Source organism: Marichromatium bheemlicum (assembly GCF_012276755.1).
GTDB classification, from domain to species: domain Bacteria; phylum Pseudomonadota; class Gammaproteobacteria; order Chromatiales; family Chromatiaceae; genus Marichromatium; species Marichromatium bheemlicum.
Genome location: NZ_JAAXKX010000010.1, coordinates 1 through 115,343, shown reverse-complemented (window position 1 = coordinate 115,343; position 115,343 = coordinate 1). Strand labels below are relative to the sequence as shown.

86 protein-coding genes, 3 tRNA genes and 1 CRISPR repeat array (1 of these 90 running past the window's edge) are annotated in these 115,343 nt (G+C 66.2%); of the genes, 61 read left to right on the top strand and 28 right to left on the bottom strand.

What is annotated here, in order from left to right; translation table 11 throughout:
- The 3 genes from HF203_RS08950 to HF203_RS08940 all read right to left on the bottom strand — a co-directional run.
- A protein-coding gene (locus HF203_RS08950) for a methyl-accepting chemotaxis protein (RefSeq protein WP_281349809.1) crosses the window boundary here: on the bottom strand, nt 1-149 show its start. Its footprint begins 1,441 nt before the window's first position; the window shows 149 of its 1,590 coding nt (coding positions 1-149); it begins with the start codon at nt 147-149; its stop codon lies off the left edge, out of view.
- A gap of 379 nt (nt 150-528) precedes the next feature.
- The gene (locus HF203_RS08945) at nt 529-1,377 is read right to left on the bottom strand and encodes a DUF3050 domain-containing protein (RefSeq protein WP_168668802.1); all 849 of its coding nucleotides are present in this window, start codon (nt 1,375-1,377) and stop codon (nt 529-531) included.
- Nucleotides 1,378-1,453: 76 nt separating this feature from the next.
- Nucleotides 1,454-2,200: a hypothetical protein gene (locus tag HF203_RS08940; RefSeq protein ID WP_168668800.1), complete on the bottom strand. Its 747-nt coding sequence runs from the start codon at nt 2,198-2,200 to the stop codon at nt 1,454-1,456.
- Between the two features lie 86 nt (nt 2,201-2,286).
- Here HF203_RS08940 and HF203_RS08935 point away from each other — a divergent pair, with 86 nt between their 5' ends.
- From HF203_RS08935 to rluB, 7 genes are read left to right on the top strand one after another with little or no spacing between them, the layout of a single operon-like run.
- Nucleotides 2,287-3,159 carry a PHP domain-containing protein gene (locus tag HF203_RS08935; RefSeq protein ID WP_168668798.1) on the top strand — a complete coding sequence of 291 codons (873 nt, stop codon included), beginning with the start codon at nt 2,287-2,289 and terminating at the stop codon, nt 3,157-3,159.
- Nucleotides 3,160-3,168: 9 nt separating this feature from the next.
- Nucleotides 3,169-3,789: an L-threonylcarbamoyladenylate synthase gene (locus HF203_RS08930; protein ID WP_168668796.1), complete on the top strand. Its 621-nt coding sequence runs from the start codon at nt 3,169-3,171 to the stop codon at nt 3,787-3,789.
- 8 nt (nt 3,790-3,797) lie between these two features.
- Nucleotides 3,798-4,469: a site-2 protease family protein gene (locus HF203_RS08925; RefSeq protein WP_168668794.1), complete on the top strand. Its 672-nt coding sequence runs from the start codon at nt 3,798-3,800 to the stop codon at nt 4,467-4,469.
- 17 nt (nt 4,470-4,486) lie between these two features.
- A complete protein-coding gene (locus HF203_RS08920) occupies nt 4,487-5,704 on the top strand; it encodes a tryptophan--tRNA ligase (protein ID WP_168668792.1) in 1,218 nt (405 codons plus the stop codon).
- Nucleotides 5,705-5,748: 44 nt separating this feature from the next.
- Complete coding sequence (locus tag HF203_RS08915; RefSeq protein WP_425483206.1) at nt 5,749-6,645, top strand: segregation and condensation protein A; 897 nt, start codon at nt 5,749-5,751, stop codon at nt 6,643-6,645.
- Nucleotides 6,626-7,258: an SMC-Scp complex subunit ScpB gene (gene scpB / locus HF203_RS08910; RefSeq protein WP_168668790.1), complete on the top strand. Its 633-nt coding sequence runs from the start codon at nt 6,626-6,628 to the stop codon at nt 7,256-7,258. Before HF203_RS08915 ends, scpB begins: the two co-directional genes overlap by 20 nt.
- Nucleotides 7,248-8,078, top strand: a complete 831-nt coding sequence (gene rluB / locus HF203_RS08905) for a 23S rRNA pseudouridine(2605) synthase RluB (protein WP_168668788.1) — start codon at nt 7,248-7,250, stop codon at nt 8,076-8,078. The genes scpB and rluB overlap by 11 nt, the downstream gene beginning before the upstream one ends.
- Nucleotides 8,079-8,088: 10 nt before the next feature.
- Here rluB and HF203_RS08900 read toward each other — a convergent pair whose 3' ends face one another.
- Together HF203_RS08900 and trhA are read right to left on the bottom strand one after the other, a co-directional pair.
- A complete protein-coding gene (locus HF203_RS08900) occupies nt 8,089-8,322 on the bottom strand; it encodes a SlyX family protein (protein WP_168668786.1) in 234 nt (77 codons plus the stop codon).
- Nucleotides 8,319-8,933 (bottom strand): PAQR family membrane homeostasis protein TrhA, encoded by a 615-nt coding sequence (gene trhA, locus HF203_RS08895; protein ID WP_168668784.1) that lies wholly within the window; start codon nt 8,931-8,933, stop codon nt 8,319-8,321. Before trhA ends, HF203_RS08900 begins: the two co-directional genes overlap by 4 nt.
- A 351-nt stretch (nt 8,934-9,284) precedes the next feature.
- Between trhA and HF203_RS08890 the strand changes: the two genes are divergently transcribed.
- Both HF203_RS08890 and HF203_RS08885 read left to right on the top strand, forming a co-directional pair.
- Nucleotides 9,285-10,517 carry a YcjF family protein gene (locus HF203_RS08890; RefSeq protein WP_168668782.1) on the top strand — a complete coding sequence of 411 codons (1,233 nt, stop codon included), beginning with the start codon at nt 9,285-9,287 and terminating at the stop codon, nt 10,515-10,517.
- Nucleotides 10,514-12,046 carry a GTPase family protein gene (locus HF203_RS08885; protein WP_168668780.1) on the top strand — a complete coding sequence of 511 codons (1,533 nt, stop codon included), beginning with the start codon at nt 10,514-10,516 and terminating at the stop codon, nt 12,044-12,046. Before HF203_RS08890 ends, HF203_RS08885 begins: the two co-directional genes overlap by 4 nt.
- A 4-nt stretch (nt 12,047-12,050) precedes the next feature.
- Here HF203_RS08885 and HF203_RS08880 read toward each other — a convergent pair whose 3' ends face one another.
- Both HF203_RS08880 and HF203_RS08875 read right to left on the bottom strand, forming a co-directional pair.
- Nucleotides 12,051-15,503 carry a sulfite exporter TauE/SafE family protein gene (locus HF203_RS08880; RefSeq protein WP_168668778.1) on the bottom strand — a complete coding sequence of 1,151 codons (3,453 nt, stop codon included), beginning with the start codon at nt 15,501-15,503 and terminating at the stop codon, nt 12,051-12,053.
- A gap of 70 nt (nt 15,504-15,573) precedes the next feature.
- The gene (locus HF203_RS08875) at nt 15,574-16,863 is read right to left on the bottom strand and encodes a dicarboxylate/amino acid:cation symporter (RefSeq protein WP_168668776.1); all 1,290 of its coding nucleotides are present in this window, start codon (nt 16,861-16,863) and stop codon (nt 15,574-15,576) included.
- Between the two features lie 601 nt (nt 16,864-17,464).
- Here HF203_RS08875 and HF203_RS08870 point away from each other — a divergent pair.
- Nucleotides 17,465-17,800: a hypothetical protein gene (locus HF203_RS08870; RefSeq protein WP_168668774.1), complete on the top strand. Its 336-nt coding sequence runs from the start codon at nt 17,465-17,467 to the stop codon at nt 17,798-17,800.
- Nucleotides 17,801-18,270: 470 nt separating this feature from the next.
- On the opposite strand, the gene HF203_RS08865 is transcribed toward HF203_RS08870, so the two are convergent.
- On the bottom strand, nt 18,271-18,840 hold the full coding sequence (locus tag HF203_RS08865; RefSeq protein ID WP_168668772.1) for an Lcl C-terminal domain-containing protein: 570 nt from the start codon (nt 18,838-18,840) through the stop codon (nt 18,271-18,273).
- 546 nt (nt 18,841-19,386) lie between these two features.
- Between HF203_RS08865 and HF203_RS08860 the strand changes: the two genes are divergently transcribed.
- The 11 genes from HF203_RS08860 to HF203_RS08810 all read left to right on the top strand — a co-directional run bounded on the left by HF203_RS08860 (nt 19,387) and on the right by HF203_RS08810 (nt 33,702).
- Nucleotides 19,387-19,752, top strand: coding sequence for a response regulator (locus HF203_RS08860; RefSeq protein ID WP_168668770.1), 366 nt, complete (start codon nt 19,387-19,389; stop codon nt 19,750-19,752).
- Nucleotides 19,753-19,783: 31 nt separating this feature from the next.
- Nucleotides 19,784-21,934 (top strand): chemotaxis protein CheW, encoded by a 2,151-nt coding sequence (locus tag HF203_RS08855; protein WP_168668768.1) that lies wholly within the window; start codon nt 19,784-19,786, stop codon nt 21,932-21,934.
- 49 nt (nt 21,935-21,983) lie between these two features.
- Nucleotides 21,984-22,487 (top strand): chemotaxis protein CheW, encoded by a 504-nt coding sequence (locus HF203_RS08850; protein ID WP_062274825.1) that lies wholly within the window; start codon nt 21,984-21,986, stop codon nt 22,485-22,487.
- A 66-nt stretch (nt 22,488-22,553) separates the two neighbouring features.
- On the top strand, nt 22,554-24,800 hold the full coding sequence (locus HF203_RS08845; RefSeq protein ID WP_425483205.1) for a methyl-accepting chemotaxis protein: 2,247 nt from the start codon (nt 22,554-22,556) through the stop codon (nt 24,798-24,800).
- A 122-nt stretch (nt 24,801-24,922) separates the two neighbouring features.
- Nucleotides 24,923-25,765 carry a CheR family methyltransferase gene (locus tag HF203_RS08840; protein ID WP_168668764.1) on the top strand — a complete coding sequence of 281 codons (843 nt, stop codon included), beginning with the start codon at nt 24,923-24,925 and terminating at the stop codon, nt 25,763-25,765.
- 2 nt (nt 25,766-25,767) lie between these two features.
- Entirely contained in the window at nt 25,768-26,376 is a 609-nt protein-coding gene (gene cheD, locus HF203_RS08835; protein WP_168668762.1) for a chemoreceptor glutamine deamidase CheD, read from the top strand.
- 89 nt (nt 26,377-26,465) lie between these two features.
- On the top strand, nt 26,466-27,662 hold the full coding sequence (locus HF203_RS08830) for a methyl-accepting chemotaxis protein (protein ID WP_168668760.1): 1,197 nt from the start codon (nt 26,466-26,468) through the stop codon (nt 27,660-27,662).
- A gap of 22 nt (nt 27,663-27,684) precedes the next feature.
- Nucleotides 27,685-28,770: a chemotaxis-specific protein-glutamate methyltransferase CheB gene (locus tag HF203_RS08825; protein WP_168668758.1), complete on the top strand. Its 1,086-nt coding sequence runs from the start codon at nt 27,685-27,687 to the stop codon at nt 28,768-28,770.
- 73 nt (nt 28,771-28,843) lie between these two features.
- Complete coding sequence (locus HF203_RS08820) at nt 28,844-29,149, top strand: STAS domain-containing protein (protein ID WP_168668756.1); 306 nt, start codon at nt 28,844-28,846, stop codon at nt 29,147-29,149.
- Between the two features lie 17 nt (nt 29,150-29,166).
- Complete coding sequence (locus HF203_RS08815) at nt 29,167-30,879, top strand: ATP-binding SpoIIE family protein phosphatase (protein WP_168668754.1); 1,713 nt, start codon at nt 29,167-29,169, stop codon at nt 30,877-30,879.
- A gap of 231 nt (nt 30,880-31,110) precedes the next feature.
- Nucleotides 31,111-33,702 (top strand): EAL domain-containing protein, encoded by a 2,592-nt coding sequence (locus tag HF203_RS08810; RefSeq protein WP_168668752.1) that lies wholly within the window; start codon nt 31,111-31,113, stop codon nt 33,700-33,702.
- Here the strand turns inward: HF203_RS08810 and HF203_RS08805 are convergent.
- From HF203_RS08805 to nadB, 3 genes are all read right to left on the bottom strand, one after another.
- Nucleotides 33,699-36,617, bottom strand: coding sequence for a response regulator (locus HF203_RS08805; RefSeq protein ID WP_168668750.1), 2,919 nt, complete (start codon nt 36,615-36,617; stop codon nt 33,699-33,701). The genes HF203_RS08810 and HF203_RS08805 overlap by 4 nt on opposite strands.
- Nucleotides 36,607-40,686 carry a response regulator gene (locus HF203_RS08800; protein ID WP_168668748.1) on the bottom strand — a complete coding sequence of 1,360 codons (4,080 nt, stop codon included), beginning with the start codon at nt 40,684-40,686 and terminating at the stop codon, nt 36,607-36,609. Before HF203_RS08800 ends, HF203_RS08805 begins: the two co-directional genes overlap by 11 nt.
- 346 nt (nt 40,687-41,032) lie before the next feature.
- A complete protein-coding gene (nadB, locus tag HF203_RS08795; protein WP_168668746.1) occupies nt 41,033-42,661 on the bottom strand; it encodes an L-aspartate oxidase in 1,629 nt (542 codons plus the stop codon).
- 358 nt (nt 42,662-43,019) lie between these two features.
- On the opposite strand from nadB, the gene rpoE reads away from it, so the two are divergent.
- From rpoE to serS, 18 genes are all read left to right on the top strand, one after another.
- Nucleotides 43,020-43,598 carry an RNA polymerase sigma factor RpoE gene (gene rpoE / locus HF203_RS08790; protein ID WP_168668743.1) on the top strand — a complete coding sequence of 193 codons (579 nt, stop codon included), beginning with the start codon at nt 43,020-43,022 and terminating at the stop codon, nt 43,596-43,598.
- 132 nt (nt 43,599-43,730) lie between these two features.
- A complete protein-coding gene (locus tag HF203_RS08785; RefSeq protein ID WP_168668741.1) occupies nt 43,731-44,300 on the top strand; it encodes a sigma-E factor negative regulatory protein in 570 nt (189 codons plus the stop codon).
- Complete coding sequence (locus tag HF203_RS08780) at nt 44,284-45,270, top strand: MucB/RseB C-terminal domain-containing protein (protein ID WP_168668739.1); 987 nt, start codon at nt 44,284-44,286, stop codon at nt 45,268-45,270. The genes HF203_RS08785 and HF203_RS08780 overlap by 17 nt, the downstream gene beginning before the upstream one ends.
- Nucleotides 45,271-45,274: 4 nt before the next feature.
- Nucleotides 45,275-45,745: a SoxR reducing system RseC family protein gene (locus tag HF203_RS08775; protein WP_168668737.1), complete on the top strand. Its 471-nt coding sequence runs from the start codon at nt 45,275-45,277 to the stop codon at nt 45,743-45,745.
- An 85-nt stretch (nt 45,746-45,830) separates the two neighbouring features.
- Nucleotides 45,831-47,252 (top strand): DegQ family serine endoprotease, encoded by a 1,422-nt coding sequence (locus tag HF203_RS08770; RefSeq protein WP_168668735.1) that lies wholly within the window; start codon nt 45,831-45,833, stop codon nt 47,250-47,252.
- A gap of 243 nt (nt 47,253-47,495) precedes the next feature.
- The gene (lepA, locus tag HF203_RS08765) at nt 47,496-49,298 is read left to right on the top strand and encodes a translation elongation factor 4 (RefSeq protein WP_168668733.1); all 1,803 of its coding nucleotides are present in this window, start codon (nt 47,496-47,498) and stop codon (nt 49,296-49,298) included.
- 142 nt (nt 49,299-49,440) lie between these two features.
- Entirely contained in the window at nt 49,441-50,259 is an 819-nt protein-coding gene (gene lepB, locus HF203_RS08760; RefSeq protein WP_168668731.1) for a signal peptidase I, read from the top strand.
- Between the two features lie 11 nt (nt 50,260-50,270).
- On the top strand, nt 50,271-50,666 hold the full coding sequence (locus HF203_RS08755) for a DUF4845 domain-containing protein (RefSeq protein WP_168668729.1): 396 nt from the start codon (nt 50,271-50,273) through the stop codon (nt 50,664-50,666).
- Complete coding sequence (gene rnc / locus HF203_RS08750; protein WP_168668727.1) at nt 50,663-51,340, top strand: ribonuclease III; 678 nt, start codon at nt 50,663-50,665, stop codon at nt 51,338-51,340. Before HF203_RS08755 ends, rnc begins: the two co-directional genes overlap by 4 nt.
- Nucleotides 51,333-52,235, top strand: a complete 903-nt coding sequence (gene era / locus HF203_RS08745) for a GTPase Era (protein WP_168668725.1) — start codon at nt 51,333-51,335, stop codon at nt 52,233-52,235. Before rnc ends, era begins: the two co-directional genes overlap by 8 nt.
- A gap of 9 nt (nt 52,236-52,244) precedes the next feature.
- Nucleotides 52,245-52,967, top strand: coding sequence for a DNA repair protein RecO (recO, locus tag HF203_RS08740; protein WP_168668723.1), 723 nt, complete (start codon nt 52,245-52,247; stop codon nt 52,965-52,967).
- 77 nt (nt 52,968-53,044) lie between these two features.
- Complete coding sequence (pdxJ, locus tag HF203_RS08735; protein WP_168668721.1) at nt 53,045-53,791, top strand: pyridoxine 5'-phosphate synthase; 747 nt, start codon at nt 53,045-53,047, stop codon at nt 53,789-53,791.
- Nucleotides 53,792-53,943: 152 nt separating this feature from the next.
- Nucleotides 53,944-55,182: a GlgC family sugar phosphate nucleotidyltransferase gene (locus HF203_RS08730; protein ID WP_168668719.1), complete on the top strand. Its 1,239-nt coding sequence runs from the start codon at nt 53,944-53,946 to the stop codon at nt 55,180-55,182.
- Complete coding sequence (locus HF203_RS08725; RefSeq protein ID WP_425483207.1) at nt 55,179-55,859, top strand: endonuclease III domain-containing protein; 681 nt, start codon at nt 55,179-55,181, stop codon at nt 55,857-55,859. Before HF203_RS08730 ends, HF203_RS08725 begins: the two co-directional genes overlap by 4 nt.
- 18 nt (nt 55,860-55,877) lie before the next feature.
- Nucleotides 55,878-56,459, top strand: a complete 582-nt coding sequence (locus HF203_RS08720) for a class I SAM-dependent methyltransferase (protein WP_168668717.1) — start codon at nt 55,878-55,880, stop codon at nt 56,457-56,459.
- A gap of 606 nt (nt 56,460-57,065) precedes the next feature.
- Nucleotides 57,066-58,779: a CRISPR direct-repeat array (repeat unit 37 nt; unit sequence GTTTCAATCCTTGTTGTAATGGATTGAGTGTTGCGGC).
- 383 nt (nt 58,780-59,162) lie between these two features.
- Complete coding sequence (gene crcB, locus HF203_RS08715) at nt 59,163-59,537, top strand: fluoride efflux transporter CrcB (protein WP_343043899.1); 375 nt, start codon at nt 59,163-59,165, stop codon at nt 59,535-59,537.
- Nucleotides 59,534-59,839 carry a DUF190 domain-containing protein gene (locus HF203_RS08710; protein WP_168668714.1) on the top strand — a complete coding sequence of 102 codons (306 nt, stop codon included), beginning with the start codon at nt 59,534-59,536 and terminating at the stop codon, nt 59,837-59,839. Before crcB ends, HF203_RS08710 begins: the two co-directional genes overlap by 4 nt.
- 16 nt (nt 59,840-59,855) lie before the next feature.
- Nucleotides 59,856-61,130 carry a serine--tRNA ligase gene (gene serS / locus HF203_RS08705; RefSeq protein ID WP_168668712.1) on the top strand — a complete coding sequence of 425 codons (1,275 nt, stop codon included), beginning with the start codon at nt 59,856-59,858 and terminating at the stop codon, nt 61,128-61,130.
- A 33-nt stretch (nt 61,131-61,163) separates the two neighbouring features.
- Here serS and HF203_RS08700 read toward each other — a convergent pair whose 3' ends face one another.
- Entirely contained in the window at nt 61,164-61,508 is a 345-nt protein-coding gene (locus tag HF203_RS08700; RefSeq protein WP_168668710.1) for a hypothetical protein, read from the bottom strand.
- 387 nt (nt 61,509-61,895) lie between these two features.
- Between HF203_RS08700 and HF203_RS08695 the strand changes: the two genes are divergently transcribed.
- The 3 genes from HF203_RS08695 (at nt 61,896) to HF203_RS08685 (ending at nt 68,110) form a co-directional block, all read left to right on the top strand.
- On the top strand, nt 61,896-65,096 hold the full coding sequence (locus tag HF203_RS08695; protein WP_168668708.1) for a bifunctional diguanylate cyclase/phosphodiesterase: 3,201 nt from the start codon (nt 61,896-61,898) through the stop codon (nt 65,094-65,096).
- 38 nt (nt 65,097-65,134) lie between these two features.
- Nucleotides 65,135-66,133, top strand: coding sequence for an acrylyl-CoA reductase (NADPH) (acuI, locus tag HF203_RS08690; RefSeq protein ID WP_168668706.1), 999 nt, complete (start codon nt 65,135-65,137; stop codon nt 66,131-66,133).
- 216 nt (nt 66,134-66,349) lie between these two features.
- Nucleotides 66,350-68,110, top strand: coding sequence for a SufS family cysteine desulfurase (locus tag HF203_RS08685; RefSeq protein ID WP_168668704.1), 1,761 nt, complete (start codon nt 66,350-66,352; stop codon nt 68,108-68,110).
- A 57-nt stretch (nt 68,111-68,167) separates the two neighbouring features.
- On the opposite strand, the gene HF203_RS08680 is transcribed toward HF203_RS08685, so the two are convergent.
- Both HF203_RS08680 and HF203_RS08675 read right to left on the bottom strand, forming a co-directional pair.
- A complete protein-coding gene (locus HF203_RS08680) occupies nt 68,168-68,353 on the bottom strand; it encodes a hypothetical protein (protein WP_168668702.1) in 186 nt (61 codons plus the stop codon).
- Nucleotides 68,354-68,425: 72 nt separating this feature from the next.
- Nucleotides 68,426-69,097, bottom strand: coding sequence for a Bax inhibitor-1/YccA family protein (locus tag HF203_RS08675; protein WP_168668701.1), 672 nt, complete (start codon nt 69,095-69,097; stop codon nt 68,426-68,428).
- A 297-nt stretch (nt 69,098-69,394) separates the two neighbouring features.
- Here HF203_RS08675 and HF203_RS08670 point away from each other — a divergent pair.
- Nucleotides 69,395-69,484, top strand: a tRNA-Ser gene (locus HF203_RS08670).
- Between the two features lie 884 nt (nt 69,485-70,368).
- Nucleotides 70,369-71,499, top strand: a complete 1,131-nt coding sequence (locus HF203_RS08665; RefSeq protein WP_168668700.1) for a Gfo/Idh/MocA family oxidoreductase — start codon at nt 70,369-70,371, stop codon at nt 71,497-71,499.
- Between the two features lie 297 nt (nt 71,500-71,796).
- Here HF203_RS08665 and HF203_RS08660 read toward each other — a convergent pair whose 3' ends face one another.
- The 3 genes from HF203_RS08660 to HF203_RS08650 all read right to left on the bottom strand — a co-directional run bounded on the left by HF203_RS08660 (nt 71,797) and on the right by HF203_RS08650 (nt 77,709).
- Entirely contained in the window at nt 71,797-73,860 is a 2,064-nt protein-coding gene (locus HF203_RS08660; protein WP_168668699.1) for a TonB-dependent receptor, read from the bottom strand.
- 416 nt (nt 73,861-74,276) lie between these two features.
- Complete coding sequence (locus tag HF203_RS08655) at nt 74,277-75,557, bottom strand: MFS transporter (RefSeq protein WP_168668698.1); 1,281 nt, start codon at nt 75,555-75,557, stop codon at nt 74,277-74,279.
- 13 nt (nt 75,558-75,570) lie between these two features.
- Nucleotides 75,571-77,709: a TonB-dependent receptor gene (locus tag HF203_RS08650; RefSeq protein ID WP_246221713.1), complete on the bottom strand. Its 2,139-nt coding sequence runs from the start codon at nt 77,707-77,709 to the stop codon at nt 75,571-75,573.
- Between the two features lie 406 nt (nt 77,710-78,115).
- Between HF203_RS08650 and HF203_RS08645 the strand changes: the two genes are divergently transcribed.
- The gene (locus HF203_RS08645; RefSeq protein ID WP_168668697.1) at nt 78,116-78,871 is read left to right on the top strand and encodes a 4'-phosphopantetheinyl transferase family protein; all 756 of its coding nucleotides are present in this window, start codon (nt 78,116-78,118) and stop codon (nt 78,869-78,871) included.
- Here the strand turns inward: HF203_RS08645 and HF203_RS08640 are convergent.
- Nucleotides 78,844-79,647: a helix-turn-helix transcriptional regulator gene (locus tag HF203_RS08640; protein WP_246221712.1), complete on the bottom strand. Its 804-nt coding sequence runs from the start codon at nt 79,645-79,647 to the stop codon at nt 78,844-78,846. The two genes, HF203_RS08645 and HF203_RS08640, sit on opposite strands and share 28 nt — an antisense overlap.
- A gap of 782 nt (nt 79,648-80,429) precedes the next feature.
- Between HF203_RS08640 and HF203_RS08635 the strand changes: the two genes are divergently transcribed.
- The 3 genes from HF203_RS08635 to HF203_RS08625 are packed head-to-tail and all read left to right on the top strand — an operon-like array spanning nt 80,430 to nt 84,832.
- Nucleotides 80,430-81,215 carry an outer membrane lipoprotein-sorting protein gene (locus HF203_RS08635; protein ID WP_168668695.1) on the top strand — a complete coding sequence of 262 codons (786 nt, stop codon included), beginning with the start codon at nt 80,430-80,432 and terminating at the stop codon, nt 81,213-81,215.
- 7 nt (nt 81,216-81,222) lie between these two features.
- Nucleotides 81,223-82,455 (top strand): DUF1302 family protein, encoded by a 1,233-nt coding sequence (locus HF203_RS08630; RefSeq protein WP_168668694.1) that lies wholly within the window; start codon nt 81,223-81,225, stop codon nt 82,453-82,455.
- Between the two features lie 25 nt (nt 82,456-82,480).
- Complete coding sequence (locus tag HF203_RS08625; RefSeq protein WP_168668693.1) at nt 82,481-84,832, top strand: efflux RND transporter permease subunit; 2,352 nt, start codon at nt 82,481-82,483, stop codon at nt 84,830-84,832.
- Between the two features lie 13 nt (nt 84,833-84,845).
- On the opposite strand, the gene HF203_RS08620 is transcribed toward HF203_RS08625, so the two are convergent.
- Nucleotides 84,846-86,174, bottom strand: coding sequence for an SPOR domain-containing protein (locus HF203_RS08620; RefSeq protein WP_168668691.1), 1,329 nt, complete (start codon nt 86,172-86,174; stop codon nt 84,846-84,848).
- 171 nt (nt 86,175-86,345) lie between these two features.
- Here HF203_RS08620 and uvrC point away from each other — a divergent pair, with 171 nt between their 5' ends.
- The 8 genes from uvrC (at nt 86,346) to HF203_RS08580 (ending at nt 95,890) form a co-directional block, all read left to right on the top strand.
- Nucleotides 86,346-88,193 carry an excinuclease ABC subunit UvrC gene (uvrC, locus tag HF203_RS08615; protein ID WP_168668689.1) on the top strand — a complete coding sequence of 616 codons (1,848 nt, stop codon included), beginning with the start codon at nt 86,346-86,348 and terminating at the stop codon, nt 88,191-88,193.
- Between the two features lie 4 nt (nt 88,194-88,197).
- Nucleotides 88,198-88,764, top strand: coding sequence for a CDP-diacylglycerol--glycerol-3-phosphate 3-phosphatidyltransferase (pgsA, locus tag HF203_RS08610; protein WP_168668687.1), 567 nt, complete (start codon nt 88,198-88,200; stop codon nt 88,762-88,764).
- 62 nt (nt 88,765-88,826) lie between these two features.
- Nucleotides 88,827-88,902, top strand: a tRNA-Gly gene (locus HF203_RS08605).
- Nucleotides 88,903-89,037: 135 nt separating this feature from the next.
- Nucleotides 89,038-89,113: transfer RNA gene (locus HF203_RS08600), tRNA-Gly, on the top strand.
- 114 nt (nt 89,114-89,227) lie between these two features.
- Entirely contained in the window at nt 89,228-91,315 is a 2,088-nt protein-coding gene (locus HF203_RS08595; protein ID WP_168668685.1) for a DUF4407 domain-containing protein, read from the top strand.
- Between the two features lie 125 nt (nt 91,316-91,440).
- Nucleotides 91,441-92,358, top strand: coding sequence for a sirohydrochlorin chelatase (locus HF203_RS08590; RefSeq protein ID WP_168668683.1), 918 nt, complete (start codon nt 91,441-91,443; stop codon nt 92,356-92,358).
- A complete protein-coding gene (locus HF203_RS08585) occupies nt 92,345-93,796 on the top strand; it encodes an FMN-binding protein (RefSeq protein WP_168668681.1) in 1,452 nt (483 codons plus the stop codon). The genes HF203_RS08590 and HF203_RS08585 overlap by 14 nt, the downstream gene beginning before the upstream one ends.
- Nucleotides 93,797-93,871: 75 nt before the next feature.
- Nucleotides 93,872-95,890: a TonB-dependent hemoglobin/transferrin/lactoferrin family receptor gene (locus tag HF203_RS08580; protein WP_168668679.1), complete on the top strand. Its 2,019-nt coding sequence runs from the start codon at nt 93,872-93,874 to the stop codon at nt 95,888-95,890.
- 46 nt (nt 95,891-95,936) lie between these two features.
- Here HF203_RS08580 and katG read toward each other — a convergent pair whose 3' ends face one another.
- The 7 genes from katG to HF203_RS08545 form a co-directional block, all read right to left on the bottom strand.
- A complete protein-coding gene (gene katG / locus HF203_RS08575) occupies nt 95,937-98,111 on the bottom strand; it encodes a catalase/peroxidase HPI (RefSeq protein WP_168668677.1) in 2,175 nt (724 codons plus the stop codon).
- A 267-nt stretch (nt 98,112-98,378) separates the two neighbouring features.
- The gene (locus HF203_RS08570) at nt 98,379-99,152 is read right to left on the bottom strand and encodes an enoyl-CoA hydratase-related protein (RefSeq protein WP_168668675.1); all 774 of its coding nucleotides are present in this window, start codon (nt 99,150-99,152) and stop codon (nt 98,379-98,381) included.
- A 14-nt stretch (nt 99,153-99,166) separates the two neighbouring features.
- Nucleotides 99,167-100,294, bottom strand: a complete 1,128-nt coding sequence (locus HF203_RS08565; RefSeq protein WP_168668673.1) for an acyl-CoA dehydrogenase — start codon at nt 100,292-100,294, stop codon at nt 99,167-99,169.
- A 13-nt stretch (nt 100,295-100,307) separates the two neighbouring features.
- Complete coding sequence (locus tag HF203_RS08560; RefSeq protein WP_343043898.1) at nt 100,308-101,495, bottom strand: acetyl-CoA C-acyltransferase; 1,188 nt, start codon at nt 101,493-101,495, stop codon at nt 100,308-100,310.
- 10 nt (nt 101,496-101,505) lie between these two features.
- The gene (locus tag HF203_RS08555; protein ID WP_168668671.1) at nt 101,506-102,267 is read right to left on the bottom strand and encodes an SDR family NAD(P)-dependent oxidoreductase; all 762 of its coding nucleotides are present in this window, start codon (nt 102,265-102,267) and stop codon (nt 101,506-101,508) included.
- A gap of 20 nt (nt 102,268-102,287) precedes the next feature.
- Nucleotides 102,288-103,994 (bottom strand): AMP-binding protein, encoded by a 1,707-nt coding sequence (locus HF203_RS08550; protein WP_168668669.1) that lies wholly within the window; start codon nt 103,992-103,994, stop codon nt 102,288-102,290.
- Nucleotides 103,995-104,235: 241 nt separating this feature from the next.
- Nucleotides 104,236-105,267, bottom strand: coding sequence for an AraC family transcriptional regulator (locus HF203_RS08545; RefSeq protein WP_168668667.1), 1,032 nt, complete (start codon nt 105,265-105,267; stop codon nt 104,236-104,238).
- A 328-nt stretch (nt 105,268-105,595) separates the two neighbouring features.
- On the opposite strand from HF203_RS08545, the gene HF203_RS08540 reads away from it, so the two are divergent.
- Both HF203_RS08540 and HF203_RS08535 read left to right on the top strand, forming a co-directional pair.
- Nucleotides 105,596-106,612, top strand: coding sequence for a DEAD/DEAH box helicase (locus HF203_RS08540; RefSeq protein ID WP_210424708.1), 1,017 nt, complete (start codon nt 105,596-105,598; stop codon nt 106,610-106,612).
- A 387-nt stretch (nt 106,613-106,999) separates the two neighbouring features.
- Nucleotides 107,000-108,373, top strand: a complete 1,374-nt coding sequence (locus HF203_RS08535) for a helicase C-terminal domain-containing protein (protein WP_210424707.1) — start codon at nt 107,000-107,002, stop codon at nt 108,371-108,373.
- 220 nt (nt 108,374-108,593) lie between these two features.
- On the opposite strand, the gene HF203_RS08530 is transcribed toward HF203_RS08535, so the two are convergent.
- Nucleotides 108,594-109,202: a hypothetical protein gene (locus HF203_RS08530; protein ID WP_168668665.1), complete on the bottom strand. Its 609-nt coding sequence runs from the start codon at nt 109,200-109,202 to the stop codon at nt 108,594-108,596.
- Nucleotides 109,203-109,953: 751 nt separating this feature from the next.
- Between HF203_RS08530 and nifE the strand changes: the two genes are divergently transcribed.
- The 3 genes from nifE to HF203_RS08515 all read left to right on the top strand — a co-directional run bounded on the left by nifE (nt 109,954) and on the right by HF203_RS08515 (nt 113,820).
- Nucleotides 109,954-111,324, top strand: coding sequence for a nitrogenase iron-molybdenum cofactor biosynthesis protein NifE (nifE, locus tag HF203_RS08525; protein WP_210424706.1), 1,371 nt, complete (start codon nt 109,954-109,956; stop codon nt 111,322-111,324).
- On the top strand, nt 111,312-112,643 hold the full coding sequence (nifN, locus tag HF203_RS08520) for a nitrogenase iron-molybdenum cofactor biosynthesis protein NifN (protein ID WP_168668663.1): 1,332 nt from the start codon (nt 111,312-111,314) through the stop codon (nt 112,641-112,643). Before nifE ends, nifN begins: the two co-directional genes overlap by 13 nt.
- Before the next feature lie 352 nt (nt 112,644-112,995).
- The gene (locus HF203_RS08515; protein WP_246221711.1) at nt 112,996-113,820 is read left to right on the top strand and encodes a formylglycine-generating enzyme family protein; all 825 of its coding nucleotides are present in this window, start codon (nt 112,996-112,998) and stop codon (nt 113,818-113,820) included.
- Nucleotides 113,821-113,941: 121 nt separating this feature from the next.
- Here HF203_RS08515 and HF203_RS08510 read toward each other — a convergent pair whose 3' ends face one another.
- Entirely contained in the window at nt 113,942-115,087 is a 1,146-nt protein-coding gene (locus HF203_RS08510; protein WP_168668659.1) for a transposase, read from the bottom strand.
- Between the last annotated feature and the right edge of the window lie 256 nt (nt 115,088-115,343).

Genomic DNA, 115,343 nt, shown 5'->3' with positions numbered 1-115,343 from the left:
GCTCGGCGGGCGAGATCGCCGTCGGCGCGGGTGCGTGCGAGGGTGTCGGCAAAGCCCCTGAGTTCGACCCCGAGGGTGCGTTCGAGCAGCAACCAGGCGCTGCCGCCGAGTACCAGCGCGAGCACCAGCTGACCGCCCAGCAGGGGCATCGACAAGCTGCCGCTGATCAGTGCAAGCGTGCATCCACCCAGCCCGGATAGGGCGCCCAGGGCCATGCCAATCATCCAGAATCGCATATCGAGGTCCTATGCTGCGGCGCTTGGTGCGCGCTCCGTCGTTGTCTCGGCGGTCGACGTCGATGTTGCATGTGACGCCTGTCTCGAGCGGCATTCTAACGGGACCCGTGTACGGTGTTTGGGATTCGTTGCGCCGTGCTTCGAAGAAAGTGCGGACACGGTCTCATTGCACCAAGTGGCGCCCGGGTGCTCGGGGGGGGGCTGGCTCAGGCTGGGTGTGGGGTGGCAAGGGAGGGCGGCCGTGTACGCGCCTCGAGGCCGACTGGTCGTGTCGTGGCGCCACGCCCTGCCTTCAGTGACGGTCAGCGGCGCCCTTGGGGGTGTGCGCAGGGGCGTCGTCGAGTCGCCGCGTGTCGGTTCGCCCCCGGCGTGCTTGGTTGAGGGCGGCGAGCACGTCGTCCCAGAGTCGAATGCGGGCACACAGTGCCTCTTCGGCGGCGACCTCGGCCTCTTCAAGGCGTTGTGGGTCTGCGGCGCAGAGCACCTCGAGCAGGCGTCTTGATAACGGTCCGTGAAAGTCGCTGTCGAGGGCGATATGACGGTGCAGATAGGCGTGGAAGGCAGGTGCTTGCTCGACGGTGATCGCCATGTCGTCGAGCAGTCGGCGAAACAGCATCGGGATCAGTGTCTCGCGGCCGTGGGCGAGGGCGGCGGCGACCATGTGTGGCTTGTCGGCGCGGATGAAGGCGAAGGTGGTCTCGGTGAAATAGCGCGCCGGTTGCGGGACCAGTTCGGGATCATAGAGCAAGGTGTCGAGCGGCTCGGTGGCGAGCCGCTCGGTGAAGCGCCGAGGAGGTCCGGCATCGGCGCCGACCTCGGTCATGGCGCGACAGTAGAGTTCGAAGTGGCTGGCATAGTGCGGTGTCGCCTCGATCGAGGTGAGGGTGTCGGCCTCCTCCTCGAGCACCAGCTGATTGATGAAGTAGCGCAGTGCCGGATCGCCCAGCGGGCGCCAGGGTAGGGTGGTCGGGGCGAGGCGCTGTTGCAGGTACTTGATCAGCGACATGAAGTCCCAGACCGAGAAGACATGGTGTCGCATGAAGATGCGGAGCGACTCGAGGTCGGTGATGGCGGCATAGAGCGGATGTTGTTCGAGCTGCTGACGCAGCGCGAGGAGGTGGTCGAGATCGGGTGATGCCATGCGCCTGTCCTCGGCTGATCGCTGCGCCGAGCCGTCATCCGAGCGCGGCGCATGGTGAGTGAGGCCCGCGGTCTTTTCAGTGCAGTCTGCCGGGATCACGCCCCCAGCGGCTGTAATAGGTCTGCATCAAGGCCCTTACCTGGGCGGGATAATCGCGGGTCTCCATCTGCTCCATGCCCTCGCGGAAGAAGCCGGGGGCGAGTTCGGGGACGAGTTCGACCAGGGCGTCGAAGGCCGCGCGCATCAGCGCCGGATGTTGGGTGCGGGTGGCGACGATGGCGCGGTTGTAGATCAGCACCTGCCAGGCCTGAGCCGCCTCGGGACCGGCCGGATCCTGCAGGCGCTCGGCGCCGACGCCGTCGAGGATCTCGGAGATCAGCCGGTGCAGTGAACGCAGCTCGTCGATGTCGACCGTGGTATTGGCCAATCCTGCGGTGGCATCGACCAGGGGCGCGGGGCGCAGCAGCTCTCCCCCCTGACGCAGCACCCAGCAACTCAGCGGCAGTGCCAGACAGGTGACGTGTCGGGCATGGGTGGGGAGTTGGAGCGTGCGGGCGAGTGCGGCGAGTTGCTCGAGCAGATCGAGACCGTGGGCGAGGTGCTGGGTGAGCGCACGCTCGCGCGCGCAAGTCCCGAGTCCGGCCTCGGGTTGAGGGTGTGACAGCGCCTCAAGGGCGTCGAGTAGCTGCCAGAATGCCTCGAGCAGGATGCGAGGATCGACATCCGGCGGTGCATCCAGCCCCGCATGGCGATCGCAGACATCCTCGCCGAGTTCGGCGAGGCGCTGGGCGATATGGTTGAGATCGACCGGAGCTAGCCTCATGCGTCATCGCGCCTCATGTATAGGACCTGGGGTGCCGGTGCGATGCCGGCATCACCTCCCTCTCCACCTTGCGGTAGACTAGAGAGATGAGTCCGATCCCCGATCTTCATACCCACTCGAACGCCTCCGATGGAACCCTGACCCCACAAGCGTTGGTGGAGCGCGCCGCGCGCGCTGGCCTGACGATGCTGGCGTTGACCGATCACGACACCACCGCTGGGGTGGACGAGGCGCGCGCAGCGGCCGCGCGCTGTGCGCTGACGCTGGTGCCCGGGGTGGAGATCTCGGTCACTTGGAACGCCCGCACCATTCATGTGGTAGGACTGAACGTCGATCCTGTCAACCCTGAGCTACAGCAGGGGCTGGCGCGACTGCGCGTCTTTCGCGATTGGCGCGCCGAGGAGATCGGCCGCCGCTTGGCCAAGCATGGCATCAGCGGCGCCTATGAAGGCGCGCGGGCGCTGTCCGGGGGGGCATTGATCGGGCGTACCCATTTCGCCCGCTTCCTCGTCGGCCAGCGCCTTGCCGCAGACACCGGGGATGTGTTCAAGCGTTTCCTCACCACTGGCAAACCGGGCTACGTCGCCGGTGACTGGGCGAGCCTGGAGGAGGCGGTGGGCTGGATCCGTGGCGCTGGCGGTCAGGCGGTGATAGCCCATCCGGCGCGCTACAAGCTCACCCGCACCAAGCTGTTACAGCTGATCGGCGAGTTCCGCGAGCACGGTGGTGGTGGCATCGAGGTGGTGACCAGCAGCCATAGCCGCGACGAGGTCTTCACCTTTGCCCGCCATGCCCGCGAGCAACGCCTGCTGGCTTCGGCGGGGTCGGATTATCACGGTCCCGAGCAGCCCTGGCTGGTGCTCGGTCGGTTGCCGCCGCTGCCCGACGGGTGTGTCCCGATCTGGCGCGATTGGTCGCTGCCGCGCGGGGCGCAGGTTGCCGCGCAGGCGGCGGGTTGAGGAATAGAAATGGCGCAGTTCTTTCAGATTCATCCGGTCAATCCGCAGCCGCGGTTGATCCGGCGTGCGGTGGAGATCTTGCTCGGGGGTGGGGTGATCGTCTATCCCACCGACTCCTCCTATGCGCTCGGCTGTCAGCTCGGTGAGAAGTCGGCGATGGAGCGTATCCGACGTATCCGTCAGCTCGACGACAAACACAATTTTACCCTGGTCTGTCGCGATCTCTCCGAGATCACCACTTATGCCAAGATTGACAACCAGGCCTTTCGACTGCTCAAGTCGTTGACCCCCGGCCCCTATACCTTCATCCACCAGGCCACCAAGCAGGTGCCGCGGCGGTTGCTCCATCCCAAGCGTAAGGCGATCGGTATCCGTGTGCCGGACAACGAGATCTGTCGTGCGCTACTCGGTGAACTCGACCAGCCGATCCTCAGCTCGACACTGATCATGCCCGAGGACGAACACCCGCTCACCGATCCCTACGAGATGCGTGAGCTGCTCGACAAGCATGTCGACTTGGTCATCGATGGTGATTTCTGTGGGCTCGAGCCGACCACGGTGATCGACATGACCGCTGAGCCCCCGGAGATCATGCGCCAGGGCAAGGGCGACGCTACCCCATTGAACTGATATCCCCGATGCAGACGCTCAATCACATCCAGTGGCTGGCAGTGCTGGCCCTCCCGGTGTTGTTCGCGATCACCGTCCATGAGGCCGCGCACGGCTGGATGGCCAGCCGACTCGGGGATCGCACCGCATTGATGCTGGGGCGGGTGACCTTCAATCCGCTCCGACACGTCGATCTCGTCGGCACCTTGCTGGTGCCTGCCGTCACCTTTGTCCTCGTCGGGTTCCTCTTCGGCTGGGCCAAGCCGGTCCCCGTGGTCTATCGCAACCTGCATCGACCCCGTCGTGACATGGCCCTGGTCGCGCTCGCCGGTCCCGGCGCCAACCTGTTGATGGCGCTGGGCTGGGGGGCGGTGATCGAGATCGGGTTGTGGCTGGGGCCAGAGACGGCCTGGGCAGCGTTGCCGCTCGTCTACATGGGCGCGGCCGGGGTGCTGATCAATGTCTTCCTCATGGTGCTCAACCTGTTTCCGCTGTTACCCTTGGACGGCGGGCGCGTGCTGAACGCGCTGCTGCCACTGCCACTGGCGCTGTGGTTTGCACGGCTCGAACCCTTTGGTCTGATCATCCTGTTGGCCCTCCTGGTCACCGGCGTGCTCGGCGCGATCCTGTTGCCGCTGGTCGCTGGCACCATCGCCCTGCTACCGGGCGCCGGGGTCGTCATGGAATTGTTTTTCGTCTGACGCGAGGCCGTTAATCCTTGAATTCCGTCTCCGCACAACACTCGCGCGTCCTCTCCGGGATGCGCCCGACCGGCCGACTCCACCTCGGCCATTATCATGGTGTGCTCAAGAACTGGGTCGAACTCCAGCATGAGTACGATTGCTTCTTCTTCATCGCCGACTGGCATGCGTTGACCACCACCTACGAGGATCCCTCCTCGATCCCGGCCAATATTTGGGAGATGGCGATCGACTGGCTGGCCGCCGGCGTCAACCCCGGCGCCGCGACCCTGTTCGTGCAGTCGCGGGTGCCCGAGCACGCCGAGCTGCACTTGCTGCTGTCGATGATCACCCCGCTAGGCTGGCTCGAGCGGGTGCCGACCTACAAGGATCAACAGGAGCGGCTCAAGGAACTCGACCTGGCCACCTATGGCTTTCTCGGCTATCCGCTGCTGCAGAGCGCCGACATCCTCATCTACAAGGCCGGTCAGATCCCGGTCGGTGAGGACCAGATCGCCCATGTCGAACTCACCCGTGAGATCGCGCGGCGCTTCAACCACGTCTATGGCCGTGAGCCCGACTTCGAGGAGAAGGCCGAGGCGGCGCGCCGCAAGATGGGCAAGAAGAACGGTAAGCTGTTCGACAAGCTCCGCCGCGCCTACCAGGAGCAGGGTGATCAGGAGTCGCTGGAGGTGGCGCGGGCGCTGCTCGAGAATCAGGCCAATATTACCGTCGCCGATCGTGAGCGGCTGTTCGGCTATCTCGAGGGTGGTGGTCGCGAGATCCTGCCCGAGCCCCAGCCGCTGCTGACCAAGGCCTCGCGGATGCCCGGGCTCGATGGTCAGAAGATGTCGAAGTCCTATGGCAACACCATCTCGCTGCGCGACCGTCCCGAGGAGGTCGAGCAGGCGATGCGCACCATGCCCACCGACCCGGCGCGGGTGCGACGCACCGACCCGGGCGATCCGGAGAAGTGTCCGGTGTGGCAGTTCCATCAGGTCTACTCCGATCCGGCCGTGTGCGACTGGGTACAGCAGGGTTGCCGCTCGGCCGGGATCGGTTGTCTCGAGTGCAAGCAGCCGGTGATCGATGCCGTCTGTGCCGAATTGAAGCCGATCCAAGCCCGCGCCGAGGAGTTTTCCGCCCAGCCCGAGCTGGTGCGTAGCATCCTCAACGAGGGCTGCGAGAAGGCCCGCGACGTCGCCCGCGAGACCCTCGAAGAGGTCCGTCACGCGATGTCGTTGGTGATGGTCTGAGCCGCGTCCGGTCGCGCGCCTGTCAGCACGTCGGTCGGATGCCCATGGATCAAACACGCCACGCGTGTCTGAGCGCGCCCGTGCCCCCTGTGCCCGAGAACGGGTCCGGGGGCGCGAGCGTGCCCCTTGCCCTGGTCCGGGGGACGCCGGTCTTGACGCTGCCGCAGGATCTCTACATCCCGCCCGACGCGTTGGAGGTCTTTCTCGAGGCCTTCGAAGGCCCGCTCGACCTGCTGCTTTACCTGATTAAGCGTCAGAACCTCGATATCCTCGACATCCCCATCGCCGAGATCACCGCGCAGTACATGGAGTACGTCGAGCTGATGAGCGAGCTGCGACTCGAACTCGCCGCCGAGTACCTGGTGATGGCCGCGATGCTCGCCGAGATCAAGTCGCGCATGTTGCTACCGCGTCCGGTCAGTGCCGAGGACGATGACGAGGACGCCGACCCGCGTGCCGAGTTGATCCGTCGGTTGCTTGAATACGAGCGGTTCAAGCGCGCCGCCCAGACGCTCGATGCCCTGCCGCGGCTCGAACGCGACCTGTTTACGGTCAGTGCCGAGGTCCCGCGCGCCGAGATCCGCCGTTTGCCCCCGCCAGTCGAACTCGACGAGCTGATCGGGGCGCTGCGCGAGGTGCTGGCGCGGGCCGATCTCTATGTCAGCCACCGCGTCGAGCGCGAGTCGCTGTCGCTGCGCGAACGCATGTCGATGGTGCTCGAGCGGCTCGGAGGGGGCGGTTTTCGCCGTTTCACCGAACTCTTCGACCTCACCGAGGGCCGCGCCGGCGCGGTGGTGACCTTCCTCGCGGTGCTCGAGCTGGTCAAGAGCGCGACCCTGGAGCTGGTCCAGTCCGAACCCTTCGCCCCGATCCACGTCCGGCTGCGTGACAGCGGCAGTGACGATGAGCCCCAGGAACACGATGACGCCACAGCGGCTTAAACAAATCGTCGAGGCGGCACTGTTCGCCGCCGACACCCCGCTGACCAGCGAGCGGCTGTTGCAGCTGTTCGAGGACCGTGAGCGCCCGCCGCGCGGCGCCCTCGATCGCGCCCTGCTCGAGCTTGCCGAGGACTATGCCGGGCGCGGCATCGCCTTGGTCGAGGTGGCCAGCGGTTGGCGCGTGCAGGTGCGTGCCGAACTCTCACCTTGGGTCGGGCGGTTGTGGGAGGAGCGCGCGCCGCGCTACTCGCGCGCGCTGCTCGAGACCCTGGCGCTGATCGTCTATCGTCAGCCGATCACCCGTGGCGAGATCGAGGAGATCCGCGGCGTCTCGGTCAGCACCAACATCATCCGCACCCTGCTCGAGCGCGAGTGGGTGCGGGTGGTCGGGCATCGCGACGTCCCCGGCCGTCCGGCGCTCTATGCCACCACCCGGCGCTTTCTCGACTACTTCGGGCTGCGCTCGCTCAACGAGCTGCCGCCCTTGGCCGAGATCCGTGAACCGGAGCTATTGTTCAACGAGGAGCTGGCGCTCGAGGCGCCGCCCCAACCCCATTCCACGTCCCAGGAGACCGCGCGCGCGGTCCCGGAGCAACACAACGATGAAGAATGACCGACGCCCGGGTCCTCGGGCGCCACAGCAAGAACCGGTGCGGCTGCAGAAGCTGCTCGCCGAGGCAGGCCTTGGCTCGCGGCGCGAGATCGAGGGCTGGATCAGCGCCGGGCGGGTGCGCGTCAACGGCGAGCTGGCCACGCTTGGTGATCGCGCCACCCGCGCCGACCGTATCCGTGTCGACGGGCGCGACGTGCGGCTGCATCGCCAGCGCGACACCGAGCGCCAGGTCATCGTTTACCACAAGCCCGAGGGCGAGGTGGTCACCCGACGCGACCCGGAGGAGCGCGCCACGGTGTTCCGGCGGTTGCCACGTCCCAAGCAGGGGCGCTGGATCGCCGTCGGCCGGCTCGACATCAACACCTCCGGGCTGATCCTGTTCACCACCGATGGCGAGCTGGCCAACCGGCTGATGCATCCCTCGCGCGAACTCGAGCGCGAGTACGCGGTGCGCATCCTCGGCGAGCCGAGTCAGGAGACGCTGACGCAGTTGGCCAAGGGCATCGAGTTGGAAGACGGTCCGGCGTGCTTCGATCGCATCGAGTCGCGCGGCGGCAGCGGCGCCAATCGCTGGTATCACGTGGTGCTGCACGATGGGCGCAACCGCGAGGTGCGGCGGTTGTGGGAGGCGGTGGGGATGACCGTCAGCCGGCTGATCCGGGTACGTTACGGCAACATCGAACTCGGCCGGCGATTGTTCCCGGGTAACTGGCGAGCGCTCGACGAGGAGGAACTCGCGGGCCTACTGACGCTTGCCGGGATGGCGCCACCGCGCCAGCCGCGTCGTGGCCCTGGTGGCGGGGCCCGGCGCGGCGGCTGACCGCAATCGCTCAGTAATGCGGCGGTGGCGGCTCGTCGGAGGGCGCGCCGCCCTCTTGGTCGTCACGCGCGGCGAGTGCTGAGGTGATCCAGATGCGCACCCGAGCGAGTTCCTCGCGCAGCGCGTCGATCTCGGCCTGCTGGCGGGTGACCACCGCGTTGAGCTGCTTGAGGTCGTCTTCCTGGTAGGTCAGACGCAGCTGCAGCTCGGTAATCGCCTCGTCCTGGGATGTGATCTCGGTCATAGGTAGAGCAGGATGGTGAAGTAGTGACTGATGCTACCGGCGAGCACGAACAGGTGCCAGATGCCATGACACCAAGGGTAGCGGTCGTCGAGGACGTAGAAGACCACACCCACGGTATAGAAGAGCCCCCCGGCCAGTAGCCACCAGAATCCGGCCGCCGGTAGCGCCGCGATCAAGGGATCGAGGGCGAACACCACCAGCCACCCCATCCCCAGATAGATCAGGATCGGCAGCACCCGCGCACCCTTGCGTGGCAAGGATTCGAGGATCATGCCGACCACCGCCAGCCCCCAGACCGCACCGAACAACCACCAGCCGACGCTGCCCTGCAGCGCGAGCAGGGTGAAGGGCGTGTAGGTGCCCGCGATCAACAGATAGATCGCATGATGATCGAGCATGCGGAAGATCTGCTTGGCGCGTCCGCGCAGGCTGTGATAGAGGGTCGAGAACAGATAAAGCAGGAACAGCGTGACCCCATAGATGGTCAGGCTGGAGATGCGCACCGCGCCGCCCTCGGTGCTGGCGAGGGTGACCATTACGGTGACCCCGATCAAGGCGAGCACGGCGCCCACCAGGTGTGTGATGCTGTTGAAGCGTTCTCCTGCGTACACGATTCACCCTTACTGTGGAGATGACGACACCGCGATGCACGGGACGTCGCGACGAGATATGGGTTCGAACCACCCCGGCAGCCGCGCCTGGACGTGGAAGATGACGGGCTGGGGAAGGGTGGCTGGATGCGAGTGCATTATTACACAGTCGAGCGTGTATGCCAGGCCGAGCCGTCAGCCGCCAGGATTGAACCGCAAAGGCGCGAAGCGCGCAAAGCGAATGATGTGTGATGTCGGCGTGAGGCCACAGACGGCGCGGGTCCTGGCAGCTGATCGCTGGCGGCTTATTCCCCTTTGCGTCCTTGGCGTCTTCGCGGTTCAATCCCTTTGATAGCTGGTAACGAGGTGGTCATGACCGAGTCATCGGATCGACAGGACGGCAAGGGCTGGCGCGCGCGCTGGCGGCGCGTGCGTGAGGTGTTGTTCGAGCCTCGGGTCGACGAGGTGGCGCTCGAACGTACCCTGGCCGCGGCGCGCGAACGTCATCCGCCGCCGGTGGTGTGGCTGGTGGGCAAGACCCAGTCGGGCAAGAGTTCGATCGTGCGAGCCCTCACCGCGAGCAGCGCCGCCGAGGTCGGCGACGGCTTCCGTCCCTGTACCAGGACCGCGCGGCTCTACGACTTCCCGGCCGAGCTGCCGCTGGTGCGCTTTCTCGACACCCGCGGACTCGGCGAGATCGATTACGATCCGGCCGAGGATATCCGTTTCTGCGAGTCGCAGTCGCACCTACTGCTGGCGGTGATGAAGGTCGCCGATCCCGATCAGCAGGCGGTGTTCGAGGTGTTGCGCGAGGTTCGGCGGCGCCACCCCGAGTGGCCGCTGGTGATCGCCCAGACCGGGTTGCACGAACTCTATGCGCGGGTCACCGATCCGCACCCGACACCCTATCCGTTCGACCAGGATCCTTGGCCGACGGATCTGCCGAACGATCTGGTCCGTGCGCTGCACGCCCAGCGCGATGCGCTCGGTGAGCTGCCGGGGCTGGCCGAGGTGCGTTGGGTGGCGATCGACCTGACCCTGCCGGAGGACGGTTTCGCGCCGCCGGACTACGGCATCGAGGCGCTGTGGACGGCACTCGACGGGGTCTCCAGTCTGCGCCTGGCCGAGCTGTTGCGCGCCGACCCCGAGGTGCGCGATCTGTTCGCGCGCAGCGCCCATCCGCATATCGTCGGCTATGCCCTGGCCGCGGCCGGGGTCGGTGCGCTGCCGGCGCTCGATCTGGTCGGGGTGCCGGCGATCCAGGCCAAGTTGCTGCAGAGTCTCGCCGCCCTCTATGGCCAGCCCTGGTCGCGTCGCGAGATCGCCGAGTTCCTCGGCCTGCTGGGGGTCGGTGTCGGGGCGGCCTACGCCACCCACGCCGCCGGCCGCACCCTGGTCAAGCTGGTGCCGGGGCTGGGACAGACGCTCGGCGCGTTGTGGGGCGCGAGCGCCAGCGGCGCCACCACCTATGCCCTGGGCAAGGCCGCCGGGGCCTATTTCAATGATCGTCGCCACGGCGTCGAGACCCAGGCGCGGGTGCTGCGCGCGCGCTTCGCTGCCGAACTCGAACGCGGTCGTGCCCTGATCGGTCGGGAACGAGAATGAGTCCCTTGCTACGCTGGGTTGGACGTTGGCGCGCACTGGCGCTGGTGCTGTGGGCGCTCCCGCTGCTGGCGCTGCTGGGCGCTGGCGGCTGGTGGCTGTACCAACAGGGCGTGGTGGTCGGTTGGTTGATTGCCGGGGCGCTCTGTGGGCTGCTCGGTCACGGGCTGATGTTGCTGGCGGCGCGGCGTGAGCGCGCCTGTCTGGCGGCGGTGCACACCGGTCCCGATCCGGACTGGCCGCCGCGCGCTAGTGATGCCTGGGCGGTGGTCGAGCAACAGCTCGCCGAGCTGCGCCCCGAGGACTGGCCGCTGGGTGAAGGCATGCGCCTGGGGCTGCTCGGCCAGCAGACCCTGGAGCGGGTCGCGCGTCACTTCCACCCCGAGGTCGAGCAGCCCTTGCTCGAGCTGACCCTGCCGCACGCCCTACTGGTGATCGAGCGGGCGAGCCGCGACCTGCGCCTCAGCGTGACCGAGCAGGTGCCCTTCAGTCACACCCTCACCCTCGGCATGTTGGCGCGGCTCTATCGTTGGAAGGGCTTCGCCGAACGTCTCTATGGGCTCTATCGTGCTGGGCGTTGGGTGGCCAGCCCGACCAGTGCGTTGCTCGCCGAGGCGTTGTCACGGCTGCGTAGTCGCGGTTATGCGCTGGCGCGCGACGAGCTCTATGCCTGGGTGTTGCGCGAGTACGTGCGCAAGGTCGGCTATTATGCCATCGCCCTCTACAGTGGCCGGCTGGCGCTCGACGAGTCCCCCGGCGCGACTCCACCACTGCAGGATGATTCCGCGCGTGATCTCGATCGGGCCGAGGAGGATGCCCGTGGAGAGGAGCCGCTGCGCATCCTCGTGATCGGGCGTACCAACGCCGGCAAGTCGAGCCTGATCAACGCGCTCTTCGGCAGCCTGCGCCAGGCCACCGACGCGTTGCCCGGGACCACCCGTGAACCGACCCCGCTGCGTCTCGAGCGCGACGGCCTGGCGCTGGCGCTGGTGTTCGATACCCCGGGGCTGGAGCAGTTCGATGCGGCGACGCTGCATGCCGCGGCCGACACCGCCGACATGCTGCTGTGGGTGAGCCCGGCACATCGTCCCGATCGCGGCGCCGAGCGCGCGCGGCTCGATGCCCTGCGCGCCCATCTCGCCGCGCGGAGCGAACGCCCCGCCCCGCCGCTGCTACTCGTGCTCTCACACGTCGATCGGTTACGTCCGGTACGAGAGTGGGCGCCCCCCTATGACCTCAAGGTGACCGATCGCCCCAAGGCGGTCAACATCCGCGCTGCGCTCGAACACGCCAGTGTTGAGCTGAGGGTGGCTCTGGCCGATGTCATCCCGGTGGCGCTACTGCCCGAGGCCGCCTATAACGTCGACGACGTACTGTGGTCGGCGTTGCTCGAGCGGCTCGATCGCGCCAATCGTGCCCGGCTACTCCGGGTGCGGGGGGCGCGCCAGGGCGGGGAGGAGTGGCGGATGCTGCGTCGCCAGCTCGCCAATGCCGGGCGTTTCCTGTTGCGCTGGCCGGGGGGACGTGACTGAGCGCTCAGAGGTGCGGGAGCGCGATCTCCACTCGCTCGGCGGCGGCACGGGCGGCGAAGACCTCGATGTCTGCGGCGATGGCGCGCCAGCAAGCGCGCTCGAGCTGTGCGACCGGACCGTCGCAGGCGATCTGGCAGCACAGCTGGTGGTGACGCAGTGCGATCTCGATGCGGATCAGGATCGGGGTCGTGGAGGCATCCTCGGGGGTCAAGGCGAGGTGCAGCGTGCAGGATTGGGTCGCCAGGCGCGGGAGCAGGGTCTCGACGCGGGCCAGCCGACAGTGTGGTGCGCGACCGCGTAGGCGGAGTGCATGAGCGAGTTCGCGCTCACCGAAACGCTGTATCGCTTGTTCGATCTCGTGGACCCGGCGTTGGGCCTCGTGCACCCGCCAAGGTGCCGGTTGTTCGTCGCGGAGCTGGTCGCGCAGCGCCCGGCGCAGGCGATCAAAGGCCTTGGGAAGGGTGCCGCTGTGGATGCCTCGGCGTAGCATCGCGCGCATGTTCTCGCCGTGGGCGCCGACCACCGCCGGCTCTGGCACCGGATGCAGATCGGTGCGCGGGGGGTGGTTGGCGGCATAGATCTTCCAGTTTTCCTTGAGTTCCCAGACCAGGAAGCCGGCCAGCCCCGGTAGCAGCAACACGGTGAGGGTCACGAAGGGATAGGCGACGAGCTTCGGTAGTACCGATTCGGTGAGGGTGACCAACACCCCGGTGATCGCCGGGAGGAAGGGCAGCAGCAGCTTGTGGGCGATGGTGACCAGCGGGAAGTGCTTGATCGGGTTGACCTGGGGCTCGACCAGCACGGTGACATAGAACTGAATCAGCGCCTGCAGCAGGTTCCACAAAGGGGCCAGTAACGACTTGACCAGCAGCTCGGGGACGGACTCGGTGAGGTGGTGGCTGAGTAGTTCTTCGATGCGGTGCAGCCCCTGCTGGAAGCGCCGAGTGAACTCCTTGAAGAAATCGAGCAGGGCCTTGACCAGCCCGATCACCAGGGTCTGGTTGAGTCGCCGTAGCAAGGCGCCGAGTGTGCTCACGGTTTGATCGACGAGGCGTCGCCCGAGCGGGGTGTTGTTGATCAGGATGCCGAGGGTGAAGGCGAGCCCGAACAGGGGGGCGCCGGGCTCGATGAGGTGCCCCTCGGCCAGGCTGGCGAGCGCGATAAAGGGCAATAGCGCCAAGGCGCCGGTGAGCAGCGGGCGCAGCAGGTTGTGGTCGAGCGCGCGGATCGCGCGGGTGGCTAGCAGGTTGGCGACCGGTCGCCAGCGTAGCAGTCGCCGCAGCCCGTCGAACAGCAGCAGCCGTAATCCGCTGCCCAGGGCATGCCACAGGGTGATGAAGACGTGACGGCCGATCTCGGTATAGACCCCGAGGTTGATGGTCACGGCGGCCACTGCGATCAACCACAGCGGTGCCAGCTCCGGGTGCGGACCGCCCGGTACCAGCAAGCCGACGAGCAGATCGAGGGTCTTGAGCCCGAGGAAGGCCAGGCCGAGCGGTAGCAGCAGGTGACGGATCAGCAAACGTCCGCCAGGGGTGCCGAACAGTGGTGCGCTGAGCTGTTGCAGGCCCTTAATGTAGATCTCGCCGGGCTTGTAGACACCAGGCAGGGCCCGGCTGGCGGCGCGGTCGAAGCGCGCCAGGCGGTCGCCGCCGAGCAGTTCGCGCAGGCCCGGATCGGGGAGGCGCAGGGTATTGCGGGCGACGATATCGCGCACCTCGGTGAAGCGCAGATGACGGCGGTGTTCGATGACGTCGAGCAGCTCGCAGAGCAACTTGTGTGCGGCGACGCGCTCGCGGTGATCGCGAGGGGTGAAGCCGGCCGTGGTCAACGCCTGCTCGAGATGAGGGCGCAACTGGGTCTGTAGCCGCGCGCTGTGGCGTGCCGAGAGCGCGCGTAGCGGTGCCGCGAAGCGCTCGACCTCAGGCACCGTCCAGCCGATCCCGTCGAGTCTCACCAGGCCGGCGTCGAGCGCGTGCAATGCCTTCAGTGTCGACTGGAAGGGGAGGATCTGGCGTAGTGGTCGTCGCCCCCAGCTCAGTGCCCAGCGCAGCGGCTGGAGTCGGTAGTAGGTGGTGCGGCCCTCGCGTAGGACCTGTTCGAGCATGCGCAACTGCGCGCGGGCAGGGCGGGCACCGAGATCGTGGCGTGTCTCCTCGACCAGCCGGGCGATGAGTGCGCGTAGCGCCTGGGCCTCGTGCGGAGGCAGCTTCCAGCGTACCGCGATCAGGTCGCCGAGCGCCTGTTGGGCGCGGTCGACGCGGCGTGTGATGGTTGCGGTGATGCGCCGGGCCTCGGTCGCGCGGGGCTGACCGAGGCGCCGCAACAGCCGTTCGGCATTGACCAGTTGCCACAGCGTCAGGGCATAGCGGTCATTGAGCTCGGCGCGTTGCGCCATGCGGATGGCATGACGAAACAGCATCAGGTAGGTGCCCGTGAGCACCGTTGGTCGACTCGGGCTGCGTCGTTCGAATCGCAGGCCAAGGGCGAGTAGTGCGGCGAGCAGTGGGGCCAGGGCGTTGAGCAGCCAGTCGCGCAGGCGCTGTGCCCAGCCGCCTCGGGGGAGCTGCGAGCCCTGCTCTAGCGCGGCCAGACAGCGTGCGTGCAGGCCGGCTGGCGGTGGCGCGTTGCTGGCGGTCGGGGGCGAGACGCTGCTCGGTGCGGTCGTCGGCATGTCGCGGGACGGTCTCGGGAGGCCCGGATCGGTGGCGCCATAGGGCAGGGTGGAGGGTAGAGCGAGCGCTTGTGCCGCCTCGCCGCAGGCCGGATCGGGCCGTGTGCGTGCCAGTAGGGCGGTGAGTCGTCGACCGTCGGGGGCCAGATCCTGGCTCGCCAGCCAGGCATCGAGCAGCGCCCAGTCGAGGATCGCCGGGAACAGAAAACCGCGGGCCCCGGGGGCAAAGTGATAGAGCCGGGCGAGCAGGGCGACGAAGGCGCGACAGACCAGGGTGTCAGCAATCCCGTTGGGGGTGAGGCCGTCGCGGCCGAGCACCTCGCGGATCTCGGCGAAGGCGTCGGGGCCAACTAGCTCGATCAGTGCCGTGGTGCGTGCCGTGGCCGCAGTGTCGGCCAGTTGCCAGGCGCGGGCGACCTCGGCCTCGAAGCGCCGCGCCCAGTAGTCACGCAGCAGGCGCACGAATCCTGCGCGATCGCGCCGTTGCTCGGGCGGGATCGGTAGCAGGATCACTGCATCGGGCAGGTCGAGTCCCTCGATCACCGCCAGCGCCTCCGGGTTCTCGGTCTCGAGACCGTGGAGGAAGTCGGCGCACGGCATCAGTGCGTAGCCGAGCTCTGGGATCGAGCCCTCGTAGCCATCGCTGCCGAGCTGCTTGGCCACCAGGCGTTCGATGGCGCGGGGATGGAACAGGAAGACACCCTCGGTGGGCTTGAGGATGCGGGCGCGGAAGGCACGGGCATGGCCTTCCTCGGAGTGGGTCTGGGAGCGCGCTGAGATCATCCGCTAGCGAGCGATGTGGTTGTTGGGGCGGCGCCGGGTTCGACCCGTCGCCGCCACGATGGTTCGCGGCTCAGCCGGGTAGGCGACGCGACGATCCCTGGAGGATGCCCTGTTCGCCCTCGCTCTTGGCGATCAGGACCGCGCCGCAGGAGTCGCCGAAGACGTTCACCGAGGTGCGCATCATGTCGAGGATGCGATCGACGGCGAGGATCAGCCCGATGCCCTCAAGCGGCAGGCCGACGGCGGCGAGGATGATCGAGATCGCCACCAGGCTCGCCGCCGGGATCCCTGCTACCCCGATCGAGGTGGTCAGCGCCAGTAGCACCACGGTGACCTGGGCGGCGAGCCCGAGTTCGATGCCGTAGGCCTGGGCGATGAAGATCACCGCCACGCATTCATAGAGCGCAGTGCCGTCCATGTTGACCGTGGCCCCGAGCGGCAGCACGAAGCTGGTGGTGCGGTTGGAGACACCAGCGTTCTTCTCCAGCGACTCCATGGTCAATGGCAGCGTGGCCGAGGACGATGCGGTGGAGAAGGCGGTGAGCAGCGCCGCACTCATTGCCTGATAGTGGCGCAGCGGGTTGAGTCCGGCCAGCAGCAGCAACAACGGCAGGGTGATCAGGAAGTGGATGCCGAGCGCGGCGACCACGGTGACAAAGAACAGCGCCAGCGGGCCGAAGACCTCGACCCCGGAGTCGGCGACGGTCTTGGCGACCAGGGCGAAGACCCCGAGCGGGGCGAAGCGCATGATGAGATCGGTGATCCGCATCATGATCGCGAACATGCCCTTCCAGAAATCGGACTGGGCCTTGGCGTGGTCCCCCTCGATACGGGTGAGATAGTAGCCGTAGAGCAGGCTGAAGAAGATCAGCCCGAGCATCTGTCCGGCACTGGCGGCGGCGACCACGTTGGTCGGGATCATGCGCAGGAAGACCTCGACGATGTCACCGGCATCCTTGTCGGCGAACTGCGCCTCGAAGCCGGCGCGATCGGCGCTCAGTCCGAAGACCTCCTGGGCCGAGCCCTCGATCACCCCGGGTTGCAGCAGGTTGACTACGAACAACCCAGCGAGCACCGCCAGCAGGGTGGTGAGTACGTAGTAGCCGATGGTCTTGGCGCCGAGCCGGCCGAGATTGCGCGAGCCGCCGATGCCCGAGATGCCGACGATGATCGACGAGATCACCAGCGGGACGATCAACATCTTCAGTGCATTCAGGAACAATTCGCCGACGAAATCGAAGATCGAATAGAAACTGACCCCGAGCACGGCCGCCTCGCGACCGGCCAGCAGGCCGGCGGCGACGGCCAGGATGAGGGCGATGAGGATCTGCCAGTGGAGCTTGAGTCTGAAAAAGGCCATCGGTGCCTCCGGGGTCGCTCGAGCTGCCGAGCGGCGTGCTGCGCGGGGTCGGGCAGTCCGGTCGCCGTTCGAGCGATCAAGTCATTGATAAAAAAGGTTATTTGCTGTGTTTGCGGGGCAGGCGCCACAGGCGCTCCCGAGGCGCGGGCGGGGAGTGTCGCAGTCCCGCGGCGGTGGCGGGTCGATCGCTGTCCCCACAATCAATCGCGCACGGGTGGTGCGAGTCGCGGTATGTTCGGGGGTTGGACGCCCGTGTCCGTGACCGTGGCCGTCGTGCGCTGGCCGATCCTGTCGGCGGTGGGCGGCCTGTCGCACGCGTGCGGCGAGGGCCCGGCCCGACGACGTGGACAACCGCTCGAACGCCCGGGACCCTGCATCCAGGGGCGCGCGGTAATGGACGTCCGATTGATTCCGCTCCGGGAATCGATCAGCATCCCGGGATGGCCGGGTTGATGGCCACAGCCAGGGAGCGATCGTCTGCGGGCGGGATCATAGCATGGCTTCGTCCATGGTCCCGGCCGGGACGGTGCCGTATGGAAACATCTGGCCGCGGGATGGATGCGTCTTCGCGGCGTTTACACTGGAGCGATGACTGTCGACCATGCACTATCGAGTCTTTTATCTGTTCGAACGGGCGGGTGAGTCCGTCTCCTCGGCCAGCGCGGTGGAGATGAGCGCGCGGGCGATTCGCGAGCAGCTGGTGCCGCGGCTGCAGAGCGAGGACGATTATCTGGGCATCATCGATGCCGATGAGAACGTGCTGCAGATCCTCTACGAGCCCGCCGAGTCGCGCTATTGGGTGGAGCTGCCGATCGATGCCGCCAAGGCCTCCTATGGACGCCACATGGTGCTCGACGAGCTCGAGGAGCTGATGCAGTGCCTGCCCAAGGTCTTCGACCGAGAGGCGATCCCGGGGCTCGAATATCGTCCCTGGTGAGCCTGATCCACGACGTCTGTTTGAAGTGACCGCGTCCGACCTCGCCGGTACGGACGCGGTCGCGGCTTCCGGCTCGCCTCCGGCCTCGCTCGCTGTGAGCCGGTATCGGTCTTCAGAGTCCGCACACCGCCCCCTGCACTTGTCCTGCTCGCCCGCCGCGCGCGCTCATCGAGTCGGCGCAGTCGGCGCTCATCGGTCCCCTCGCTCTCGCTCCCGGAGGCACGGTCGTCACCCGGGACAATTCTGTGTTTTTATTCACGATTCGTGTTGAACTGGCTTGCAGTTGCCTCGACTCTCAAGGCTCATGCCGTGGTGTCGGGGGAGGGCCGCCGAGGGGCGTGCGATCGGGGCCGCGAACAGGCGACGGGTGTGTCAGGCGAGTTGCCGGCTCGCACCGGCCGCTCTGGACGTGAGGCCTGCGTCTCGCTGCGACTATTGCCGGGTGCGGGCTCGGAGGGGCTCGGGGGGGCTCAGGGGGCGGCGGCCCCTGCCGGGGCCTCGCGTACCAGGCGGATCGCGCCCTCTTGCTCCTTGCTCATGCGGTAGCGGCTGCCGGCGAAGAAGCTTACCGCCCAGGCTCGATCGAGGCCGCCGGTATCGCCTGAGCTGGTCCAGAAGATGAGCCCCGGGGTATTGGGGAAGACTTGTGGGTTGACTGCGGGGCCGGGGTGGCAACGCTCGACGATGGTGGTGAGTTCGTCGGCGCGCGGCAGGCGCCAGCCGTCATCCCGTTGGGCGACCAGCGCCTCGGCGGCACGCCATGACCAGCTGCCGGGGCGTCCCACGCAGTCGCGCCCGTCCCAACGCTGGCCGAGGGCGCAGCGCTGCCAGTCGAGTCCGGTGGGTTGGTGGCGTACCGCTTGGCCCTCCTCGATCAGGGTGAAGTCGGCCGAGGGCGTCGTCTGGGCCCGATTGGGTAGACAGATCTCGGCGGCATCGGGGATCACCCCGGGCGCCGCTGGCGGCTGAGCCAGGAGAGGCGTTGTGGTGAGGACACCGAGGGTGAGCAGAGAGACGAGGCGTGACGATGGTCTGGACATGGATTTCGAGGGGGTGCGATTGGACGGTGGTCTTGTGCACATCATGACTATATTATGGAGACGCGAGTGTGGATGCGGTCACTTCGTCGCCAAGACTGGATGCCCCGCGAGGCAAGGGCGCATGCAATCGAGACCGACCCTGGTCCGATGAGCGGTCGATTGAGCCCAGGCGCTAGCGCTGAACAAGGAGCCTTGACGAACAGACCGTGACCACCATGTGCCATGCCACACCTTGGCCCGATTCCAGGGCCGCACGCGTATCATCCTCTCCATCGCCTGCCGGGGGCCTCGCCTCTGCCGGTATGGGCTCGAACCCAGGAAAATCAGCCCCTTCGATCCCCACCGCGATCATGTCGCACGCATGCTCGCTTGACGTGTCCCCAAAGGTCTGTGACGCTGTTTGGCACGCGTATCGCGTGCGGGTGGCTACGATCCGACAGGGCCGTGACGCGGGTGGTTCGCCGAGACGACAAGAGATGCTTTTGCGTCTGCCAGGCGTCCCCAGATGGGGCACACAGAGACACTTGAATTCGGAACATTCTCTCGATGGCTAAGACGATTCTCACCGTGGACGACTCCGCCTCCATTCGCCAGATGGTCTCCTTTACCCTCAAGGAGGCCGGCTACAGCGTGACCGAGGCGGTCGATGGCCAAGACGGACTCGACAAGGCGCGGGCCGGTCGCTTCGACCTAATCTTCACCGACCAGAACATGCCGCGGATGGACGGGGTGAGTCTGATCAAGCAGTTGCGCGCGCTGCCCAATTATCGCTCTACCCCCATCCTGATGTTGACCACGGAGTCGGGCGACGCCATGAAGAGCCAGGGGCGGGCCGCGGGCGCCACCGGCTGGTTGGTCAAGCCCTTCGATCCGCAGAAGCTGCTGGAGGTCGTTCGCAAAGTGATCGGCTGAGGCGCCCCCGCGCACACGGAAAGAGGCGGACATGACCATCGATATGACCCGTTTCTATCAGGTCTTCTTCGACGAGGCCAGCGAGCACCTGGCCGAGATGGAGACCTTGCTGCTGGAGCTGGATATCGAGGCCCCCGACCCGGAGGTGCTCAATGCCATCTTCCGGGCGGCGCACTCCATCAAGGGCGGCGCGGGGACCTTTGGCTTCAGCGATGTCGCCCGGGTGACCCATATCCTCGAGACCCTGCTCGACCGGGTGCGCAAGCATGAGCTGCACCCGAGCGTGGAGATCATCGACACCACCCTGCAGGCCGGTGATCTACTCAAGGCCCAGCTCGCCGCCCACCAACAGGGCACCGAGTTCGAGGATCCGCAGATCGCTGCCGTCTGCGAGCGGCTCGAGACCCTCGCCCAGGGTGACCTGCCCGCCGCCGAGTCCGTCTCCCCCCTCGTCGACCCCGACCCCCGAACCTGGTGGGGCATCACCTTCAACGCCGGTCTGCTCGAGGCCCCGGACCGCGAGGCGGGTCTGGTCGCCGCCCTCGCCGAACTCGGTGAACTCGAGCATACCCCGGCCGCCACCACGCCCGGTGAGCGGCTGAACTGGCGACTTCATACCGCAGCTGGGCGCGAGGCCATCGTCGAGATCTTCGACTTCCTCTGTGATCCGAGCGAGGTGGAGATCACCGCCATGGGGCAGGCCGAGGCGGCGGCGGATGCGGACGAGGCGGGTTTCGGTCTCTTCGAGGACGCCCCCGGCGCCGCGCCCAGCAGTGGCGATCAGGAACTCGATGGTTTTGGCCTGTTCGACGACAGCCCGGGGATGGAGCAGGTGGCCGAGACCGCCGCGCGGCAGCGCGAGGAGCTGCAACAGGGGTTCGGCTTCTTCGCGACGGCGCCGGGGGCGCCTGGGGCCGATCCGGCGAATGCCGAGTCGGCACCCGCATCGCCCCCGCCCCCCAGTGGGGCGGCCCCGCGGCGCCAGCCCGGTGGCGTCCGGCGTCAACCCCAGGGCGAGTCCTCGATCCGGGTCAGTGTCGAGAAGGTCGACCAGCTCATCAACCTCGTCGGCGAGTTGGTGATCACCCATGCGATGCTCGCCGAGTCGGCCTCGGGGCTCGATCCCGTCGCCCAGGAGCGGGTGCTCGACGGGTTGTCCAACCTCGAGCGCAACTCACGCGACCTGCAGCAGGCGGTGATGTCGATCCGGATGATGCCGATCAGCTTCGTCTTTAATCGCTTTCCTCGGGTGGTGCGTGATACCGCTGCAGCGCTCGACAAGAAGGTCTCGCTACGACTCATCGGTGAGGACACCGAACTCGACAAGGGGCTGATCGAACGCCTCGCCGATCCCCTCAACCACCTGGTGCGCAACAGCATCGATCACGGCATCGAGACCGCCCAGCAGCGCATCGAGCAGGGCAAGCCCGAGACCGGTGAGATCGTCCTCGCGGCCAGCCATCGCGGCGGTAACGTGGTCGTCGAGGTCAGCGACGACGGTGCCGGGCTCGATCGCGAACGGCTGCTCGCCAAGGCCGCCGAGCGGGGCGTGGCGCTCCCCGACAACCCCTCCGACAAGGAAGTCTGGCAGCTGATCTTCGCGCCGGGCTTCTCGACGGCGAAGGCGGTGACCGACATCTCCGGGCGCGGTGTCGGCATGGATGTGGTGCGCCGTAACATCGAGGCGATGAACGGGCGTGTCGAGATCGACTCCGAGCCGGGGCAGGGGACGCGCATCACCATCCGCCTGCCGCTGACCCTGGCGATCCTCGATGGCATGTCGGTACGCGTCTGCGACGAGACCTTCATCCTTCCGCTGACGGTGATCCGTGAGTCCATCCGGCCCCAGCCGGGACAGTGCAAGACCCTGGCCGGCAAGGGCAACGTGGTTCATGTCGGCGAGGAGTATCTGCCGCTCGTCGCCTTGCACCAGCTCTTCGGGTTGAGCGTGCAGCAGGTCGCGCCGGAGGCGTCGATCCTGGTGATCATCGAGTCGAACGAGGGGCGTGCCGCGTTGCAGGTCGACGACCTGCTTGCCCAGCACCAGGTCGTGATCAAGAGTCTCGAGACCAACTACCGCAAGGTCGAGGGGATCTCCGGGGCAACCATCATGGGCGATGGCCGGGTCGCTATGATCCTCGACGTCGACGCGCTGGTCAGGCTCAGTCGTAAGACGTCTTGACCGTCATCCACCACCGCCGAAGAGGAGTAGTAGTCCCGTGGAGGAACCGATGAACGAAGATTCTCAGGATTCGACCACCGTCAACAGCGAGGACTCGCGCGAGTATCTCACCTTCACCCTGGGCGACGAGGAATACGGCATCGACATCCTCAACGTGCAGGAGATCCGCGGCTACGACACCGTCACCAAGATCGCCAACTCGCCACACTTCATCAAGGGCGTGATCAACATGCGCGGAGTGATCGTGCCGATCATCGACATGCGCCTGAAGTTCGATCTCGGTGAGGTCGAGTACAACCAGTTCACCGTGGTGATCATCCTCAACATCACCGGACGCGTGGTCGGTATGGTCGTCGACGGGGTCTCCGATGTGATCGCGCTGCACCAGGACCAGATCCGTCCGGCACCGGAGTTCGGCGCCGTGCTCGATACCGCCTATATCGATGGCCTGGCCACGCTTGAGGAGCGGATGGTGATCATGGTGAACATCGAGCGGCTGATGAACAGCGAGGAGATGGGGCTGGTCGACCAGGCACGCGCGAGTGCCGAGTGAGCGCGTCGCCGCGGGTGCGGTGGCGTCGGTAATCGAGAGCATGACGGGAGAGCCGACATGGGGAATATGAAGGTCGCGACACGCTTGGGCCTGGGCTTCGGCATCGTGCTGGTGTTGTTGGGGGCCGTCGGGTTCATTGGCATCAACAAGATCTACGGGATCGATCGCAACATCGACTCCATCACCCAGGACCTGTTCCCGAAGACGGTCCATGCCAACAATGTCATCGACAGCGTCAACGCGGTGGCGCGCTCGGTGCGCAACATCCTGGTCTATGACGATCGTCTGACCACCCAGCGTGAGATGGATGCGATCGATCATCATGGCCGCGAGATCACCAAGGATCTCGATCGCCTCGAGTCGATGATCACCTCACCCGAGGGGCTGCGCCTGCTGGCCTCGACGCGTGATGCGCGTGAGTCCTATGTCGATGCCCAGGCGCGGTTGATGGGGCTGCTGCGCGGCGGTCAGCGCGAGGCGGCCAAGGCCTTGCTCGAGACCGAGGTCGAGGACGCCCAACGTGACTATCTGCGCGCGATCGCGGCGCTGATCAGCTTCCAGACCGAATTGATGCGTGAGGCCGGCGAAGAGGCCCAACAGAACGTTGATTCGGCCACCACCCAGGTGCTGGCGCTCTGCATCATTGCGCTGGTAGTCGGTGTCATCGTCGGCCTGTGGATCGTGCGCGGGTTGATGAAACAGCTCGGCGGTGAGCCCAGCTATGCCGCCTCGATGGTCAAGACCATCGCCGCCGGTGATCTCTCCCACGAGATCCGTACCAAGCCCGACGACGACACCAGCCTGCTCTATTCGCTCAAGCGCATGCAGGAGACGCTCAAGTCGCTGGTCGGTGAGATCGCGCTGGTCGTTGAAGGGGCCGCCGAGGGTGACTTCTCCAAGCGCATCGACCTGGCCGACAAACAGGGCTTCGGCAAGGATATCAGCGTCAACATCAATCAGCTCTCCGATACCACCGAGACCGGTCTCAAGGACATCTCGCGTGTGGCCGACGCGCTCGCCGCGGGGGATCTGTCGCAGTCGATCACCCGCGACTACCCGGGGCTGTTCGGACGCACCAAGACCGGGGTCAATGCCTCGGTGGTGTCGATGAACAATGTGGTCAACGAGATTCGCAGCATCGTCGATGCCGCCACCCAGGGTAATTTCAGCGTGCGCCTCGAGCTGGCCGGTAAACAGGGCTTTGCGCAGGAGATCGCGCAGTTGCTCAATCAGCTCTCCGACACCACCGAGGTCGGACTCAAGGACGTGATGCGGGTCTCCAAGTCGCTCGCCGAGGGCGATCTCACCCAGACCATCACCAAGGACTACCCGGGGCTGTTCGGCGAGACCAAGGACGGCGTCAACACCACGGTGACCAACCTGCAGCAGTTGGTGCTGCGTATCAAGGAGTCGGTCGACACCATCAATACCGCCTCCAACGAAATCGCCACCGGCAACCAGGACCTCAGTCAGCGCACCGAGGAGCAGGCCAGCTCGCTGGAGGAGACCGCCAGCTCGATGGAGGAGCTCACCAGCACGGTCAAGCAGAACGCCGATAACGCCCGTCAGGCCAATCAGCTCTCGGTGACCTCCTCCGAGGTCGCGGTCAAGGGCGGGAACGTGGTGCAGGCCTCGGTCGAGACCATGGCGGCGATCTCCGAGGCGAGCAAGAAGATCGCCGACATCATCGGGGTGATCGACGGCATCGCCTTCCAGACCAACATCCTCGCGCTCAACGCCGCGGTCGAGGCGGCCCGTGCCGGCGAGCAGGGGCGTGGCTTCGCGGTGGTCGCCGCCGAGGTGCGCAACCTCGCCCAGCGTTCGGCCAACGCCGCCAAGGAGATCAAGACACTCATCACCGATAGCGTCGAGAAGGTCGACTCGGGCACCGCGCAGGTCAACGAGGCCGGTGAGCGGATGGATGAGATCGTCACCTCGATCAAGCGCGTCACCGACATCATGGCCGAGATCTCGGCCGCCTCCGACGAGCAATCGGCCGGGATCGAGCAGATCAACCAGGCCGTCACCCAGATGGACGACGTCACCCAACAGAACGCCGCCTTGGTCGAGGAGGCCGCCGCTGCGGCCGAGTCGCTCGAGGAACAGGCCCGCGCCCTGGCCAAGGTGGTCTCGGTGTTCAAGGTCGAGCAGGGCCTCGGCGGACAGGGATTGGCGCCGAGGACGGTGACCACGCCTGCGGTGCGTCCGAGCGCGGCACGCCCGGTGGCGACCAAGCGGCCGCTCGCCCAGTCCAAGCCGAAGAAGATGGCGGCGCCACCGGCGGGCGATGACGGCGACTGGGAGGAGTTCTGACCGCGTTTGCGGGGCGGCGGTGGTCGAGACCGTCGATCGATCCGTGCGCCCCGCCGCTGCGGCGGGGTGAGTGGTCCAGGGAAGGGACCGCGTCGCGGCGCGGTCGTCAGTGAACCCAGACGATGCACGAGCGTGAGTTCCCCTTCACCAAGCACGACTTCGAGCGGATTCGTAAGCTCATCTACACCTATGCCGGTATCTCGCTGCATGCCGGTAAGGTGGACATGGTCTACAGCCGGATCACGCGTCGACTCCGCGCCACCGGGCTGCGTTCGTTCGAGGACTATCTCGAGCGCTTGATGAGCGACGGTGACGAGTGGCAGCACTTCGTCAACTCGCTGACGACCAATCTGACCTCGTTCTTTCGCGAGGCGCACCACTTCCCGATCCTCGCCGAGCATATCCGTGCCCTGCACCAGCAGACACGCCGGCCGCTGAAGCTGTGGTCTGCGGCCTGTTCGACCGGCGAGGAGCCCTATTCGATGGCGATGACGATGATCGACACCTTCGGCACCTGGACCCCTCCGGTGCGGATCCTCGCCACCGATCTCGACACCAACGTGCTCGATCAGGCGCGGGCCGGGATCTATTCGGCTGAGCGTGTCGAACGCCTCTCCCACGACCTCACGCGACGCTTCTTCCAGCGTGGGCGAGGGGGGCATGCCGGGATGGTGCGGGTGAATCCGGCGGTGCGTGCGTTGGTGCACTTTCGTCGCTTCAACCTGCTCGAGGACTCATGGCCGATGCGAGGCCCCTTTGCCGCAGTGTTCTGTCGGAATGTGCTGATTTATTTCGACAAGCCGACCCAATATCGACTGATGCAGCACTTCCACCCGCTGCTCTATCCACAGGGATTGCTGTTCGTCGGTCACTCGGAGAGCCTGCTGCACGCGGCCGATCTGTTTCGTCCTCGGGGCCAGACCGTCTGTATCCCCGTTGCACGACCATCAGCACGCACGAGGTGACCATGAGCGCCGGTTTCGAGGAGATCCTCGCCCCTAATTACTACTACGACCGGAACTTCGGCACCGATGCCGTCAAGATCCTGCCGGGCGAATACTATGTCTCCAACCGAGACCTATTGATGGTGACCGTGCTCGGCTCCTGCGTCGGCGCCTGCGTACGCGATCGGATCAGTGGCATCGGCGGCATCAACCACTTCATGCTGCCCGATGACAAGCGCGAGGAGGAAAACCGCTTCGGCCGCTCGATGCGCTATGGCGACTACGCCATGGAGATCCTCATCAACCAGCTGTTGAAGCTCGGTGCACGGCGCCACAATCTCGAGGCCAAGGTGTTCGGTGGCGGCAATGTGCTCCCGGGCTTCAAGAACAACATGGTCGGTGAGCGCAACGCGGACTTCGTGATCGACTATCTCGACACCGAAGGGATACCCTTGATCGCGCGAGATCTGCTCGGCAACTATCCGCGCAAGGTCTATTTCTTTCCCGCCACCGGCAAGGTGTTGGTCAAGCGGCTGCGCAGCCTGCACAACGACACCATCATCGAGCGTGAACTGACCTACCGGCAGCGGTTGCGTCAGTCCAAGGTGGAGGGCGATGTCGAGCTGTTTTGAATTCCATCGGGTCGGTACCCGCCGATCCGCTACCGATCCCGGCCGCCGTGAGCGCTCGACAGTGAGTACAGGCCTGGCATGGAGGAGATATGTCGAAGCTCAAGCCATATTGGCTCCCGCTCTCGCTCGGCCTGGCCGTGCTACTGCAACAGCTGCTACTGCCCGGGGTGGTGCCCTGGTTGGGTACGCTGGTGCTGGTGCTGGCCTGGGTCGGGATGCAGTGGCGGACGTTGCAGCGGCCTCAACGGCCACTACCCGTGCTGCACCATGAGCCTCAGCCGCAGGCGGGCGCCGATCGTGAACTCTGGGAGCTGGTGCGCGAGATCGATGCACTGATCGTCCCCGAGATGACCGAGCTGCGCGAGCTCATCGGGCAGGTCGACGGTCTCGTCGAGCAGGCCTCCAACGACCTGCAACAGAGCTTCCAGGGCCTCTCTGAGGCCTCGAAGGTCCAGCAGGGGCTGGTGGTTCGTCTAGTTCAGGGGATGTCCGGTAGTGAGGACGAGAGCGATGATGCGGACATGCCGCACATCGACATGAACGTCTTTCTCGAGGAGAACAGCAAGCTCTTGGAGGAAAATGTCGCCCGACTGATCGACATGGGCAAGCACAGCGTCCAGGTCGTCCATCAGATCGAGGACCTCTCGGCGCAGATCGATGGGATCTTCGACGGACTCGATGGCGCCACCAAGATTGCCCGCCAGACCAATCTGCTGGCGCTCAATGCGGCGATCGAAGCGGCGCGTGCCGGGGAGTCCGGGCGTGGCTTCTCGGTGGTGGCCCAGGAGGTCCGCAAGCTGTCGATGGACTCGGCGGCCTTCACCGAGCAGATCCGCAGCCAGGTCGAGCAGACCCAGGGCTTCTTCGCCGATACCCACGCCATTGTCGCCAGCATGGCCTCGCAGGACATGAATGCCTCGATCACTGCCAAGGGGGCGATGGACGACATGATCGAGCAAGTGCAGCTGCTCAATCGCAACGTCTCCTCGGGGCTCGACCAACTCACCGGGATCGTCGAGCGCATCCAGGCCAGTGTCGCCGACGCGATCCGGTTGCTGCAATTCCAGGATATCGCCCATCAGGTGATGTCACGCGCCCAGGTTCGGATCGACTTCATGGAGCGCTTCGCGGCCGAGTTGCGCCAGCTGCCGTTGATCGATCCGACCGGCGACGATGTCGCCGCAGCGCGTGAGCGGCTCGAACGCCTCCAGGCCGAACTCGAGCAGGCGGCTCATCGCTCGGTGACCCAGCAGTCGATGGACGAAGGGGATATCGAACTGTTCTGAACGTAGAGACGGGAGCATCGTCGTGGGTAGAGCGATTCGTGTCTTGGTGATCGATGACTCGGCGCTGGTGCGCAAGCTGCTCTCCGAGCTGCTCAACACCGCCGCCGACATCGAGGTGGTGGGTACCGCCCAGGATCCCTATGTCGCGCGCGAGCGGATCAAGGCGCTCGAACCCGACGTCCTGACACTCGATGTCGAGATGCCCCGCATGGACGGCCTGACCTTCCTGCGCAATCTCATGCGGCTGCGGCCGATGCCGGTGGTGATGGTCTCGTCGCTGACCGAGCGTGGCGCCGACGTCACCCTCCAGGCACTCGAACTCGGGGCCGTCGACTTCGTCTGCAAACCGGCGCTCGATGTCAGCGGTCATCTAAAGGACTATGCCGCCGAACTGATCGAGAAGATCCGCGTCGCCTCGCGCGTGCGGATCCGCGCCAACTCCGTGCTGCCAGTGGCTGGCGCCGCGCCGCCGCGTCCGCGCCCGCAGGCCCCGGCGCTGCGCCATTACCGCACCACCGATCGCATCATCGTCATCGGCGCCTCGACCGGGGGGACCGAGGCGATTCGCGAGATCCTCATGCGACTGCCGCCGGATGTCCCCGGGATCGCCATCGTGCAGCACATCCCCCCGGGGTTCAGCGCCGCCTTCGCCGAGCGGATGAACCGCCAGACCGGACTGGTGGTCAAGGAGGCCGCCGAGGGTGATCGGATGATGCCGGGACACGTCTATATCGCCCCGGGGGATCGGCACCTGCAACTGGCTCGCGATGGTGCCCGCTATGTCTGCAGGATCAACGACAAGGCGCCGGTCAACCGACACCGCCCGAGTGTCGATGTCCTGTTCGAGTCGGTCGCTCACACCGCCGGTACCAATGCCTGCGCCGCGCTGCTGACCGGGATGGGTGCCGATGGCGCCGCCGGCCTCAAGCAGCTACACGATCTCGGTGTCTATACTGTCGCGCAGGACGAGGCCTCCAGCGTGGTCTGGGGGATGCCCGGCGAGGCGGTCAAGCGCGGCGCGGCGAGCGCGGTACTCCCGTTGCACGCAATCGGCGATGCGCTGCTCAAGGCCTCGCGTGCCCGGGCATCCGCTGAACGATCGCACTGATAGTGTGCCTCATCCAACCCATGCCCGGCGTTGTCCAGGGACATGCCAGCGGCCCAATCCAGGAACTCAGATCATGTCTGTGACACGTCAGCTCGACGACACCCACTCCGAGGTCAAGATCAGCGTCGATGGTCGCTTCGACTTCTCGTTGCACAAGCTCTTTCGCGACGCCTATCGTGACCTCTCGCCGGCCAGCATGCGCTTCATCGTCGATCTCGGCGCGGCGACCTATCTCGACAGCTCGGCGTTGGGCATGCTGCTGCTGCTGCGCGAACATGCCGGCGGTGATCGCGCCCAGGTGCGTATCGTCAACGCCAAGGGGGATGTGCTGCGGGTGCTCAAGATCGCCAATTTCGATCGTCTGTTCGCCTTCGACTGAGCGGCTCGGGAGACATCATGGAACCCGCTACACCTGCCGCTGCCGGCGCACCGTCCGAGACACCGCGTGGGACCGCCTTGATCGTCGATGACGAATTGGCCAATTGCCGGCTCTTGGCGCGGATGCTGCAGCGCGAGGGCTTTCGCACGCTCGAGGCGCTCAGTGGCGAGGTGGCGCTGGAGCTGTTTACCGCCGAGCGTCCCGATATCGTCTTCATGGACGTGATGATGCCCGAACTCAGCGGGCTGGAGACGACGACCCGGATCAAGCAGCTCTCGGGCATGGACTTCGTGCCGGTGATCTTTCTCACCGCGTTGAGCGACGAGGAGTCGATGACCAGCTGTATCGCCGCCGGTGGCGATGACTTCCTCTCCAAGCCCTTCAGTCTCGGGGTGCTCAAGTCACGGATTCGGGCGATGGAGCGGGTGCGGGATCTGCACCGACGGCTCGCGGCGCAGAAACTCGCCCTCGCCGAGATGCTCGAGCGTGAGCACGAGGAGCAGGCGCTGGCCGAGCGGGTGCTGAGCTACGCCGTCGGCAACCGTAACGCCGAGGTCGAGCGCCTGGCGCTGCTACAGCGTCCGGCGGCACTGTTCAACGGTGATCTGGTGCTGACCCAGCGGCTACCCGATGGCGGGTTGCGGATCCTGCTCGGGGACTTCACCGGCCATGGGTTGGCCGCTGCCTTCGGGGCGCTGCCGGTGGCCGACATCTTCCACACCCTGACGCGGCGTGGTGCCGACGATGCGCGGGTACTCGCGGCGATCAATCGCAAGCTCCATCAGGTGTTGCCGGCCGACCGTTTCATGGCCGCGGTGCTGGTCTCGATCCCCGCCTCGGGCGATGCCCTGTATTGGTGGAACGGAGGCATGCCCAGTGGCTGGCTGCGTACCCGCGCGGCCCTCGTCGAGCTCTCCTCGCACGCCCTGCCGCTAGGCATCCAACCCGAGTTCCCGACGCGCGAGCCGCGCCACCGACTCGCGCTCTCTCCCGGCGATCGTTTGTTGTTGATGAGTGATGGTCTGCTCGAGGCGCTCGATCGCGATGGGCGGATGTTCATCGAGCGGGGGTTGATGGAGCTGCTCCACGGCTGGCGTCCCGACGAGGCGCTGTTGCCGACCCTGGTCGAGGCGCTCGATCGTCACTGCGAGCAGACCGAGCAGCTCGATGACATCGCCCTGCTCGAATGTCCGCTCGATGCTGCCACCATGCCGGTGGCCAGCGGCCAGTTGGTGCGTGGCAGCAGCGGCAGTTGGAACTGGTCGCTGGAGTTGCGTGACGGGCAGATCGGCAATCCACCCTCGCTGCGCGCCGCACTCGGGCCGCTCGGTTTGCTCGATGGGCTCGAGACCCAGGAAGGGGCGCTGGAGACGGTGTTCGCCGAACTCTATGCCAATGCCCTCGAACACGGGGTGCTCGGCCTCTCCTCGCAGATGAAGCGCACTGCCGATGGCTTCGAGGCCTATTATCGTGAGCGCTCGACCCGGCTGGTCGAGGGCTGCCAGGGTTGGGTGCGGGTCGAGGTCCGGTTCGAGCCACAGCCCGATGGCGGTTTGGTGGTGATCTCGGTCAGCGATAGCGGGCGTGGTTTCAATCTCGATGCCGAACACTTCCCGAGTCCGGATGCCAGCTGTCCCTGGGGGCGGGGGTTGGCGCTGGTGCGGGGTCTGTGCGAGTCGGTCGATATCGATCCCTCCGGCTCACGGGTCGAGGCCCAGTATCGCTGGTAGTCGCGTACCGCCTCTGCCGTTGCGCCGGGGCAACCACTTCGCAGAATCACACTTCGGCTGATGTCGACGGCTTGTCGGCGGGGCGGATGTGACATACCTTGGCACGACTCGCTCCCCTTGCTTTCGGGCGGGCGCCTTGCAATGCCTCTTCAATCCTGGCTTGGACCGGCGAGGTCAGCGGCGGGCCAGGATGCCGCGTGCCGAGATGACGATGTCCGAGACGTCCACAACATGAGCCGAATGCGCCTGTCTCGACTACAGCTCAAGCTGTGGCTGGGGGTCGGTGTCGTGGTCCTGGCCGGTTTTCTCGCCCTGCAGATCGATCACCAGCACACCCTGCGCCAGCTCGTGCTCGAACAGGTCCGTGACGACGCCAGGACCCTGCACACGGTCCTGCTGGCCGCCCACCGGGGCCATTATCGCTCTCTTACCGATGCGCCCCCGGCTGGGAGTGGCTTCCTCCCGCAGCCGGTGATCGGTCGCCTGGCCGAGGCGGTCCAAGGGGAGGGCGGTGCGCGCGGGCTGCATTTCGAGACCGTTACCCTACGCGCGCGCAGTCCGGGGCATCAGGCCGATCCCGATGAGATCGAGGCGATCCGTTTCTTCGAACGCAACCCGGACGCCCGCGATCGTCTGGTCGAGCGCAGTGATGCCTCTGGAGCCGGCCTCTATCATTATGCCCAACCGATCTGGGTCGAACCCGATTGCCTGGCCTGTCATGGGGCACGCGCCGATGCACCCGCGCCGATCGCGGCCCATTATGACGGCGGCTTTGGGTACCAGCCCGGTGAGCTACGTGGCATCCTCGGCGTCCGCATCCCTCAGACCGTGGTCGAGGCGCGGGCCGAGACCATGTGGGTCGGCTCGATGCTCGATCAGCTGGTGATCTTCCCGTTGATGCTGCTCGTCGGTGGCATCCTGCTCCAGCGCTTCGTGGTCGACAAGGTGGTGCGGTTGGAGACCGCCGCCCATGCCCTGGCCGCAGAGCGTGAGGTGGCGCCACTGCCCTGTGCCGGTGGCGACGAACTCGATGACCTGGCGCGTGCCTTCAATCGGATGTCGGTCCAGACCCTGGCGCGTGCCCGGGCGCTGCACGAGGAGCGCGCCTTCCTGCAGCATGTGATCGATGGCATCGATGATCCGATCTTGGTCATCGGACTCGACTACCAGGTGTTGCGGATGAACCGGGTCGCGCGCGAGCTGGTGCGCGACCGCGGCCTGGAGCCTGGGATCAGCTGTCATGAGCTGTGGCAGGGGCGCAAACAGCCCTGTGGCGATGTCCAGCATCGCTGTCCGTTGCAACGGGTCATCGAGACCCAGGCGCCGAGCAAGGTGGTGCATCAACACACCGACGAGGCGGGCCTTACCCGCAGCTTCGAGGTCGTCGCCAGCCCGCTCTATGATGATGACGCCCGTGTCATCGGTATCATCGAGGTCTCGCGCGAGATCACCGAGCGATTGCACCTGCTCGCCCGGCTCGAGGCCAGCGATCAGGCCAACACCCAGCTCACCCGTTATGACCTGCTCACCGGCCTGCCCAATCGGGCGCTGTTCTCCGAGCGGCTGGGCTTTGCCATCGAGCAGGCCCGCATGCGCGGCGACGCGCTGGCGGTGCTGATCATCGATCTCGATCGCTTCAAGCACATCAATGACAGCTTCGATCACAGCGACGGCGACCGAATCCTCAAGCGTGTCGCCAATCGTCTGCGTGGCCTGTTCGGGGCTGGCGATACCCTGGCCCGGATGGGCGGCGATGAGTTCGGGGTCATCCTGCGAGGGCTGCGCGATCGCGAACAGGCGACTGCCACCGCGCACCGTATCAACGCAGCCTTCACCGCGCCGTTCGAGCTACAGGGGCATACCCTGGTGCTCGGTGCGAGTATCGGAATCAGCCTCTATCCCGAGCACGGCGCCCGTGGCGATGATCTGATTCGTAACGCCGACGCCGCGCTCTATCGCGCCAAGGCCGGCGGCGGTGGTGGCTTTGCCTACTACACCGCCGAGCTGACGGTGCACGCCTTCGAGCAAGTGTTGCTTGAGGGGAATCTGCGCCAGGCACTCGCCGACGAGTCCTTCGTGCTGTATTACCAACCCCAACTCGAACTCGATGGCGAGCGCCTCCACGGGCTCGAGGCACTGGTGCGTTGGCAGCACCCGGAGCTGGGGCTGGTGGCGCCGGACAAGTTCATCCCCCTGGCCGAGGACTCCGGTCTGATCATCCCGCTCGGACGTTGGGTGCTGACCGAGGCCTGCCGGCAGATGGCCGAGTGGCGTCAGGCGGGGCTGGTGCCGGAGGAGGCGATGATGTGCGTCAACCTCTCGACCAAGCAGTTCGCCGATCACGACCTGATCGGGGTGATTCAACGCACCCTGCAGGAGACCGGGCTGGCGGCGGCGATGCTCGAACTCGAGGTCACCGAGTCGGTGATGATGCGGGCCTCGGACCAGGTCATCCCGCAGCTCGAACGCTTGCGTGCGCTCGGGGTCAAGGTGGCGCTCGATGACTTTGGTACCGGTTACTCCTCGCTGAGCTATCTCAAGCGCCTGCCTTTCACCAAGCTCAAGATCGATCGTTCCTTCGTCTCCGAGCTACCGGAGGACGCCAGCGACGTGGCCATCACCAAGGCGATCATCGCGCTCGCCGAGAGCCTGTCGCTGGAGGTCCTGGCCGAGGGCGTCGAGACCCCGGCGCAGTGCCGCTTCCTGCTCGATCACGGTTGCCGCCTGGGGCAGGGATACCTCTACTCCAAGCCCCTGGCTGCGGCCGTCTGCACCCGCTATCTGAGCGCGCTCAGTGAGGCCGCGGCGGCTGGCACGTCCTAGAGCGACTCCATCCATTGCGCCAGGGTCTGTGCGAGCGTGGCGTGGCGCGCCTCGAGCGCGCCTCGTTGGGCTCGGGCCTGGTCGAGTTCGCCGGCATGGGCCTGCTGTTCGATCACGATGGCCTGTTGCTCGAGCGCCGGTGCCGAGAGGTTGCTGGCCATCCCCTTGATGCTGTGGGCCTTGAAGGCGACCGCCTCGAGATCGCCGTCCTCGAGGGCCTGTCCGAGTTCGATGATGCGCTGAGGGAGGTCGGTGAGAAACTGCGGCACGACGCCGAGTATGAGTTCGCGATCATGCATCATCCGCTCGAGCAGTTCGGCGCTGACGAACACCTCCTCGGCCTCCGTGGCGCTCTGTGCCTCTGGTGCGGCCGGCGCCGATGCCAGCTGGGCCTCGAGTACGGCGGCGAGTGCCCGGGGCTGGATCGGCTTGGAGAGGTGGGCGTTCATCCCGGCCTCGCGGCAGCGGGCCTGATCTCCGGCCTGGGTGAGTGCGGTCATCGCCACGATCGGCACCTTGGCGCAGGCGGTGCCGGCCGCGCCGCTGCGGATGCGCCGCGCAGTCTCGAAGCCATCCAAACCGGGCATCTGGCAGTCCATGATCACCAGGTCGTAGTCCGCGTGGGTGAGCGCATCGAGTGCGTCATAACCATCGCTGGCGAGGTCGACTCGTGAGTGACCGAGCTTGTTGAGTAGCCCGCGGGCGACGACCTGGTTGGTGGGGTTGTCCTCGACGAGGAGGATACGGTATTGCCCCGCTGGAGTGGGGTGAAGCGGCGGCGGGGAGGCGGGTGCGAGTCGCTCCGGGAGGAGTTGTTCGAGCCCCTGGCGCAGGTGCGTGGCACGCACCGGCTTGGTGAGGTAGAGGTCGCAGTGGCAGTCGGGGCGGCTGGGGACCTCGTGGCGGTTGAGCGGGACCAGGAGCGCGAGCGCGGTCTCGGCTAGACGTGGATGATGTCGCAGGCGTTCGGCGAAGAGGCAGCCATCGGCATCGTTGCTGAGCGAGAGGTCGATCAGGACGATGCGATAGGGATCATTCGTGCTCGCCGCCCGATCGAGCAGGTTGAAGGCCTCGGTGGTGGTCGCCGCCTCGCTGAAGCGACAGCCGCAGTACCTGAGCAACTCGCCGATGAGGCGCCGACTCGGCGCATGGTCATCGACGATCAACAGACGGGCGTCGATATCGGAGCGGGCGGGGACGGGGATGGTGTCGTCGAGTTCGAGGCCGACCCTGAACCAGAAGCAGGCCCCCTCTCCGGGGACGCTGTCGACGCCGATCTCGCCGCCCATCAGCTCTACGAGTTGCTTGGAGATGGTCAGCCCCAGTCCGGTGCCACCATAACGGCGACTGTGCGAGGTGTCGTGTTGGGTGAAGGCCTCGAACAGCGTCACCTGGTCGGCGGCGGCGATACCGATGCCGGTATCCTCGACCTCGAAGCGAGTCTGGCCGTCGACACCGCGCTCGACGCGGATCTGCACCTCCCCCCGATCGGTGAATTTGACCGCGTTGCCAACCAGGTTGATCAGTACCTGTCGTAGCCGCCCGGCATCGCCCCACAGCCAGGGCTGCTCCAGCCCGTCGAGGTGATAGGTCAGCTCCAGGCCCTTTTCCTGGGCGCGGAAGGCGAGCATCTCGGCGACGTCCTCGATCAGGGTACGCAGGTCGAAGCGCTCGCACTGCAGGGTGAGCTTGCCGGCCTCGAACTTGGAGAGATCGAGCACGCCGTTGATCAGCGCCAACAGGCTCTCACTGCTGGCCCGTAGGATCTCGGTGTAGCGTCGCTGCTCGAAGTTCAGCGTGGTGTTGAGCAGCAGATCGCTCATGCCCATGATGCCGTTGAGCGGGGTGCGGATCTCGTGGCTCATGTTGGCCAGGAACGCACTCTTGGCGCGCGCGGCCTGCTCGGCCTGGAGCCGGGCCTGGCGCAGGTCGTCCTCGCGTCTGTTGCGCCGCAGCGCGTTGCGCAGTAGCTCGGTGAGCAGGATCAGCAGGTCGATCTCGGCCTCGGCCCAGTGGCGATCGGCGCGCGCGGTGCAGAAAGCGAGAAAGCCGTGGCAGCCACGCTGATCGCGCAGCGGCAACAACAGCAGGGTGTGGATGTCACGGATCTCGAGTTGGCTGCGCAGCGGGTCGTCGGCGGCGAGGCTGGCGCGCGTGGCGAACAGGAAGCGCGGGCCGTCATGGCGCTGGCACAGCAAGGGTTCGAGCAGGGTGCTGGGGATCCAAGGCGTCGTTGTGGACGTGGAGGCGATGTCGAGATCGCACCAGGCGGCGATGCGCTGAGGCGTGTCGTCCTCCGCCGCGGTGTAGGCGTAGAGGCAGGCGCGATCGGCATCGATGAAGCCGCCGACCTTGGCCAGGGCGTCGTGGATCGCCTCCTCGAGGTGTTCGCTCGGGGTGGTGAGAAAGCGCAGTGACAGGTCCATGATCAGGCGCTGCCATTCGAGCCGGAGATAGAGCTGTTCGCGCGCCAGCTGTCGATCGGTGACATTGTGGGCAACATGGACGTAGCCGACCAACTCGTCGGTGTCGTCATAGAGCGCGGTGGTGGTGATGCGTAGGTGGCCGCCGAGGCGGGGCTCGTAGAGTTCTGCAGTGGCGCTCTCGCCGCTTTGCTCGGTGCGCGTCAGCGGGCACTGGTGTGGTGGCGCGTGGGTGCCGTGTACCACTAGGTGACAGGGTTGTCCGACCAAGCTTGCCGCAGGTCGGCCGAGCTGATCGGCCATGGCGCGGTTGACCCGGATGATGCGGCGTTGACGGTCGATCAGGGCAACGGCATCGGGCAAGGCATCGAAGGTATGTGTCCAGAGCGCGCGCCCCCAGGGCGACATCGGGTCGGTGCTGGCGTGGTCGAGTCGCTGTGGGGGCTCGACCCGGAGGCCGTGGGGGTGGGGCGGGGGGTGTTCAGCTGACATGGTCGTCGTCCTGGGGCAGGGTGTCTCGCATCTCGATCAGGGCCATGCGAAGGTCGTGGAATGCCGTCTCGACCGCGCTCAGGCGGGCGCTGATGAGCGCCGTGGCAGCGCCGGTGCTACAGGCCGCCTCGAGAGCGGTGGCGGCCTGCTGTAGCTGTCGGGCGCCGACCCCGAGCGCCGCCTCTGTGATGTGCCGGGCTAGGCGGGTGCAGGTCGGGAGGTCGTGCTGCTGGTGGGCGCGCGTAAGCTCGCCGAGTCGTTCGGGGAGATCGGCGAGAAAGGTCTCGATCACCTGCGCGACGAGTGCGGTGTCGCCCATCAGCTGTTCGAGTAGTGTCGCGGTGTCGAGGCCAGCCCCTGGCTGCGGCAGCCAGCGCTCCAGGGTGGCGGCGAGCGTGCCGGGCTCGATCGGCTTGGCCAGATAGTCGTTCATGCCCGCGTTCAGGCAGCGGATGCGATCGTCCTCGAGCGCGTGGGCGGTCATGGCGATGATCGGGATCTCGCGCCCGGGCAGGTCGTTGGCGGGGTCGCGGATGCGCCGGGTGGTCTCGAGCCCGTCGAGCAACGGCATCTGTACGTCGATGAGCAGCAGGTCGTAGTGGCGACTGGCGAGGGCATCGAGCACCTCCTGGCCGTTGCTCACGCAATCGGCATCGAAGCCGAGGTGACCGAGGATACCGAGTGCCACCTGCTGATTGGTGAGGTTGTCGTCGGCGAGCAACAACCGCGCGGGGTGGCGATCGCGTGCGGCGGCGGGCGAGGGCGTGGGCGGCGTTGTCTCGGCCGGCGCCAGCGCCGCCTCGAGTGTCGCCAGCAGGTCGCGGTGACGGATCGGCTTGCTCAGGTGGGTGGTGAAGCCATGACGGCTGCAGCGCCTGGTATCGCGCACACGCCCCAGGGCGGTCAGCATCACCAGGGCGGTGGCGGCCAGCGCGGGCTCACCCCGGATCGTCTCGCCGAGGGCGATACCATCCATCCCCGGCATCCCCAGATCGATCAGCGCGATGGTGAACGGTTGCTCCTGGCGAACGCCCTGGCGCAGTTGCTCGAGTCCCTGCTCGCCATCGCCGGCAAGCCCCGTCTGCAGCCCCCAGTCACTCAGTTGGGCGGCGATCAGCTCGCGGCTGGTACGGTTGTCGTCGACGATCAGGATGCGCTGCCGGCGCAGTCGAGCTGAGGCGGTGACGGGCGCGCCGGGGCTGGCCGACTGGCAGGCGAAAGGGAGGTCGCACCAGAAGATCGAGCCCTGATTGACCGTGCTCTCGAAGCCCAACTCCCCGCCCATCAGCTCGACTAGTTGTTTAGTGATCGCCAGGCCGAGTCCGGTTCCGCCGTAGCGGCGGCTGTCCGAGGGGTCGACCTGGGAGAAGCCACGAAACAACAGCTGGCGCTTGTCGCGGGCGATGCCGATGCCGGTGTCGCGCACCGCCAGGCGCAGCCTGACCCGGCCGGCCTCCTGGTCGAGCAGACTGACGCGTACCACGACCTCGCCGTGCTCGGTGAACTTGATCGCGTTACCGACCAGGTTGGTGAGGATCTGCAGGATGCGTCCGGGGTCGCCACGCAGGGTGCTGGGCACCTCGGGGGCGGCGCCACAGATCAGCTCCAGCCCCTTGTCGTGGGCGTGCAGGGCCATGGTCGCGACGAAGTCGTCGAGCAGTTCGATGAGATCGAAATCGAGCTGTTCGAGGGTGAGCTTACCGGCCTCGATCTTGGAGAAATCGAGGATGTCGTTGATGATCTTGAGTAGTCCCTCGCCACTGTGCTGGGCGATCTCGAGATAACGCTGCTGCTCGGCGTCGAGTGGACTCTCACGCAGCAGCCCGAGCATGCCGATGACCCCGTTCATCGGGGTGCGGATCTCGTGGCTCATGTTCGAGAGAAAACGGCTCTTGGCGCGACTGGCCATCTTGGCACGCTCGATCGCGGTCTGCAGGGCCGCATTGCTCTCGCGCAGCGCATCCTCGGCGCGTTTGCGGGCGCTGATGTCGATCGACAGCGTGCCGGAACCGATCAGACGCTGTTCGCGATCGTAGATCGGATACTTCTTAGTGAGCAGGGTGCGGGTCTCGCCGCTGGCCAGGCGCACCGTGTGCTCGCGGATCAGGCTCTCCCCCGGGGGCAGTGACTGCGCCTGCCGGTCATCGGCCATGGTGGCCCGCACCGGGTCCTGCTCCGGGTCGAGCCCGAGGAGTTCGGCGTCGGTGCGTCCCACTACCTGCGCGGTGTCCGCGGCCCCGACGGCGTGCGCGAAGGCCGGATTGGCAGCGATCACGCGAAGCGCCTGATCGCGGATCGCGACCAGGTCGTCGCTGTGCTCGACCGCCGCCGAGAGCATCGTCATGGTGCGTTCGGCCTCCTTGCGCGCGGTGATGTCGGTGTGCGATCCGCTCATGCGGTAGGGCTGGCCCTGGGCATTGCGCAGGGCGCGGCCGCGCGAGAGGATCCAACGGTAACTGCCGTCACGGTGCCGGAGCCTGAACTCGAGGGCATAGCTCTGCTTTGCATGTTGCAGATAGCGGGCGAGCTGATCGAGCACGTGGCGTTTCTCGTCGGGGTGCAGCCGGCTCTCGAAACTCTCGAAGCGATCGGCGAGTTCGTCGTCGGCGAAGCCGAGCTGCTGCTTCCAGCGTGGTGAGATGAACACCTGATCGTTACGTAGATCCCAGTCCCAGATGCCGTCGCTGCTGTTGTCGATCGCCAGCATGTAGCGTTCGCGGCTGAGTTCGAGTTCGCTGTGGACACGCTGCTCCTCGGTCATGTCGCGAAACACGATCACCGCCCCCAGGGGACGTCCCGTCTCGTTGCGGATCGGCGCGCTGCTGACCACCACCGGCCAGCTCTTGCCGTCGCGCGCAATCAGCAGGGCGTGGGTGGTCCTGGTCTCCAGGGTCTCGGCGCCTGGGAGCTCGATCGGGTCGCGGCTGTCTGGGGCGAGGAGTGTCAGTACCTCGGTCAGGTGTCGTCCCTGCGCCGTGCTGGGCTGCCATCCGGTGAGCTGTGCGCCGGTGGGGTTGAGATCGACGACCCGGCCTTGCGCATCCGTGCTGATCACCCCCTCGGCGATCGAGCGCAGGGTCGCGGCCAGCAGGCCCTGGTGCTCGAGCAGGCTCCGCTGTTGACGCTGGATCAGACGGTTGGTGCGTCTCACCAGCAGCAGACTGATACCGAGGGCGAGCCCCAGCAGCAGGGTGGTGACGATCGCCCAGGTGCGGATGTGGCGGTCGAAGGCGGCCGCCTCGTGGGTGAGGTCGTGGAGCAGCAACAGGTCACCGACGGCACGCCCGGCGGCGTCGTGCAGCGGTATCAGCGCCAGTCGCCAGCGGATGCCGTCGATGACCCGTTCGTGACCGGTATCGAGATGGCGCACGCCGGGACGATCGAGATCATCGATCATCGCCTCCAGTCCGGGGGGCAGCCCGCCAGCCGAGCTGTAGCTCACCACACTGCGCTGGAGGCGTCCCCAGTCATCGCCGCGCCCGAGCATCCGCATGCCGGATCGCCACTGCTCGGGTTCCAGTCGGTGTTTGCGGATGAGCACCGCGAGCCCGACCTCGCTGGGAAGCTGCAGGGCGTCGAGGATGTCCTCGATCTCCTTGCCGACCTCGACATAACCGATCCGCTCGCCCTGGAGGCGGACCGGGTGGACTGCCCTGAGGGTGAAGGTGCCGAGGGGGCCGAGTTCGAGCCCTTGGGCGGCGGCGTCGGTGCGCTCGGCCTGGCGGGTGGTGAAGCGGTCGATACGATCACCGGCACGCTGCGGGGCATGGAGGCGCAACAGGACGCGTCTGCCAGGGTCGAGGAAATAGACGTGGGTGATGCCATTGTGTCGGCGCAACCGCTTGAACATGGCGCGCCAGTGTTGATCGAGCTGCGTGATGTTGCGTGTCGCCAGCGCGTTACGGGTCGTTGCATCCATTGCCACCGAGGCGGCGAGGGTCTCGAGCCATCTCGACTGGTCCTCCAGGACCGCGCCGAAGACAGCGGCCGTCTCGTCGACCTCGGCGCTGACGAGTTCATCGAGCCGCTGCTCCTGAATCCACCACAGCAGCGTCGAGAAGGCAGCCATCAGCAACACGAGGATGGCCGCAAACAGCGGTAACAGGTGACGGAGTGAGGATCCGGGGGGGGGCGCCCAACTCATCCGGGCCCCCCCCGGGGCGGTATCCCGGTGCCACGGTGGGTGGTGTGCGAAGAGGCGGGGGGCAGGCCGCGGCGGGCCGCCGGTAGGTCTGTCATGACGGGCTCCGGGCAATGGTACGGGCCCCGGCGCCGCTGCCACCCGGCGGGGCCGGGTGGCTTACGGTCTGGCGCGGAGCGCATCCGGCCAATTATATGCAGGGATCGGCGCCCCTCGTCGTGACTCGGGACGCATTCGGGGTCAGCCCCGGGTGCAGTTCGCCTCGCCGGGCGTGTCAGTGACGTGCGCGGGGGACGTAGCGATCAGGGATGAGGATGGTGGGGGTCCGTTGCGAGGCGTCGCGGCGCGGGAAGTCGAGGGTGTAGTGCAGCCCCCGGCTCTCGCGCCGGCGCAGTGCCGACTGGATGATGAGTTCGGAGACCTCGAGCAGGTTGCGCAGCTCAATGAGGTCGTTGCTCACCCGGAAGTTGGCGTAGTACTCGATCACCTCGTGGGCGAGCAGATCGGCGCGGCGCTTGGCGCGACGCAGCCGCTTGGTGGTACGGACGATGCCGACGTAGTCCCACATGAAGCGGCGCAGCTCCTCCCAGTTGTGGGTGACCACGACCTCTTCGTCGGGCTCGGTGACCCGGCTCTCGTCCCAGTCCGGTGCGTCGGGGGCGAACTCGACCTTGCTGGCCAGTGCGGCGATGTCCTCGGCGGCGCGTTCGGAGTAGACCAGACACTCCAGCAGCGAGTTACTGGCCATGCGGTTGGCGCCATGCAGCCCGGTGTAGGCCGTCTCGCCGCTGGCATAGAGTCCGGGTAGGTCGGTGCGGGCGTGGCGGTCGACCATTACCCCGCCACAGGTGTAGTGCGCGGCCGGGACCACCGGGATGGGATCGCGGGTGATATCGATGCCCAGCTCGAGGCAACGGGCGTGGATGGTGGGGAAGTGCTCGATGATGAAGTCGGCCGGGCGATGGGAGATGTCGAGATAGACGCAAGGGGCGCCGAGACGCTTCATTTCGTGGTCGATGGCGCGGGCGACGATATCGCGCGGGGCGAGTTCGGCGCGCTCGTCGAAGCGCGGCATGAAGCGTTCGCCATCGGGGAGCAGCAGCCGCGCGCCCTCGCCGCGCAGCGCCTCGGTGATCAGGTAGGAATGCGCCTCTGGGTGATAGAGGCAGGTCGGGTGGAATTGCATGAACTCCATGTTCGCCACCCGGCAACCGGCGCGCCAGGCCATGGCGATGCCATCGCCGGTGGAGACGTCGGGGTTGCTGGTGTAGAGGTAGACCTTGTTGGCCCCGCCGGTGGCGAGCACCACGAACCGGGCCATGAAGGTCTCGACCTGATCACTGCCGAGATCGAGGATGTAGGCGCCGAGACAGCGATGATCCCGGCTGCCCGGCAGGTGCTTGGTGGTGATCAGGTCGACAGCGATGTGCTGCTCGTAGAGCGAGATATTGTCTCGCTGGCGCACCTGCGCCTCGAGCGTGGTTGCTACCGCTCGGCCGGTGGCGTCGGCGGCGTGGACCACGCGTCGGTGCGAGTGTCCGCCCTCGCGGGTGAGGTGATAACCGCCGGTGCTCTGATAGGCCGCGTCGCGGGTAAACTCGACCCCTTGGTCGAGCAACCAGCGGATGTTGTCGGGACCGCGCTCGACGACCATCCGCACCGCCTCGCGCTCACACAGGTGGGCCCCAGCCGTGAGGGTGTCCTGGACGTGCGACTCGATCGAGTCGTGCTCGTCGAGTACCGCCGAGATCCCGCCCTGGGCATAGCGGGTACTGCCCTCGACAAGCTCGCGCTTGGAGACCACCGCCACCGACAGCTCGGGGTCGAGTCGCAGCGCGAGACTGAGCCCCGCGGCGCCGCTGCCGAGGATGAGGACGTCGTGACGATGAACGGTTGCTGACATGGTCGGGACTCGCTGCAATGAGGAAATAAGGATGGATTCTGGGCGCCGTGCCTCGGGTGGACGCGCGAGTCGCGTCGTCACGACGGTGGCCGCGGGCTGATCTTCATTTTTATGCCGCTGGCGCCGTGAAATCCAGTCCGTTACGTACGTGATCGCCGCGTCGGGGCGATTGGTCGGGACCAGCCGAAAGGGTGTGCGAGGTCACACGGACTTGCCGCTGTGGCCGATTCCGGTCAGGATTGGACGCTTTGATTTGCGAGAGTGCGGATGCAATTGTGGCCCCACTCGAAGAACTTCCTAATCGGGGAGCTGTCCATGCCAACGGAGCCGATGGTCAGGGGACCGGCGGTCGTGATCCATGTCTGAGCGCCAGGCCGATCAGGAGTTGGTCGGGCGTGCCCAGTCGGGTGACAAACGCGCCTTTGACCTCTTGGTGCTGAAATATCAGCAGAAGATCTCCAATCTGATCTCGCGCTATCTGCGCGACTCGGCGGAGGTGATGGATGTCACCCAGGATGCCTTCCTCAAGGCCTACCGGGCCTTGCCGGGATTTCGCGGCGAGAGCGCTTTCTACACCTGGCTCTACCGGATTGCCGTCAATACCGTCAAGAACCACCTCGTCGCCCAGGGGCGGCGCCCGCCGGGTGGTGACGTCGAGGCCGAGGTGGCCGAGCAGATGGAGGGAGGGTCACGGCTGCGCGACGGTGCCACGCCCGAGCGCGAGCTGCTCAGCGACGAAATCGCCCGCGCCGTTCAGGGGGCGCTCGACGACCTGCCCGATGATTTGCGCACGGCGATCGTGTTGCGAGAGTTCGAGGGCATGAGTTACGAAGAGATCGCCAATGCCATGGAGTGTCCGATCGGCACCGTTCGCTCGCGTATCTTTCGGGCGCGTGACGCCATCGACAAGCGATTACGGCCCTTGCTCAGACCCTAAAGTCTGGGCGTGAATCGCCCGTGCGGCATGGCCGTCCGGGCCCGGGGCGGCCCAGCGCTCGGCTCGCGCGATGGTGCGTGGACCAAGGTGCAAGGCCGAGACAGCGACACAACCCAGCGCAGGCGTGAACCAATGACCGAGCTAAGACAACGACTTTCCGAACTGCAAGACGGCGAACTCGACACCGCCAGTACCGGGCGCCTGCTCGATGCCCTGGCGCACGATGACGAGTTGCGCGACACCTGGGCGCGCTACCAGATGATCGGTCATGCGATCCGTGGCGAGCGGATCGATCCGCCGCATGCCGAGGTGGCCGATGCGGTGCGTGAACGGGTGATGGCCGATGCCCTGGTCTTCCACCAGCGTCATCGCTTCCAGCCGCGCCGCGCCTTGGCGCCGGTGGCCGGGATGGCGCTGGCGGCGACGGCGGCCTTCGTCGCCGTGTTTGCGGTGCCGCCGCTGTTCTTCCAGGGGGGGGATCACCTCGAGGGGGGCTTCCCGACCACCGCGCAGCACCAGCCCGTCTCACCGCCGCCGACGATGGTCACGACCGTCGGCGACGGGCGCTGGGGGATCGATCGTCCGGATCTCGCCAACAAGCTCGACCTGTTTCTAGTCACCCATCAAGACACCGCCTCCGTCAGTGGGGCCAAGGGCATGCTGCCTTATGCGACCTTTGTCGGTTATGAATCGCCCCGCTAGTCATCGCTCCTCCTGGGCGGCGGCGCTCTGTCTCGGTGCGTTGTTGTGTCTACTCGCGCCCTGGTCTGTCGCGACCACGCAGCAAGCGCCTGCCGCGGGGTCAGACACCCCGGTCGGCGAACTGCTCGAACGGATGTCCGAGGCGCTACGTGCGCTCAGTTACGAAGGCACCCTGATCTATCTCCACGACAACCAGCTCGAGACCCTGCACCTAATCCATCGTGTCGCCGCCGGCTATACCCAGGAGCGGTTGGTCGCGCTCAGTGGCCCGGTGCGTGCGCTCTCGCGTGACTCGCGTCGGGTCAACTGCACCATGCGTGATGGTCACGGCATCTCGGTACAGAGCGCCGGCAGTGGCGCCGGCCTGATCGACACCAACGGCATCGATCCCGAGCGGCTCGGCGATCACTATCGTATCGAGCGCCTAGGGCAGGGCCGGGTTGCCGGTCGCGATACCGAGGTGATCGGTATCATCCCGCGTGATGCGCTGCGATACGGCTATCGTTTCCACATCGATCGCGAGACCGCGCTACCGCTCAAATCCGACCTGATCGACCGCACCGAGCAGGCACTCGAACAGCTGATGTTCGCCACGGTCACCTTCCATCCCGCCGACGGCACCGAGCCCGAGGCCGCCCCGCAGGGGGTGCGCGAGGCACCGGTGACCGAGCCCCCGCCACAGTGGCGCTTCGAGGGGCAGCCGCCCGGTTTCCAGTTGGTGATCCATCACCGCATCCCACAAGACGATGGTGTCGTCGTCGACCACTTCCTGTTCACCGATCGACTCTCGGCCTACTCGATCTATGTCGAGCAGACGCCCGCGCCGGGGCTCGAGGGTTCAACCAACATCGGTGCTGTGCACGCCGCCGGACGGCGCCTGGCCGGCTATCAGATCACCGCCGTCGGCGAGGTGCCGGCGGCGACCGTGGAGGCGGCCGTCGCCGGTGTGCGCCGGCTCGTCGAGGACTGACACCATGATCGAGGAACAAGGACGGGTGATCGCGCGCGATGGCGATCATCTCTGGGTCCAGACCCAACGGCAGAGCGTCTGTGGTGGCTGTGCAGCGCGTGGCGCTTGCGGTACCTCGCTGCTCGAACGCCTGTTTTCGCGGCGCCTGGCCAAGGTCCGCGCGCGTGATCGGATCGGCGCCGAGGTTGGCGACGAGGTCGTGTTGGCAATCTCCGCACAGGGGGTGTTGCGGCTGTCACTGGCGGCCTATCTGGCCCCCACCCTGGGATTGGTGCTGGGGGCAGTGGCAGGAAACGCACTCGGTGGCGCCAATGCCGATGCGGTGGGCTTGCTCGGCGCCGGTTTGGGTCTTACTCTCGCACTGGTGTGGCTTCGCGGCTACAGTCGCGCTCTGGCCCGGGATCCGTCACGTCAGCCGGAGGTGGTCCGCCGGCTCGCCCCCGAGCCGCCGCAGGTGACCTTCCTCGAGTCCTGACGGCAAGCGCCTGCGTCCTCGGGCATCCGCGAATCCGCCAGCCCAGGCGGCTCCGGCCGCATCGACGAATCTTTGAGGAGCAACCATGCGCTCGAAACCCCGCCTCTCGCTCGCTCTGACCACCTTGCTCTGTTGCGCCTTGGCGCCGGGGCTGGCCGTCGGGCGCACCCTGCCGGACTTCGCCAGCCTGGTTGCCGAGAACGGCCCCTCGGTGGTCAATATCAGCACCAAGCAACACACCTCGAACCTCTCCGAGATGCACGGCTTCACCATCCCCGACCTGCCCGACGAGGGGCCGCTGCGCGATTTCTTCGATCGCTTCTTCGGGGACGAGGGCGAGCTGCCCGAGGATCGCGAGTCGCGCTCGCTCGGCTCCGGGTTCATCGTCTCCTCCGATGGTTTCGTGATGACCAACTCTCACGTCGTCGAGGGGGCCGACGAGATCGTGGTGCGCACCAGTGACCGGCGCGAATTCGTCGCCGACCTGGTCGGTACCGACAAGCGCAGCGACATCGCCCTGCTCAAGGTCGAGGCCGAGGACCTGCCGGCGGTGCGCATCGGCTCGTCCAAGGACCTTCAGGTCGGTGAGTGGGTGCTGGCGATCGGCTCGCCCTTCGGCTTCGAGTCCTCGGCCACGGCCGGTATCGTCAGCGCCAAGGGGCGCAACCTGCCGACGGAGAACTATGTCCCCTTCATCCAGACCGATGTCGCCATCAACCCGGGAAATTCGGGCGGACCGCTGTTCGATCTCGATGGTCGTGTGGTCGGCGTCAACAGCCAGATCTACAGCCGTACCGGCGGCTTCATGGGGCTGTCGTTCGCGATCCCGATCGACGTCGCCATGGATGTCGTCGAACAGCTCAAGACCAAGGGGCGAGTGACCCGTGGTTGGCTCGGGGTGATGATCCAGGACATCACTCGTGAGTTGGCGGCGAGCTTCGGGCTCAAGCAACCGCGTGGGGCGCTGGTCGCCGAGGTGCTGCCCGGTAGCCCGGCTGCAGCCGCCGGGCTGCAGCCGGGTGACGTGATCCTCGCCTTCGATGGCAAAGACGTACTCACCTCCAGTGCCCTGCCGCCGCTGGTCGGGGCGATGCCGATCGACGCCGAGGCCGAGATCAAGGTGTTGCGCCAGGGTGAGCGGGTCACACTCTCGGTGACCATCGCCGAGCTGCCCGAGGAGGACCCCCTCGACGCCAGCACCGATGCCGAGACGACCCCCGCCAACCGTGTCGGGTTGGTGGTGCGTGCCATCGCCCCGGAGCAGCGTGAGCATTTCGGTATCGAACAGGGCGGGGTGATGGTCGAGGCCATCGAACCAGGGCCGGCCGAGCGCGCCGGGCTGCGCGCTGGTGACCTGATCCTGATGCTCGACGGCCAACCGGTCACCGATCCGGTCAGTTTCGAGCAGGTCCTCGCCGGGATCGAGTCGGGGCGCTCGGTGGCGGTGTTGGTGCAGCGCGGCGAGGGACGAATGTTCTTTGCCATCCGTATCCCCGAGGCGGACTGACAGCCCAGGCGTCATCGACCTCGGCCCGCGTCGCTATCCTTCGCTGGTCGCTGGTCGCTGGTCGCTGGTCGCTGGTCGCTGGTCGCTGGTCGCTGGTCGCTGGTCGCTAGCGGCTGGCGGTTGATGTACCGCCCCCGGCGCCTCTGGTAAGATGAGCGGCTACCTGTCGTGGCACCACGCCCTTAGTGGCGCAGTGCCACGGTCACTCGCATTCATCAGCCGCTGGGCGCACACGCAATCCCGATGACCGATCTCTCCCACATCCGCAACTTCTCGATCATCGCCCATATCGATCACGGCAAGTCGACCATCGCCGACCGTTTCATCCAGGTCAGCGGCGCCTTGACCGATCGTGAGATGTCGAGCCAGGTGCTCGATTCCATGGACCTTGAGCGCGAGCGCGGGATCACCATCAAGGCACAGAGCGTCACCCTGAACTATCAGGCACGCGACGGCGAGACCTACCAGCTCAACTTCATCGACACCCCCGGGCACGTCGATTTCTCCTACGAGGTGTCGCGCTCGTTGGCCGCCTGCGAAGGGGCGTTGCTGGTGGTCGATGCCGCCCAGGGTGTCGAGGCGCAGAGCGTAGCCAACTGCTACACCGCGATCGACCAGGGGCTCGAGGTGCTGCCGGTGCTCAACAAGATCGACCTGCCTTCGGCCGAACCCGAGCGGGTGATCGGCGAGATCGAGGAGATCATCGGTCTGGAGGCCACCGACGCGCTGCGGGTGAGCGCCAAGACCGGTCTCGGCATCCCCGATCTCCTCGAGGCGCTGGTCGAGCGCATCCCGGCGCCCGAGGGTGATCGCGAGGCACCGCTGCAGGCGCTGATCATCGACTCCTGGTTCGACCCTTACGTCGGCGTGGTCTCGCTGGTGCGGGTGGTCAACGGCGAGATCCATCGGCGCGACAAGATCCAGATGATGTCCACCGGGCGTACCCATCAGGTCGACGCGGTCGGCGTCTTCACCCCGAAGAAAACCGACCGCGAGTGCCTCTCTACCGGCGAGGTCGGCTTCCTCATCGCCGGCATCAAGGAGATCGACGGCGCGCCGGTGGGCGATACCATCACCCACCCCGACAATCCCGGCGCCAAGCTGCCGGGCTTCAAGGAGATGCGTCCACGCGTCTTCGCCGGGCTCTACACCGTGGTCACCGACGACTACGAGGACCTGCGCGAGGCGCTCGGCAAGCTGCGCCTCAACGACGCCGCGCTCTACTACGAGCCCGAGGTCTCCCAGGCGCTCGGCTTCGGTTTCCGCTGTGGCTTCCTCGGCATGCTCCACATGGAGATCATCCAGGAGCGGCTCGAGCGCGAGTACGACCTCGATCTCATCACCACCGCGCCCACCGTGGTCTACGAGGTGCTGCGCAACGACGGCGAGCTGGTCAAGGTCGACAACCCCGCCAACCTGCCCGAGCCGAACCAGATCGCCGAGGTCCGCGAGCCGATCATCGAGGCCCACATCCTGGTCCCACAGGACTACCTCGGCGCGGTCATCACGCTTTGTATCGAGAAGCGCGGGGTACAGAAGAACCTGCAGTATCTCGGCGGCCAGGTGCAGGTGACCTACGACCTGCCGCTGAGCGAGGTGGTGCTCGACTTCTTCGATCGGCTGAAGTCGGTCAGCCGTGGCTTCGCCTCCTTCGAGTACGAGTTCAAGCGCTTCGAGGCCGCCGACCTGATCAAGCTCGACGTGCTGATCAACGGCGACAAAGTCGATTCGCTGTCCTCGATCGTCCATCGCTCGCAGTCGCAATCGCGCGGACGCGAGGTCACCGAGCGGATGAAGGAGCTGATCCCTCGACAGATGTTCGAGGTCGCCATCCAGGCGGCCATCGGCACCAAAATCATCGCCCGTACCACGGTCAAGGCGCTGCGCAAGAACGTCACCGCCAAGTGCTACGGCGGTGACGCCACCCGTAAGCGCAAGCTGCTCGAGAAGCAGAAGGCCGGCAAGCGGCGCATGAAGCAGGTCGGCAAGGTCGAGATCCCCCAGGAGGCCTTCCTTGCCGTGCTCCAGGTCGGCAAGGATAATTGAGCCCGCCGGCCGCGTGCCCGGTGCGCGCGGCCCCGGTGCCCATCACTCGCCGCTCGCCCGTCTGGGTGGACGCGCCCGCCGTCGCCTGTCGCCCCCCGGGGCACGGACCATCCCCTAAGGACCAAGAGACCCTGCAGACGCAATGACCAACTTCGACTTTCCCGCCTTCCTGGTGCTGGCCTCCGTGGTGACCGGCGCGATCTGGCTGATCGATGCGCGCTGGCTCGCCCCGCGCCGTCGTGCCGCTGCCGGTGGCGCCCCGGTCAAGGAGCCGGTGGTGGTGGAGTATGCGCGTGCCTTCTTCCCGGTGATCTTCGCGGTGTTGATCCTGCGCTCGTTCGTGGTCGAGCCCTTCCGCATCCCCTCCAACTCGATGATGCCGACCCTGCTCACCGGTGACTTCATCCTGGTCAATAAGTACGCCTATGGGCTGCGTCTGCCGGTGGTCAACGCCAAGTTCGTCGACATCGGCGAGCCCGAGCGTGGCGACGTGGTGGTGTTCCGCTTCCCCCTCGATCCCTCGACCGACTACATCAAGCGGGTGATCGGGCTGCCCGGGGATGTCGTCGGTTATCGCGACAAGACCATCTATCTCAACGGCGAGCCGGTGGCCCAGCTACCGCTCGGGCGCTACACTGGTGTCGGCTCCGGGCAGGTCATGACCGGCGCGCGCGAGGCCCTTGAGAGCCTCGACGGCGTCGAGCACAGCATCCTCACCCGTTCACGCGCCCCCGATCTGCCGCCCGGCTGCCGGGTACTGGCCTTCGGGCCGGTCAAGGTGCCGGAGGGGCAATACTTCGTGATGGGCGACAACCGCGACAACAGCAACGACAGCCGTTGCTGGGGCTTCGTCCCGGAGGAGAACCTGGTCGGCAAGGCGTTCGGCATCTGGATGCACTGGGACGGGGCCCGCGACGGTCTGCCGATCGCCTGGTCGCGTCTCGGCGACGGTATCGATTGAGGAGCTGAACCATGCCGCTACCGACCCACACCGCGCCAGTGACCCGACAACACGGCCTCGGTCTGCTCTCGTTCATGATCCTGGTGGTGATCGCCGCCTTCTTCATCACCCTGGTGCTCAAGCTCGGTCCGGTCTATATGCAGAACCTGACCATCCAGTCGGTGATGGACGGGCTACAGGATCCGGTCCAGCCGGTGGGTAACAGCACGCGCAAGATTAGTGGTTATCTCGCGCGCAATCTCGATATCAATGGGATCGACGTGGTCTCGGCGCAGGACTTCGAATTCAAGCGAACCGACGCCGATCGATTGACCGTGGTCCTCGAATACGAACGTCGCACGCATCTGTTCTTCAACGTCGATGCTGTGTTGACGTTCCACAATCAGGTGGAAATCAGCACTCAGTGAATGCAGATCCCAGACGGTTGGCGCGTGTGCTCGGGCACGAATTCGCGCGGCCGGAATTGCTCGAACAGGCCCTGACGCATCGTAGCGCCGGCCCGACCAACAACGAACGCCTCGAGTTCCTCGGCGATGCCCTGATCGGGCTGTTGATCGCCGAGGCGCTCGGTCATCGCTTCCCCGAGGCCGATGAGGGTACCCTCAGCCGCTTGCGCGCGAGCCTGGTCAAGCGCGAGGCGCTGGCCAAGCTCGCTCGCGGCATCGAGCTGGGCGACTACATGCGCCTCGGGGCAGGGGAGTTGCGCACCGGTGGTCACGCCCGCGACTCCATCCTCGCCGATGCCCTGGAGGCGGTGCTCGGCGCCGTCTATCTCGACGGCGGTTTCGCGGTGGCCAATACCGTGGTGGCTAACCTGTTCGCCGAGCGCCTGGCGCAGACCAGCATCTCGCGCTCCGGCAAGGACCCCAAGACCCGGCTGCAGGAGTTCCTGCAGGCCCGGCACCGACCGCTGCCGGAATACGCGGTGATCGCCATCGAAGGCGATCAGCACGCCCAATCCTTCACCGTGGTCTGCTCGCTCAACGACGCCGAGCTGACCACCCGTGGCCTCGGCACCAGCCGACGCCGTGCCGAGCAGGCGGCCGCCGAGGCCATGCTGGAGACCCTCGAACATGACTGACGCCATCACCGGTCGCTGCGGCACCGTCGCCATCGTCGGACGTCCCAACGTCGGCAAGTCGACGCTGCTCAACCGCATCCTCGGCCAGAAGCTCGCGATCACCTCGCACAAGGCGCAGACCACGCGTCACTCCATCCTCGGGATCAAGACCAGCGCGGCCGGGCAGATCCTGTTCGTCGACACCCCGGGGATCCATCAGCGTGGCGAGAATGCGCTCAATCGCTATCTCAACCGTACCGCGCGTGCCGCGCTCGCCGATACCGACCTGATCCTATTCGTGGTCGAGGCGTTGCGTTGGACCGAGGAGGACGAACAGGCGCTCGCCGCCGTCGCCCGCGCCGGGGTCGAGTGCATCGCGGTGATCAACAAGGTCGATCGGGTCGAGGACAAGGAGGCGCTGTTGCCCTTCCTCAAGACCCTGGGCGAGCGGCACGCCTTCCGCGAGCTGTTCCCGGTCTCGGCGGCGCGTGGCAATCAGGTCGAGGCGCTGGAGCAGGCGGTGCTCGCCGCACTCCCCGAGGGTGAGCCGATCTTCCCCGAGGAGCAGCTCACCGATCGCTCGGAGCGCTTCTTCGCCGCCGAGCTGCTGCGCGAACAACTCACCCAGCGTTATGGCGAGGAGCTGCCCTATCGCACCACGGTCGAGATCGAGCGCTTCGAGGTGGTCGACGGGCGCTATGTGATCAATGCCCTGATCTGGGTCGAGCGCCCGGGGCAGAAGGCGATCATCATCGGCAAGCAGGGCGAGTCGCTCAAGGCCACCGCGACCCAGGCGCGCCTGGAGATGCAGAAGCTCTTCGACTGCCCAGTCCATCTCGAGGTCTGGGTCAAGATCAAGAAGAGCTGGTCGAGCGACGAGGCCGCGCTCGCGCGCCTTGGCTACAGCGAGGACTGATCGGCGGCGGTGGGCGCCAGCGCCTGTCACGGTTTCGTCCTGCACCGGCACGACTATCGCGACACCAGCCTGCTGGTCGAGCTGTTCTGTGTCGGTCGCGGGCGGCTGCCTGCGGTCGCGCGCGGCGCGCGGCGCGCCCGCGCTGGCGGTCGTGCCGCGCTGCTCCAGCCCTTCCAACCGCTGTGGCTGGAACTCGGCGGGCGTGGCGAGGTGCGCACCCTGACCCGGGTCGAGGCCGTGGGCCGGCCCTATGCGCTCGCCGGTCGGGCACTGCTCTGCGGTTTCTATGTCAACGAGCTGCTGTTGCGTCTGCTCGGTCGTGAGGACCCGCACGATGCGCTGCTCGACGACTACCAGGTCGCGCTCGCGGCACTGGCCGCGGGAGGCGACCTCGAGCCGGTGCTGCGCCGCTTCGAGCTGCGCCTGCTCGATGCCCTCGGTTATGGTCTCGCGCTCGCTGTCGAGACCGCCACCGGCCGGCCGGTGCGCGCCACCGCCGACTATGTCTTCGAGCCCGAGCAGGGGCTGCGCGCGGCCACCGCCACCGATGACCCGCGGGCGTGTTGTCGCGGCGTCACCCTGCTGGCGCTCGCCGCCGATGCCAAGCCGGTCGACGCCGAGCAGCGGCGCGAGGCGCGGGTGTTGCTGCGCGCCATGCTCGCGCCCCATCTCGGAGATCGTCCACTCCGCACCCGTGCGCTGTTCCAGCAGTGGTATGGCCGACGCGGGTGATCATCCCCACACTAGATGAGCAGCGGCCTCGTGTCACGGTGCCGCGTTCCCTATCGTTCGAAGCGAGGAGAAATCCCTTGAGCACGCATGCCAACGAGGTGCTGCTGGGCGTCAACATCGACCATATCGCCACCGTGCGTCAGGCGCGTGGTACCCGCTATCCCGAGCCGATCCAGGCGGCGCTGGTCGCCGAGCAGGCCGGGGCCGATGCCATCACCCTGCACCTGCGCGAGGATCGCCGCCACATCCAGGACCGTGATGTCGAGCTGCTGCGCGGCATCCTGCAGACGCGGATGAACCTGGAGATGGCCGCCACCGCCGAGATGGGCGAGATTGCAGCGCGGCTGCGTCCACACGACTGCTGTCTGGTGCCCGAGCGACGCCAGGAGCTGACCACCGAGGGTGGGCTCGACCTGATCGCCCACCAGGCCCACCTCACCGAGTTCTGCGCCCGTCTGGCCGAGGCCGGGGTGCGGGTGTCGCTGTTCGTTGACCCCGATCCGGCGCAGCTCGATGCGGCGCGCGCTATCGGCGCCCCGGTCGTCGAGCTACACACCGGGCACTATGCCGACGCCGACGGACGCGAGGCCCGCGCCGAGGCGCTAGCGCGTATCGAGCGTGCCGTCAGCCACGGCCGTTCGTTGGGGTTGCAGGTCAACGCCGGACACGGGCTCGATTACGCCAACGTCAAGCCGATTGCGGCCATCCCTGGCATCACCGAACTCAATATCGGTCATGCCATCATCGCCCGTGCGCTCTTCTCCGGGCTCGACCGCGCGGTACGCGACATGCGTGCCCTGATCACCACGGCCAGTGCCCACTGAAGGGCGATCATCATCCACCGGCCATGGCGCTCGGCGCGCCCGATCGCCATGGCCCTTTCGATCGGAACATGGCCGGCGCCGTTTTCCCTGCCCGATCTGCGGGCTAGACTGTGCCGCGGGAAACGATACCCGTCAGTCTGAAACCAAGAGCCATGTCCGCAGATACCCTGATCTTCATGCTTGCCATCGATCGCGGGGTGGGCCCCGCGCCCTTGACCCGCCATCGTCCGAAGGCAGCCGTTCCCTTCGGTGGTAAGTTCCGGGTGATCGATTTCGCGCTGGCCAACTGTCTGCATTCGGGCCTGCGCCAGGTCCTGGTGGTGACCCAGTACAAGAGCCATTCGCTGCACAAGCACCTGCGCGATGGTTGGTCGATCTACAACCCCGAACTCGGTGAGTTCATCATCCCGGTGCCGGCGCAGATGCGCGACGGCCAGCACTGGTACGCCGGTCCCTTCGATGCGATTCGGCAGAATCGTAACCTGATCGAACGCAACCGCGCCCGTCAGGTCTTGGTGCTCGATGGTGGCGCCATCTATCGCATGGATTACAGCGAGATGGTGCATGCCCATGTCGACGCTCGCGCTGAGGTCACGGTGGCGGTGCGCGAGGTCGACCCGAGTGCGCCGCCCTCACGGACCCAGGCCCGCGTCGAACTCGACGAGCACGATCGCATCGTGCGCATCCTGCCGGCAGAACGTGCCGGCGAGATCCAGAGTGAGCGTGCCTTCGAGACCATGGGCGTCTATATCTTCGATCGCGGCTGGCTGTTCGATGCCTTCGCTCGGCGCGAGAGCGCCGATGCCGAGGTCGGTCCGCTGCCCCCGGATCGACATCTCGCCAAGGACGTACTCGCCTTCCTCACCCAAACGCACCGGGTGCGCGCCTATCGCTTTGGTCAGGAGCGCGGCCGGGTCACTCCCGATCGCTACTGGTGCGATCTCTCCTCGGTCGATGCCTACTACCAGGCCAACATGGAGCTATTGAGCCCGGAACCCTCGCTCGATCTCTACCAGGACGACTGGAACATCCGCACCTCCCAGGGGCAGTATCCGCCAGCACGCACCGTACCGGGTGCGCGCAGCGGTAACGAGGGGATCTTCGTCAACTCGATGCTCGCTGCCGGTACCGTGATCTGTGGCGGCGGAGTCAACCACTCGATGCTGTTCCCGCGCGTGCGTGTCGGTGATAGCGCCATCGTCGAGAAGGCGATCCTGTTCGATGGCGTGCAGGTCGGCGCCGAGGCCCATCTGCGTAACTGCATCGTCGAGAAGGGCGTGGTAGTGCCACCTGGAGAGCAGGTCGGCATCGACCCCGAGCGCGATCGCGAGCGTTTCGAGGTCTCGCAGAAGGGCATCGTCGTCGTGCCCCGGGATGTCGAGTGGTCATAACGTCCACGACACTTCAGGCACTCTACCAAACGCTCTACACCTGTTACGGTGCTCAGGGGTGGTGGCCGGCCGAGACCCCGTTCGAGGTCATGGTCGGTGCCATCCTCACCCAGAACACCAGCTGGCGTAACGTCGAGCGCGCGCTCGACCAGTTACGCACTGAGACCACGTTGAGCGCCGAGGCACTGCTCGCGCTCGAACCGACGCGCCTGGCCGAGCTACTGCGTCCCAGTGGTTACTACAACGTCAAGGCCCGGCGCCTGCTGGCATTCTGCAAGCGTTACCGCCAAATCGGCGAGTTCGACGCGCTCGCAGCACTCGCGACCCCAGCGTTGCGTGAATGGTTGTTGGCGATCCCCGGCGTCGGCCCGGAGACGGCCGATGACATCCTGCTCTATGCCTTCGCGCGCCCGGTCTTTGTGGTCGATGCCTATACTCGACGCTTGTGCGCCCGGCTCGGGTGGCTCAACGGCGACGAGGATTACGAGACCATTCGCCATGGATTCGAAGAGGCCTTGCCGAGTGATGTCGCCCTGTTCCAGGAATACCATGCACTGATCGTGGCGCACGCCAAGCACGTCTGCCGAGTGCGACCGAACTGCACAGACTGCGCCTTGCGGACACCTTGTCCGTTCGTCTTGTCGCCGCCGCCCCGTGGCAATACGACACCGATTTGAGCCGAGGACCACGAGACCATGCCGCGAGTCGACAACGAGACCTTCTATCACGACGCCCTGGAGGCCCATGGCACCACGGCTGAGGGCGTGCAGTGGATCTCCGAACAGACCCAGCAGGTGCGCTTTCGTGTGCTCTGTGAGCTATTGCCTGATGATCTCGCCAGCATCGAGTTGGTCGATGCTGGCTGCGGTTTCGGCGACTTGCTGCTCTATCTGCGTGAATGCGAACGAGAGCCGGCGCGCTATCTCGGATTAGACGTGATGGCGCCGATGATCGAGACGGCGCGCGCGCGCACCGGCTGCGAGATCCGTCACTGCGACGTACTCCAGGATCCACTGCCCGAGGCCGATTATTATCTCTGCAGCGGCGCCATGAACATCCTCACCTGGGACGAAACCCAGGCCTTTATCCGCAATTGTCTTGCTGCCAGCCGTCGCGGTTTCGTGTTCAACCTGCTCAAGGGTCGCGATACCTCGCTCATCTACAACTGCCGTAAACCCGCCGAGATCCAACAGCTTGCCGATACCTTGAACGCGACCATGACGGTGCGAGAGGGTTATCTGGCGGGGGATTTCAGCGTATTGCTCGAGCACTGCTGACTTCGATGTATCGAGATCGATCTGGCCGGTGCTGGCGCCATCGGCTGATGTTGGGTTGCACCCAACTCACCTCACTGCGTCACCTCGTAGATTGGATTGCCCGTTCCTCACCATTTCATCAGTGGTGATTGCCCTTGAGCAGGAAACCCAACAAGATCACTAGCGTTCGAGAAAATGGCTGGTGTCACGGCGGCAGCCGTCTTCTTGAAACCGCGTAATGAAAAGTTGCAAGCCATCTGCGTTGCGATGGATTGATCACTTTGGCTGTTCACTATATACACCTGCAGGCCGCGGCTCTCGAGGGCTTTTAGAGGCTCTATCAAAAAGCCCTACGCCCACTCCAAAGCATTCCAGCAAATGAGTGCGAGTCCCAGGAAGAGAAACGCCTCGTGAATATCGGCCCGGCGCCCGAAGTGAGGTTCCCCTGTTTTTTCGCCCCTCAAGGGGTTGGTCTCATGCGACCGTCTGGTCGCGGCGCTGTTTTGCCTCCCACTGTTGCATGAACTCGACGCCTCTGACAACGCGAACGGCTTTTTGATAGAGCCTCTTAATAGGCCGAGTGTTGCGTTCCGACGAGTCGTCGGTGAAGGATGAGGCCATGGCGGTGTTTCAATCCTTGTTGTAATGGATTGAGTGTTGCGGCTAGCTGAGCTGGGCGGCGATGAAGCGCCGGCTTTCTGTTTCAATCCTTGTTGTAATGGATTGAGTGTTGCGGCTCGATACATTGAGGCCGAGTACCGACGACAATTGCTGTTTCAATCCTTGTTGTAATGGATTGAGTGTTGCGGCTGGTATAGTGTTAGATACCATTAACATGCACGTAATGTTTCAATCCTTGTTGTAATGGATTGAGTGTTGCGGCTCGCCTCAATCTCGACCGACCCGCTGCCCGTAATCTGTTTCAATCCTTGTTGTAATGGATTGAGTGTTGCGGCAAGACGGGCCGGGTTGTGGGTTACGACTGCTGTGCCGTTTCAATCCTTGTTGTAATGGATTGAGTGTTGCGGCTCCATCGAACGCCTTGCAAAACAAGGGGTTATCACTGTTTCAATCCTTGTTGTAATGGATTGAGTGTTGCGGCTCTGCATGGTCTTTCTCCTTTATGTCTGCGTTGTCTGTTTCAATCCTTGTTGTAATGGATTGAGTGTTGCGGCCGGTTTTCCGGTCCGGGACCGACCGTATCGCAAACGTTTCAATCCTTGTTGTAATGGATTGAGTGTTGCGGCATTGATGTTCCTGAAATACTCACCGAGATACAAGCGGTTTCAATCCTTGTTGTAATGGATTGAGTGTTGCGGCAACAGGCCCCGTGACAGGGCCGGCCTCGGTCTACCAGTTTCAATCCTTGTTGTAATGGATTGAGTGTTGCGGCCTCGCGCCCAAATACCGGTTCGCGACAAATTGCTCAGTTTCAATCCTTGTTGTAATGGATTGAGTGTTGCGGCCTGGCGATTCTTATGGCGACATCTGGGACTCAAAAAGTTTCAATCCTTGTTGTAATGGATTGAGTGTTGCGGCCTTGGCCCGACCGTTCGTCGTGCCTGCTGACGCGAGTTTCAATCCTTGTTGTAATGGATTGAGTGTTGCGGCCAGCCGCATCCTCGTTCGTGACGCCAGTAAGGCCACGTTTCAATCCTTGTTGTAATGGATTGAGTGTTGCGGCATGGACTACGCCGAGAAACTATTGCAAGCCCACAAGGTTTCAATCCTTGTTGTAATGGATTGAGTGTTGCGGCCCGACCACGTCGCAAGCACCTTCGCCGCCGAGCTTACGTTTCAATCCTTGTTGTAATGGATTGAGTGTTGCGGCCCTTTGCTGTTAAGGGCCTTACTGTTTTGCCGGGAGGGTTTCAATCCTTGTTGTAATGGATTGAGTGTTGCGGCGTTGTGGTCGCCCAGAACTCTCCAGCGTTTATTGGGTTTCAATCCTTGTTGTAATGGATTGAGTGTTGCGGCCACCGACGACCCGCCGTGATCTATGAGGTAGAACGGGGTTTCAATCCTTGTTGTAATGGATTGAGTGTTGCGGCGCCGGGGTGTCGACCGTGCTCAGCCTGCGCCTTACGTTTCAATCCTTGTTGTAATGGATTGAGTGTTGCGGCGTCTGAGGCTCCTGCTCGATCGGGGGCCAGTCGCGGTTTCAATCCTTGTTGTAATGGATTGAGTGTTGCGGCCACCGCTGGCCGAGTGGCGGTGGGGTAATATTGGCAAGTTTCAATCCTTGTTGTAATGGATTGAGTGTTGCGGCCTCGGGATCGAGGATCTGCATCTCCACGACATGCGGTTTCAATCCTTGTTGTAATGGATTGAGTGTTGCGGCCGCAAATTCTCTAAAAATTCTTTTAAATCAAATAATTGCTCTTTTGGGGCGAGCCTCTTTGGAAGCGAAAAATAGACGTTTTGCACCGATTTTTGCCCTGTTTTCTTGTTGGCTGACATTGAACCTTTTGATTTTATTTCTTATTTATCAGTCGATTACGTGAGCAGTGTTGGTGGTCGGTGATATTTTTTGCTCAGCAGCCTGTGTCGAAGGCGCTGTGGGATACGGTCTTGCCGTGCCCCAATCATATCAAGTCGAGGTGACCGGTGCCCGTTGTGTGTGCGCTTCGGGTGTGCGGCAGTGGCCTGGGCGGGCGGGCTCGTTCGCCTGGGCAGAGGGCTGGACGTCCATAGTAGACTTATTGCTTTTGGCGGGGAGATACCGTGTTGCAACTTGTAGCGATCGCCGGGGGCGGTGCGCTCGGGGCGTTGTCGCGCTTCTGGATCTCGACCGGGGTCTACCGGGTGTTGGGGCGTGACTTCCCCTGGGGCACCTTGGCGGTGAACGTGATCGGTTCCTTTCTCATGGGGCTGCTGTTCGTGCTGCTCACCGAGCGGTTGGCGGTAGCGGCCGAGTGGCGTGGTGCCGTGCTCGTCGGGTTCCTGGGGGCGTTGACGACCTTTTCGACCTTCTCGATCGAGACCCTGAACCTGATCGAGCAGGGGGCACTGTTGCGGGCCTCCGTGAACGTGGGCGCGAGCGTCGGGGTGTGTGTGTTGCTGTGCTGGGCGGGCATCGCCCTGGGGAGATCACTGTGAGTCAGAACGAAGCGATCCTGGTGCGGGTCTATCTCGCCGAATCCGATCATGAACTGAAACCCCTGGTGCAGACCCTGCGCGACGAGCTGCAGGTACGTGGGGTGACGGTGCTGCGCGCGATCGAGGGTTATGGCCCCTCGGGGCGGACGCACGCCGTCTCGCTGGTCGATCTGTCGCTCGATCTGCCGCTGGTGGTGGAGTTCTTCGATGCCCCCGAGCGCGCCCGTGCGGCGATCGCTCGAATCCGTAATCAGGTGAAACCGGGGCACATCGTGTCCTGGCCGGTCACCGTCGAGTCCTGAGACCCAAGGAGACTACATGCTAGACCCACGACTGTTGCGCAACGACCTCGCGCGTGTCGCCGAGCTGCTCGCCCGGCGCGGCGTGACCCTGGACACCGCCCGTTTCGAGCAGCTCGAGCAAGAACGCAAGCGGCTGCAGGTCGAGGCCCAGACGCTGCAGACCGAGCGCAACACCCGCTCCAAGTCGATCGGCAAGGCCAAGGCCGCAGGCGAGGACATCGAGCCGTTGCTCGCCGAGGTCGCCAACCTGGGGGATCGACTCAAGGCCGCCGAGCAGGCGCTGGCCGAGTGCCAGGGTGAGATCGAGTCGATCGCGCTGGGACTTCCGAACCTGCCCGACGACAGCGTGCCGGACGGTCGCGACGAGGTCGACAACCGCGAGGAGCGGCGCTGGGGCGAGGTGCCGAGCTTCGACTTCACCCCGCTCGATCATGTCGACCTGGGCGCGCGCAACGGCTGGATGGACTTCGATCTCGCCGCCAAGGTGACCGGCTCGCGCTTCGTCACCCTGTCCGGGCCGATGGCGCGGCTGCACCGCGCGCTGATCCAGTTCATGCTCGACGTGCACACCACCGAGCACGGCTACACCGAGACCTATGTCCCGTACCTGGTCAACTCCGACAGCCTCTACGGCACCGGTCAGTTGCCTAAGTTCGAGGAGGACTTGTTCAAGGTTCCTGGCGAGCGCGATCTCTACCTGATCCCGACCGCCGAGGTGCCGGTGACCAATCTGGCGCGTGACTGCATCTTCGAGGCCGATGAGCTGCCGCGTCGCTGGGTCGCCCATACCCCTTGCTTCCGTAGCGAGGCCGGTTCCTACGGCAAGGACACCCGGGGGATGATCCGGCAGCACCAGTTCGAGAAGGTCGAGTTGGTACAGGCGGTGCCCGAGGCCGAGTCCTTCGCCGCGCTCGAGGCGCTCACCGGGCACGCCGAGTCGATCCTGCAACGGCTGGGGCTGGCCTATCGGGTGGTGACCCTGTGCACCGGCGATCTCGGTTTCTCCTCGCGCAAGACCTACGACCTGGAGGTGTGGCTGCCGGGTCAGCAGACCTATCGCGAGATCTCCTCGTGCAGCAACTTCGGCGACTTCCAGGCCCGGCGGCTGCGCGCGCGCTGGCGCAACCCCGAGACCGGCAAGCCCGAGCTGCTGCACACCCTCAACGGTTCCGGCCTGGCGGTGGGGCGTACCCTGGTGGCGGTGCTCGAGAACTATCAGCTCGCCGACGGTCGGGTGCGCATCCCCGAGGTGTTGCGCCCCTACATGGGCGGTCTCGAGGTGCTCGGCTGAACCAAGTGCGCCGGCGGTGATCCCGCCGGCGCCTCAGCGCGTCTGCGGGATGTAGACGTAGGCGCGCGCTACCCCGGCACCGACGACCTCCAGCGCCTTACTCTCGTAGAAGTGGCCGAGCGCGGCGCGTGCGCCCGCCGGGTAGTCGCCGAGATCGACCTGGTTGGCGGTGACCCGGTAGCGGCCCTCGCCGGGTGGCAGCTGCAGATAGACCGCGCAGGGATTGGAGCTACAGGTGCCGGTGTCGCCCGGCGCCAGGGTGATGCTGCCCCAGTCGCTGACATGACGAGTGGTGGTGGCACACCCGGCGAGGCTGAGCGTCAGGATGAACAGGGCGAGGCGAGCACTGTCGCGTCCCGACCGGCTGGGCTGATGCATGGTTGGCTCCCTGCCGGATCGAGGCCGGCGTCTGGATCAATCTGGGTGTCCTCAAGCATAGCGAGACGGCAACGTGGTTGCCGCTCGTCGTCATTGCCCGATGGCCGGTCGGTCTGCGACAAAGAGATTTGATCAATGCCATGGCGGTCGTCAAAATGGCGACTCACTCAACCGTCCCGAGGGCGTTCTATCCCGAGCGATCGGGAGGCCAGGGAGCAATAGCCCGATGGGATGTCCCGCGCTTGCTGGGCGTCTGGCGGTCCCTCCGCCGCGCCTGATCGACCCCGATCCGTCCCGCTCTCACAGGCTTGCGCCGCGAGGGCTTCCCCGACCGAACACGATGAAACCGATTTTCACCGTCTATTCTCCCGCCTCGCCGAGCTGCCCATGAACGCGATCGATCCCTGGGTCTGTCTCGATGCGCTGGACTGCGCAATCGCGGTGGTCGATGGCGATGGGGCCTGCGTCTATGCCAATCGACAGCACCGCAGCACGTTGCCACCCGGCCCGTGGGCGATTCCAGAGGCTCGGGGCGAGGTGTTGGAGCAGGCACGTCAGGGCGTGCGTGAGGTCTGTCGTGGCCACCGCGCCGAGTTCTCGCTCGAATACCCGCTGGTGCTCGACGGCGAGCCCCGCTGGTTGCGGCTCAGCGCCCGGCGCCTCGATGCTGATGGTGCGACCTGGCGGGCGCTGGTCGCTCAGCGCGATGTCTCGGCCTATCACCACGTCGAGCAGGCCCTGGCGCTGACTCAGGGGCAGCTCTGCACGGTGCTCGACAGCTCGCCCGATCTGATCTTCTTCAAAGACCAGGAAGGGCGTTATCTCGGCTGTAACCGCGCCTTTGCGGCGCTGCTCGGACGTGATCCCGAGCAGATCGTCGGTGCCGACGATACCGCGCTCTTCCCCGCGGAGACGGCCGCCCGGCTACAGGCCGATGATGCGCGGGTGCGCGCGTGTGGCCAGGCCCGGCGCTTCGACTTCTGGCACTGCGACGCACGCGGTGGGCGGCGCCTCTTCGATGTGCTCAAGGCCCCGTATCAGGGCGCTGACGGGGTGCCGTTCGGAGTGATGGGCTGTGGCCGTGACCTCACCGCGCTGCACCGTAGTCAGACGCTGCTGAGTGAGGCTCAGGCGATGACCGGGTTGGGGAGCTGGGAGCTGGAGCTTGCGACCGGTCGTGTGCTCTGGTCGGCACCGCTGTCTGCGATCCTCGGAGGCGCCCCTGGGGACTGCCCGGCTACCGAGCAAGAGCTGCTCGATCTGGTCGAGCCCGCCGATCGAGCACAGGTGGCCTCCGCCCTAGAGACGGCACGCCGTGGGGGCGAGCCGGGCGACATCGAGTATCGGGTGAGACGGTCCAGTGCGCAGACGCCGCGCTGGGTGCGCCAACGCGTCCGGGCCGTGGTCGGCTGCGATGGCGAGCCGGTGCGACTGCTCGGGTCGGTGCTCGACGTCACCGAGGATCGCCAGGCCCAGGCGGCGCTACGTCACAGCGAGGCGCGCTATCGCGCCCTGTTCGAGGGCGCCGAGGAGGCGATGTGGATCATCGATGGCGCCGACCTGAGCTGCCTGGCCAACCCCGCGGCGGCGACCCTGTTCGGCTATGACAGCGCCGCCGAGCTGAACGACGTTCATCCCAGCGTGCTCTCGCCCGAGTTCCAGGCCAATGGACGCCGCTCGACCGAGCAAGGTACCGAGATCCTCGCCTTCCTCGCCGCGCACGGCAGCGCCTGTTTCGAGTGGCTCCATCGGCGGCGTGATAGCACCACCTTTCCGGCCGAGGTGCAGAGTCGGCGTATCCCGCTCGCCGCCCGCCAGCTGCGCGTCGCGCTCATCCGCGATCTCAGCGAGCAGCGCCGGCGTGAGGATGTCCAGCGCCTGACCAGCGCGGTGTTCGAGAACACCGCCGAGGGCATCATGGTGACCGATGCCGCCGGCGATATCGTCGCGGTCAATCCCGCCTTCACCGCGATCACCGGCTACGCCGCAGAACAGGCGCGTGGTCGCAACCCGCGCCTGCTCAAATCCGGGCGTCATCCGCAGGACTTCTACCGTCGCTTGTGGCACGCCTTGATCGAGCAGGGGCGCTGGCAGGGCGAGCTGTGGAACCGGCGGCGCGACGGTGAACTCTATCCGCAGTGGATGAGTATCAACGCCGTGCGTAACCATCGCGACGAGGTGGTCAACTATGTCGCCATCTTCAGCGATATCACCGAACGCTATCGGTCGGCCGAGGAGATCGAGTTTCTCAGCAACCATGACCCGCTCACCGGCCTGCCCAACGCTCGGTTGTTGAAACAGCGCCTAGCACAGGCCGTCGAGCAGGCCGCCGGTCACGACCAGCGCCTCGGCGTGTTCTATGTCGATGTCGATCGCTACAACGAGGTCATCGCCAGTCATGGTCATGCGGTTGCTGATACGGTGCTGTGCGTCCTCGGCGCGCGCCTGAACGAGGCCACCGGCAGTGGTGATCTGGTGGCACGCCTGAGTGACGACACCTTTGTCATCGTCACCGATGTGGGCGAGGAGCTGAGCACGGCCTCGGCGCTGGCCGCACACTACCTCGGCGTCTGCTGTCAGCCGATCGAGATCACCTCCGAGCGCCAGCTCACCCTCAGCGCCTCGGCCGGCGGGGCGCTCTATCCCGGTGATGGTCGCGATGCCGCCGAGTTGTTGCGCCACGCCGCCTCGGCGCTGCTCTCGGCCAAGCGTCGCGGGCGGCGCTCGATCGCCTTTTATCGCCCTGAGATCACCGCCGCCGCCGTCGAGCGACTGGCGCTCGAGGAGGGGCTACGCACCGCACTCGCCGAGGAGCAGTTCGTCGTCCACTACCAGCCGTTGGTTGAGCCGCAGCAGAACGGCATCCATGCCGCCGAGGCGTTGTTGCGGTGGCAGCGGGGCAGTGAGCTGGTGATGCCCGGCGCCTTCATCGACGTCATCGAGAATAGCGATCTGGTGGTGCCGGTCGGCCGTTGGGTGATCGAGGCGGTGTTGCGTCAGATGCGATTGTGGCGCGAGGCCGGGCTGCCCGAGATCCGCGTCTCGGTCAATGTTTCCGAGCCGCAGATCACCGCCGGCGGGTTGGCCGAGACCATCGCCGAGCTACTCGAACGCTACGATATCCCCGCGCGACTGCTCCACATCGAGCTGATCGAGCGGGTGTTGCTGCACGACCCGAAACGCGCGCTGACCGAACTCGAACGGCTGCGCGCGCTCGGCATTGGCATCGCGCTCGATGACTTCGGTACCGGCTACTCCAGCCTCAGCTATCTCACCCAGTTCCCGGTCGATTGCCTCAAGATCGACCGCAGCTTCGTCAACGACCTCGCCACCGATCGGCGCAGCGGCGCGATCGTGCGTGCCATCCTGTCGATGGCGCGCAACCTCGATATCTGCGCCGTTGCCGAAGGAGTCGAGGACATCCGCCAGCAGCGCATCCTCGCGGCCGAGGGCTGTAACCTGATCCAGGGCTATCTGATCAGTCGACCGGTCTCGGCCAATACCTTGATGCGTCTGCTCGAGGCGCAGCAGCGTGCGCGCGGTTCGCATCGTTCGTCGACGCGCGCGTTGGTCTCGGCCGTCGGCTGAGTGCCCCAGAATTCCCTCAACGCATAGGAGATCGCCCGATGACGACCACCTTCAGCGCTTATCGGATCGACCGTCACGAAGACACCCAGCAGCTCGAATTGACCCGCCTGACCGAGGCCGACCTGATGGAGGGCAATGTCACCGTCGCGGTCGAGTACTCGACGCTCAACTACAAGGATGGGCTGGCGCTCACCGGGCGCTCGCCGGTCGTGCGCCGCTTCCCGCTGATCCCCGGGATCGATTTCGCCGGCCGGGTGGTGGAGTCGGGAGATCCGCGTTTCCGTCCCGGTGATCGGGTGGTGCTCAACGGTTATGGCGTCGGGGAGACCCACTCCGGTGGCTACGCCGGACGCGCGCGGGTGCCGGGCGACTGGCTGGTGGCGCTGCCCGAGGGGCTGACCAGCCGTCAGGCGATGGCCATCGGTACCGCCGGCTACACCGCAATGCTTGCGGTGCTGGCGCTGGAGTCGCACGGGCTCGAACCGGGCGCCGGCGAGGTGTTGGTGACCGGCGCCGCCGGGGGGGTCGGGAGCATCGCCGTGGCCCTGTTGGCCCGGCTCGGTCATCAGGTCACCGCGGTCACCGGGCGACCGCACGAGGCGGGCTATCTACGGGCACTGGGCGCGACCGAGATCCTCGACCGTGGCGCCTTCACCGAGGCGCCACGGCCGCTCGAGTCGGAGCGCTGGGCCGCGGCGGTCGACGTCGCCGGTGGTCAAACCCTGGCCAACGTGCTCAGCCGCACCCGGCGCGCCGGGGCGGTGGCCGCCTGTGGCCTGGCCGATGCGATGGCGCTGCCGACCACGGTCGCGCCCTTCATCCTGCGTGGTATCACCCTCTATGGCATCGACTCGGTGATGGCTTCGCACGCGCTGCGCGAGCGCGCCTGGTCGCGCCTGGCGCGCGATCTCGATCTCGATCGGCTCGAGACCATGACTCGTGAGATCGACTTCGCGCAACTGCCCCAGGCCGCCGAGGAGATCCTCGCCGGACGGGTCCGAGGACGCACCGTGGTGCGTATCCCCGAGGCCGACTGAGCCGCGACGCTGGCATCGCGTCTGCTCCGGACCCATTCTCTAAAAACCAACGGGGGCGCGGGGAACGCGCCCCGTCGATCGATCGACCACGCCGTCAGGGATGTGCGGTGTGTGCCATCCGAATGCCTGCCGTCGTGTCGTGGGCGCATCCGGTCGACCGTACCGGGCGCGTCCGCGATAGAATCGTGCATTGCCTGAAATCTAATGAATCCTGCCATGAACGCTCAAGCCGCACCGGCTCCGCGCACCGCTGAGACGACCCTCGACGTCGCCGCGCTGCGCGCCCAGTTCCCCATCCTTTCCACCCAGGTCGATGGTCGCCCGCTGGTCTATCTCGACAGCGCCGCTTCGACCCAGCAGCCGCAGGCGGTGATCGCGGCGGTCAGCGATTATCACCGTGCCGCCCACGCCAACATCCATCGCGGCAACTACCGCCTCTCGCAGCACGCCACCCGGCTCTACGAGCACGCCCGCGCGGCGGTGGCGCGCTTCCTCAACGCCGCCGAACCCGCCGAGTGCGTGTTCACCCGCAGCACCACCGAGGCGATCAACCTGGTCGCTGCCACTTGGGGGCGCGCCAACCTCGGCCCCGGCGACGAGATCCTGCTCTCCAACCTCGAACACCACTCCAACATCGTCCCCTGGCAGATGCTCGCCGAGCAGACCGGGGCACGTATTCGCGTCATCCCCATCGACGACGCCGGCGACATCGACCTCGACGCCTACCGCCGGCTGCTCTCGCCGCGCACCCGGTTGGTCGGGGTCAACCAGGTCTCCAACGCCCTCGGCACCGTCAATCCGGTACGCGAGATCATCGAGCTGGCCCACGCGCACGGCGCCCTGGTGCTGGTCGACGGCGCCCAGTGGGTCGCCCACGGGCGTACCGACGTGCGCGCGCTCGACGCCGACTTCTATGCCTTCTCCGGCCACAAGCTCTACGGCCCGACCGGGATCGGCGTGCTCTATGCCAAGCGCGCGTTGCTCGAGACGATGCCGCCCTACCAGGGCGGCGGCGACATGATCGAGCAGGTCAGCTTCGAGGCCACCCGCTATGCCGCGCCGCCGACCCGCTTCGAGGCCGGCACGCCCAACATCTCCGGCGCGGTGGGGCTGGGCGCGGCGATCGACTGGATCGAGTCGGTCGGCTTCGAGCGCATCAGCGCCCACGAGCAGTGGTTGCTGCGTCATGCCACCGAGCGTCTGGAGGCCATCCCCGGGCTCGCGCTCAAGGGCCGGGCACGGCGGCGCAGCTGTGTCGCCTCCTGGGTGATGGAGGCGCCGGCGATCTCCAGCCTCGACCTCGGCACCGCGCTCGACCTGCGCGGCATCTGCGTGCGCACCGGCCACCACTGCTGCCAGCCGCTGATGGACCGGCTCGGCGTGGCGGCCACGGTGCGCGCCTCCTTCGGCGTCTACAACACCCTGGAGGAGATCGACACCCTGGCCGATGCGCTGATCGAGATCGCTGACGAGACGCGCGCGCGTCAGGCACGGGTCGCGCCCGTCGCCGAGACCGCGCTCGACTACCCGGGGCCGAGCGCCGACTCGCCCGCCGCCGCCGCCGCGCAGATCGCCGACGACTTCGAACTGCTGCCCGACTGGCCGACCCGGCATGAGTACATCATCGACCTCGGCGGTCGGCTGCCGCACCTGCCCGCGTCGATGCAGAACGCCGCGACGCATGTGCAGGGGTGCCAGAGCCAGGTCTATATCGCCGCCCGCGCCATGCCCGACGACCCCGAGCGCGTAGAGTTCCTCGCCGACAGCGACGCCGAGCTGGTGCGCGGCCTGATCGCGCTGCTCCAGCAGCTCTACTCCGGGCAGCGCGCGCGCGACATCCTCGACTTCGACGCCCGTGCCTTCTTTGCCCGGCTCGGACTCGACGGGCATCTCAGCATGAACCGGCGCAACGGCCTTGAGGCGATGGTGCAGCGACTGCGTCAGGTGGCCGCGCGTCAGGTCGCGGCGGACGCCTGAGTGAAAGCGTTGGCACGGGGCCGGACGGCCCCGTGCCGGGGAAGGGTGGGGCGCGTCTCAGCGCACCGCCATGATCAGCACGATCACTAGCGCCGCGACCGCGCCGAGCGGCACGATCGCCGCCGCCCAGTCACCCTTCTCGGCCTTGGCGCCGTGCTCCTGCCAGCGCTTGTAGACCGGCCAGAGATAGAACAGCATCAGCCCGAGCAGGGCCGCGGCCATGATCTTCAGGAACAATTCCATGGTGGAGACCTCCGGCGAGACAAACAAAAGCCCCGGCGCGGGGCCGGGGCTGTCACGGGGCGGGTGGGGTGATTACTCGTCGCCGCCCATGATGCCGAGGATCTGCAACAGGCTGATGAAGATGTTGAAGATGCTCAGATAGATGCCGTAGGTGGCCATGATGTAGTTGGTCTCCTCACCCCGCGCGATCCGGCTGGTATCGAACAGGATGAAGCCGCTCATCAGCAGGATGATGGCCGAGGAGATCGCTAGCGACAGCGCCGGCATCTGCAGGAACAGGTTCGCGATCACCGCGATCATCACCACCATCATGCCGGCGAAGATGAACCCGCCCATGAAGCTGAAGTCACGCTTGCTGCTGAGCGCGTAACCCGACAGCCCGAGGAAGATCGCGGCGGTGCCACCGAAGGCCAGCCCCACGGTCTGCGGGCCGTTGGGCAGCGCCAGATACATGCTCAGGATCGAGCCCAGACCGAAGCCCATCAGGCCGGTGATCAGGAAGATCACGCCGATGCCGGCAGAGGAGTTGGCGGTGCGCGGCAGCACGAACATCCCGAGCACCATGGCCACGATCACCGAGGCCAGGTAGGTCCAGGAGGGCATTGCCAGCGCGATCGACAGCATCGCCGTCAGGGCGCTGAAGCCCAGGGTCGCGGCCAGCAACAGATAGGTGTTCTTGAGCACCTTGTTGGCCGCGACGGCCGACGGGGCGCTCTGAACGAAGGAAAAGTTGGTGTTGGCCATGTCGTGCGTTCACTCCTTAAATGGTCGAACAGGTTTGGGAAACCGATTGATCGCAGGATGAGACTGATTGCGATCTCTCAAGTTCCAGAAGGATACCTGACCAGCCGTCCCGCGCAAGCCCGGCCGGGCTTGGGAAAACGCCCGAGTTGCGGTATCCTTCTCCTCCCCGCCAGATGCGGACGACCGGCGCCAACTCAAGCCGTCCCCACAGGTCGTCCCGCGCATACCCCGGAAAGGTGGCTGAGCGGTCGCAAGCGGCGGTCTTGAATGCTGCCCGTTACGGCGGGGAAAGTTATTGGAGGGATGGCAGAGCGGTTGAATGCACTGGTCTTGAAAACCAGCAAGGGTTAACGCCCTTCCAGGGTTCGAATCCCTGTCCCTCCGCCATATCAATCAAGTGCTTGCGGCGCATCAGCTCACGGTTGACTTGATTCTGGAAACCCGCCTTTTGGCGGGTTTCTTCATTTTGGGGTCGGTATAACCGGCGGGCACATGAAGCCGGTCGGTTGGGTTGCCCATCCTTGGCAACCCAACAGCGCGCCGTCGCTTGACGATGATCCCGATCGTCTTCGGGCGTCGATCGGGCTCGTTGGGTTGCCCGTCGTGGCCGTCATCCTCAGCTTGAGGATCGGTGGCCGGGCAACCCAACCTCCGGGCCCGCCAAACACCCCAGGCCGTACATCTGTGCGCCCAGCCCGGTAGGTTGGGTTGCCCGTCGTGGCCGTCATCCTCACCTTGAGGATCGGTGACCGGGCAACCCAACCTACGGGGCCCGTCAAACACCCCAGGCCGTATATCCGTGCGCCCGTAGGATGGGCAAAGTGCAGCGTGCCCATCGTCGCGTTCGTCTCCAGTCCCTTCGAGCACGAGCGCGCGAAGACTGATCGCGAGGCGCCGGTTTGCGTCTTCGGGCGATGTGATTGCTGCGACTGGTCTGTATCCGCCGGCTGGCGGGATGTCCTTGACATCATCCTGCGCGCCAGTCATTACATCTCCTGCGGTTGTCTGGTCGGTCGAAGCGGATAACAGCGCCGTGCGCGGAAGGGAATCCCCATGAACCCAAGGCTCCTCCTGGTCTCGGTCTCCGTCTCCCCCGGTCGTTCTCGTCGCACCGGGTGCCGTCTGCTTCGCCGCGAGCACACTAATGCGTGTCGCCTCGACCGCCTTCGCGCCGCCCCTCGTGGCATCACCGGGACCGCACCGCCCCCCTGGCCTCCACCATCGCGCACCTCTCGTCGTCGTCGGACCCAGGGTGATGGAATCGGGCCGTCATGCGGATAGTGCGTCCCACTCCCTGTAAGGTCGTGGTGGCCGGAACCGGGTTCGGTCGTATCTATCTCGACGCGATTGGCCTTGCGCCCAAGCAGTACAGACTCGCCGGGATCCTCGCGCGTGGCAGCAACCACTCGATGCGCTGCGCCCGCGAACACGGGGTCCCGCTCTTCACCGACATCGGTGATATCCCCGAGGATGTCGAGATCGTCTGCGTCGTACTACGCTCGGGGAGTATCGGCAGCCCCGGCACGGAGCTGACCAAGCGGTTGCTCGCGCGTGGGTTCCACGTCCTCCAGGAGCACCCGGTCCATGCCGCCGAGATCACCGAGTGCCTGCGCCTGTCACGCGCCAACGATACCGCCTACGCGATCAACACCCTGTACCCGAACCTCGAACCGGTCCGCCAGTTCCTGGCCGCTGCCGAACAGCTACGTCGCCGCCGGCGCATCCTCTGCGTCGATGCCGCCTGTAACAGCCAGGTCAGCTATCCGCTGCTCGACCTGCTCGGACACGCCCTCGGTGGGCTGCGCCCCTGGTCGTTCAATAGTTGCCCACCGCCGCCGGGGCAGCCGTTCAGTAATCTCTATGCGACCATCGCCGGGGTGCCGACGACGCTTCACGTCCACAACCAGGTCCATCCCGAGGATCCGGACAACCATGGTCTGTTGATGCATCGCATCTCGCTGTTCTGCGACGGCGGCGTACTCACCCTGAGCGATACCCATGGGCCGGTGTTGTGGAACGCGCGCATGCACTCGCCGCGCGACGCCAATGGTCGGCTACAGCTCTCCGGGCCGGGGACCGAGCGGCTCGCCTGTCGCAGCACCAGCCTGCTCGACAGTGCGCCACCGCCGAGTTTCCACGATATCTTTGCCCGCATCTGGCCAACTGCGATGATACGGGCGCTCGATGCCCTACGCGCTGATATCGCCGACCCGCAGCGGCGTGTCCATACGGGGCGCTGGGCGCTGGATGTCTCGCTCGCCTGGCACGAGCTGAGCGGTCAGCTCGGCACCCCGGAGCTGATCCGTCCGGTCTCTCCGGAACCGCTACCACTGGAAAAGTTGGTACGGCGCAAGGGCCGCAAGAGGCCCGCAGGGTGCGGTCAGAAAAAACTGGAGAAATGAGCGCGCTGCAACGATGGGACATGCCAGCCTCGACGCCGATCCCAGTCGGTTGGCTTGTCCATCCTTGGCAGCCCAACGGCTACGCCGTCGTTTGACGATGATCTCAATCGTCTTCGGGTGTTGATCGGGTCTGTTGGGTTGCCCGTTGCGGTCGTCATCGCGACTTCGGATGACTGGTGGAGACGGGCAACCCAGCCGCCGGGCTCGCCGGTAGGATGGGCAAAACGCAGCGTGCCCATCGTCGCCGCGCTCCGCTCGCCTAACCGACGGGGCCGGGGCGGTGCGTCGTGGCCGATCTCAATCCCAGTACCACACCCCTTCGATCCCGATGGTGCGCGGTTCGCCGGCCATGCCGTACCAGGCGTTGCCGCCGCCCTGAGCAGCGCGGGTGACGTATTCCTCGTCGAGCAGGTTGCGGCCCCAAAGGGCGATCTCGTAGCGCGCGCCTTGGTGGCTGAGCTTGGCGTCGATCACCTGGTAGCTGTCCTGGGAGACGGTGTTTGCGGCGTCGAAGAAGATCCGTCCGACCGAGCGAAAGCGACCGTTGAGGGACCAGCCGTCGTCGAGGTGGTAGGTGGCGCTCAGGTTGGCGGTGTGCTCGGGGGCGTCGACCACCTGTTTGCCGCCGAGGTCGATCCCGGCGCGGATGTAGTCGGTCAGCTCCGCGTCGGTGTAGCCGACGCTGCCGCTGAGGTCGAGACGGGGCGTGGGGCGGGCGAAGAACTCCAGTTCGACGCCTCGGCTGCGTGCCTCGCCGGCATTCTCGATGTAGAAGGCGGTGCCGACCGGGGTCAACACCTCGACCTGGCGCTCGGTCCAGTCGATCTGGAAGAGCGCGAGGTCGAGCTGCAAACGGCGGTCGAACCAGGTGCTCTTGAGGCCGATCTCGTAATTGGTGGTGAACTCCGAGTCGTAGGGGGTGCCGAGGTTCTCGTTGTCGTTGAAGCCGCCGCTGCGGAAGCCGCGTGAGACGGTGGCATAGCCGAGCAGGTCGTCGTCGAAGGCATAGCTCAAGGAGAACTTAGGCAGCCAGGCGGTGAAGGTCTCATCGGTGTTGCCGCTGATGTCGACATAGCCGGTGAAGGCATCGGCCCGCTGGCGGTAGTCGAAGTCCTTGGTCTGGCGGTCCCAGCGTAGCCCGGCGGTCAGGGTCAGGCGCTCGGCGAAGGTGTAGCTCGTCTCGCCGAACAGGGCGGTGCCAAGGGTGTCGGTGGTGCTGCGTTGGCGGATGTGGCCGATCCCGAGCGGTGTGCCCATATTGCCGAGGTTGAGCCGGGTGCGGTAATCGCGGGCGTCCTCTTCGGCGAACAGATAGGCCCCGAACAGCCAGCGCAGTGGGCTGTCGGCGCGGTCGGAGAGTAGTCGCAGCTCCTGGCTGTAGAGACGGACGTCCTTCTCCAGCCGCAATCGAAAGAGGTCGACCGCGGTGAAGTCGGCGTCGATGTCGGTGAGGAAGGACTCGTCACGCGCGGCGGTGATCGACAGCAGGCGCATGCCGTCGAGCTGTTGCTCGATACGCAGTGCGCTGCCGGTGGCGGTCTTGTCGGTCTCGCCGAGGTAATCGACATCGATGTATTGGCGGCGGTCGCTTGCCGTGAGCGGCGCAAAGCCGACGTAGTGGTCGCTGGGGTAGCGTTGCAGGTCGAGGCTGAGATCGATGTCGAGGTCCGGGGTCGGGGTCAGGCGCACGCCGAGCCGACCGTCGAACCGCGACCAGGCGCCGACCTCGTCGTCGCCCTCGACGGTCTCGAAATAGCCCTCGGAGTGTTGATAGCGCGCCGAGAGCCGGGCGAAGACGTTGTCCATCGCCACCGGGCCGTTGACCATGGCCGCCAGCGTGGCACTGTCGAAGGTGCCGTAACCGGCCTCGGCGCGGGCCTCGGGGACGTGGCCGGGGCGCTTGGTGACGACATTGATCACCCCGGCCTCGGTGTTGCGCCCGTAGAGCGTGCCCTGCGGGCCGCGCAGCACCTCGATGCGCTCGATGTCCTGCAGGCCGATGTCGAGCCCGGGGTAGTAGACGTCGTCGACGTAAAAGCCGAGCGCCGGGCTACCGCCCATCGACGAGGTAATGCCGCGCACCGTGGCGAAGGTGGCGAAGGAGGCCGCCGGGCCGGTGCGGGTGAGGTGGATGTTGGGCGCGCGCTCGAACACCCGCGCGGTCTCGTCGATATCGGCCTCCTCGATCTGTGAGGCGTCGAGCACGCTGATGCTTGCGGGGACGCGCCGCGCTTCGCCCTCGCGCTTCTCGGCGGTGACGGTGAGCGTCGGCAGGACGTGATCGGCGGCAGGGTCGGCAATTGCCACAGGTGTGCCCAGCGAGAGCACGATCAACAGCAGGGGTGTGAGGTGACGGTGCATGTTCATCTCAATCGGTCGATTGCCGTACGACAGGGTGCGGCGCACCCGTCGCATGGGTTGGTTCAGCGATTTGCCTACCCGACGGACCCCGTGGATTGGATGTCCCATCACGCCCTCTCATCACGCCCCGGGATGTCACATCACGCCCGACGTCATTACGAGACAGAAGAGGCAACCGGCGATCGATCGGGTTCGTTGGGTTGCCCGTCGCGCCCGCCATCGCCTCCTGGTGAGCGGGCAACCCAACCTACGTGGCTACGGGGTCAGCAACGCACTCAGTCGGGCGATCACCGCGCCCGGTGCGTCGCTGAGATAGAAGTGCCCGCCGGGGAATAAGGGCTCGACGCGGAAGCCGGCATGCGGCAGGCAGAACAGCCGCCGCCGCGCCGCCGGCCGGGGCGAGGTGGGGCGAGGGCTCAGCGCGCATCGCCCGTCACCACGGCGGGGTTCAGCGCGGGCGCGTCCTCCGTCGACTCACCCTCGGGGAACACCGGCTGGAAGCGGTAGGGCAGCGCCAGCAGCAGGGCGACGACGGCCACCGCCAGCGCGGTCCAGATCACCGAGAGATAGCCGAGCTGCTCGGCCAGCGAGGTGCTCACCGTCGCCGCGACCATCGCAAAGCCCATGCTCAGGCTGAACTGCAGGCTGTAGTCGGTGGCCGGGGCGTCGTGCGAGGCGTGGTCCATCATCACCGCCGCCAGCACCGTGGTGGCCGGATTGCAGCAGAGGAAGAAGGCGCCGATGGCGAGCATTACCGTGAGGGTGTCGGTCATCCCCAGCAGCGGCAGCGCGACGGCACCCACCCCGATGATCTGCAACAGCGCCGCGCCGGTCAGCGCGTTGCGTCGTGCCACGCGGTTGAATACCCAGCCCGCGGCCAGCGCGCCGATGATGCCGACCACCGAGCCGAAGACGTTGACGGTGAAGCCGATGCGCTCGACCGACCAGCCGAGATCGACCAGGATCGGGGTCAGCGGGATGAACATCAGGTTGTAGCCGAGCGGGTAGAGCAGCAGCATCGCCAGCCAGTAGCGCCCGGGGCGGGCGCGCAACAGCCCGCCGATGCGCGGCAGCAGCCGGGGCCGCGCGGTCGTCGCCACCGGCCAGCGCGGCTCGCGGAAGACGAGCAGCTGCACCAGCGCCACCCCGGTGGCGAGGGCGAGCACCACCATGCTGCCGACCCACCCCAGATAGGGATAGGCCATCAGCACCACGCCGCCGCCGAGCATGTTGCCGAGCAGTCCGCCGGCGACCTGGATGCCGTTGCCGGTGCCGCGCTCCTCGGCCGGGATCAGCCGGCAGGCGAGCCCGTCGGCGGCGATGTCCTGGGTCGCCGAGAGCAGGGCGACCACCACGCAGAGCAGATAGATGGTGGAGAAGTCGTCGATCAGGTCGTAGGCGCCGATCAGCAGGAAGCAGGCCATCATCCCCGCCTGCATCAGCATCAGCCAGCCGCGATAGTGCCCCCAGCGGCGCACGCCGATGCGGTCGACCAGCGGCGCCCAGAGGAACTTGAGCGCCCACAGCAGCCCGAGCATATAGACCAGGCTGATCTGGTCGAGCGGCGCGCCCTGTTCGCGCAGCAGCGCGGCGAGGGCGATGACGAAGAAGCCGAGCCCGAGGTACTGGGTGGTGTAGAGGCTGGCGAGCAGCCACCAGGTGGACCTCGGGGTCTTGGTCCGGGTTGGATCATTCATCACGGATCAGGTCTCAGAAGAAGTAGTTGACGCCGAGCCCGACGGTACGCCCGCGCGCCGGCGCGCCGATCCGCAGGGTCGGGGTGTACTGGTAGGCGTAGAGGTCGTAGTCCTCGTCGAGCAGGTTGTCGGCCCACAGATAGAGCTCGGCGTTGCCAGCGGCGAGGCCGACGCGCAGGTCGAGCTTCTGGTAGGCGTCGAGGTCGAAGGTGTTCTGCGGGTCGCCGGGGCGCTCGCCGACGAAGCGATAGCTGAGCTGGGTGTTGAGGGTGAGCGGACCGAGCCCGCCGACGGCCGGCAGCGGTTTGACGTGGCCGAGGCTCAGGCTCGCGCCCCAGCGCGGCACCTCGGGGACGCGGTTGCCGTCGTCGACGTCACCGCCGGAGACGCCGCGCGCGTCGCTGGTGATCTGGGCGTCGGTATAGCTGAGCGCGGCGGCGAGCGAGAGCCCGTTGTCGAAGGCATAGCGGCCCTCCAGCTCGGCGCCCTTGCTCTCGGTGTCGGCGTTGATCGCGGTGGCGGCGAAGGTGTGGGCGTCGTAGCCGAGCAGGTGGTCGTCCTTCACCCGGTTGAAGAAGAGCGCGCCGTTGAGGGTGAAGCGCCCGTCGAGCGATTCGTGCTTGAAGCCGAGTTCGAGGGTGTTGACGCTGGCCGAGTCGTAGGGCGTGCTGCCCTCGATGCTGGAGGCGTAGTCGTTGAAGCCGCCGGACTTGTGGCCGCGGGCGAGCAGGCCGTAGAGGTTGGTCTCCTCGCTGAGGGCATAGCTCAGCGCCAGTCGCCCGGTGGTGTAGTCGTCGCTGAGGTCGCGCTCGTCGCGGGTCACCGTGGCGCCGCGCCGATAGCTCGCCGCGTAATCCTTCTCGTCCCAGGAGTGACGCACGCCGCCGGTGAGCTTCAGCGCATCGCCGAGCGGATAGGTCAGCTCGCCGAACAGCGCCGCGCTCTGGCTGCTGAAGTCGCGCGCGTAGAAGTTGCCGGTCATGGTGTCGAGGGTGTCGAAGGTACGGTCGGACTGCGACAGGTGCAGGCCGGTCACCCAGAACACCGGGGCATCGGGCAGCGACGACCAGCGCAGCTCCTGGCTGGTCTCGTCCTGCTCCGAGGTGTCGAGGAAGGCGACCTCGCCGGGGAAACCGAAGACCTGCTCGGTGATGGTGCGGTCATAGGCCTTCCACTTGACGATATCGGTCGAGACCAGCGAGGTGATGAGACTCAGCCGGCTGCCGGCGAGATCGTGGTTGATCTCCAGCGAGTAGCGCTCGGTCTTGCGCTCGTTGTCGTCGAACAGCCCCGGGGTGAGGTCGTTGGCCGGCTGATCGCCATAGGGTTGGGCGACGATCAGGTTGGCCTGGTGCTCGATCGAGTAGCGCTCGGCCACCAGCGTCGCCTCGGTGCCCGCGCCGATCTCCCACAGCAGGGTGCCGCGCAGGGTCTGCTCGTGCGGGCGCATCAGCGGCTCGCCGTCGCGGCTGTTCTCCACCCAGAGATCCGAGGTGGTGTTGCGATAGGCCACGCGGGCGCTCACCTGCTCGGAGATCGGGCCGCTGAACACCGCCTCGCCCATCTTGCGTCCGAGCTCGCCGACCTCGCCGCGCACGTGGCCCTCGAAATAGCGTGTCGGCTTGCGCGTGGTGACATTGATCGCGCCGGCCTCGCTGTTGCGTCCGAACAGGGTGCCCTGCGGCCCCTTGAGCACCTCGATGCGCTCGATGTCGAGCATGCCGAGCGCGAGGTTGCGCGTGGACATCGACACCCCGTCGACGTTCAGCACCACCGAGTTGTCGTCCATGTTGAGCTGGTAGAGCGAGCCGACGCCACGGATGCGCACGTTGGCGTTGTTGGGACCGCCGTCGCCGCTGATGTCGACGCCGGGCACCGTCGCCAGCACCTCCTCGAGGTTGTCGAGACGCTGCTCCTCGAGCTGCTCGCCGCCGAGCACGCTGAGCCCGAAGGGGATCTCCTTGGCCTGCTCCTCGCCGCGTCGGGCGGTGACGGTGATGGTCGACAGCGAGACCGAGGCCTCCCCGGTCTCCGCGCCCGCCGCGTGCGTGGCCACGGGCAGGGTGGTCAGTCCGCTCGCGCCGACGACCAGCGCCAGGAGCAAGGGTTGGCCCTGGCGCAGCGACATGCTGGGGTGCTCTCGTGTGTTCATCTACGTCCTTCTTTAGTCTTGGCGATGCGTGGCCGTGTGGGCCCTGTGGTGAAAATCTGTGTGGCTTGCGCCGTGAAGGCGTCGAGCGATATCGCCCGGCCCATAGGCCCGTGTTGCTTCATCAAGGGCGTGGTGTGGACGGCTTGGTGTGTGGTGGCGTGTCCCATGGGCCTTGCGCCGTCTCGGGCGATCAGCGCGCGAGGGGGTGGTCCATGGCGGGTCTCCGGGGTGTCAGGCGAATGAAGAGGTGTTCCCCGATCCCTGGTGGAACGTGGGACTGAGGGGGTTAAATTGATATCAATTATCATTCGCTGAATTGGGGGCGGCTCCCCGGATCGGCAGTCATGAACCCCGATCGGGATTCTTCGCGGCCAGGATCGGATCGGTGCTGCCCGCGCCGTGTCGGATGGAGGATGCGTGGGTGTTGGGTGGTGACTGGCGCGAGTGTCCCTGGTCCGGGGTCGAGGCGATGTTGGCCGGCGGGCTGGAGCGCCCGCTGGTGGTGATGGCGCCTCTGGCGTCGAATGGCGAGGCGCTCGCGCCCTGGCTGTCGGCGCCGGAGCAGGCGCGTTGTGTGCGCTATCGTCGCTCCGCCGACCGGCTGCGTTGCGCGAGCGCACACGCGCTCAAGCGGCGGGTGCTGGCGGCGCTGCTCGGGGTGAGGCCGAGGGCGCTGGCGCTGGTGCAGGGGGCCTACGGCAAGCCCGCGCTGGCGAACGGCGCGCTCGCCTTCAACCTGTCGCACGCCGGTGACTGGGTGGCGCTCGCTTGTGACCCGGCGGGTGCGGTCGGGGTCGACCTGGAGCAACCGGCGGCGCGACACCGTGGCATCGAGGGGATCACGATCGGGCACCCGGCGGATCGGCTAGAGCCGCTGCCGGTGTCGGTCGAGCAGGGTTTCTACGTCACCTGGACGCTCAAGGAGGCGGTCACCAAGGGCGTCGGGCTTGGGCTCGGGGTCGAGTTCGCCACGCTCGCGTTGCGTCCCCAGGGCGATGGGCGCTATCGCTGTCGCTGTCGCGGACAGTGCTGGTACGCGCGACACCAGTGTCTCGACGGCGGCGTGCACCTGGCGCTGGCTTGTCGGCGTTGCTGGACGCGGGTGGATTGGTGGCGGTTGAGCTGGGGCGCGGCTCAGTTTGCGCCGGTGTTGCCGAGGTAGTGTCGGCGTGTCTCGCTCGGCAGCACCCCGAACTGTTTACGGAAGGCGGCGCTGAAGTGGCTGATGTTGCTGTAGCCGAGCATCAGCGCGGTCTCGGTGACGCTGTGCTGGCGCAGCAGTTGGCGGGCGCGGTCCATGCGGTGTTGCTGGAAGAGGGCGTAAATGCTGGTGCCGAACAGCGCCTTGAAGCCCTGCTTGAGCTTGAGCTGGTTGAGCCCGGTGTCCTGGGCCAGCTCGGCGATGGTTGGTGCTTCGCTGAGGTTGCTGAGCAGGCGATCGCGCGCGGCGAGCAGACAGCGTCGCTCGCGCAGCGGGGTGCGTGGGTTGCGCTCGTCGGGGCTGAGCCCGTGCAGCAACCAGCCGAGGTATTCGAGTGCGGCAGCATGCAGCAGCAACGGATCGGGTTGCTGGATACGCTGGGCGAGGCGGGTGGCGGCGGCGATGGTGCGGTTGCCGGGACGGCTGGCGCGCATCAGGAACCCTTGCGCGATTGCCTCGCTGACCTGGTCGAAGTCCTCGCCGATGAGTTCGCCGAGGAGTGTTGGGGCGACGGCTAGGTCGACCTGTTGGTAGCGTGCGCCATAGCGCACCACGAAGCGTTCTCCGGGCGCAAAACCGATGCAGCCCTCGCCGATCCGAGGGCAAAGCAGGCGGTCGCGGATCTGTGCCTGTGATGTCTCGCGCAACAGACAGGTGAAGTGCACCTGACCGCTGGTGTTGATCAAGACCCCCTGGGTTTCGTGTTGACCGTCGCCGTTGTAGAGCACGGCCTTCATCCCCGGGCAGACTCCTGCTGACCTGACCTGAATACCATGCAGTACCTCGTGAACCTCCAACGGTGTTTGCGATGCCCGTTGTTTTGCCACGGCCAATGATTCCTGGGGACAAGACATGTCTCTTTCCTGAATGCAGTGACCACCGATATCGGTTTGAAGGGGGTCGGGGGTGAGTGATGGCCGCGCAATCGGGATCGATCACGCGAGTGCGACCCTGTGGAGGAGGCCGGCCTAAATCCTAAACAAGAATTAATCTTATTTGCAACGGTTTCAACGAAGATGCCTGTAGCTGCGGATCGAACGGAGCGACCGTGTCGGTGCGCCCCATGAGGGCACTTGTGTTTTGCCTCGCCGGGCGAGCCACATCGGGTCTCGACGTCTCATGACCCCAGGTCAGCCCGGCGTGCGTTCTGCCTCTGGCCGCCGGGGTGGGCCGGTAGTCGTGCGACGGCGGTTCCGGGTGAATCCTCGCCGGGAGCGACGCGGCCGTCTCGCGAGGGGGTTGCCTGCATGGCGGTGAATGGCACCTAAGGTCCAAGGTCATGCCGAACGCCCGGAGGCGGCGTTGAGCTTGAAGAGGCCTCGCCCCTTTCGAGTGTGACGACGATGTGACGAGGCCTGCTCGCCGCAGGCGCTTGACCGAGCGCGGCATCGGGCTGCTCGGCAGCTCGTGGAGGTGAAAACTTCAGATCGGGTCAGCGCGCGACCCTATGCGGGGAGCGTCGGGGCGGGGCGACTCATAGGCTGGGGGTCTCCCCGAAACCGATCAGAGGACCCCGTCGATGCCCAGCGCTCAATTGTTATCCCGCCTGCTCGCTGGCGCGCTCGCGCTCACCGCCGCCACGACCCTCGCCGCCCCCACCGGCGAGGAGATCATGACCCGTGTCGATCAGCGTCCCGACGGTGAGGATCGCCGCTCGACCATGGTGATGGAGCTGATCAACAGCAACGGCAGCACCCGGGTGCGGCGGATGCTGGTGCTGTCCAAGGACGACGGGCCGGACACTCGCAAGGTGATGGCGCTGCAGTCGCCGCCGGACGTCAAGGGCACCGCCTTCCTCACCTGGGAGTACGACGACATCGCCCGCGACGACGACCGCTGGCTCTATCTGCCCGCACTCAAGCGGGTGCGGCGGATCATGGGCGAGTCGCGCAACGACGCCTTCATGGGCTCGGACTTCACCTATGACGACCTAGGCGACCGCAGCGTCGAGGAAGACACCCACACGCTGATCGGCGAGGAACGCCTCGACGGTCACGATTGCTGGGTGGTGGAGTCGGTACCCAGGGGCGACGACGAACTCTACGTCCGCAAGCAGGTGTGGGTGCGCCAGGATGCCGATCTGCCGATCAAGGTCGAGTTCTACGACCACCGCGGTCTGCTCAAGGTGCTGCGGGTGCTCGAGGCGCGCCAGCAGGACGGCTTCTGGGTGCAGTTCCGCACCGAGATGCACAACGTCCAGCAGGACCACCGCACGCTGATGACCATCGAGGAGATCGCCCACGACACCGGGCTGCGCGACGCGCTCTTCGAGGTCTCGGCGATCCAGCGCGGCCATCTGCGCTGACCCCGCCGTGTCGTTCCCGTCGATCTCGCGCCGGCTCGTCGCCGCCCTGCTGTGCTGTGGCCTCCTGTCGCCGGCGGCGGCGGGCGAGCTGCTCGACACCCTGAGCTGGGACGGTTTCGTCGAGACCTATCAGGCGCTGCAGCTCGCCGCCCCCCAGGACACCCAGGGCTCGCGCGCCCGGGCGCGGCTGCGGCTCTACGCCGGCGAGGGCGATCGTCAGCTGTTCGCGCGCATCACCGCCGAGCGTGACCTCGCCTTCGAGGGCAACCGGATCGAGCTCGACGAGGGCTATCTCGATCTGGTCGGGCGCGGCTGGGACGCGCGCCTCGGTCGCCAGGTGGTGATCTGGGGGCGCGCCGACGGGCTGCGTATCGTCGATCGGGTCTCGACCCTGGACAGCTCCGAGTCGCTCACCCGCGAGCTCGACGAGGTGCGGCTCGGGGTCGACGCGCTACGGCTGCGCCGGCTCGACGACTCCAGCCAGATCACGCTGATCTGGTCGCCGCGCTTTCGGCCCGGACGCGCGCCGAGCGAGGTCTGGGCGCTGCCCGACCCGGTCCCCGAGGGGGTGGCGCGCGCGGGTGTCGAGCGTCCCGGCAGCGCCCTCGACGCGGGGGTGTTCGCCGCGCGCTGGTCTTACTACGGCGCCGGGCTCGACCTCGCCGTCTCCGTCCTCCACACCTGGGAGGACCTGCCGAGCCTCGATCGCGAGTCTGGCGCCGACGGCGCCATCACCCTGGTGCCGCGCCACCATCGCCTGACCCTCTGGGGGCTGGAGTTCGCCCGTCCGTGGCAGAGCTTCGTGTTCCGTGGCGAGGCGGTCTACATCCAGGGGCAGCGCTTCGAACCCGCCGACTGGCGCGACCCGCTGCGCCGCGAGGACCTGCTGCACTGGATGCTCGGGCTGGACTGGACGCCGGGCAACAACTGGACGCTGATCGCCCAGGTCTCGGACGCCTGGATCCCCGGCTATGGCCAGGGCCTGGCCAGCGAGGCCCACACCCCGGTGCTCACCCTGGGGCTGACCGCCGATCTGCTGCGCGAGACCCTCGAATTCAGCAACCTGCTCTTCGTCCGTCCCAACGAGCAGGGCTACTACAACCGCCTCAGCCTCGATTACGCGGTCACCGACCGCTTCCACGCCGGTCTCGGGCTCGACCTGTTCGGCGGCGAGGAGGGCGCCTTCGCCTTCTACAAGGAGAACGACCAGTTATGGCTCAAGCTCAAGTACAGCTTCTGACCCGCGCCGCCACCGGGGGCGCGTCATGCTGAGGATCGAGCGCGTCAACCTCGGCTTTCGCCGGCTCACCGAGACCTTGCTGCGTCGCCGACTGTGGGTGCTGCTCGGCGTCGGGCTCTGTCTCGGTGGGGCGGTGTCCGGGATCGGCGGCCTGCACAGCGATGTCGACCCGGACAACTGGCTGCTCGAAGACGACGCCATGCGTCAGGACCACGACCACTTCGAGCGCATCTTCGGCAACAGCGACTATTGCGCGGTGCTGATCGAGCACGAGGACGTGTTCAGCCCCGAGGTGCTGCGCGGCATCCGCGCGCTCGGCACCGAGCTGGAGCGTCGCGTCCCCCATGCCGACGAGGTGCTGTCGCTGACCGACCTGGAGTTCATGCTCGGGAGCGAGGAAGGGCTGGAGATCACCGAGCTGGTCCCCGAGCCGGTGCCGGAGTCGGCCGCGGCGCTCGCCGAGATCCGCGCCCTGGCGATGTCGCGCCCGTCGATCCGCGATCGGCTGGTCTCGGCCGACGGCACCCAGACCTGGGTGATGCTGCGCCTCCACGGCTATGGCGAGGTCGCGCGCAGCGAGGGCCCGGACCTGCAGGTCGGGCGCAGCTGCAGCGAGATCGCCGCCCAGCCCGAGTACGCCTTCATGCGCCCGCAGGTCACCGGGCTGCCGGCGGTCAACTACGAGAAGAAGCGGTTCTTCAACGCCGAGGCGCCGCGCCTGCTGGGGATCTCGCTGCTGGTCAGCGCGCTGATCCTGGCGGTGACGCTGCGCTCGGTGTGGGGCGTGCTCTTCCCGCTGTTCACCGCGGCGGCGGCGATGGCGATGGTGCTGGGGGTGCAAGGGCATCTCGGCGTCGGTATCGACCCCTCGCTGGTGTTCCTGCCGCTGTTTCTCGGCATGGCGGTGTCGATCGGCTATTCGATCCATGTCATCAACCACTTCCGCCGTCGCTTCCTCGTCACCGGCGTGCGCCGCGCGGCCATCCTCCATGCCCTGGAGGAGACCGGCTGGCCGCTGCTGTTCACCGCGCTGACCACGGCCGCGGCGATGCTCTCCTTCCTGCTCATCCCGCTGCAGCCGATCCACTGGATCGGCTACACCGCGGCGAGCCTGGTGCTGGTGACCTGGGCGCTGGTGGTGCTGGTGTTGCCGGTGTTGTTGAGCTTCGGTCGGGATCGCGCCCCGGCGCCGGACGCGGGTCCGGGCGATCGCCCCCGTGGCCGTCCGCTGGAGCGGCTGCTCGGCGCCTTCGGCGGCTGGGTGTTGCGCCGTCCGCGTGCGGTGATCGCCGTCTTCCTGCTGCTCACCCTGGGCTGCGTGGCCGGGCTCAGTCAGTTCCGCGTCTCGTTCGACTATCGCGAGACCATGGGGCTGCAGGTGCCCTATATCGCGCGGATGAACGCGGTGGCCGAGAGCGAGGTCGGCTCGCTCTACGCCTATGACCTGGCGATCGCCTTCGACGCCCCGGACAAGGCGCGCGAGCCGGCCAACCTCGCCAAGCTCGACCAGCTGCGCGAGGAGATCCTCGGCTTCCCGCTGACCAAGCGGGTGACCTCGCTCAACCTGGTGGTGAAGGATCTGCACCAGGCGGTGTTCGGCGGCGGCGACGCCGACTACCGGCTGCCGGAGGATCGCCAGCTGCTCGCCCAGCTGCTGTTGCTCTACGAGAACGCAGGCGGCACCGAGGCGGCGCGCTGGGTCGATTACGACTACCAGCGACTGCGGATGATGATCGAGGTCAGCGACTACGACTCGGAGGAGGCCGAGCGCGAGCTCGAGCGTATCCGCACCCGCGCCGCCGAGTTGTTCCCCGACGCCAAGGTGTACCTGATCGGCTCGATCGCGCAGTACACCTACATGATGCACCAGGTCACCTGGGGCCAGCTCGGCTCCTTCATGGTGGCGCTGGTGATCATCGGGGTGCTGATGATGGTGGTCTTCGGCGGGGTGCGCATCGGCCTGATCGCGATGATCCCGAACGTCGCCCCGGCGCTCGCCGTCGGCGGCGCCATGGGCTGGAGCGGGATCCCGATGGACATCATGACGGTGACCATCATGCCGATGCTGCTGGGGCTGGCGGTCGACGACAGCATCCACTTCATCGCCCATGCCCGGCTCGAGCACCAGCGCACCGGTGGCGATTACGTCGAGTCGATCCGGCGCACCTTCACCAGCGTCGGCGTCGCCCTGGTGCTGACCTCGGTGGTGCTGGTGCTGAACTTCTCCGTCTATCTCGCCTCGACGGTGAACATGTTCATCCACATGGGCGCGCTGGTGGCGCTGGGGATCGGTGCGGCGCTGCTCACCGACTTCTTCGTCACCCCGGTGCTGCTCGAGCGGCTGCGTCCCTTCGACCCCCGGTCACGCCGGGGGTGAGGGCCGGGCGGCCTCAGCGCCGCCCGGTGTAGAGCTCGGTGCCGACCGGCAGCTCGCGCACCCAGGCGCCGGCGTCGCGCAGTGGTCGGGGGAGCTTGGCCAGGGCGGTGGCCGCGGGCGTCCAGCCGGGGTAGATGCCCTCGGTGATGGCGATCCAGCCGCTGCCCGGGCCGCTGTCGATGCGCCAGGTGTCGATCCCCTGGGCGGCGAGCTGGCGCTGGAAGCGCCCGGCGCGCTCCTCGCTGAGGAAGGCGCCGAGCTGCAGGGTGTAGCGGATCTCCTTGAGGACCACCTGGCGTCCGGGCGCGGGCGAGGGTGTCGGCGTGGCCGGGGGCGGAGGGGCGGGTGGGCGCTGTGAGGTGGCGCTGGTGTCGATCTCTGCCGGCGCGGTGTCGGGCAGGGGCTGGCGGGCCTCGGCGAGTTCCATCCGGGTCGCCTCGAGACTGTCAGTGAGCGCTCGGACCTCGGCCTGGAGTGCTGAGACCTGGGTCTCGAGTCCCTGGATGGCACGCAATGGCTCGTCGTCGAGGCCGCCGCCGAGTTGTGCGATTGCGCCCCCGAGATGCCACCAGGACAGCGCGATCACTAACACCAGGACACCACCGAGTGCCCCGAGCCCGGCCGCCCCCTGGAGCTTGACGCGTTCGAGTTGTCTCTCCCACCATTTGCGATCACGCAGGTCGAGCCGTTGGGTCGGCGCGCTCTGGGTCTCCTCCGGTGTCGACCGTGGCCGGGGAGGACGGGGGCGTGGCGTGGGTTGGGGTGGCGGCGGTGGGGGCGACGCGGGAGGTTCGGGCTCCCCGGCGCGTGGATCGAGTTCATGGACACCGCTGGTATCGGGTTCGATGGCGAACGTCTGTTCCGGCTCTGGCTCTGGCTCTGGCTCTGGTTCCGGCTGCGGGCGGGGCGGTGGTTCGGGTGTTGGCGCGGGCGCGCGATCGGGTTGCGGTTCCGGCGCGGCGTCCTCGGCTTGGTGGACGCGGCCGGGGAGTGGGTCCTCGAACAGCGATTCGAGGGTGTTCTCCGGGGGGGCGTGTTCCGATATCGGCGCGATCAGGTCCTCGGCCAGACGCTCGAGGGTGCGTAGCTGGCGCGGATCGGTTTCCAGGTCCTCGAAGGCCTGGAGGATCTCGGCGAGATAGATGCGCTCGCGCATCCCGATCTGTCCCTGGTCGAGTTGTCCGAGCGCACGCCCGAGGCTGTTGACCAGGGCCTCGCTACCCTCAGGGTCCTGCTCCGCGACCCGGGCGAGACGGTGGCTGATGGTGGCGATCAGGGCGGCGTCCCGATCATGCTTTGCATCCGCTTCGGTGGCCTGTGGCCGGGGGTTCTCATCTGTCATCCGACGTTCCTCGCGCAGTGGCTCCTGGTCCTCGGTCGTAGCGGGTCAGCCGCTGGCGGGCAGTCGACCGTGGTTGCCCCCATATTGGAAGCGAACGCCGATCAGGGACAGGATCGCGCACAATCAATCGATGCCGCCCCGTTCGGCGGGGCCGACGAGACGAATCCTTGCATGAGTGTCGCAGAACAGGCCAACCGATCCGATCCCCGTCACCTGCTCCAGGGCATCCCCCAGTCGCCCGGGGTTTATCGCATGCTCGACGCCGAGGGCACGGTACTCTATGTCGGCAAGGCCAAGAGCCTGCGGCGTCGGGTGGCAAGCTACTTCAGCCACAGCCGTCAGCTCAACCGTCGTATCCAGTTGATGGTGAGCCTGATCGCCGATATTGCCATTACCGTCACCCGCACCGAGGGTGAGGCGTTGCTGCTCGAGAGCAACCTCATCAAGTCGCTGCGCCCACGCTTCAATGTACTGCTGCGCGACGACAAGGGCTATCCGCACATCCTCCTCACCTCCCAGGACCGCTTCCCGCGCTTGACCTTTCATCGCGGCGCGTGCCCGCGCACGGGCCGTTTGTTCGGACCCTACCCGAACGCTTGGGCGGTGCGTGAGACGCTGCAGTTGTTGCAGAAGGTCTTCCCCTTGCGCCAGTGCGAGGACGCCGTCTTTCGCAACCGCTCGCGTCCCTGTCTGCAATATCAGATCAAGCGCTGCAGCGGTCCCTGTGTCGGGCTGGTCGATGAGGCGACCTATGCCGCCGACGTGGCGCGTACCGTCAAGTTCTTGGAGGGGCGGGCGCCCGAGCTGATCGACGAGCTGGTCGCCGAGATGGATGAGGCCGCCGCGGCACTGGAGTTCGAGCACGCCGCCGAGCTGCGCGACCGCATCGAGCAGCTGCGTCAGGTACTGCAGCGCCAGTACGTCAGCGGCGAGGGCGGGGATCTCGACCTGCTCGCCTGCGTGCAGGAGGGTGGTTTGAGTTGTGTGGCGGTGATGTTCGTGCGCGGCGGGCGCAGCCTCGGTACCCGCGCGTTCTTCCCGCAGGTGCCTGAGGAAACCGATGCCGGTGGGGTGCTCGCGGCCTTCCTCGCTCAGTTCTATGCCGGGCACGAGGTCCCGGGCGAGCTGGTCGTCAGCGAGCCGGTCGAGGAGCAGGGGCTGCTCGAGCAGGCGCTCGGCGAGCACGCCGGGCACCGGGTGCGGATCAAGTCGCGGGTACGCGCCGAGCGTGCGCGCTGGCTGGAGATGGTGCGCGCTAACGCCGAGGTGGCGCTGCGCGCGCGGCTCGGCAGTCGCGCCGGCTACGGGCTCAGGCTGGAGTCGCTGCGCGAGGCGCTGGCGCTCGATACCGCGCCACGCCGGATGGAGTGCTTCGACATCAGCCACACCCGAGGCGAGCGCGCGGTGGCCTCCTGCGTGGTGTTCGACGGCGAGGGGCCGCGCAAGTCCGACTACCGTCGCTTCAATATCGAGGGCATCACCCCGGGCGACGACTACGCCGCTATGGCCCAGGCGATGACCCGGCGCTACACCCGGGTCCAACGCGGCGAGGCGCCCACACCCGATGTGCTCTTCATCGACGGCGGGCGCGGCCAGCTCAACGCCGCGGCCGCCGCGCTAGCGGAGCTGGGGATGTCGATCGAGTGCCTGGTCGGCGTCTCCAAGGGGCCGGACCGACGCCCCGGCACCGAGCAGCTCTGGTTGTTGGGGCGGGAGGCGCCCGTTATACTGCCGAGCGATTCGCCGGCCATGCATCTCATCGAGCAGATCCGTGACGAAGCCCATCGTTTTGCGATCACGGCCCACCGCCAGCGGCGAGCCAAGGCCCGCACCACCTCGGTGCTGGAAGGCATCGACGGAATCGGTCCCAAGCGCCGACAGCGACTCCTCAGGCAATTCGGCGGTATGCGCGGCCTGATCCGGGCCGGTGTCGAGGACATCGCCGGGGTCGAAGGGATCAGCCGGCACCTGGCCCAACAGATCTACGATGCCCTCCACCGCGAGGCCGCTGGACCCTGACCTTATGTGGAACCTCCCCAATCTGCTGACGTTGCTGCGGATCTTGCTGATCCCGGTGTTCGTCGCCGTCTTCTATCTCGATACTCCCTGGGCCGCCTACGCCGCTGCTGCCGTGTTCGGCGCCGCAGCGCTGACCGACTGGCTCGATGGTTATCTGGCGCGGCGCTGGAGCCAGACCTCACCGCTCGGCGCCTTCCTCGACCCGGTGGCCGACAAGCTGATGGTGGCCGTGGCGCTGGTGGTGGCCGTGCAGGCCGACCCGCGGGTGCTGATGGCACTGCCGGTGATGGTGATCATCGGTCGTGAGATCGCTGTCTCGGCGGTGCGCGAGTGGATGGCCGAGATCGGTGATCGCGCGGCGGTGGCCGTCTCCAAGCTCGGCAAGATCAAGACCACGGTGCAGATGATCTCGATCGCCATCCTCATCCTGCGCGAGTCAGTCTTCGGCCCCTGGCTCTACGACCTCGGTGTGGTGCTGCTCTATGTCGCCGCCATCCTGACGCTGTGGTCGATGATGCTCTATCTGCGCGCGGCTTGGCCGAGCCTGAGCGGCACCCGGCAGGGCGAATGAAAAAAATGTTGTGATAGGGGTTGACGCCCCGGAGATGTCGTCTATAATGGGCATCTCTTTCGGCGGGAATAGCTCAGTTGGTAGAGCACAACCTTGCCAAGGTTGGGGTCGCGAGTTCGAGTCTCGTTTCCCGCTCCAAATTCCGAAAGAACGACCGCTTCGCGGGTTTGAGGCGATCGGGCTTTTTGGTCGGCAAGCTGCATCAGCGCTATCGACCAGTTCAAGAAAACACTTGAACAACGTCACGAAAGACGTTAAAATTCGAAAAGTAAAGCGGGAATAGCTCAGTTGGTAGAGCACAACCTTGCCAAGGTTGGGGTCGCGAGTTCGAGTCTCGTTTCCCGCTCCAAATCTTGAAAAAACCGGTGCCTCAAGGTACCGGTTTTTTTGTGCCTGTCATTTCCCATCCCCATCTCCCCTTGGTCGACAGCATCGCTGTCGTCGTCTTTGCCGAGGTCTCGAGATGGCGAATGGATGGTCGCGCCCGGGCCCCGGGCGCCTGCTGCTCGATCGCTTGCGGCTGCGTCCTTACGGCGCGGCGCTGCTCACCCCCGCCGTGCGCACCTGGCTCGGCTTCGCGACCCTGTTGATCCTGCTGATGGCCCTGCTCGAGGGCGTGGTCTGGGGGCTGGTCGGCGCCTCGCTGGTGCCCGAGGCGAGCCCTTGGCTGCGCTGGCCGGCGGGGGGCTTGTTCTTCCTGCTGATGTTCACCGTGATCTGGGTGGTCGATGCCTCGCTGATGCTCTCGGAGCGACCGCGCGGTGGTCTCGGGGGGCGTCTGCGCTGGTTTGTCGGGGTGCTGGTGCGCATCCTCATCGTCGCGCTCTCGCTCTATGTCACCGCGCCCCTGTTGGCGCGGCTGATCCGCGCCGACGACATCGCCCTCCACCACCAGCGTCAGGTCGAGCGCTATCATGTCGAGCGTGCCGCGCGGTTGGAGGCCCGGCTCGCCGAGCGTCTGGCGCCGCTGACGCGCGAGACCGGCGCACGGATCGCGGCCCTGGAGAGCGAGCGGGCGCGCCTCACCGAGACGCTCGAGCGCGTGCGGGCGCGGCGTGCGCGGATCGAGGCGGCCGCCGCCCCCGGGCTCGAACTACTGCGCGAGGAGTTGGCCGCCGCCCGGTTGCGGCTCGGCGACGAGTTGCACGGTCGCGCCGGGCGCCCGCCCGGCTATGGGCCCGAGGCCAGACGCTGGGAGCGCCAGGTCGGCGAACAGGAGGCCGAGCTCGAGCGTGCCGAGGCCGCACTCGGCGCACGGCTCGGCGGGGTTGACGCCGAGCGCGCGGACATCGAGCAGCGGTTGCGCGCGCTCGCCGTGCGGCTCGATGCATTGCGTGCCTCAGGCGAGGCCGAGCGCGAACGTCTTCGCGCCGAACTCGTCGCCGCGCAACCTCCGGCCGAACCCCCGCGCCTGACCTTCGCCGCCCGCTCCAAGGCGCTCGAGGCGTTGCGCGCGCGCTCCGACGAGCGCGGCGTGCCGCACTTCGAGACCGTCGAGGGCTTCACCCAGGCGCTGCTCGCCATCCTCTTCTGCGCGCTGCTCGCGCTCAAGTTGTTCGAACCGGGGGCGGTGCGTGCCTATTTCGACGATCGTCTGCAGGGTCAGTACCGCAAGTATCTGCGTGGTGGGTTGGCCGCGATCCCCGGCTTCGAGCACTGGCAGGACCCGGCGCGGCGGCTCTCGCCGCACGAGTTCGCCGCCGCTTGGCACGCGCACGAGCACGATCCCGCCGCCTTCCATGCCCAGCGCCTGGCCATGCTCGAGGCCGCCGCCCCGGTGGAGTCCGCAGCACGCGAGCAGCGCTTGGCGGCGGCACTGGAACAGGCCCGTTATCACAACCTCGCCGAGGAGCAGGGGCTGGCGCGTGAGCGGCGTGCTCGTGAACTCGCCGCCCAGACCCGAGAGCTGGAGCTGCGGCATCAGGCGTTGGCGCAGGCATTGCGCGAGGACCTGGCGCAGCGTCGCGCCCAGCGCGAGGTGGAGTGGGGACTCGACCAGGATCGGGAGCGCGAGACCTTGCGTCAGCGCCGGGCGCGTTTCGATGCCGAGCTGCACCAGCTCGGTGAAGAGCAACGGTGGCGTGAGCGCGAGAGCGAGATCCTACACCAACAGCGCATGCAGGCCCTGGAGCTGGAGTCCCAGGATCAGCGGAGGATCCGTGCCGTGGCACGCCAGCGCGAGCGGGCCGAGGCATGCCAAGTACGGGCGGAGCGCCAGCTCGAGCGGCTGCAGACGCAGGAACTGGCCGAACGCGAGCGCCTGGCCACGGCCCGTGCCAGGGTCGTCGGGGTCGAAGGCGCGCTGGAGCAGACGCGCGCACAGTTGGCGACGCTGCCGTCGGGGTCACGCCGGGCCCGACGGCTCGGTGAGCGGGTGCAGGCCCTGGTCGTCGAGCTGAGCACGGCGCGTAGCGGTGTCGATGCCGCTGCCCTGGCACACACCAATCTGCTGACCCGGATCGGCCTGATCGAGGAGGGGCTGGGGCAGTGGTTGTTCACGGGCGCCTCTCCGGAGGAGGGGGCGCCCGAGGACGAGTCAAGCGAGGCCTGATCGAGGTCGATTGACATCTCTCAATTGATAATGATTCTCGAAACCAATATTATCGGCGCCGAAATCATCATCCCCCTGCAAGACATAGGGGAAAGCATTCGCGATTGAGGAGTCGATCCACTGTTATGAACAAACGCTCGTTGCTGGGGGTGCTTGGCGCCCTGTTGCTGCTGCCGCTACTGTTGAGCGGGTGCGGTGAGTCGGTCTCGGAGGAGGGCGCTCAAGGGAGCCGGGTCGGGGTGCTGCTGGTCAGCCACGGCTCGCACTCGAAGAACTGGCGCGACATGCTCGTCGATGTCGAGCACTCGGTGCGCGATCGCATCACGGCCGACGGGCGGGTCGCCGAGGTGCGCACCGCCTTCATGGAGTACACCGAACCCTCGATCAGCACCCAGATGCGCGCCTTCGACGAGGCCGGGTTCGACGAGGTGATCGTGGTGCCGCTGTTTCTCACCGTCAGCTCGCACTCGCTCGACGACATCCCCACCATCCTCGGCATGAAGGCCGACCCCAAGGTCATGGCCAAGCTCGCCGAGGAGGAGATCGAACTCTACCGTCCCGAGGCCCGGGTCACCCTGACCCCGATGCTCGATTTCTCCTCACTGCTCAAGAAGAATCTGCTGCGTCGTACTCAGGCGCTCGCCGGCGAGACCGAGGACACCGGCGTGGTGCTGGTGGCCTACGGCGATGCCAGTTACAACCAGCAGTGGGAGGCCCTGGTCGGCGACATCGGGCGTTATCTCAAGCTCAAGGCCGGGATCGATACCGTCGCCTATTCCTGGTGCGGACACCTGGTCGACTATTCACCCGAGCCGACTCTGCGCGCCATCGAGCAGGTGCTGGAGCTGGAGGATCGGGCGGCGGTGCTGCCGGTGCTGGTGGCCGTCGATCCTGACTTCCAGGATGAGATCATCGGGACAGCGGTGGCACAGAGTTCGGATCACAGTCGGGTGCTCTATGCCGGCGATGCCATCCTGCCCGATGCCGGTCTCAACGACTGGGTGGTCGAGATCGTGAGGAAGAGCCTCGATGGTGGCGCTTGAGCGGCTTGGTCGGCGTCGGATCACCGCGACCCTGCTGCTCGCCGTCACCGTGGCGGTGCTGTGGGCCGGCAGCGAACCGACCGAGACCGGGCCCAGTTTCCGTATCGATCCCATTGATCCGTCGCACGCGCAGCCGCGGCTGATCGGCCAGTCGGGGCCGGGGACAAGCACGGGGTTCGGGCTGATGGCCGGCGCGGTCCCCACTCAGGGACACGGCTATGCACTGCTCGATGGCGCGCCGCGCGCTCTCGACGCCCCCTTCGGTCTGCTCGGGGGGACGGGTCAGGTCCGGCGCAGCCCGGGTGAGGCGGCCGCTGCCTTGGCGCACCGCGCCGCTGCCGCCGATCCCGATGGCTATGGTGCGGTGGCACGAGCCACCGAGACCCTGCCGCTGGCCGAGCGGCGCGATCGCGCCGGGCGCTATCGTGGGCTCTATCTCGACAATCTCGCGCTCGACACCCGGGTACGCGGATTCGCCGGACCGCTGCGTATCGGTGTCTATCTCGACGCCGAGGGTGGGGTGCGCGAGCTGGTGTTGCTCGACTCGCGCGAGACCCCGAGCTATCTGCATCGGGTCGAGAGCGCCGGGTTCTACGACCGCGCCCGGGCCGTCGAACTCACCCCGGGGCTGCATCGGGTCGATGCGGTGAGTGGTGCGACCCTGACCTCGCAGGCTCTGGCGCGGGCGCTCGACGAGTTGATCAGCAGCGCCGGTCCCGTGCTCGACGACTATCTCGACCACACCGTCCAGGGCTTTGCCCTGGAGGCGCCGCTCTCGGAGCGCTGGAAGTGGCAACTGGTCCTGATCTTGGTGCTGTTCGCGTTGCTTTGGCAGCGGCGCTGGCGGCTGGACCGGACCGAGCTGACCCTACTCGGGGTGACCAGCCTGGTCACGCTCGGCTTCCTGTTCAATCTCGGTTTCACCTATCTCAACCTGCTCCATCCGCTGCTCGGGGTCTCGGTCTCGGCGCTGGTGGGCTGCTATGCGGTGTTGGTGGTGCTCGGCGCGATCTGGGACGACAACACCTACTGTCGCCACCTCTGTCCCTTTGGCCAGGCCCAGCGCTTGGTCGCGCGGTTCGATCGACGTTCGCGCTGGCGTCACTGGCCGCTCGGCAATCGCGCCATGTACTGGCTGCGGTTGACGCTGGCGCTGGTACTGATCAGTGGGGTCGTGCTCGGCGTCGAGCACTGGAGTGGTTTCGAGCTCTTCCCCGAGCTGTTCACGCTTGATTTCAGTTCACTGTGGTTCCTGGTGGCGCTCTTTCTGGTGCTGCGGGTCTCGGCCTGGGTACCGATGCTGTGGTGTCGGTTGCTGTGTCCGACCGGTGCCGTGCTCGACCTGATTGCCCGCGCGGTGCGCCCGCCACGACGACGGCGTGCCAGGGTGTCGGTGCCGCTGCCGATCCCTCGACCCGCGCGCGCCTCGGCCCCCTGAACCATCCCGACGCCAGCCAGCTCGCCGTGATCCGGCCGCCAGCCACGTCAGTCTTGTACTTCGAGGTAATCCATGATGTCCCAACCCGCTTCGTTTCCGAGGCTGGTCGGTTGTTGCGCCCTGCTGGCCCTGTCGCAATCGCTGGCCGCAGAGACCCGCCTGCCGACCATCTCGGTGGTGGCCACCGGTACCGAACGCGCCGTCGACACCCTGCCCGAGTCGGTCAGCGTGGTCGAGCGCAAGCAGCTCGACCAGGCCCAGCCGAGCACCATCGGCGAGGTGCTCGAGACCCTGCCCAACGTCGCCCTCGGCGGCGGGCCGCGCCCGGCCGGACAACAGCTGACCATCCGTGGGATCGGTGATACGCGGCTGCTCTATCTGATCGATGGGGTGCGCCAGAACTTCTCGCGCTCGCACAGCGCGCGGATCTTCGTCGAACCGGAGTTGCTCGAACGCGTCGAGGTGCAACGCGGTCCGGCCTCGGCGCTCTGGGGCAGTGGTGCGCTTGGCGGGGTGGTGGCGCTGCAGACCCGGGAGGCGGCCGAGCTGCTGCGCCCGGGGCAACGCATCGGCGGGCTGGTCAAGACCGGCTATCAGGACGTCAACGACGAGTGGCTGGGGGCGGCGGCGGTCTATGGCGCGCCGACCGACGGGCTCGACTACCTGCTCAACCTCTCCTATCGCGAGGCCGGTGACGTCGCCCTCGGCGACGGCAGCGATCTCGACCACTCCGGCTACGAACGCTTCTCCGGGCTCGGCAAGCTCAACTGGACCCCGGACGGGGTCAACCACTTCGGGCTCTCGCTGATGGGCGGCGAGCTCTCCGGCGAGGTGCCGTCGAACGCCCAGATCGCCGCCACCGCCGAGGACCTGCTCGATCGCGACATCCAGCAGACCAATCTGGCGTTGCGCTATCGCCACGAGGCCCCGGACCAGCCCTGGTTCAACCCGGCGTTGACCCTCTATCGCAACCTCACCGACATCGACGAGACCCGGCTGCACGACGGGCGCGAGGACGAGACCGAGATCGAGACCCTGGGGATCGATCTGCGCAACCAGATGCGCTTCTCCGGCGAGGGCGCGCTGGCGCAGCTGCTGAGCTACGGCCTCGAGTGGCATCGCGACAGCGTCGAGGCCAGCCGCAACGGCGCGGCGCGTCCGAGCTACCCCGACGGCGAGGGCGAGGTGCTCGGGTTCTTCCTCCAGGACGAGATCATGATCGGCGAGCGCTGGACCCTGATCCCCGGGGTGCGCTGGGACCGCTACACCCGCGAGAGCGATGACGCGACGCTGGAGGATCACGACGACAGCGCCTTCTCAGCCAAGCTGGGGGTGGATGTCGCCGTCACCGACTGGTTGTCGCTGCAGGCGAGCTACAACGAGGCCTTCCGCGCCCCCGGTGTCTCCGAGCTCTATGTCTCCGGGACCCATTTCAGCTGTGGCCCAGGGTGTCGGAACCTGTTCGTGCCCAATCCCGATCTCGAGCCCGAGAAGGCGCACAACAAGGAGATCGGCATCCGCTTGCATCGCGACGACCTGTTCGCCCCGGGCGATCGCGCTCGCTTCCAGGCGCGCGCCTTCCGCAACGATGTCGACGACTTCATCGATCAGATCGTGCAGTTCGTCTTCTATCCGGTGCCGGGTAACCCCCAGCGTGGCGGGGTGACGAGCTTCCGCAACGTCGATTCGGCCAAGCTCGAGGGCTTCGAGCTGGAGGCCGGCTATGATGCCGGGCGCTGGTTCGCCAACGCCTTCTTCGCCCGCACCCGGGGTGAGAACAAGCGCAGTGGCGAGCCGCTCTCGAGCGTGCAGCCTGATACCTGGCAGCTCGAGGCCGGGCTGCGGCTGCCTGAGCAACGCGTCGAGCTGGGCTGGCGCGCGCGCTTCGTCGCCGAGCAGGACCGGGTGCCGGTCGACGGCACGCCCGCCGACAGCCATCAGCTCCACGACCTCTGGCTGACCTGGCGTCCGCACCGCGATCTCACCCTGGACCTCGGCATCGACAACCTGTTCGACGAGGACTACCAGCCCTATCTCTCCGCGCTCAAGGGGCCGGGGCGCAACCTCAAGGCGACCCTGAGCTATCGCTTCTGAGCATCGCACCCCGCGCCGCCGGCTCGGCGCGGGGCGCGACAGGGGGTCAGACCAGATCGAAGCGATCGGCGTTCATCACCTTGGTCCAGGCGGCGGCGAAATCGTTGACGAACTTCTCGCGGTTGTCGTCCTGGGCATAGACCTCGGCATAGGCGCGTAGGACGGCGTTGGAGCCGAACACCAGGTCGACCCGGGTCGCGCTCCAGCGCAGCTCACCGCTGGCGCGGTCGCGGATCTCGTAGCGGTTCTCGCCCGTCGGCTCCCAGCGATAGCCCATGTCGGTGAGGTTGACGAAGAAATCGTTGCTCAACACCCCGACGCGATCGGTGAACACCCCGTGGTGGGTTCCGCCGTGGTTGGTGCCGAGCACCCGCATGCCCCCGATCAGCACCGTCATTTCGGGGGCGGTGAGGCCCATCAGCTGGGTGCGGTCGAGGAGCAGCTCCTCGGGGCTGACGGTGCCGTCCTGCTTGAGCCAGTTGCGATAGCCGTCGTGGACGGGTTCGAGCGGTGCGAAGGAGTCGACGTCGGTCATCTCCGCGCTGGCGTCGCCGCGACCGCGGGCGAAGGGGAGGTGGATCTCGAACCCGGCGGCGCGCGCCGCCTGCTCGACCCCGACGTTGCCGGCGAGCACGATGGTGTCGGCGAGGCTCGCGCCGGACGCCCTGGCGATGCCCTCGAGCACCCCGAGCACCCGGCCCAGCCGCTCGGGCTCGTTACCCGGCCAGTCCTTCTGCGGCGCGAGCCGGATGCGCGCGCCATTGGCGCCGCCGCGCAGGTCCGAGCCGCGGAAGGTGCGGGCGCTGTCCCAGGCGGTGGCGACCAGCTCGCCGACCCCGAGACCGCTCTCGGCAATCCGCGCCTTGAGCGCCTCGACGTCGTAGTCGGTCGGACCGGCGGGGATCGGGTCCTGCCAGATCAGGTCCTCGGCGGGGACGTCGGGGCCGATATAGCGCGCCTTGGGACCCATGTCGCGATGGGTGAGCTTGAACCAGGCGCGGGCGAAGACCTCGGAGAAGTAGGCCGGGTCCTGGTGGAAGCGCTCGGCGATCTTGCGGTAGGCCGGGTCCATCTTTATCGCCATGTCGGCGTCGGTCATGATCGGGGTGCGTCGGATCGACGGGTCCTCGACGTCGACCGGACGGTCGGCCTCGGCGATCTCGACCGGTTGCCACTGCCAGGCCCCGGCCGGGCTCTTCGCTAGCGCCCACTCGTGACCCAGCAGCATGTCGAAATAGCCGTTGTCCCAGCGCGTCGGGTGGGTCGTCCAGGCGCCCTCGATGCCGCTGGTGACCGCGTCGCGACCGATCCCCCGGGTGGTCTTGTTGATCCAGCCGAGCCCCTGATCCTCGGGGGCGGCGGCCTCGGGTTCGGGACCGAGCAGGGCGGCATCACCGTTGCCGTGACACTTGCCGACGGTGTGACCGCCGGCGGTGAGGGCGACCGTCTCCTCGTCGTCCATCGCCATGCGGGCGAAGGTCTCGCGCACGTCGCGCGCGGTGCGCAGCGGGTCGGGGTTGCCGTCGACCCCCTCGGGGTTGACGTAGATCAGCCCCATCATCACCGCCGCCAGCGGGTTCTCCAGGTCGCGCTCGCCGGAGTAGCGGCTCTCGGGGTTGTCCGTGGGGGCCAGCCACGCCTTCTCCGAGCCCCAGTAGATGTCCTGCTCGGGGTGCCAGATGTCCTCGCGCCCGAAGGCGAAGCCAAAGGTCTTGAGCCCCATCGACTCATAGGCGATGGTGCCGGCGAGCACGATCAGGTCGGCCCAGCTCACGCGGTTGCCGTACTTCTTCTTGATCGGCCACAGCAGGCGGCGCGCCTTGTCGAGGTTGACGTTGTCCGGCCAGCTGTTGAGCGGGGCGAAGCGCTGGTTGCCGGTGCCGGCGCCGCCGCGCCCGTCGGCGATGCGATAGCTGCCGGCGGCGTGCCAGGCCATGCGGATCATCAGCCCGCCATAGTGTCCCCAGTCGGCGGGCCACCACGCCTGGCTGTCGGTCATCAGCGCGTGCAGGTCGCGCTTGAGGCCCTCGACGTCGAGCTGTTCGAGCGCCTTGCGATAGTCGAAGTCCGCGCCCATCGGGTCGCTCTTGCGGTCGTGCTGGTGGAGGATGTCGAGGTTGAGCGCCTTCGGCCACCAGTCCATGTTGGTGGCGCCCACGGTGGTGTTCGCGCCGTGCATCACCGGACACTTGCCGGCCCCCTGGGGCGTTTGCTGGTTCATCGCGGATCTCCGTTCGTGGATGCGTCGATTGGAATGCACCGCCGTCGCGGCGTGTGCGGTATGGCATCAGCGTAGGAGGCAGGGCGAGCGGGCGCTAATCGTTTGGCTGCATTCACTCCATCGGCGATAGCGATCAGGTTGGTCTTTATGATTTGTGTTGATGCGCGAATCGTGCAGACCGCTCGGGCGCGGATCAGCCACGGGCGGGGCTGCGGCGGGAGAGGGGGCGGGACCGCTGCCCGCCCCGTGGCAGGCAGCGGTGGCGGCTCAGCGGTCCTCGAAGTGCGCCTCGCGCTTGGCGATGAAGGCGGCCATGCCCTCGCGCCGGTCGTGGGTGGCGAAGGCGGCGTGGAACACCCGTCGCTCGAAGCGCACGCCCTCGGTGAGCCCGACCTCGAAGGCGCGATTGACGCTCTCCTTGAGCATCATGCTGATCGGGATCGACTTGGCGGCGATCAGCCGCGCGGTGTCGAGCGCCTCGTCGAGCAGCCGGGCGGCGGGCACGACGCGCGCGACCAGACCGTAGCGCTCGGCCTCGGCGGCGTCGATCAGCCGTCCGGTGAGACACATCTCCATCGCCCTGGACTTGCCCACGGCGCGGGTCAGGCGCTGGGTGCCGCCCATCCCCGGAAGCACCCCCAGGTTGGTCTCCGGCAGGCCGAACCGAGCACCCTCTCCGGCGAGGATGATGTCGCACATCAGCGCCAGCTCGAAGCCGCCGCCGAGGGCGAAGCCGTTGACCGCGGCGATGATCGGCTTGCGCCGGGCGGCGATGCGGTCGCTGTCGCCGCAGAGGTCGTCGACATAGGTCTGGGGATAGCCGAGATCGGCGATCTCCTTGACGTCGGCACCGGCGGCGAAGGCCCGCTCCGAACCGGTGATGACGATACAGCCGATCCGTGGGTTGGCCTCCAGTTCGTCGAGCGCGTGGTTGAGTTCGCGGATCAAGCGGGCGTCGAGTGCGTTGAGCGCCTCCGGACGCTCGAGGGTGATCAGACCGACGCGGTCGTGGATCTGCAACTGGATGGGACGATCGCTCATGGGGCGGCTCCTGCTCAGAGATTGCGCGAGATCACCAGACGCTGGATGTCGCTGGTGCCCTCATAGATCTGACAGACACGGACGTCGCGATAGATGCGCTCGATCGGGAAGTCGCTGAGATAGCCGTAGCCGCCGAGCGTCTGCAGCGCCGAGGAGCAGACCCGCTCGGCCATCTCCGAGGCGAACAGCTTGGCCATCGAGGCCTCCACCAGCGCCGGTTGATCGGCATCGCGCAGGGCCGCGGCGTGGTGCACCATCTGGCGGGCGACGGCGATCTGGGTGGCCATGTCGGCGAGCCGGAAGGCCACCGCCTGGTGCTCGATGATCGGCTTGCCGAAGCTCTCGCGCTCGCGGGCGTAGTCGCGCGCGGCCTCGAAGGCGGCGCGCGCCATGCCGACGGACTGCGCGGCGATGCCGATGCGCCCGCCCTCGAGGTTGGCCAGGGCGATGCGGTAGCCCTCGCCCTCGGCGCCGAGCCGATTCTCGACCGGGACCCGCACCCCCTCGAGCAGGAGCTGACAGGTGTCCGAGGCGCGCTGGCCGAGCTTGTCCTCGACCCGGCTGACGCTGTAGCCGGGGCTGTCGGTGGGCACGATGAAGGCGCTGATGCCGCGCTTGCCGGCCGCCGCGTCGGTGACGGCAAAGACGATCACCACCCCGGCGGTGCGCCCCGAGGTGATGAACTGCTTGCAGCCGTCGAGCACGTAGTGATCGCCCTCGCGGCGCGCCCGGGTCTTGAGCTGGCGCGCGTCGGAGCCGGCCTGGGGCTCGCTCAGGGCGAAGGCGCCGAGCAGCTCGCCGCTGGCCATGGGGGTGAGGAAGCGGTCTTTCTGGGCAGCGTCGCCGAAGCGCAGGATCGGCATGCAGCTCACCGAGTTGTGCACGCTCATGATGGTCGAGCAGGCGCCGTCGCCGGCGGCGATCTCCTCGAGCGCCATGGCATAGGCGAGATAGCCGGTGTCGCTGCCGCCCCACTGCTCGGGCACCAGCATGCCGAGAAAGCCGAGTTCCCCCATCTCGGCGATGGCCGCCTCGGGGAAGCGGTGCTCGCGGTCCCACTCGGCGGCGAAGGGGGCGAGACGCCTCTGCGCGAACTGACGCGCGGCCTCGCCGAGCAGGCGTTGTTCTTCGTTGGGCAGCATGGGCCGGATCCTCCTACAGACACTCGATGGCCATCGCGGTGGCCTCGCCACCACCGATGCACAGGCTCGCTACGCCGCGCCTCAGACCGCGCTGGCGCAGTGCCGCGAGCAGGGTGACCAGGATGCGCGCGCCCGAGGCGCCGATCGGATGACCGAGGGCGCAGGCGCCGCCGTGGACGTTGACCTTGTCGTGGGGGATGGCGAGTTTCTGCATCGCCACCAGGGTGACCACCGCGAAGGCCTCGTTGATCTCGAACAGGTCGACGGTGTCGAGCGACCAGCCGGTCTTGTGCATCAGCCGCTCGATCGCACCGATCGGCGCCTCCGGGAAGCGCGCCGGGGCGTCGGCGAAGGCGGCGTGGCCGTGGATCACCGCCAGCGGCGCCAGCCCGCGGCGCTCGGCCTCGGCGCGGCGCATCAGGATCAGCGCGGCGGCGCCGTCGGAGATCGAGCTGGAGTTGGCGGCGGTGACGGTGCCGCCCTCGCGAAACGCCGGTCGCAGCCCGGGGATCTTGTCGAGCCGGGCGCGCGGCGGTTGCTCGTCGTCGACGATCAGCCGCTGTTCCTTGCCGATGCGCACCTGCAGCGGGGTGATCTCGTCGCGGAAGTGCCCGTCGTCGATCGCCCGCTGGGCGCGGGTCAGCGACTCGATGGCGAAGGCGTCCTGGGTCTCGCGGTCGAGCCCGTTGGCCGCGGCGCAGTCCTCGGCGAAGGTGCCCATCAGCCGGCCCTTGTCGTAGGCGTCTTCCAAGCCGTCGAGGAACATGTGGTCGAGCACCCGGCCATGCCCCATGCGATAGCCGCCGCGGGCGCGATCGAGCAGATAGGGGGCGTTGGACATGCTCTCCATGCCCCCGGCGACCACCACCTCGGCGCTGCCGGCGAGCAGCATGTCGTGGCCGTGGATGGCCGCCGCCATGCCCGAGCCGCACATCTTGTTGATGGTGGTGCAGCGCGTCGACTGATCCAGCCCGGCGCCGAGCGCGGCCTGACGCGCCGGTGCCTGGCCCAGCCCGGCGGGCAGCACGCAGCCGAACAGCACCTCGTCGATGCTGTCGGCGCTGATGCCGGCGCGCTCGACGGCGGCGCCGATCGCGGCGCTGCCGAGCTGCGGGGCGGTGAGCCCGCCGAGCACGCCCTGGAAGCCGCCCATCGGGGTGCGGGCAGCGCTGACGATGACGATCGGATCCTGGTCCATCATGACGACTCCTCTATCTGGCGGCCATGCGCAAGGCGCCGTCGAGACGGATCACCTCGCCGTTGAGCATGGGGTTGGTGACGATCGTGCGGACCAGCGCGGCGTACTCGGCCGGGCGCCCGAGCCGGGGCGGGAAGGGCACGCCGGCGGCGAGCGAGGCGCGCACCTCCTCGCTCATCCCGGCCATCATCGGGGTCTCGAAGATGCCCGGGGCGATGGTCATCACGCGGATGCCGAAGCGCGCCAGCTCACGCGCCGCCGGCAGGGTGAGGCTGGCGACGGCGCCCTTGGAGGCGGCATAGGCGGCCTGACCGATCTGGCCGTCGGCGGCGGCGATCGAGCCGGTGTTGACGATCACCCCGCGCTCGCCGTCGGCGTCGGGCGCGTTCTCGGCGATCAGCGGTGCGGCCAGGCGCATCAGGTTGAAGCTGCCGATGAGGTTGATGTCGATCACCCGACGGAACCCGTCCAGGGCGTGCGGGCCCTGGCGACCGAGGATCTTCTCGCCGTGCGCGACCCCGGCGCAGTTGATCAGTCCGTGCAGGGCGCCGTGGGCGGCGAGGGTGTCCTGGAGCGCGGCCTCGACCGCGGCCTCGTCACGGATGTCGGCGCGGCTGGCGCGACAGCCGAGTTGCTCGGCCCGCTCGGCCAGTGCCGCGGCGTCGATGTCGACCAGCATCACCCGCGCGCCGGCGCCGATCAGCATCTCGGCGGTGGCCGCGCCCAGCCCGGAGGCCCCGCCGCTGACGAGAAAGACCTTGTCTTCGATCTGCATCCTGCTCTCCTTTTTTCCCTTCAGGCCGAGGCGGCGTGCGCCTCGGCGGGTTGCCCGGTGGCCGCCTCGCGCATCCTGGCGATCTCCTGGTTGCGCAGGATGAAGCGCTGCAGCTTGCCGCTGGAGGTCTTAGGCAGCTCGGCGACGAACTCGATCTCGCGCGGATAGGCGTGCGCGGCCAGGCGCTCGCGCACGTGTTGGCGCAGCTCCTCGGCCAGCGCGGCGGCTTGGGCCTCGACCTCTGCCGGGGTCAACTCGGGCGCTGGTTCATGGTCCGGGCCGAGCACCACGAAGGCCTTGACCACCTCGGTGCGCTCCGGGTCGGGCTTGCCGACCACCGCCGCCTCGACCACCGCCGGATGCTCGATCAGCGCGCTCTCGATGTCGAAGGGCCCGACGCGATAGCCCGAGGTGGTGATGACGTCGTCGCTGCGCCCGACGAAGCTGATGCTGCCGTCCGGGTTGAGCTCCACGGTGTCGCCGCTGAGGTAGTAGTCGCCGACGAAGGCGTTGGTCGGGGCGTTGAGATAGCCGCCGAACCAGAACAGCGGCGACTGGCTGCGATCGAGCGCGAGGATGCCCGGCTGGCCCGGCGGCAGCTCACGCTGCTGTTCGTCGAGCACGACGATGCGATGCCCCGGCGAGGCGAACCCGGCCGAGCCGAGGTGCACCGGGTGGCGCAGCGCGTGGTGATTGCACAGCACCATGCCGAGTTCGGTCTGGCCGTAGTGGTCGTGGATGACCACATCGAGCTGGCGCGCGAACCAGCGGATCACCTCCGGGTTCAGCGGTTCGCCGGCGCTGCTGACCACGCGCAGCCGACCGCGCGCCGCCGCGGCGAAGGTCTCGCCCCCGGCGATCAGCAGCCGATAGGCGGTGGGGGAGCCGGCGAGGTTGGTGATGCCGTACCGCTCGATCACCCGGCTGGTGCTCTCGACCGTGAAGGGGCCCTCGTAGAAGGTCGTCGCGTGCCCCAGCGACAGCGGACCGGTGACGCCGAAGTAGACGCCATAGGCCCAGCCCGGATCGGCGATGTTCCAGAAGGCGTCGTCGGGGCGCAGGTCCACCGCGTCGCGCATATAGCCCTGGAAGGCGACGATCGCCTTCAGCGGCACGTGCAGCGCCTTGGCCGGTCCGGTGGTGCCGGAGGTGAACATCAGCAGGAAGGGGGCCTCGCCGTCGAGCATCACCGGCGCACAGTCGCTCGAGTGCTGTTCGAGCACGGCCCAGAAGTCGTGATCCCGTCCATTCGTTGGGGTGTCGATGGTGACGACCTGGGGCGTGGCCTCGATATCGTCGAGCTTGGCGCGGTTGCGCCCGTCGGTGATCACCACCCTGGCCCCTGAGGTGGTCAACCGGTAGTCGATTGCCTTGGGCCCGAAGGCGGTAAAGAGCGGCTGGTAGACGGCGCCGAGCCGCCAGGTGGCGAGCACGGTGATCAGCAGTTCAACCCGGCGCGGCAGCAGCCCGGCGACGGTGTCGCCCTGGCCGATGCCCTGCGCGCGCAGGAAGTTGGCCAGCCGTGCGGCGCGGTCCCTGAGCTCGGCGAAGGTATGGGTCGCGCTGCGGCCGTCCTCGCCCTCCCAGAACAGGGCGATGTCGTCGGAGTCGGCATGTCGGTCGCAACACTCGATACAGGCATTGAGTGCCCTGAGGCTGCCCGAGAGCGCCGCCTCGGCGGCCCCTCGATGATCGAACTGCGTGATCGCTGCTTGGTAGTCGCGCATCGCCAGTGTCCCCCGCGTCCTTTTGGTGATTGGGATCGCTCCGCATGGAGCATGCGGTCATGCCGTCGTGATACTGGCGTGGCACGGGTTGGCGGACAATGGTCGAAGGGCTCAAGTTGTCTGAGCGATTTGAACAACAGCGATCGAATTGTCGATCATGCAAATATGCTGATGGACTGGGGCGCGCTCGGGGGCTGGACCAGCGTCGGGCGTGCTGGGATAGCGGGGCGACGGGTCGGGATCAGCCGGAGGCGTCGAGGATCAGGCTGCGATAGTGCCCCGGGTTCGAGCCACACCACTTGCGGAAGGCCTTGTAGAAGGAACTGACGTCGGCAAAGCCCAGCCGCTCGGCGATCTCGGCGAAACCGAGCTGCGGCTCGGCCAGCCAGCCGATGGCCAGCTCCTTGCGCACGCCGTCCTTGAGCCCCTGATAGGTCTGTCCCTCCTCGGCGAGACGCCGCCGCAGGGTCGAGGTCGACATGTGCAGCCGCTGCGCCAGGACCTCGGCCCGCGGCCACTGCTCGGCAGGCAGCTGGCGCAGATCGTTGCGGATCCGGCTCGCCAGGCTCTGCGGGTCGCGGTACTTGACCAGGATGTTGGCCGGGGCCTGGGCGAGGAAGTGCGCGAGTTCGGCCTCGCTGCGCCTGACCGGCAGGTCCAGACAGTCGGCCGAGACGATCATCCGCGTGCGCGGCTGGTCGAAACGCAGGTTCTCCGAGAACATCACCCGATAGTCGTCGCAGAACGCCGGCGCCGGACAGCGCAGATCGATCGCCAGGATCGGGATACGTCGCCCCGACAGCCAGCAGGCCGCGCCGTGCACGATCATCCAATAGGTGAAATAGGTGAAGGCCCGGCGGGGAGGGGCATCCCCCTCGTGCAGCACGATCTCCGCCAACCCCTGCTGGCGCACCAGCCGCGCCGACATCGCATCGAGCATCAACGACAGGAAGGCCAGCGCCGAGGCCAGCGCCGCCTCGAGCGTCTCCTGCGCCATCGACGAGCGACAGAGGAAGGCCAGGCTGCCGCACCGGAGTCGGCGCGGGTTCATGCCGAAGAACTCGTCGTCGAGACGACGCGCGAGCAGCCGCCACAGCCGGCCATAGGCGGCGGCCGAGACGCGGGCGTCGTTGCACGCCCAGCGCGCGGGATCGATACCGGCTGCGCCCAGTACCGCATCGGTGGCTGCGCCCGGCTCGCAGCACTGCTGCAGCGCCTCGCGAACCAGCTGCATGGAGATGGTGTCCTTCTCGGGGGGCTTGCGTAACGGCATGTGTTGACCGGGTGTCCTGACTCGGGCCGACCCCGATGGTACAACATGGCCGAGGTAGTGCCGTAGGGTGGGGGCTTCGCGCGGTTGCTGGTAACGGCAACTGGGTGTTGTAGGGTGGTGCGGGCATTCTTGTGCAAACGGATGTCCACCGATGATCAGGCTCCCGGGCTGTGGAATGTTGCGCGAGCGGTGGCTTCGTGAATCAGAAGCTCCAACACCTCGCGGGCTCGGAACAAAAGATAGCTTCGACGGGGAATATGATCACACGGGGCGCAACAATTAGTGTAAATATTGAGCGTTTAGGAACGCTGGATTTTGAGAGGGTAGAATGGTATTAGACTTCGGGAAGTTGAACGCTGGAGCAGTATCGAAGCAGACTGATCCGCGAAAGATATTCACCACACTAAAACGTGATGTCAGATTCAAACGTCCACTAGATGAACAAGCGGATGTCCTAGATGCGTGGCATTGCCGTAGAGCCGCAAAGGATTTGACAATTAAAATGAACACTGGTGGTGGAAAAACAGTGGTCGGCCTGCTTTGCCTTCAGAGTTCACTCAACGAAAACGTGAAGCCGGCTGTCTATATAACTCCTGACAGTTTCCTAGTGGATCAAGTGCTTGCCGAAGCTGAGGCGCTAGGCATCCCCGCGACAAGTGACGAAAAGAATCCAGAGTTTATGGCGGGCCGTTCTATCCTGGTCGCCAATGTATTCAAGCTCTTCAACGGGCGCTCGGTATTCGGTATAGGTGAAACGAAGATCCCGATTGGCAGCGTTGTGATCGACGATGCCCACGCGTGCTTAGGTGTTGTGCATGATCAGTTCTGCATAAAATCAAAAGCGGGAAGCCCAGTCTACGACGAACTGTTAAAGATCTTCGAAAGGGATCTGCAAGATCAATCGCCGTCCGGACTGCTCGACGTTAAAGATAACGACCCCAGCATTGTCATGGCAGTGCCGTACTGGGCTTGGCAAAATCGCAAAGACGAAATCATTGCTCTCCTTCACCGCAATAGGAATACCGAAGAACTTCAATGGAATTGGCCGCTGCTGAGCGACTGCATCCCGTTTTGCTCCTGTGTTTTTGGGGGAGGCCGACTTGAGATTGCACCACGGTTTATCCCCATCGACCGCGTCTCTGCCTTCCACGCCGCACAAAGGCGCATTTATATGACGGCGACGCTAGCCGACGACACGATTTTGGTCAGCCATTTTAAGGCAAACGCAGGCGATGTTGCTCAACCCATAAGACCAAGGGGAGGTGGCGACATAGGGGATCGAATGATCCTCGCGCCTCAGGAAATCAACCCGGACTGTCAGGGCTATCGCATCAAGGATCTCTAATATTATAAGATGCCAATATCTTTTGATATCAGTCTATTGTCGCCATCGTGCATCGAAACTCCGTCCTTATTCCCACGAAAGATCTCGGACTGTGCAAGACAAGATCCGCAACTGGAGCGAGGCTTCGTCTTGATCATGGCGCCAAGAAGCGAGCCCTCGGCGAAACCTCGTCTTAAGCAACGAGTGCAGAACCCCCTATCGCTTTGAATTATATCTAATATTAGCGTAATCGAATATTAGGGGTGCTTGATGCGATAGCCCTGCCCGGACTGTACAGTCGAGGAACTCAGAAGCTTCGTATCTGATATTTCAAAGGAAGTGAACGTCGTTGTCATCGTGCCCTCTAAGCTACGAGCTGGCTTCTGGAGTCAAGTAGCCGACCAGATCTTGGACAAGAACAACATCCGCCAAGGGATCGATGCTCTCAAGAAGAGCCACGTCGGCCTAACTGTACTCATTAACAAGTACGACGGTATTGACCTGCCAGCGAAAGCGTGCGAGTTGCTTGTCATTGATGGCCTCCCCGAAGTGTACGGCCTGGTTGAACGCCTAGAGATGAAACTTCTTGACGGCACTAAGCGTCAGTTGGTGCGACAGGTCCAGCGAATCGAGCAAGGCATGGGGCGCGGCGTGCGATCAAGCGACGACCACTGCGTGGTATTGTTACTTGGAGGGAAGTTGACTCAGAGATTAAACATGCCCGAGGCCGAGCAGATGTTCTCGTCAGCGACCCGTGCTCAGATCACCCTTGGAAAGGAGGTTGCAGCGCAGGTTCGTGGCCAACCCATTGAAGAGCTGAAGCAGATTATTAATCTATGCCTCAAGCAGAATGACCAGTGGGTGCAAGCCGGTAGAAACTGTGTCGTAAATGCACCGGATTTAACTGAAGGTTATCTGAATTTTAATCAAATAAAGCTTCGGGAAGCGTTCGACGCTATCCGGATCGAAAGGTATGATGTCGCCTTTGGTAAAGCACAGGAAGCCGTCAATGAAGAAGAGGAACTTGCGGTTAAGGGGTTTCTCAAGCAACAACTAGCTGAATACACCAACTTTAAGATTCCTTCGAAAGCGCAGGAGCTGCAATTATCTGCATTGAGCGATAACCCGCGTGTACTAAAGCCAATTGCCGGTGCTACATATAAAAAGCTCAGCGCACCTGTTATTGGGCAAGCTGCGGCGGCTGTGAGCTTCATGGAGGAAAAGTTTCTAGAAGGTAACGATTTACTCATCTGGGTAAATGGCCTGCTTGACGATCTCGATTGGGGAGAGGCAGGAGCTAAACGGTTTGAGGCTGCTGTGCAGGATTTGGGTGGACTGTTGGGATTCGGATCGCAGCGACCGGAGGAAACACTGGGTCGAGGTCCGGATAATCTTTGGGCACTCGGCGAGCTTAAATACCTGGTTATCGAGTGCAAGAGCGGAGCCGTAAGGGCGGAAAAGATTTCGAAAGGTGACACCAATCAACTGAACGGATCCATCAACTGGTTCCATGAGAAGTACGACGCCACATGCTCTATGACGCCCATCATAGTTCACCCAAAGACGATCTTCGAATTCGCTGCGTCACCGCATGAAGAGATACGAATTGTGAATGACGATGGGCTTAAAAGACTCCGAAAAGCGGTTCGCGACTATTCTGAATCCCTGGCTATCTCTGGAGGATTCAGAGAGGCTAAAGAAGTGATGAAGCAACTTCAGCACTATCGGTTGACAGCAGGACAGATTGTCGAGATGTGTACAGTTGCTCAAAGGGCTAAGTAGAGATCCGCCACAGATCACACGGGACGTAACTGGCACTCTCTTGTCTTCATCTGAATCCGCGGTCAGTCAAAGCCATCTCCTTACACACAACTCACTCCAAGCCTCCAAGTTCTCGCTTCTTCTTGGGTGTCCTTTTCTTTCTCTGATCCCTCGTCGGCCTGGCCGAGCGGACGCATGAGCACGTCCCGCCTCGATGCCGAGGCGGGACGTGTCCGTCCCCTCAGAGTGATCCGATGCTGATGTTGAAGTGATTGGCGCAGGGCGTCTGTGGGCTGAAGACCACCGCCACCGGCAGCAGCGATCCCTTGGCCGAGCAGGTCTGGAGCGTGGCGCCGCTCAGCGAGACGTGAGCGCCCTGCATCTGCGGTCCACCCATCCACCAGTTGTTGGTTGTGGTGAAACTGCCCTGGGCGATGAGGATGTCCTTGCAGGTGATCTGCTTGTCGCCGATCTGCATCTCCAGTGTGCCCTCGACGGCGAAGTTCAGCTCGTCGGGGAAGTTGCCCTTGCTGTCACACGCCAGGGTCTGCCCCGGTCCCGCGTTCACCGCGTCCTTGAACCATTGCGCCACCGCCTTCGTCTTGTGGCGTCCCGCCTTGACCACGATCCGCGCCTCTTCCCCGTCCTTGCTCACCCCGGAGGTGACGCCGCTGTAGGGCTGCCCTTTGCTCACCGAGTGACCGGTCTCGGTGAACTCGAAGCTCTTCACCCCGGTGATGGCGAAGAAGACCTCGTTGTCGTGCTCGGTGGTCGCCTGCAGCGGCGCCGAGAGCATCAGCGCTAGGGCGCCGGGTGTGGAGAGTCGTCGCAACATGCGGGTTGGTTTCATCGGTGTCTTCCATCCATTGAATGTCATCTGTGGTGGGGAGAACGGCCGCTCCAGGTCGTCTGCTTGAACCCGGGGGGGCGAGCCGGCAGGGCTATCGCATCAAGGATCTCTAATATTATAAGATGCCAATATCTTTTGATATCAGTCTATTGTCGCCATCGTGCATCGAAACTCCGTCCTTATTCCCACGAAAGATCTCGGACTGTGCAAGACAAGATCCGCAACTGGAGCGAGGCTTCGTCTTGATCATGGCGCCAAGAAGCGAGCCCTCGGCGAAACCTCGTCTTAAGCAACGAGTGCAGAACCCCCTATCGCTTTGAATTATATCTAATATTAGCGTAATCGAATATTAGGGGTGCTTGATGCGATAGCCCTGGGCGAGCCGGACGGCCTGCCTGGTCGATGTGCGTGTGACGAGGAGAAATGAAACCGTGCGGCGACACCTTTCGTCGCCCGGTGAACGGGCAGAGATCGGCTAGGTGTGCGGGGAGCTGTCCCGATCAGACCGGGGCGGGATCCCTGCGCCGGTCCCCAAGGGCCATCGATATCGAGCAGGAGCTGAAAACGGCATTGATCGTGCATGGAGACTCACATGCGGGGCCGTTCAATGCCGTCACTGGGGAAATTGATGATCGATTGTCGCTTTTCTCTCATCGAAGAATGTCCCTTTTCTCACAACTTTCTCGAACCGATGGATGAAGAAGCGGGGGAAGCGCCGTCAGGGCCATTCTGCCGATCCGGAACCCTCTGAATGGAAGGCCTGCTCGTGTCGTCAAAACCGAAGATCAAAGAGTTGCTCGTCGAGAGCGCCTGCGAACACAACAAGGGCCACAAGAAAGGACCTTGCAACACGCCCACGCCTGGGGCCACCACCGGCGGTTGCGCCCTCGACGGCGCCCAGATCGCCCTGTTTCCCTTCGCCGATGCCGCCCACCTGATCCATGGTCCCATGTCCTGCGTCGGCGGGGCCTGGGAGACGCGTCTGACGCCGACGAGCTGGCCCGGTCGCGACCTGACCCAGACCGGCTTCGCCACCGACATCAACACCAACGATGTCGTCTTCAGCGGCGAGAAGAAGCTGGCCGAGGCGATCGACCATGTCATCACGCACTATGCGCCCGAGGCCGTCTTCGTCTACTCGACCTGTGTCACCGCGCTGACCGGGGACGACATCGACGCCGTCTGCAGGCAGGGCAGCGAGAGACACGGCACGCCCTGCGTGCCGGTGCATGCCCCCGGCTTCGTCGGTGCCAAGAATCTGGGCAGCCGCATCGCCGGGGAGGCGGTGCTGCGCCACCTGATCGGGACCAAGGAGCCGGAGGACACCACCCCCTTCGACATCAACCTGATCGGCGAGCACAACAACACCGGCGAGCTGTGGCGTTACCGTCATCTGCTCGAGGAGCTCGGCATCCGCGTGCGCTCGACCTTCAGCGGCGACGGTCGCATCGCCAGCATCCGCACTGCCCATCGCGCCAAGCTCAATGTGATCGTCTGCGCCAAGTCGTTGATCTCCATGACCCGCAAGATGGAGGAACAATATGGGATTCCCTGGATCTCCTGCTCCTTCTACGGCATGACCGATACCTCGAACAGCATCCTGGCCATCGCCGAGGCGCTGGGCGATGCCGACCTGATCGCCCGCACCCGCGCCTTGATCGCCCGCGAGGAGGCGCGACTGGAGGAGACGCTGATCCCCTACCGGGCGGTCTTCGCCGGCAAGAAGGCGGTGCTCAACACCGGTGGCAACAAGTCCTGGTCGATCGCCTCGGCGTTACAGGACCTGGGCATCGAGGTGGTGGCGACCTCGGTGCGCAAGTCGACCGAGGCGGACAAGGCCAAGGCGCGTCAATACCTCGGCGAGGACGCCATCCTGATGACCAGCCCGGCGAGTCAGCAGGCGCAGGTGATCGACGACACCGGGGCCCATCTGCTCCTGGCCGGCGGTCGCTCGCTCTATACCGCAATCAAGAAGCGGATTGCCTTCACCGACGTCAATCAGGAGAAGAAGAAGAGCTACGGCGGTTACGACGGGCTCCTGGTCCTCGCCGAGGACCTCAAGAACTCACTGCAGAATCCGGTCTTCGAACTGGTCGACAGGAAGGCACCATGGCGGAAGTAAGACGCAAGACGGGCAAACCGTTGCAGGTCAACCCGCATAAACTCTCGCAGCCGATGGGCGCGACCCTGGCGTTCCTCGGCGTCGACCGCTGCATGCCGCTGATGCACGGCGCCCAGGGCTGCGCGAGCTTCACCAAGGTGATGTTCACCCGTCATTTCTGCGAGCCCATCGCCCTGCAGACGACCGCCGTGACCGATGTGACGGCGGTGCTGGATGGCGGCGACTACAGCATCACCGAGTCGATCAAGAACATCGGCGACAAGGTCTCCCCGGCGTTGATCGGCGTGCATACCACCGGGCTGACCGAGACCAAGGGGGACGATCTTCGGGGCGTCGCCAGCAAGATCGAGGCACCCCTGGTCTATGTGAATACCCCCGACTACCAGGGCGGGCTGGAGAGCGGCTGGACCCTGACCGTCCAGGCGCTGATCGAGCAGCTCACCGAGCCGTGCGAGCGCACCGACGCGCGCAAGGTCGTCCTGGTCCCCCACGTCAGCATGCAGCCGATCGAGGTGGAGAAGCTGCGGGAGTTCATCGAGGCATTCGGCTTCGAGGTCGTCGCCGTGCCCGATCTGTCCTCGTCCCTCGACAATCACCTGGGGGAGAAACAGGCGTCGCTGAGCGGTGGCGGGGTGACGGTCGCCGAACTCGAGGGGCTGGCGGACGCGGGCACGGTCGTCACCGTCGGGGCCTCGGTCAAGCCCGTCGGCGCGACCCTGCAGAAGAAGAATCCGGCCATCCGGCATCGACACTTCGCCCATGTGAGCGGTCTGGTCGGGACCGACGAGCTGGTCGCCTGGCTGCTCGAGACGAGCGCTCGGGACACCCCTCCGGCGGTGGTGGAGCGCTGGCGCAAGCGCCTGCAGGACGCCATGCTCGACAGCCATTTCTCCATCGGACAGACCCGCTTCCTGCTGGTCGCCGAGCCCGATCACCTGGCGGCCATGGCCGCCTCCTTGCGCGAGGTGGGCGGCAAGGTCGCCCTGGCGATCGCCACGGTCGACTCACCGGTCCTCGGCGCCATCGAGGCCGATCGGGTGATCGTCGGAGACCTCGAGGATGCCGAGCAGCTGTGTGACGACTACGACATCATCATCGGCAACTTCCACACCGAGGCCCTGGCGCATCGGGTGGGGAAGCGCGCGGTGATGCGCGGCTTCCCCAACTATGAGGAGATCGGCAGCGCCCTGAAGAATGACGTGCTCTACGAGGGCGGGGCCTACTTCCTCTTCGACATCGCCAATGCCGCCGAGCGGATGCGCGAGGCGGAGGTTCACCACGCGCGTGAACGGATCAAGCAGCAGGGGGCCGCTGCCTGACGCGTGACGCCGTCACCAAACGCGCGGTTCATCCGATGGGGCGCGGGCCTCGGTCGGGTGAGCCGCGCGGTGAGATCCGCTGCTGGCGCCGTGATTCGCTGATCGCGGCGCCAGATCGAGCGGGGCAGGGCAGCGCCCGATTGCGAAACCTCAGCGTAAGACTGCCCGAGAAGCGCCGATAATCCCGACAAGAATCATTGCTCCGCGAAGCGGCCGCTGCTCGCCCCATGGTCGAGCGCGCCAGCAGGCAGGTCGCGCTTGAAGTCGTACCCGCTTGGGTCCGCTTGGCCGATCCGCATCGGCCCACTCACCAACCTCGTACCCGCGCAGTCTCACACCCATGACCACCAGGATGCCCCCATCTGTCCTCCCGCTCGGCCTGCTGCTCGTCGGCCTGTTGCTCACCGGCGCGAGCCTCGCCGCGCCGCCCGCCACCGACACCAACGCGCTGGGCATGACCTTCCGCCTGATCCCGGCCGGCAGCTTTCAGATGGGCTGCGACACGATCCGCCAGCGCTGCGACAAGGGCGAGCAGCCCGTGCACCGCGTCACCATTGCCCAACCCTTCTATCTGGCCGAGACCGAGGTCACCCAGCGGCAATGGCAGGCGGTGATGGGCGAGAACCCGTCCCACTTCAAGGACCCGGACAACCCGGTCGAGCAGGTCTCCTGGAAGGACGCCCAGGCCTTCGTGCGCGCGCTCAACCAGCGCCCGGATCTGGGCGGCGGCTATCGTCTGCCGAGCGAGGCCGAGTGGGAATACGCCACCCGCGCCGGCACCCAGACCGACTACTGGTTCGGCGACGGCGAGGATGAGCGAGCGCTGAACCGCCACGTCTGGCATCTCTTCTCCTCGCACGAGCAGCCCCATCCGGTGGCCAGCAAGCCGGCCAACCCCTGGGGACTCTACGAGGTGCACGGAAACGTCTGGGAGTGGGTCGCCGACTGCGCCCACCCAGACTATGTCGGCGCCCCGAGCGACGGCAGCGCCTGGACCCAGGACTGTCAGCGCATGCGCGACGGCACGCCGATGCGCATCGCGCGCGGCGGGGCCTGGTATCTCTATCCCAACGGCGCCCGCTCCGCCTTCCGCTTCCGCTACGGCCCGGACATCCGCCACTATGGCTTCGGGCTGCGTCTGGCGCGCTCGGTCGAGACCGAGACGGTGGAGCGATAGCCGAGCGCCATCGGGATCGAAACCTTGGCCGTCGTCGTTGGATTGGTGTCGAAGGGGCGCCCCCGGACGCGCGGTTGCCGGTCGTTCAGGCCGATGCCCCCGCGGGCGAGGACGAGTGCCCTCATGCAGCCGCAGTCGTTAGGGATGGTGCGCTGTTATCGGCGAAGAGCGCCCGAGCACGTCGGACCCCACGCAGATAGCGACATTCGCGCCGTGCCGCGAGCGCTGTCAGCCGTTCCGGTGCGCCGATCGCAGCGCCGAAGCCCTTGAGCAGGAAACCCGCGTGCTCGACGAAGCGCTCGGGGGCGATGCCGAGCCGGGTGAGGATCTTGGGCAGCTCGGCCGGGATCGACCCGCGCTTGCGCGGATGCAGGGCGCGGCCGAGCGAGTCGACGAGGGTCAGGTAATTGTCGAAGGAGAAGGGAATGACGGCGGGGCATTCGGCGGTGTTGCCGAATGGCATCAGTGGGGCAGGTGGTAAACGGTTGAGAGCAGCTTCCCAGAGTTCAGCGCTACGCACGTCTGTCGTGGGTTCCGTGGATGTTGCTGCTGGAGAGGAGGGTGGATGCGATGGGCCTTGCCGGGTCTGTGGCGCCGCTTTTGCTTCATCCCCATCCCCTTGCAAGTCGGCAATCCGTGCCGCGATCCCGGTATGCGCACTCTCCTCCGGCGTCTCCGCGATCCCGGCGCGGATCGGGTTGAGATCGACATAGGCCATCACCGCCAACAGCGCCGTCTCGTCGAGGATCGCCTGCGAGCGGAAGCGTCCCTCCCAGAACCGTCCGCGTACCCCGTCCTCCCGATTCGCCGCCCGCGCGATCGACTCGTTCAACACCCGCATGAACCACGAGAGATCCGCCAGCCGCGCCCGGTAGGTCGCGACCAATTCCGCGACCAGATCCAACTCCGCCTCGGTCATCCCCGCCCGCGTCGCAGGCGACAGAAACCGCTCCACCACTACAGGCCCGCGGAACAGACAGCGCCAGCGCCGCAACACCTCGGTATCCGACCACTGAGCGGCGCGATCCGCATCCACCCGCACCACCAGATGCACGTGATTGCTCATCACCGCGTAGGCCGCGACATCGATTGCGAACACCCCCGCGAGCTGGCGCAACCGCAACTCCACCCACCCGCGCCGATGCTCGAAGCTCCGTTCGGTCAACCGATCGAAGCCGCAGAGATACGCCCGGCGCACGCACCGCGTGACGACGTGATACCAGGGCGTATCGGACAAGGAGACGAGCGAGGCGCGGGGACGGGTCATGGGGCATCTCCGCTGGAGGTGTTGGAGGAAGCGTAGGAGAGGGCCTCGGGAGCGTCAACGGTAAGTGGGTGTCCTTAACGGTAGATCTTAACGGTAGATGCGATAGCCCTGGCGGACAGTCCGGCCCATGACTCGGGGTCCCGGCGGTTCGCTACACCTTTCCGGGGAGAGGGCTTTCACCTCCAATCTCTTGCCGGCTTTTCCCGGCGCTCTGGGTGTCCTTAACGGTATCCTTAACGGTAACCGACGGCCTGTG

What these genes read in the sequence shown, in the direction of transcription:
- HF203_RS08945 (WP_168668802.1), bottom strand. Translation starts at nt 1,377, where the DNA reads ATGGCATCACCCGATCTCGACCACCTCCTCGCGCTGCGTCAGCAGCTC.
- HF203_RS08940 (WP_168668800.1), bottom strand. Translation starts at nt 2,200, where the DNA reads ATGAGGCTAGCTCCGGTCGATCTCAACCATATCGCCCAGCGCCTCGCC.
- HF203_RS08935 (WP_168668798.1), top strand. Translation starts at nt 2,287, where the DNA reads ATGAGTCCGATCCCCGATCTTCATACCCACTCGAACGCCTCCGATGGA.
- HF203_RS08930 (WP_168668796.1), top strand. Translation starts at nt 3,169, where the DNA reads ATGGCGCAGTTCTTTCAGATTCATCCGGTCAATCCGCAGCCGCGGTTG.
- HF203_RS08925 (WP_168668794.1), top strand. Translation starts at nt 3,798, where the DNA reads ATGCAGACGCTCAATCACATCCAGTGGCTGGCAGTGCTGGCCCTCCCG.
- HF203_RS08915 (WP_425483206.1), top strand. Translation starts at nt 5,749, where the DNA reads ATGGATCAAACACGCCACGCGTGTCTGAGCGCGCCCGTGCCCCCTGTG.
- scpB (WP_168668790.1), top strand. Translation starts at nt 6,626, where the DNA reads ATGACGCCACAGCGGCTTAAACAAATCGTCGAGGCGGCACTGTTCGCC.
- rluB (WP_168668788.1), top strand. Translation starts at nt 7,248, where the DNA reads ATGAAGAATGACCGACGCCCGGGTCCTCGGGCGCCACAGCAAGAACCG.
- HF203_RS08900 (WP_168668786.1), bottom strand. Translation starts at nt 8,322, where the DNA reads ATGACCGAGATCACATCCCAGGACGAGGCGATTACCGAGCTGCAGCTG.
- HF203_RS08890 (WP_168668782.1), top strand. Translation starts at nt 9,285, where the DNA reads ATGACCGAGTCATCGGATCGACAGGACGGCAAGGGCTGGCGCGCGCGC.
- HF203_RS08885 (WP_168668780.1), top strand. Translation starts at nt 10,514, where the DNA reads ATGAGTCCCTTGCTACGCTGGGTTGGACGTTGGCGCGCACTGGCGCTG.
- HF203_RS08880 (WP_168668778.1), bottom strand. Translation starts at nt 15,503, where the DNA reads ATGATCTCAGCGCGCTCCCAGACCCACTCCGAGGAAGGCCATGCCCGT.
- HF203_RS08875 (WP_168668776.1), bottom strand. Translation starts at nt 16,863, where the DNA reads ATGGCCTTTTTCAGACTCAAGCTCCACTGGCAGATCCTCATCGCCCTC.
- HF203_RS08870 (WP_168668774.1), top strand. Translation starts at nt 17,465, where the DNA reads ATGCACTATCGAGTCTTTTATCTGTTCGAACGGGCGGGTGAGTCCGTC.
- HF203_RS08865 (WP_168668772.1), bottom strand. Translation starts at nt 18,840, where the DNA reads ATGTCCAGACCATCGTCACGCCTCGTCTCTCTGCTCACCCTCGGTGTC.
- HF203_RS08860 (WP_168668770.1), top strand. Translation starts at nt 19,387, where the DNA reads ATGGCTAAGACGATTCTCACCGTGGACGACTCCGCCTCCATTCGCCAG.
- HF203_RS08855 (WP_168668768.1), top strand. Translation starts at nt 19,784, where the DNA reads ATGACCATCGATATGACCCGTTTCTATCAGGTCTTCTTCGACGAGGCC.
- HF203_RS08850 (WP_062274825.1), top strand. Translation starts at nt 21,984, where the DNA reads ATGAACGAAGATTCTCAGGATTCGACCACCGTCAACAGCGAGGACTCG.
- HF203_RS08845 (WP_425483205.1), top strand. Translation starts at nt 22,554, where the DNA reads ATGAAGGTCGCGACACGCTTGGGCCTGGGCTTCGGCATCGTGCTGGTG.
- HF203_RS08840 (WP_168668764.1), top strand. Translation starts at nt 24,923, where the DNA reads ATGCACGAGCGTGAGTTCCCCTTCACCAAGCACGACTTCGAGCGGATT.
- cheD (WP_168668762.1), top strand. Translation starts at nt 25,768, where the DNA reads ATGAGCGCCGGTTTCGAGGAGATCCTCGCCCCTAATTACTACTACGAC.
- HF203_RS08830 (WP_168668760.1), top strand. Translation starts at nt 26,466, where the DNA reads ATGTCGAAGCTCAAGCCATATTGGCTCCCGCTCTCGCTCGGCCTGGCC.
- HF203_RS08820 (WP_168668756.1), top strand. Translation starts at nt 28,844, where the DNA reads ATGTCTGTGACACGTCAGCTCGACGACACCCACTCCGAGGTCAAGATC.
- HF203_RS08815 (WP_168668754.1), top strand. Translation starts at nt 29,167, where the DNA reads ATGGAACCCGCTACACCTGCCGCTGCCGGCGCACCGTCCGAGACACCG.
- HF203_RS08810 (WP_168668752.1), top strand. Translation starts at nt 31,111, where the DNA reads ATGAGCCGAATGCGCCTGTCTCGACTACAGCTCAAGCTGTGGCTGGGG.
- HF203_RS08805 (WP_168668750.1), bottom strand. Translation starts at nt 36,617, where the DNA reads ATGTCAGCTGAACACCCCCCGCCCCACCCCCACGGCCTCCGGGTCGAG.
- HF203_RS08800 (WP_168668748.1), bottom strand. Translation starts at nt 40,686, where the DNA reads ATGGCTGCCTTCTCGACGCTGCTGTGGTGGATTCAGGAGCAGCGGCTC.
- nadB (WP_168668746.1), bottom strand. Translation starts at nt 42,661, where the DNA reads ATGTCAGCAACCGTTCATCGTCACGACGTCCTCATCCTCGGCAGCGGC.
- rpoE (WP_168668743.1), top strand. Translation starts at nt 43,020, where the DNA reads ATGTCTGAGCGCCAGGCCGATCAGGAGTTGGTCGGGCGTGCCCAGTCG.
- HF203_RS08785 (WP_168668741.1), top strand. Translation starts at nt 43,731, where the DNA reads ATGACCGAGCTAAGACAACGACTTTCCGAACTGCAAGACGGCGAACTC.
- HF203_RS08780 (WP_168668739.1), top strand. Translation starts at nt 44,284, where the DNA reads ATGAATCGCCCCGCTAGTCATCGCTCCTCCTGGGCGGCGGCGCTCTGT.
- HF203_RS08775 (WP_168668737.1), top strand. Translation starts at nt 45,275, where the DNA reads ATGATCGAGGAACAAGGACGGGTGATCGCGCGCGATGGCGATCATCTC.
- HF203_RS08770 (WP_168668735.1), top strand. Translation starts at nt 45,831, where the DNA reads ATGCGCTCGAAACCCCGCCTCTCGCTCGCTCTGACCACCTTGCTCTGT.
- lepA (WP_168668733.1), top strand. Translation starts at nt 47,496, where the DNA reads ATGACCGATCTCTCCCACATCCGCAACTTCTCGATCATCGCCCATATC.
- lepB (WP_168668731.1), top strand. Translation starts at nt 49,441, where the DNA reads ATGACCAACTTCGACTTTCCCGCCTTCCTGGTGCTGGCCTCCGTGGTG.
- HF203_RS08755 (WP_168668729.1), top strand. Translation starts at nt 50,271, where the DNA reads ATGCCGCTACCGACCCACACCGCGCCAGTGACCCGACAACACGGCCTC.
- era (WP_168668725.1), top strand. Translation starts at nt 51,333, where the DNA reads ATGACTGACGCCATCACCGGTCGCTGCGGCACCGTCGCCATCGTCGGA.
- HF203_RS08730 (WP_168668719.1), top strand. Translation starts at nt 53,944, where the DNA reads ATGTCCGCAGATACCCTGATCTTCATGCTTGCCATCGATCGCGGGGTG.
- HF203_RS08720 (WP_168668717.1), top strand. Translation starts at nt 55,878, where the DNA reads ATGCCGCGAGTCGACAACGAGACCTTCTATCACGACGCCCTGGAGGCC.
- serS (WP_168668712.1), top strand. Translation starts at nt 59,856, where the DNA reads ATGCTAGACCCACGACTGTTGCGCAACGACCTCGCGCGTGTCGCCGAG.
- HF203_RS08700 (WP_168668710.1), bottom strand. Translation starts at nt 61,508, where the DNA reads ATGCATCAGCCCAGCCGGTCGGGACGCGACAGTGCTCGCCTCGCCCTG.
- HF203_RS08695 (WP_168668708.1), top strand. Translation starts at nt 61,896, where the DNA reads ATGAACGCGATCGATCCCTGGGTCTGTCTCGATGCGCTGGACTGCGCA.
- acuI (WP_168668706.1), top strand. Translation starts at nt 65,135, where the DNA reads ATGACGACCACCTTCAGCGCTTATCGGATCGACCGTCACGAAGACACC.
- HF203_RS08685 (WP_168668704.1), top strand. Translation starts at nt 66,350, where the DNA reads ATGAACGCTCAAGCCGCACCGGCTCCGCGCACCGCTGAGACGACCCTC.
- HF203_RS08680 (WP_168668702.1), bottom strand. Translation starts at nt 68,353, where the DNA reads ATGGAATTGTTCCTGAAGATCATGGCCGCGGCCCTGCTCGGGCTGATG.
- HF203_RS08675 (WP_168668701.1), bottom strand. Translation starts at nt 69,097, where the DNA reads ATGGCCAACACCAACTTTTCCTTCGTTCAGAGCGCCCCGTCGGCCGTC.
- HF203_RS08665 (WP_168668700.1), top strand. Translation starts at nt 70,369, where the DNA reads ATGCGGATAGTGCGTCCCACTCCCTGTAAGGTCGTGGTGGCCGGAACC.
- HF203_RS08660 (WP_168668699.1), bottom strand. Translation starts at nt 73,860, where the DNA reads ATGCACCGTCACCTCACACCCCTGCTGTTGATCGTGCTCTCGCTGGGC.
- HF203_RS08655 (WP_168668698.1), bottom strand. Translation starts at nt 75,557, where the DNA reads ATGAATGATCCAACCCGGACCAAGACCCCGAGGTCCACCTGGTGGCTG.
- HF203_RS08650 (WP_246221713.1), bottom strand. Translation starts at nt 77,709, where the DNA reads ATGAACACACGAGAGCACCCCAGCATGTCGCTGCGCCAGGGCCAACCC.
- HF203_RS08645 (WP_168668697.1), top strand. Translation starts at nt 78,116, where the DNA reads ATGGAGGATGCGTGGGTGTTGGGTGGTGACTGGCGCGAGTGTCCCTGG.
- HF203_RS08640 (WP_246221712.1), bottom strand. Translation starts at nt 79,647, where the DNA reads ATGAAGGCCGTGCTCTACAACGGCGACGGTCAACACGAAACCCAGGGG.
- HF203_RS08635 (WP_168668695.1), top strand. Translation starts at nt 80,430, where the DNA reads ATGCCCAGCGCTCAATTGTTATCCCGCCTGCTCGCTGGCGCGCTCGCG.
- HF203_RS08625 (WP_168668693.1), top strand. Translation starts at nt 82,481, where the DNA reads ATGCTGAGGATCGAGCGCGTCAACCTCGGCTTTCGCCGGCTCACCGAG.
- HF203_RS08620 (WP_168668691.1), bottom strand. Translation starts at nt 86,174, where the DNA reads ATGACAGATGAGAACCCCCGGCCACAGGCCACCGAAGCGGATGCAAAG.
- uvrC (WP_168668689.1), top strand. Translation starts at nt 86,346, where the DNA reads ATGAGTGTCGCAGAACAGGCCAACCGATCCGATCCCCGTCACCTGCTC.
- pgsA (WP_168668687.1), top strand. Translation starts at nt 88,198, where the DNA reads ATGTGGAACCTCCCCAATCTGCTGACGTTGCTGCGGATCTTGCTGATC.
- HF203_RS08595 (WP_168668685.1), top strand. Translation starts at nt 89,228, where the DNA reads ATGGCGAATGGATGGTCGCGCCCGGGCCCCGGGCGCCTGCTGCTCGAT.
- HF203_RS08590 (WP_168668683.1), top strand. Translation starts at nt 91,441, where the DNA reads ATGAACAAACGCTCGTTGCTGGGGGTGCTTGGCGCCCTGTTGCTGCTG.
- HF203_RS08585 (WP_168668681.1), top strand. Translation starts at nt 92,345, where the DNA reads ATGGTGGCGCTTGAGCGGCTTGGTCGGCGTCGGATCACCGCGACCCTG.
- HF203_RS08580 (WP_168668679.1), top strand. Translation starts at nt 93,872, where the DNA reads ATGTCCCAACCCGCTTCGTTTCCGAGGCTGGTCGGTTGTTGCGCCCTG.
- katG (WP_168668677.1), bottom strand. Translation starts at nt 98,111, where the DNA reads ATGAACCAGCAAACGCCCCAGGGGGCCGGCAAGTGTCCGGTGATGCAC.
- HF203_RS08570 (WP_168668675.1), bottom strand. Translation starts at nt 99,152, where the DNA reads ATGAGCGATCGTCCCATCCAGTTGCAGATCCACGACCGCGTCGGTCTG.
- HF203_RS08565 (WP_168668673.1), bottom strand. Translation starts at nt 100,294, where the DNA reads ATGCTGCCCAACGAAGAACAACGCCTGCTCGGCGAGGCCGCGCGTCAG.
- HF203_RS08560 (WP_343043898.1), bottom strand. Translation starts at nt 101,495, where the DNA reads ATGATGGACCAGGATCCGATCGTCATCGTCAGCGCTGCCCGCACCCCG.
- HF203_RS08555 (WP_168668671.1), bottom strand. Translation starts at nt 102,267, where the DNA reads ATGCAGATCGAAGACAAGGTCTTTCTCGTCAGCGGCGGGGCCTCCGGG.
- HF203_RS08550 (WP_168668669.1), bottom strand. Translation starts at nt 103,994, where the DNA reads ATGCGCGACTACCAAGCAGCGATCACGCAGTTCGATCATCGAGGGGCC.
- HF203_RS08545 (WP_168668667.1), bottom strand. Translation starts at nt 105,267, where the DNA reads ATGCCGTTACGCAAGCCCCCCGAGAAGGACACCATCTCCATGCAGCTG.
- HF203_RS08540 (WP_210424708.1), top strand. Translation starts at nt 105,596, where the DNA reads ATGGTATTAGACTTCGGGAAGTTGAACGCTGGAGCAGTATCGAAGCAG.
- HF203_RS08530 (WP_168668665.1), bottom strand. Translation starts at nt 109,202, where the DNA reads ATGAAACCAACCCGCATGTTGCGACGACTCTCCACACCCGGCGCCCTA.
- nifE (WP_210424706.1), top strand. Translation starts at nt 109,954, where the DNA reads ATGGAAGGCCTGCTCGTGTCGTCAAAACCGAAGATCAAAGAGTTGCTC.
- nifN (WP_168668663.1), top strand. Translation starts at nt 111,312, where the DNA reads ATGGCGGAAGTAAGACGCAAGACGGGCAAACCGTTGCAGGTCAACCCG.
- HF203_RS08515 (WP_246221711.1), top strand. Translation starts at nt 112,996, where the DNA reads ATGCCCCCATCTGTCCTCCCGCTCGGCCTGCTGCTCGTCGGCCTGTTG.
- HF203_RS08510 (WP_168668659.1), bottom strand. Translation starts at nt 115,087, where the DNA reads ATGACCCGTCCCCGCGCCTCGCTCGTCTCCTTGTCCGATACGCCCTGG.